The organism is Bordetella muralis (assembly GCF_054781015.1).
Genome location: NZ_BAAGVF010000006.1, coordinates 458,019 through 571,671, shown reverse-complemented (window position 1 = coordinate 571,671; position 113,653 = coordinate 458,019). Strand labels below are relative to the sequence as shown.

Sequence of the window (113,653 nt, the reverse complement as noted above, 5' to 3'; positions counted from 1 at the left end):
CGGCGGTTTACCCGATACAAGACGATCAGCAATTTGCGTATAGCCTGTTGGACGAGGAACGTGTCTTAGTGGTCCAAGGCACCGGCTTTAATTGGGCCAACCATGACCATTTCCGGATGGTGTTCCTGCCGAACGCCGACGACCTGACCGAGGCAATCGGGCGGATTGACCGGTTCCTGGGCCGGATACGCAAGGGCGCCGTCTGAGGATAGGACTCTCTCTATCCTGATTCAAAAATAACCCCATCGAGAGGAGACCTCAAACGCCATGCGCCTGCAAAATTGCCACAATTTTCACGATTTTCGTGAGCTTGCAAAACGTCGTCTGCCTGGGCCGATTTTCAATTACATCGATGGCGCGGCGGACGACGAAGTCACATTGCGGCGCAATGCAGCGAGCTTCGAGCAATGCGATCTCGTGCCCAATGTGTTGCGCGGCGTAACGGACGTAGACCTCTCGGTCACGGTGATGGGACAGAAACTGGCAATGCCGGTGTATTGCTCCCCTACTGCGCTGCAGCGCCTGTTTCACCACGATGGGGAAAACGCGGTCGCGGCCGCAGCGTCGAAATTCGGCACGATGTTTGGCGTGTCCTCGCTGGGTACGGTCAGCCTGGAGCAGATACGCAAAAGCTATAGCGGCCCGCAGGTCTACCAGTTTTACTTTCATAAAGACCGTGGCCTGAATCAGGCGATGATGCAGCGAGCGAAGGACGCGGGCGTCAACGTCATGATGTTGACGGTCGATAGCATCACGGGCGGCAACCGCGAACGTGATTTGCGCACGGGTTTTTCGATTCCATTCAAGTTGAACCTGGCTGGTTTGACGCAGTTCGCTGTGAAGCCGGCCTGGGCACTGAACTACCTGACGCACGAGCGTTTTCGGCTGCCTCAGCTCGACGAGCATGTGGACATGAGCGGCGGCGCGATGTCTATCGGGCGATATTTCACCGAAATGCTGGACCCGGCGATGACCTGGGATGACGTGGCCCAGATGGTGAAGCTCTGGGGCGGTCAGTTTTGCCTGAAGGGCGTCATGTCCGTCGAGGACGCCAAGCGTGCGGTGGACATCGGCTGCACGGGCATCATTCTGTCCAACCACGGTGGACGTCAATTGGATGGATCACGTTCGGGCTTTGATCAGCTGGCCGAGATTGTCGATGCAGTCGGCGACCGGATCGACGTGATGATGGACGGCGGCATACAGCGCGGTACGCACGTGCTGAAGGCGTTGTCGTTAGGCGCCAAGGCCGTGGGTATTGGCAGATTCTATCTCTACCCTCTCGCAGCGGCCGGGCAACCGGGAGTCGAGCGTGCGCTGGGTCAACTGCGCACCGAGCTCGAGCGCGATATGAAGCTCATGGGCTGCACGTCAGTGTCGCAATTGACGCGCGAGAACCTGCGATTCCGTTGAACGATAGCTCCGCGTCTCGTGTGCGCGAATCCGCGCGGTCTACGTTAGTCGCTAACGTAGACCTGTCCGGTAAACCTCAAGCTCTGCGTCTATCCGACGAGTCGCGCTTTCGCCGATACGCCATCACGTCGCGTCAGCATCGATTCGCAAATAGGTTTCCACCAGACGGCTCCAATACGCCGCACCGATGACCAAGTTGTTGTCGTTGAAATCGTATTTCGGGTTATGCAAGCCGCGGCCGTCAGTCGCAGGGCCGTTACCCAGCCGCACAAGCGCACCAGGACAACGCTGCAGCATGTAGGCGAAATCCTCGCTGCCCATCAATCGCTTGGTTTGAGGCACGACCTGGTCAGCGGGCAACACCATACGTGCCACCTCGATCGCGAGATCGTTCGCAGCGGCATCATTCACTAATACCGGGTAGCCTTCGACATAATCGATGTCCGCCGTGACGCCTTGCGCGATGGCCGTAGATTGCACGATCTCGATGATGCGTTTCTTCAGTAGCGCACGCACGTCCGTACTGAATGACCGGACGCTGATGCCTATTTCGGCCGAGTCCGGAATGACATTGAGCGCCTGGCCGGCTTGCAGCCGGCCCACGGTGACGACTGCCGCCTCGTCGGGATCGACATTGCGGGAAACAACGGTCTGCAATGCGACCACAATGTGCGCCGCGGCGACCAAAGGATCTGCCGCTTGGTGCGGCCGGGCAGCGTGTCCCCCTACTCCCTTTACCTTGATGAATACCCGGTCGCCGGCTGCCATGAAGGGGCCTTCGCGAAACAGCATCTGCCCCTGCGGCATACCCGGGTGATTATGAATCGCAAAAACATAGTCGCAAGGGAAGCGCTCAAACAGACCATCGTCGAGCATAGCGGTTGCGCCGCTGTCAAAACCACGCTCTTCTGCCGGCTGGAAAATGAGATGCACGGTGCCGTCGAAACGGCGGGTCTGCGCAAGATGTTTCGCTGCGCCCAGCAGCATGGTCGTATGGCCATCGTGACCACAGGCATGCATGACGCCGTTGTGTTGACTGGCGTACGGGAGGCCAGTTTCCTCGAGGATAGGCAAGGCGTCCATGTCGGCGCGGATACCGATACTGCGAGTGCTGGAACCCGATCGCAAGGATCCCACTACGCCGGTTTTGCCCACGCCCGTGGTGACCTCGTAACCCCATTCTTTCAGTTTTTCCGCCACCAGTGATGCCGTCGCCTGCTCGTTGAAAGCCAGTTCCGGATGCTGGTGAATATGATGCCGCAGCGTTCGCAATTCGGCGTCAAAGGCATTGAGGTCTGAGATCTGGGAGTTTTTGATAGTGGACATGGAAAAGACTTGAGACGATGAAATCGTTGTTTAGGTTACTTCCAGATGGTATCGGGTGCAAAACCGGCAGGGGCCGAAACACTTACCCAGGAACAAACAAAGAACCAACATGGCGCCGCTGTCGCTCGCGTTGCATTCAATCTACCGAAGAGGCCTTATCGAGGATCCGTGGCAGGCTGAGCTCCAGCCAGTCCACCAAGTCTCGCACTTTTTCCGCCGCCTCGACGCCGATCGGCGTCAATGAATACTCCACATGGGGAGGCACGGTATTGAAAGCGCGCCGATTCACCATTCCGTCGGCTTCGAGCCATTGCAGTGTCTGGGCCAGCATGCGCTCGCTCACGCCGCCGATCTGGCGGCGCAGATCGCTGAATCGCAGGGTCCCCGATTGGAGAGCAATCAATACGAGTACGCCCCAGCGGCTCGTCAGATGCTTGAGAATCGGGCGCGATGGACAGCCCGCGGCCATCACGTCGCCGCGACGCAGTTTGGCCGAAAGCGATTCCGCAACGGGGGATTTGGAGGAACGGGGCTTAGACATTCAGGTGATGAGCTCACAACAACACAATGAGTGTAGTCCCTTAACTAACATTTTTGTACGTACTTACTAAAAATAAGTATTGCCCCTATAGTGTGTTCACCGCACATCTCTTGGAGTCGCACCATGACCATCGCAATCACTGGCGCTACAGGCCAGCTAGGCCGTCTCGTTGTTCAGAAGCTGAAAGAAAAAATCAATCCTGGAGATATCGTAGGTTTGGTGCGCAGCCCCGAAAAAGCCGCCGATTTGGGCATCACGGTCCGCGCCGCCGACTATACGCAGCCCGCCACACTGGAGGCCGCGTTGCACGGGATAGACACCCTGCTGCTGATCTCGGGCAACGATATCGGGCATCGCACAGCACAACACGCCAATGTCATTGACGCAGCCAAACAATCGGGCGTGAGGCGGATCGTCTATACCAGCCTTTTGCGCGCCGATACATCACCATTGAGCCTCGCGCCAGAGCATGCCCAGACCGAAGCGCTCTTGAAGCAATCTGGTCTGGTGTACACCATCCTGCGCAACGGCTGGTACACCGAAAATTACACTGGTGCTATTCCCCCTGCCCTCGCCCACGGCGCGCTTTTTGGCAGCGCAAAGGACGGCAAAATCTCGTCCGCGCCCAGAGTTGACTACGCGGATGCCGCCGTGGCAGTGCTGACGGGTGCGGAGCATGATGGGAAAGTGTATGAGCTCGCGGGCGACACGTCGTACACATTGACCCAACTGGCCGCGGAGGTCTCCAGGCAGACAGGCAAGGACATTCCCTATCGGGACATCCCGGAAGCGGACTACGCTGCCGCGCTCAAGGGCGCGGGTCTGCCCGACGGACTCGCGGCCGCCATCGCGTCTTGGGATGTGGGGGTGTCTCACGGCGCGCTATACGACGATGGCAGGCAACTCTCGAAACTGATCGGCCGGCCCACGGGCTCACTGCAGGATGCTGTTGCTGCAGCGCTGAAAGCCTAAAGCCCTCGATCTGGCGCGCATCGACAAATCATCGTCCGCCCGCTGACCTGCCCAGCCAATGGGACATCAGCGGGCGACGTATCGTGCAGCATCAACGCTGTCGCTATTCCACCTTCGTCCCGGTGGACTTCACCAGATCGCCCCATTTCGCGATTTCCTTTTTCTGGAAAACCGCGAAATCATCTGGTGACATCGCAGACGGTATGACGCCCATTCCCTCCAGGCGCGCCTGCATATCGGGTGAATGGATGATCTGCGCGAGTGCTTGATACAGCTTGTCCACGATGGGCCGCGGCGTGCCGGCCGGCGCAAAGATCGCTTGCCAGGCTTGTACCTCGTAGTCTTTGACGCCCGCCTCTTGCATCGTGGGCACCTCGGGCAGGCTTTTCAGGCGCTGCGGCGAGGTCACGGCCAACGCGCGCAGGCGCCCGCCTTTGACCTGCGGTACGACCGTCGGTCCCTCGAACATGAAGTCGACCTGTTGCCCGATCACGTCCGGGATGGCCGAGCGCCCCGAATATGGCGCGTGCACCAGCTTGATGCCCGCTATCTGCTCCAGCAAGACACCCGACAGATGTTGTGTCGTACCGATCCCGGAAGACGCATACGAGATCGTGCCGGGTTTTTCGCGCGCGGCGTCGATGATGTCCTGGACCGATTTGAATCGGCTTTCGTTGGATACGACCAACGTATTCGCATTCATGCCGATGATCGTGATCGGCTGAAACGATGCAACGGGATCGTATTGCATGTCCTTGAACAAGCTGGGGTTGATCGCATGGGTCGCAATGCTGGCGCCCAATAATGTATAGCCATCAGGCGGTGCCTTGGCTACATAGGCCGACCCGATCATTCCGGTCGCGCCGGCGCGATTTTCCACCACGACATTGTCCTTGAGCGCTTCGCCCAGTTTTTGCGCCATGATGCGGCCCAGCACATCGCTGTTGCTGCCGGGCGCGAAAGCAATCACGTAGTTGATCTGTTTACTGGGCCAGGTGTCTACCGAGGCTCGGACGGAACGCGGGGTGATACCGAATGCACATGCGACTGCACTGGCAACGCCGGTCAGCCCGGCGGCCACGAAGGTTCTGCGATTCATGGGTGTCTCCTCCCGGATCTCGTTCCGGGTTGGTGTTCAGGATGCCGGCGTCGTCCTCCGGCCTCAGGGGTGATGCGTAGACATATTGCTTTTCTGATAGATGCGCTACTTGGGTAATGCCAGTGTCTGCACGCCCGGGATTTCAAAATTCACAGACGCCAGGCCGTCCTCTAGCGACACGCGTTGCGCGGCCGTCAACTCGACGAGCGGCGGTCTGACCGTGGCCCAACCCTCGTCACCCGCTCGTTGCGCAATGGCGGCCTTCATCGCGGGGATCATGGGGAATTTCTGGAACACATTACGGACGGCATCCAGGCCGGCCTGCAACGCGTCGGCGTTGTCGCTTTGCCATTCTCGATACAGCTCGGCGATGGGGCCCGGATTGACGTTGCCCGTGGCGGTGATGCAACCGACACCGCCGCCTCGCAGCGTACGCAGCAGGAATGTCTCGCTGCCTGCAAACACGTCGAATCCTTGCGGTTGGAACGTCTTGAGCATGGCTTCGGTGTTGCTCCAGTCGCCGGAACTGTCTTTGATGCCGGCGATATTCTTGGGATAGGCCTTCAGCAAGCGCTCGATCAACCCCATACTGATACCGACCTGCGCGACGGGCGGGATGTGATACAGATACACGCGCAGGTTCTCGTCGGCGACTTCATCGATCACCTGTGCGAAGGCTCGATATAGTCCTTCGTCGCTGACGCCTTTGTAGTAGAACGGCGGCAGCATCAGTACCCCGGCACATCCCGCTGAGACCGCATGCCGAGTCAGCTCGATCGCGTCGGGTAACGCGCATGCGCCGGTGCCAGGCATCATGCGGCCGGCGGGCAACCCTGCTTCTAACAAGGCATCAAGCAACGCTCGTTTTTCGGCAACGCTTAGCGAGTTTGCCTCCGAGTTGGTGCCGAATATCGCCAGACCCACGCCCTGCTCCAGCAGGTTCCTGCAATGCGCCACAAAGCGCGGCGCCGACGGTGTGTAATCAGGATTGAACGGTGTCAGTACGGGAGAAAGCACGCCACGCAAACGCGGCGTATCAGGAATCAATGCAGGCATGATCGAGCGGGCTCCATCGGAAAGTCAGTTGTGAACGCGTCAACGCACGGTGCGCCATTGCCCATAGCGCTCGACCATGGACTCATCGAAATCAAAGCCCAGACCCGGGTCTTGCCGCAACAGTACCCGGCCATTTTTGTGTTCGAGCTGACGATCCACCAATTTGCGGAAATTCAGCACCTGATCGTCCCAGAAAAACTCGACGTACCGCGCGTTGGGTGTGGCGGCGACCAGCGGGGCATGCAGATCGTGGAACCAATGGGGGCATACGATGACGCCGTAGCTCGCGGCCGTCGCCGAGATGCGCCGCCATTCGGTAATGCCGCCGCAGACGGCCGCATCATGCTGCAAGATCGCCGCGGCGTTCTTGTCCAGCAATTCCTTGTGATACCAACGGCCATAGCCGATCTCGGCCGTCGCCACGGGGATGTTGGTGAGCGTGGCCAGTTTTGCATGGCTGTCTACGTCGTCGGGCGAAAACGGCTCCTCGATGAAATACGGGTTGTATTGTTCGAAACGGCGCACGTACTGCATCGCCTGCGTGGTATCTACCCAGGCATTGTTCATGTCCATCATGATTTCGACATCCGGCCCCACTGCCTCGCGCGCGGCGCGCAAGCGGGCTTCTTCTTCGGCAGGCGATAGACGGCCGGATTTCATTTTCACGGCGTTAAAGCCCTTGGCCACATAGCTGGCCATTTCCTCGCCCAGCATTTGCGGGGTCTTGCCGTCGAGGTAATAACCGCCGCTGGCATAGGCCGGCACCGAGTCCAACTCGTATGCGCCCAGGAATCGATGCAGCGGCAATTGCGCAGTGCGCGCGTTCAAATCCCATAGTGCCGTATCCAACGCACTGATGGCACGCATCACGGTGCCGGCACGCCCCTGCAGCAGGGATTCCTGGTACATGTTCTGCCACAGGCGTTCGACCGCGTGGGAGTCCTGGCCGATCAGAACCGGCGCGAGCAGTTGCTCGACGGCGTTGACGAACAACTCGCCCGCGGCGCTGCCGACATAGCAGAATCCGATGCCCTCGACACCGTCTGTCGAACGCACTTTGACCAGGCCGTAATAGCGCGTGCTGACGGTACGGGTGGAAAACGAAGTGACTTTGTCCAGCGGGACGGCGGCGGCGCAAACGTCGACGGAAAGAATCTTGGGCACGTGGGGCTCCTCAGAGTGGGCATACAGAAGAAAGTGTATGGATGTATTCTGGACCGGTGAAAGAAAAAGAAAAATAATGTTCTGGCATTTTGTGAAGTTATAAAATCCATCTTTTTAGTCGCTGCGATAGCGTCTGGCGCCCATGGACACACGATTCCTGCAGAGCTTCATTTATGTGGTGGAAACCGGATCGATCGCCGGTGCCGCCCGCCGGCTGGATCTGACGCCAGCATCGGTCGCACAGCGGATCAAGGCGCTGGAGGCCGACGTAGGCAGTCAATTGATCGTACGCGCCGGACGTACGGTCAAGCCCACGCTGGCCGGCAACCGCATCCTGCAGCGCGCGCATACGGTATTGAGCGAAGTCCGGGATCTGCGCTCTGCCGCCTCGGAAACCAATTTGCCGGCGGGCCCGTTACGTCTGGGAGCCACGCCGACGGGCTTGACGCACATCCTGCCCGGCGTGCTCAAGCAGTGGGTGCAGGCCCATCCTCACATTGAGATCTATATCGAACCTGCGCCCACCACGGTGCTGTATCGACGGGTGCTCGATGGCCATCTGGACGCGGCCGTCATGGTGCACCCCTTGTTCGATCTGCCCAAAAGTTGTGCCTGGCACGGACTGCGTAATGAGCCTTTGACCTTGGTGACGCCTGCAGAGATGCGTGTGCGAGATCCGATCAAGACGCTGGCGGCCGAGCCTTTCATTCGATACGACCGCCAAGTCGTCGGCGGCAAACTGGCCGATGATTATCTGCGGCACCACGGCGTACGCCCACGTGTGCGTTTTGAACTCGACGGCATTGAATCGATAGGCAGGCTCGTGGCCGAGGGGCTGGGTATTTCCATATTGCCCGACTGGAATGTCGGCGGGCCGCCCGATATGGCGATCACGCGCTGGCCCCTGCCTGCACCGCGGCTGGAGCGGCAGGTCGGCATTATGTGGACCCGTGCGAACGTGCGCGCGCAATTGGCGCAGGCGCTGGTAAGCCTGGCCGCGCCCTTGTTTCAGGCCACGCTCTGAACTGTCAGCCGTTCTGCGGTCGCCATCCATTCCTCGGATCCGCGCCGGAGCAACGCTGCAGCAGGTAGGCGAAATCGTCGCTGCCCATCATCTTATTGGACAAAGTCGCGATGATAAGCGTCCGCCAGCAGCACATAGCCCTTCTCGCAGCGAATCGCCATTACCGGGGCCAACACGTGCCCGGACGCCAGCAACAGTTCCGTCTCATCCGCAATACCCGGAGCTGCGCTGCTATCAAGTACGGCGCCACGTGCCTGCCGCGTACGGATCGCCAACATGATGGACGCCGCTTGATCTTCGATCGTGGGGTTGCTTAAATCCGCCAGTGCGTGGCGCCGCAAAGCTTCCGAGCGCCCGCTCCTATCAGCAAAGTCAATCGCGTAAACAGGGCGTGTGGAGGGGTCTCCTCCCGCAAAATCCGCCGCCGCTTTGGGGTCGAAAGCCGTGCTCAGAAACCCGTCGTACATTATCGGTTGTCCTGACAGAAATGCCCTGACGTAATCGCGGCCCGCGACCCGAGTACTCATGGCGGCGGTCTCACCGTCGCTAATTGCTCCGATACCTTTCATCACGCATGCGTCGGCAATAGGAGGTCCTGCTTTGAGGAACTTATCCAGCAAGCGCGCCTCCCGTTGCAGCTCATCGTCATTTTCAAACCGCGCCATGACGTCTTGCGGCGTGTACTCGACTCCGGCACTACTGACATAACGCAGTAGAAATTCTTCGCACCATTGCTGTACTTTTTCATCGTCATCGGTCGGGTACTGGCCCGGCATGGACGCATGCAAAAAATCGCGTAGCGTTTTGTGCCCGCATATGATTGCGCTCATCAAGATGTGGTCGCCACAGCTGCGATAGTTATCTACTGCGTACTTCAGGTCAGAACCATGCGGATCGGTGCGCCTTAGATGCTCGGCAGTCGCAGCACTTTGTTGCTGCAACAGTTCGAGGGTAAACGGAAATTTGCCCAGCATCAGCGCATTGATGTCCGCCAATCTTTCCTGCGCAAAGGCCCGGTTGCCTTGGCTGTCGGCCAGGATCGCCCGAGTCGCCTCCGAACTCGGCGGCCCACTTAGCGCAAATCGCTGCGGCCCCTGGCCCACAGGCGATACCAGGCGTCTGGCAAAGCGCAGTGGCGAAAGCGGCGCGGAAACGAACTGGCGGTTTCCTATCGTTACCCTGTCGGCCGCTGTATCGCCTGGCTGGTGTTGAAAAGCCGCGTGTACCGTCGCAGCCTGAAAATCAGGCCCAGACGGCACGCCTGACGTTGAGGCACCCAAAAACGTGGGCTGCCTGGGAAAAAGAGTCAACCGGCCCGGACTCGCGAGGGTCAACCCCTGCATACTGGACCTGGCGCTTAGCTGCCCCGCCGGCTGAAAGCTCGCATGAGTGCCCGCGACGGAACTGCCCATGCCCCCTAACCGTGACACAGCAGCATTTCGGGGCCCCAGATTCTGGGATAGAGACGCCGCCGCATGTCTGCCCCCTCTTCCTGCCCCAGGTGAGAAGTCTGACGCAGTGCGGCCGGGGTTCACCCCGCTCCTCGAGCCCTCTGCGGGCGGCTGCGATGACGTAGAGGGAAATACACCAGGACGTTGGTTTGGGCGGATGGGATTCATTTGCGCACTTTATCGTCCCCAACGCCACGCTTTCGCTCGGTAATCCGAAGCGGGTGACTTCCACCCGAACTTCTTTTCTTATTCAGTGGGCGTTACCACCCAGCCGGCGTGCATAGCCCGCCAACACGATGCGTTCGGACTGCACAAGGTAATCGTTGAGCGCATCAGCGGCTTGACGGAATTCGCCCGCCTCCGTCTGCAGCAGGATCTGCTCGTTCATTTCTGCATAAGGCGCATGCAGAAACTCCGGGTCTTGCAACAGCCCAAACACCAGCCGCAACTCGACCAACAAATGCGAGAACATATCGTTCAATCGCTCGCTGTCGGCCAACTCGACGATCGCCTTATGAAACGCCATGTTGGCCGTGCCTACGCCTTGCCAATCTTGCTGCGCGCGGCATCGCAGCGCCTCTTCCACGGCTTGGCGTATCCGTTGCCGTGCAGGATGACGTGGATACGCTTGCGCCAGTGCCTGGCATTCGATGATACGGCGGACGCGGTAGATGTCGATGATGGACGCCATGGTGGGCACGGCGACCGACACACCACAATTGGGCAAATGGGTCAGCAATCCTTCCTTGGTCAGAATGCGAAAAGCTTCACGGAGTGTGTTGCGCGACACATCCAGGACCTGAGTCAAAGCCGCCTCGGATAACCGCTGGCCTGGCACGAACTCGCCATTGATGAGCCGAGAACGAATTTGCTCGGTGACTTTGTCAGTGAGGCTTTGATGAGCGTCGGAATGGCGCATAAGTAGGGTTGGCGCAGCGCGCGAAACATAGCAAGAAAGTAGGCCGAGTGTATCGGAACCCGGTCTCGGACGTTCCCATTGTCGCAATTTCTGCCCTGACCTAGGGCAATTACCGATATTCGATCGAAACTGTATCAACCTACTATTCAGCCTGTTTTGTAGAACAATAATGTAACTATTGATCTACATGATCGTCCAATCCAATCCATTAAGGGGAGTGATCATGAGTCACACCGATACGCTTGCCGCGCCCGCGCGCGAATTCGCCAACAAGCGGCGCTCTTCGCTGCTGGGCGCAATTTTCCTGATGGCCACCTCGGCAATTGGCCCTGGTTTCATCACGCAAACGGCCACATTCACTGCCACCATGGGCGCGGCCTTCGCTTTCGGCATCCTGGCGTCTGTCGTGATCGACTTCATCGTTCAACTGAATATCTGGCGCATCGTGGCCCTCACCCGCAGACGCGCGTCAGACGTTGCCAATGCAGTGATTCCGGGCAGTGGCTACCTGCTGGCCGCCCTGGTGATCTTCGGCGGGCTGGTATTCAACGTCGGCAACATCGCAGGCGCCGGATTGGGTTTGAACGCCCTGCTGGGTCTGGACGTGAAATGGGGAGGTGTCATCAGTGCCGTGCTGGCTGTCAGCCTCTTTCTGTCGCGCCGAGCCGGCGTGGCCATGGACCGCAGCCTCATCGTCCTGGGCATCGTCATGATCCTGATGACGGTGTTTGTCATGTTTGCCTCCCAGCCCCCCGTGGGCGAGGCGCTACGCCAGACCGTACTGCCAGACCATATCGACTTCGCCACTATCACCACCATCGTGGGAGGCACGGTAGGCGGCTATATCACTTATTCCGGGGCACATCGCCTGTTGGACAAAGGCCTGACCGGCCCTGAGCACGTCGACGCCATCACGCGTGGCGCCTTCAACGGCATTCTTGTCACCGGCATCATGCGCTACGTGCTGTTCCTCGCCATTCTGGGCGTAGTCGCCAGCGGTGTGGTTCTCGACCTCTCCAGCCAGGCTGCCAACCCGGCCGCCCAGGCGTTCCAGGCTGCCTCCGGCGAATTCGGCCTGCGTGTCTTCGGGCTCATCTTATGGGCTGCCGCCCTATCGAGCATCGTAGGGGCGGCCTACACATCCATGTCCTTCATTACCGTCTTCAACAGCAAAATAGGCGAGTCCGGCCGTAATCGCGCTACGGTGATTTTCATTTCAATTTCGCTGGTGATCTTTGCGTTGCTGGGCACCGCGCCCGCGGCGTTGTTGGTGTTTGCCGGCGGCTTCAATGGCCTGATTCTGCCGTTGGGACTCACCATTTTCATGATCGCCGGTTGGACGCGTCGCGATTTGATGGGCGGTCACACCTATCCCCGTATCCTGCTGGTGTTGGGCACAGTGTGCTGCCTGCTGACCTGGTTCATGGGCTACAAGTCCATCGGCCCCATCTTCTCCTTCCTATCGCTGCATTGAGGATGCGAGAGCACATGACACAGATAGACCTGAATAGCGACCTCGGAGAAAGCCTGGGCGCCTGGAAAATGGGTGATGACACAGCCATGCTGCGAATCGTCTCCAGTGCAAACGTGGCTTGCGGTTTCCATGCTGGCGATGCGGCGGGCATCCTCGCAACCCTCAAGGCGGCGCACACTCATGGCGTGGCGGTCGGGGCCCACGTGGCCTACCCCGATCTGGCCGGTTTTGGACGCCGCAACATGGATATCTCCAGCGCCGACCTGGTGGCCGATGTCATCTACCAGATCGGCGCGCTCCAGGGGCTGGCAAGGGCCGCCGGTACGCGAGTCACCTACGTCAAACCCCACGGAGCGCTGTACAACACCATTGCGCACGACTCACGCCAAGGCAATGACGTTATCACGGCCATACTGGAGATCGACCCGTCGCTATACCTGGTCGGGTTGGCTGGTTCGCCGCTCGTGGCGCAGGCGCGCGACCGTGGTGTGCGTGTCATCGCAGAGGCCTTTGCCGACCGCGCCTATACGCCGCAAGGCACGCTGGTTTCGCGCCGCGAACCGGGCGCCGTGCTGCATGATCCGGCCTTGGTAGCTCGCCGGATGCTGCGCCTCGTAGAAGATGGCGTGGTCGAAACGTCAGATGGCAGTTTGACACGCCTGCAAGCCGATTCGATCTGCGTACACGGAGACAGCCCCGGCGCCATCGAAATGGCACGCGCCGTGCGGCTTGCCCTGGAGCAAGCTGGCGTGCGCATCCAGGCATTCGCCGGCGCCGAATCCTCATCTCATCAGCAGCTGCCTACGTCGCACAGGAGGCCCCATGCGCTTTCTACCAGTCAATACTAATGCACTGCTCGTAGAGCTCGACAGCCTCGAGCAAACGCTGGCGCTGTTTGATGCATTGCAAACCCGCCCCATTCCTGGCGTCACCGAGCTCGTCCCTGCTGCGCGTACCGTACTCATCGTCTTTCATCCGGAAATTGTTTCGGCCAGGACATTAAGAGCCGACGTCGCCACGCGCGACATCACCACTACGGTGGCGCGCAACGGCAAACTCATCGAAATCCCCGTGCACTACAACGGCGAAGACCTGCAGGACGTCGCGCGCATGCTGGGCCTCTCGCCCGAGGAAATCGTGCGTCTGCACACCGGCCGCATTTACACCGTGGCATTCACCGGTTTCGCGCCGGGCTTTGCCTACCTCAGCGGCGGAGATCCCAGGTTGGACGTGCCGCGCCGTCAGACTCCGCGCACACGCATCCCGGCCGGCGCGGTGGCGCTGGCCGGCACCTTCAGCGGTATATATCCCCAGGCCAGCCCGGGAGGTTGGCAGATACTGGGCATGACCGACACGCCGATGTGGGATATCTCACGTGAAACGCCCGCCCTGCTACAACCCGGCTATCGCGTGCGATTTGTCGATGCCGGTCCTGCCTCCGTCCGTACACCTCTGCCGAGCTCCGTTTTGCCGAGACCCGTGGCACAGCCAGCGAGTCTGCCCGCGCTGGAGATCGTGGCGCCTGGACTCCAGTCGTTGTTCCAGGACCTTGGTCGTGCGGGACAGGCCCGTCAAGGCGTGGCCATGTCGGGCGCGGTGGACCGGGCGGCATTGCGCGCGGCCAATCGGCTCGTGGGCAATTTGGCCGGAGACGCCTGCATCGAAACTGTCTACGGAGGACTGCAGGTGCGTGCTCACGGTGCGTGCGTCGTGGCCGTCACCGGTGCCAAAGGCGAATTGACACTGCGTACCACGAACGCCGCAAGCTGGACTGTGCCTAGCCACCAGGCGATTGCCCTGAACGATGGCGATACGCTCACGCTGGGCCAGCCATGCGCAGGCATCCGGTATTACCTCGCTGTACGCGGTGGTTTTGATGTGGCGCCGGTGCTGGGCAGCCGGGCCACCGATACGCTGGCCCGCATCGGCCCGGCCCCCTTGTCTGCGGGCGACCTGATCGCCATTCCTGCACCTCGGCAGGGAGCCATCGTTGGCATGCCCGAAGCTCCTGTGCCCGACCTCCCCCGCTCGGACACCGAGGTCATACTTGATATCGTGCTCGGCCCGCGCACCGACTGGTGTGATAAACGGGCCGTCTCGTTGCTTCACGAGCAGGCGTGGACGGTCACACCCGAATCCAACCGTGTCGGCATCCGCCTGAACGGCGCACACGTCCTGCAACGCTCCAATCATGCCGAGCTTGCCAGTGAGGGGACGCGCAGAGGCTCGATCCAGGTGCCGCCTAGTGGCCAACCCGTGGTGTTCTTGACCGATCATCCCCTGACCGGTGGCTATCCGGTCATCGGATCGGTAGCCCCCTGGCATCTGGATCTGCTAGGCCAGATTCCCATTGGCGCGCGCGTTCGTTTCAACCCGATCTCCGAATTTGTGCCGATCGAGATGCCCGTCATGCAAATCTCGTCGCAACTACCCGAACCCGTATCCCTATCATGAAGAAAGTCCTGATTGCCAATCGCGGCGAAATCGCCGTACGTATCATCCGCGCCTGCACTGACTATGGCGTGCAGTCCGTTGCCGTATATGCCGATGCCGATGTCGAGGCATTGCATGTACGTATGGCCGACGAGGCCTATGGTTTGCAGGGCGAGCGCCCTGCCGACACCTATCTGAACATTGACAAGCTCCTGGCTATCGCGCGCCGCAGCGGTGCCGACGCCGTCCATCCGGGTTATGGTTTTCTCTCGGAAAACGCGACCTTTGCACGCGCGGTCATCGACGCCGGACTGGTCTGGATTGGCCCCTCGCCCGACACGATCGAGCGCTTGGGCGACAAAGTACAAGCTCGAAAAATCGCTATGGAAGTCGGCGCGCCCCTGGTCGCAGGCACAGCCGAACCGGTTGGCGGCGCCGAGGAAGTGTTGGCCTTTGCGCGTGAATACGGTTTGCCTATTGCGATCAAAGCGGCTTTCGGTGGCGGTGGCCGAGGGCTCAAGGTAGCCTGGCACATGGAGGAAGTGGCGGATCTTTACGACTCGGCAGTCCGGGAAGCCGTCACTGCCTTTGGTCGGGGCGAGTGTTTCGTCGAACAGTATCTTGACCGGCCGCGCCACGTTGAGGCACAGGTCTTGGCCGATCAACACGGCAATGTCGTGGTGCTCGGCACACGCGACTGCTCGTTACAGCGACGCAATCAAAAACTGGTGGAAGAAGCCCCTGCCCCTTTCCTCACCGACGCACAGTCTCAGCAGATCCACGACGCCGCGCGCAACATCTGCGCGCACGCGGGTTATGTCGGGGCTGGCACGGTCGAGTTCTTGCTAAGCGCGTCGGGCGCCGTGTCTTTCCTGGAAGTCAATACGCGGCTGCAGGTCGAACACCCTGTCACGGAGGAAACCTATGGCCTGGACCTGGTGGTAGCGCAGTTGCGCATTGCCGATGGCCTGCCCCTGGACATCGCGGCCACGCCTGCTCCTCGTTGCCATGCCATCGAATTTCGTATCAATGCCGAGGATGTGGGCCGGGGTTTTCTACCGTCTCCCGGGCGCATTACTCGCTTTGATCCGCCTAGTGGCCCCGGCGTGCGCCTGGATACCGGCGTGGCCACGGATTCAACGATACCAGGCACGTTCGACTCGCTGATGGCCAAGCTCATCGTGACCGGTGCAACGCGCGACCAAGCCATTGCACGCGCCCGCCGCGCCCTGAAAGAGTTCCGTATCGAAGGCCTAGCCACCGTCGTACCATTCCATCGCGCGGTCCTGGCACATCCGGATTTCGTGGGAGGGCCCCACGGCTTCAACATCCACACCCGCTGGATAGAAACCGACTTTAACAACGACCTGCAAGCCGCTGTGCGCCCTGCTGCGCCCGACACTACACGCTTGCAGCGCATGGCCCTGGAAATTGACGGTCGGTATGTGACGTTAGGTCTGCCGCCGGGATTGCTTCGTGGCCTGTCGTCAAGCACCGAACTCGTCGACGAAGCGTCTGCGCTGGGCGCCTCGGCTGATTCGGCGCAATCTGTGACGGCTCCCCTGGCAGGCACGATTCAGTCCTGGAAGGCCGAGGACGGCGCCCAGGTCAAGCAAGGCGAACTCATCGCCGTGATGGAGGCCATGAAAATGGAAATGCAGGTACTCGCTCACCGCGATGGCACGTTGACGCGTCATGTCGAAATCGGCGAAAGCGTGGCCGCTGGTGCCTTGATCGCAACCGTTGACTGACACGCTTGCCGCTTGCACAAAGCTGGAAATGAACATCCCTGATTCGAGCAATTCATGTCGCGGCGTGTCATTGCATAGAGGAAGAATCAGGGAAAACTTCGTGTATGAAAATCAATATTCGCACCAGACATGACAGTTTTATTGCATAGAACTTAAGTTCTCAGTTCTCACTCGTTACTCAGAAAAGGGGAAGTCATCATGCGAGCGTCTTCGAGCAACACCCCGCCAAAAAAGCCAGTCACCAATACGACCACAGGAAGAGAAACGCGCGAGGTACGCCCCTCTTCCTCTCAAACGCCGCCAGAACTTGCCCCTGCGCAACAACGCATGGGGCAGTTAGCTGAACTGCCATCTCGTACGAGACCACTGCGCGCAACCAGCGCAAACACCACGCTCGCCTCCAATCCACGAGCGCCAGGCCATGGTGGCGCAGATATTGAACTCCAGCACATGAACTTGGCCAAGCCCCCCGACGGCTTGAGCGACCGGGCGAAAAAGGCTTTTAGTGAGCTGCAGAAGGCAGAGCGTCAATATCGCGCGTTTCCAGGCGAAAGAGCAGTAGAAGACCATCTCGCGAACTCCCTGGCCAACTGGCTCCATGAGGCGAGCGTGGACATACGCATGAAATGCGCACCCGGAGGCGCCCATGCCGTCGATCCAAGCCTGAGAATATTCGGCGCCAATGCCGCGGCCCAGTTCATAGGCAGCATCACGAACTTCACGCTGCCCGCCGTAGTCGCGCTGTTGGCAGGCAAAGCGGGGGCCTCCTCGCTTACACAGAATCTCATTACGGTTATCGGCACGGTCGCCAGCAAGACTGGGCTTAACGATGTACAACCATGGATGTCTCGCAAGCTTGGAGGCGCCGACATTTCTCTGCGGCTGGGAAAAGACGGCCCCTATCACCGTATCGCCAATCAGTTGGCGATGACAGCGCTTGGCCTCACATTCTATTCGGCAGGCGGACTCGCGCTCGCGGCACGGAATCCTGAACTGGTCAACAGTGCCCTGGGCCGGCTTGCCCGTGGCGCCGTTGGCGCTGGCACTATGGCCATCGGTACGCAGGCTACCGCTGTGATTGGCGCACATGTCACGCAAAAGCTCAACAATATGAGCGCGCGAGACCTTCCGGAAACAGAGCACACTCGTACGCTTGGCAACGGCCTTTATGCCCAAAAACATATTGCCCGACGAGACCGCACCACGTTGCCCATGAAGTTGCTGGAGAATGTGCCATCACTGATAGGTGCCATCATCGGTGCGTTGCCCCTGTTTTTTGCTGTCCAATCCGCGACAGAGCATCCCGCTCATAACGCCGGTGACGCGTTGGGAAACACCGCTAAGCAAATACTGGGAGGGTATGGCGCCCTGCTGACAATGATCGCCATAGCACAGGCTGTGGCAGTCCGCCTGGCCTTTGACCCAGCTCGGCATATGCCGAACTTCAAGATCCCCGAAAATAATGTTCTGATCAACACCATACGGGAAACGTCAAAATCCAATGTTCGCATGCTTCTGGATCAAGCCAACGTTGATCTGGAAAATGCCCCGGCAGGCGACCCCGAGCGCCAGCGCCATGAGGCTTACGTACGCGTCTTGACCGGCGAATCTTTCCGGCAAGGCGACATAGACGACATCGCGAGGCTCAAGGATCACTTGTACAAACTCGGCGAGGAAATCGAGGGACTATCGCACCCGCGCCAGAATCCTGGGAATCCCATTGCCAGCGCCGCAATACGCGATATCTCTAGCAGTCTCACTAATGCGGCCGACTCGGCGGCCATTGCACAGACCAACTATCTGGAAAAAGGAAACGGGGCGTTGTATCCGGAGGTGAGTTCCATCGCCGAATACTTGCGTGCGACACAATCGAAGTTGCGGCAGGCATTGATACAACTCAACCAGACGCAAAGCAACACAGGAGATCTGAGCGACTTTCCTGACCATCGTATCCCGGACATCGTAGCGAAAGTTTTTCCATTACTTGCTGCGGTACGAAAAACCGATCGTCTCGAAATCGCGGATCGCGCCGCCGACATTTTGGTCAGTTTCAACAAAGTCTCAGGGGGCTCTCCAAACGACGCGTACGCCAAGCTGGAGAAGATTCTCGGCGTTACCGGCATCCATCAAGAAGTATTAAATAGCGCCCGACGGCTGGACGAACTCTCTCGAGCTCATCCTGGCCAAACCAGCACGATAACCAGCATCAACGACGCTATTAGCGAATTGCTCGCCAAAAAGTTCAAGGGCGATCTGGAAAAAACGGCACGTGCGCCGACCGCGGTCAAGTTAATGCTGCTGCAGGCTACGCTCAACCAGGCGCATCCTGACGGGCCGCCGGCATCCGGCAACACCGACTCGCATGATGCGTCGCTGCTTCAGGTACGATCACTTGCAGATCATCTTGAGCGCATTGACAAAGCAAAAGACGACAAAGCGGCCCTCAGAGATGCCAGATCGAATTTCCTGAATAACCTGAGAAACGGACAAATTCCTCTGGATACCTTGCGCGACGAAGTCCTGCAACGCATTGCCGACAAAGATTTCAAACCTTCTGACGCAGAAAATACACGTCTGGCCAATGCCGATCAATTGCAATCTTTCCAGAAATTGCTGAGCAATGAGTTTGTGAAAACCGCGTTGGGGCACCTGAACGCGGCTAAAGATGGAAACGTCTCTCAGCTTGCCGGCGATCTTATCCATAACCTGCAGAAAGACCTGGAAGAACACAAGAAGGCCAACCTGGCCGACTATGAAGAGCGGATGACCGCATCGAGCATAGTGGTAGAGTTGCCGATACGTGGCGTGCCCTTGCACGAACAAAAAGACGTACACGCCCACTTGACCAACTACAACGGCGTCATTACCAGCATGGCGCGTCAACATCTGTTCAATCTGGCCAACGGCGTTACGGAACAGCTCAACGCCGCGATTCCGCACCAGCTTCCCAATTCCTCGAGTGAGAAAAAATACTACTCTGTGGTGCGACGGCTGATGGACTACATGAACCGTGACTACAGCCTGGCACAACAGTGGCTGCAACTGGATCACGAGACCCGCACACGCGTTCTTACGTTGGCAGTTGAGGAAGATGCTGTGTTAAGACACCTGGCGGAAAATCCGGCAGGTTCGATTCGTCCCACGACCACAGGCCCGGATCCAACGGATGCCAACTCCGCCAAGCGCGAGATCAGGCATTTGACCAAAGCTTTTGCCAACGCGGGTGTGCCGATCTCCGTCATGGGAGAAACGACGCTATACAAGGAAGGCGTGGGCAAACTCACACCTCGCTTACTGGGCCAGATCCCTCGCGCCACGGATTTGAAGACCCTCACGGCGGCCATGAACGCCGGCCTCGCTTTCCTCCTGCATATGGATTTGGGCGAGACCAGACGTGACAAATGGAGCAACTATTCCCGGGTCACGGATGCCATCAACGATTTGGTCAAAATCGCCCAAGAGAATGTGTCGGATCCGCTATTACTGAAGCGGGGAAATGAAAATGTTCCCCCTCGGAAAATGTCGCTGATCTATGCGCACGCTCTTGGTCAAAGCGTCACCAAGAAAGAGCCGGCGGGTGTCGCCAAGGAGATAGATACCTTGCTGGACCGCCGTGATCTTGCGGGTGACTTGCACAATGAAAAGAAACTTTTTGAACTGAATATCGATTTATCGTGGGATTATGTCGCCCACCATATGTACGAAAACACCTACGACCTGATCAATCATCGAGGTGTGGACAAGTCTGCCCCAGGAATCACCGAGGGCTTGCAAGACTTGCTGAAAACCTATCGCTCGTTCGCCAAACTGGGCGGCGCATCCGACAAGACGGATGACATCAGCCGGGACGACTTGACGCTGGGCCTGCGCCAGGATATTTCCGATCGACGAGAGGAGGCAAACAACGTCGCCAGGCTTCACCTGGAAGTGCTTGCGCAGTTCCAAAAGACAGTGGAAAGGGAATTCGCGATACCGCAGGCGCGAGAGGCGTTCCTTGAAATGGCCTCGAACCTTGGAAACGAGTCAGACAAACACAATAACTGGCTGTTCTTGCTGCAAAAGCATCGAAAGCGCTTTCTGTACGGCTCGGACACGCTCGCTCCTGGCATCAAGGCGCATGGCGAAATGGCTTACGTCATCAATACCAAGATACTGTCTCCGTTCTACGTCATCTTCGACGAGTTGGCAAAGTATGACGCGAAAAAGTTCGCCGGGATCTCCGACGCGATTTCACATGGAAATTTCGACCGCATACAGAACGATCCCATGCTCAGAGACAGAAGGGAAGCCTATCAGAGAGATGTAGGCGAAGGAGAAGGCGATTGGGGAAGCGGTCCTCCCCGCCCCACCCAGGGACTTATTACGCCTGCCGTCAGGCCAGCTGCAGCATCCACGTCCCAGCAGCAAAGAGAACAACATGAAAGTGCTTAGCTAGACGGCAACGGGCTCATTATTGTCCGTGGCGGACTCTCCCAGCAGCATGGCCGCCACGGATGCACGAGCCCTGGACACCCTGCTCATGACGGTGCCAATCGGTACCCCAAGTATTTGGGCTGCCTCGCGGTAGCTCATCCCTTCCGCACAAATGACAACGATGGCATCGCGTTGAGGCTCCGGCAAACGCGATACGGCCGTCAGGATATCTGCACACATACGCCTCGTTTCCTGATTAGCCGCAGCGGGATCGGGAATACGTTGCAGCAGATCATCCTCCCAAGCGATATGAACGCGGTTGTAAAGCCTGCGAGCTCGCACCTCATTGAGCCAAGTGGAGTGCATGATGGAGAACGCCCAGCTCAACGCCGATGATCCGAGCTCCCATTGATGGGCATATTCCAGCGCTCGCACACAGGTACATTGCACCAATTCTTCCGCATCGAGATGGCTACCCGTAAGGCGTAAAGCGAACTTCCACAAACGGGGCAACAGGGCCGGCAAGAGGCTCGCTATGCCTTCCTCATTACATAAAACCAGTTCAGCGCGAAACGGCGGCTGCGGCATGACTTGGCAGGCATCAGGAACGTGCCTCAGCGTGCACGCTTTTTGCCGCGACCGTGTCGTACTTCCCCTGTGTCCTACCTGGGGTTGATGTTTAACGCCATCCCCTTTTTCAGCGCTTGGCATATCGACTCCCTACATTTCATGGTGTGCTTGCAACTATTTGCCAAGCTTGTTGGAGTATGAGCACCAGGCATGACAGAAACTTGTAGAAGCGCCCGCACCATCCAACAATTATTAAGGAAACTTAACCATATAGAACAACAGAATGCCATTCGGATATATCTGTATAACGGAGGAACTTCGCATATCTGCACACCCGAACATGACTGGATAGCGCAAGAATGTATGAGCAAACGAATACAGCATTGCGACCCCCGGACCACAGCACCGCTAGTGCAAGGCGCATGCACGAAGCAAAGGACATGGCCCGCTTGCTGCCCGGCCGTAGAAGACCTTGCGTGATGCTGTCCGTTGTTTCGGATAACCGCATACCTGACAACGGCAATGCGCTTAGAGTGGCTGGAGGTCACGCAAAGACGTACCAACCAAATAGCGGTTCTTTCTGGAGGGAGGGGGGCCCCTATAATTCATGAAAATCGACCAGGACTTGTTGACTGCCTATCTAGAGGGTCACCTTGACGACGCCACATTCAACGAACTGCATACACAGTTGTTGGCGGACCCCAAGGGAGCCGAGGTACTGAAAATGCTGGACGTGTGCGACAGCACGTACAGGCAGGCTTTTAAGGCTCAAACCACCCCCGCGCTCCCGGCGCATCTGGTTCAGTACCTCGTAAGCCTGCTGGCTCAGCATGCCAAGCACGCGCAGTTATCGAAACATAAGCATGTCAAATCTTACGACACGTAAATCACGAAAGTTTTCTTAAGCGTAAGGGAATAACTTCCTGACTCAGGTGTTCTCTTGGACAGCGACTCCATGATGTTGAACAAAAACATAAATATGTTCAACAAAAATATCGTGGGTCGTGGGGACCAATTGCAGCCAACATTACGGGAAGCCCATGCATTCTGATCTCTATTTCATCGTCGCGTCTTTAAGCACGCTTGAAGATCTGCCGTCCCACTACATTGACATGATGCGTAATGGCGACATCAAGGCATTGGAAAAATCGCTGGCCACTGCTGTCGAAGCCATCCATCCCGAGGCGAATAATTATGACCTCTACCAAGCCTATGCTGACATACTGATGGTGCTTGGCCGCTCGGAAGAAGCAGAGCAATCCTATCGGCATGCGCTCAAGCATATTTATGACGACCGGGAGCGCTATCGACGCAAGTCCAGCCGCAACGCCGCATGGCAGGCTTTCTCCAGGCATCGCTACCATCCGGCAATCAAAGGGTTCAAACGCTTGGCCGAACATGAAAACACCAGTGACGGCGAGCTTTTTGAGGCTCGCATCGCCCTGGCCATGCTGGCCTATTGCATTGGCAACCTGACGACAGCCTGGGAACATTTAGGTGTGGCGCAGGGCATAGCCCAGCGGCGCAGAAATCGCCTGAGCGAGGAGCTCGTTCAGGTAATGAAGCGCGAACTGATATTGCTATTTCGTTTGCGCACTGATCCCGCCATGGCCGACCACGTTTTTTGGCAATCGGGGAGTATGGATCATCGCGTGCCACCAGACCTGCTGGCCCCCGAGGATACGTCTGGGACAATCACCAGCTGTTCGCTGCTCAACGGATGCATACAGTTTTTTCGTCGGGTCGAAGATTTCATGCAGGGGCATACCAGCGAACCTGACGATATCACCCTCTCCCTCACGACAGGAACGGGTGACCGTTCGCTGAAATACCTGCGCACGCGTCGGCTCACCATAGCAATGGCCACCCTGTGCACAGGCATGACAAATCGCAGCGAACAAACACTGGAAAACGTCGAACAGGCGTCGGCATTTGACCGTGCGTCATACTGGCACCTGGACTATCTGTACATTCTGGCCGCGTTAAAGCGCAAGCAAGGCCGTTGGCATGAATTCTCCGAGACATACACACGATATACGCTGCTGGCGATGAAACATGCACGGGCAGCAGACTCGGACGCGGCTGCTGTCGCTCCCCATAGCGGTGTCGCCGTCCCGTCGGCCATGTCGGATGACATCACCTCCCGCCTTATCGGCAAGTATCGTCGCGCCTACAGCTATATCGTCGATAACCTGCAACAACCCGATCTATCCGTTAGGGAAGTCGCGGCTCAGATCGGCGTAACAGAACGCACCCTGCAACTGACATTTCGTAGCAGCCTGGGCATGACCCCCATGGAGCTGATCCGTCGACTGCGCATGGAGCGCATACACCAGGATCTATTGACACAGGATGCCAGCGGCAATGTCTTGGCCGTGGCCAGCAAATGGGGCGTACGACACCGCTCCACGCTGGCAAACAGCTATCGCAAGGTATACAAGGAATCTCCATCAGAGACACGCCTTCGGATCAACTGAAAGATCCTGGCGCGGTGCAATGTGATGGCCTATCCCATCACATTGCAAAATCATCTACATTTTCAGCCAGAGATAGTCTCCTGCGGAAATCGCCTCGAACAACTCTTCGGGCGCTACCAGCAGATTTTCTCGCCAATATCGGCCGTGCTCAACATAGTGCTCCACCGTTTCCGACAGCCAGGCGCCGTCGATGTCGTCGGTCATCGGAACACGCACAATCAAACGCACAGTGCCGTTGTCCGGATCCAAGCCGAGCTGTGCTTGATCCTGCGCATAGATCAGATAATTTGATTCCAGCATCAACCTGAAGATCCGAAGCGTCCGGCCCTGCGTGGTCGCGCCGAAGTCAAACTGTAGATACATCGCGTCGACGTCTTCTTCCATATGCTCAACGACGATGTCGAATCCATGCATTTCCAGATGCTTGCGTGCAATGACGTTCTGAGCATCCGGAATGTCAGCGATTTCGCACAGCTGTCCCACCAGCTCGCAGTATCGATCGTAACCTTGAGATGTGTAGACCTCTTCGAATTCTTGCTCATCGGACGCTGCAACTGCTGCTTGATCGTCCTCGCTCATCGTGGTCCCCCATCGCGCAACAGTAAAGAGAGGCGCACGTGCGCCGTTTGGCGCTGCTCAGGCGGGCGTGGCCGTTGCAGATTCAGCAGCAGTAAGGGCAACAATTGATTGAGCGCGGGGTTGGCCGAAGGTTTGGCGCGCGCGTACAAGTGCGAGCGTACACGCCGCAAACCGCCGCTATCGAGCGCCGGCATGGCATTCTGCGAAGCACCGGACAATAGATCCTGCATGGCCTTTAATAAGGCCGCGCCCGTTTTGTCCCCTTCGCGCCAAGCTGCTGTCAATTCGCAAATCGACCTGACATAACGCAGCGCCGCGGGTACAGGAACGGCTCGGTTGTCACGCTGGCTGGATACGTCGCCCTTGTGCCCTACGCTAGTGTCGTGTCGACGGCCTCCTTGATCCTGCCTTTGTTCGCTGTTGGACTCCATGTCCATCGTCATGGCCTGTTCGATACTGACTTGGGTTTCCTCGGAGACCGCTGCCTCCAGTTGATCGTGCGCCGGCCCGTGCTTGCCACGCATCCGCCGTGCCTTTCCGCCTTTTCCGCTGTCTTTTACCCCCTTGGCGCCCTTTCCCATCCCCTTCAGGGGAAACATGCCATTTCGGGTCATGATGCTGCGTTCACCGCGGAAATTGGATGTCGCATGTTCGTTTTGATGCGCGGCCGCGATAGGTACTACGGAATGGCCGGTGTGCGCAGCATGGGCGGCGGGATTCGACGTGCCCTGCACCATATGTCCGGGATGCATGCCGTGTATGCGTGATAGCGCCATGTCATTTTCTCCTTGTGCCTGTTGGTCGTCGAGGTTTCATTGCACCGCTGCGGTCATCGCTTGGCGTGCAAAGCCCATCAGCGCCGATGCTCCCCATGGCGCGGACACCAGCAGCACGACAACGACCGCGACGAGCTTGATGCTCTGAGAAATGGTTTGATCCTGAAGTGAAGTAATCGCCTGCAGGAAGGAAATCAGCAACCCTACCAGCGCAGCGACTGCGACTACAGGAAGTGAGACTTTCAAGCAGAGCAACATGGCCTGCATGCTGAGTTGCAAAATCGTGTCGTAATCCACGTCAACGGCCCTTTCGTATCATCATCGGTACCCCAGCACCAGACCGTGCACCAGCACGGACCACCCGTCCAGCACGACGAATAGCAGCAGTTTCAGCGGGATTGAGATCTGCGTGGGCGTGACCTGTGACAAGCCCATTGCAAGCAAGATGTTGGCAACGACCAGGTCCACCACGATAAAGGCCAGGTAAACCAGAAATCCCGTGCGAAACGCCTCGGTCAACTCCGTCAGAGTAAAGGCCGGCGCCAGGATGATGAGGTCATCCGATCGTACCCCCTGGGCTCGCTCCGGTGGCCAGACGGCTGACGCGGATTTGACGAAGAACTCACGTTCGCGCAGCTGCGCGTGCTTCTCCAGAAAATCGCGTACCGGATCGGCCAGTGCTTTGGCGATTTGTGTCATCTGCTCGACGCTGTTGGTTTCCAGCCCATCAGCTGTGACCTTGTCATAAGCCGCCATGCCCACGGGTGCCATGATGTAGATCGAAATAATGATCGCAATGCCGTTCAACACCATGGTGGGAGGAACTTGCTGCACCCCCAACGCGTTTCTCAGCAAACCCAGCACGACCACGATCTTGGTATAGGAGGTCACCATGACGGCCACGAACGGCAGCAGGCCAACCGCAAGGACCAGGACCAGGAGCGGAAAGAGATCACCGAGCGAGGTTGTCTGCGTCATTGCCAGGTACCATGCGTACAATGCGGGCGCCGAGTCGGCTGCCCACCGCGACCAATTCCGCGTCGCCAATTACCGTTCCACACGCCACCAGGCGCAAGCGGGCCTGCGTCAAGGGCGAACCCAACTCAATAACGTAGCCGGGTTGTATGGACTCGAGCTCGGACAAGGAAATCGAGATGGTCTCGATTTCGAAATGCACGGGTATGTCCAGCGCATCAATACTAGTCCCGGGTGCATAATCTGGCGGCTGACCATCGGCGGCGGCCATGATCTCTTCATCTTCCATCGTGCTGAACGCTCCCATCAATGTGATCTGGTCCGAGGCAATAGAGGCTGACGCCATGAGCGCTCGCCCTACCCCCTGGGCATGTATTCGCGCCGGGAACGGTGCATCCGGCGATACCTGCTCCCCGAGCAAGACCACATCGCCCACGGACAACCTGCGCAATGCGTCCAAGCTCATGCTTCGTTGATGCAGTATCACCATCAGCGGCACCTGGAGCATCGATCGTAAAAACTTGAATTCAGGCTGCAAGGCCCTTTTTTCGAGTAAGGCGCCAAGAACATCAGGCGCTATTTCCAGCAAGGCGAGCCGCGCCAATTCCCTCGTTGATTCGCGTAACGCATACCATCCTGCGCCCGGCATCATCTCGGCAGGTAGAATTTGTAGCGACCGTATCCGAAAGCCGGACAAGGCATGCTGTCCCATCGCGCGCGCGACATCAGCAAACACGACTTCCAGCGCCATGATGTGCAAGGGATCGTCGCTTTGTTGCTGCGCCAACGCGCCGAACACTACATCGTCGCAAGCCAGCGCCAGGACGATGTCTCCCTGATCACAAACACAGTCCACGCGATAGATACCATGGAACGCGACTGGCTTTACGCGATCCGCCAGCGGCGTCAATGTGCATTGCATTCCTGACGCCGCGATGATGTCTTGCCACAGTCCATACAGGCGAGCATCGTGAAAAAGCTTTCCGCTCTGCACCATGGCTGGTTTGCAATGCGACAACAGCGGCGCCAGGTTCAACGAAACGGAGGGCAGACTCGTATCCATGGGAAACACATTCAAGAAGCCGTCCAGTCCAGCTCGATGGCGATCTCGTAGCGGTCTTCCAGCGCTGTCCCCAGCAGTTCGCGCAAGGACTGCTGATGCGTGTAAATTAAACGCTGTGACGACTGCTCCGAAGACAGGAAGCGAAGGCGCAGACACTGCGCCGAAATCCCCATTTCCAATACCGTATCGGCCAAAATGTCATTTCGTAGAGGCAGGCGAATCTGCCAGCCTTCTCCATGCATGGCCGAATCCCTGCAGAATCGCGACACGGTCTCAGCGATGGCCTTGATGCTGGCGGGCACCGCTGCGACCGGTGCTGCCATTGCCGCGGCGGGGGCCGACCGTTCGGTCAATGCCGCTCTGGATAGCGCGGACAAGGTCTGGCGCTTGAATTCCGCCATGCGTTCGTATTGATACGATGCTTGTTCCTGTTGCGACGCGCCGCCGTCATCCTGCTCACTTTCTCCCTGCTGCCCGTCCGATTGCGAATTGGACGCGTCAGATGGATCCTTCACTTTCCCGGAAATCCCGCCCTCGCCGTTTCCGGCCGCCTCGCCGCCGTTCTCCGTCAGCCAGTCCTCAGCGTCGCCGGACCTGCCGCTTTGCTCCAGCAACTGCGCAAAGCGCGATGCCGCGGGCTGTGGCGCTGCGGGTTTGTCTTGTGGTGTGCGATGTACGGTCAGTGAACGATAAGGGACGGGATGCGTACGATGGCTCATGAAAGCTCCTGGTTCACAGCGTGACATGCCCCAAAGGCACGACCTTGACCTGGTCACCCAACTCCTGGAACGAATAGACCGCCAACCAGCGAACCTGTTGCTCGACAATCCTGCGTACGTATCGCCGGATGTCCATCGAGGTCAGCATGATGACTCTGGCTTGGGGTTTCTCGCCCACGAGGTTGTGCACCCGCTCTGCGATGGCCAGGACATATTCCGGCGCCAGCGCCAGATAATTCCCCGCTGGCGTGGGCTTGATGGCTTCACGGATGAGTTTCTCGATGGAGGGCTCCAGCAACACCGCGGACACTTCCCCCGTGCCCTCGGTAGCCCGATAGCCAAGATATCGGCCCAGATCTCCGCGCACATATTCCGTGAGCATTAACGGATCTTTCTCTTTCGGCCCCCATACCACCAAACTTTCGCATATGGCGCGCATATTGCGAATGGGAACATGCTCTTCCAGAAGGCGCCTGAGTACTTCGGCGATTCGCTGGGGGGTAATGACTTTCTGGATTTCTACCACCAGTCCGGGATACTCCTTGGCGACACGCTCCAGCATCCACTGCACTTCTTGTATGCCCAGGAACTGGTGTGCCTGGTCATGCAAGGCCCGAATGGCATGGCGAGCGATTTCCTCCTCATGCGTTTGCTGGTGCTCGCCCTCGAGCTGAGACAGACGTCCCCGACTATAGGGGACATCGTGCAGCAATACCTCATAATCCAGGTCATCCAGGGTATCGCGCCACCATAGGCGGATGCCCGGGAAAGGTAGCCCGAGGCTTTCCTGCAAGGTCTTCCGCTCCCTATCGAACGACGTATTGAGCATCTCGATGCGTAGCGACTGTGACAGGGATTGAGACACCGCTACCGCCAATGGCGCAGTAAAGGCGGCAGCCTGAGATTCAATGACCGGTTTTTCCGAGCGCTTGCTGTCACCATCTCTGCGGAACCCTTTGAATGGATCTTCCCCATCGGCATCGCCGCGTCTTTGGCGCAACTGCAGATGGCGCGCAGACACCACCAACACCGCGGCCAGAATCAGGAATACATACCAGGGAAAACCTGGAACCAGCGCAAAACCGATCAGGAACAACGCGGCGGCATAAAGTGCGCGCCAGCTTCGCGTGAGCTGGACAACAATATCGTCGCCCAAGGAGCGCCTTTGCTCGTCCTCTTCGGCCACCCGCGTGATCATCACCCCCGCGGCTACGCAAATCAGCAGGGACGGCACCTGGGAAACCATGGCGTCGCCGATGGACAGTACGGCGAAGAGATTGGCCGACTCACCAGCGGACATGCCGTGATAGGTCACGCCCAGCGCAATACCAGCCACGAGATTGATGAGGGTAATGATGAGGCCAGCGATGGCGTCGCCTTTGACAAACTTCATCGCGCCATCCATGCCACCGTGCAACTGGCTCTCCAGGGCCAGCAGTCCACGTCGTTTTCTTGCCTGATCCGCGCTCAGGTGCCCCGCTCGCAGGTCGGCGTCAATACTCATCTGCTTGCCTGGCATGGCATCCAATGTAAAGCGGGCGCCAACCTCCGCAACGCGCTCCGAGCCCTTCGCGATAACGATGAACTGAACCACAGTGATAATCAGGAATACCACGAACCCGACAATCAGATTGCCGCCCACCACCAGGTTACCGAAGGCGGAAATGATGTGCCCTGCATCGGCGTGCAACAAGATCGCCTTTGTCGAAGCAATGTTCAACGAAAGACGAAAAATCGTGGTGAACAACAATAAAGACGGAAACGACGTCAACGACACCGCAGACGGAATATACATCGTCACCATCAGCAGCAGAACACTGATGGCGAGGTTCATGCCGATCAGGATATCGATGAGGAACGTGGGCAGCGGCAGAATGAACAGCGATAACGTTGCCACCAGAAGAGCGATCAGTGCAGCGTCACCGCCCAGTTTGAACTTTACTGACCTCATACCACCGGGCTTCGCACTTGTACTCATGCCGCGTTCTCCGGTTGCGCCGGATTCTGACCGATCTCGTCGACCCATTTCAAGACGAGCGCAACGGCTTCGAACAAACGCTCCGGTACAGCGTGATCAACGGGCACCTCATGTAAAGCGCGCGCCAGAGGCGGGTTTTCAAATATGGGCACCCCCATCTGGGTCGCGAGTCCGCGCAAGTACAGCGCGGCCTCATCCACCCCCTTGACCAACACCACGGGAACACCCGCCTCGTCTTCACGATAGCGTATCCCCACGGCATAGTGCGTGGGATTGACGACAAGCACGTTGGACTGAGCAACCGATCGGCCTGAGTCGGACTGAGCCAGCTCCATGCCCAACTCGCGGCGTTTTCCCTTGATCTCCGGGTCGCCTTCCTGGCCTTTGAATTCCCGCTTGACCTCATCCTTGGACATACGCTGGCCCTTTATGAACAGTTTGCGTTGAATGAGATAGTCGACTGCTGCCAGCAACAAGAACGCGCCCAGCACGAACAACAACATCTTGATGATCACCTCCCATCCGATGATGCCTACGCTGACCGGCGATTGATAAATAGCACCCGACACCAAGGGAAGCACACTGGTGATGAATTGGTAGACCACCATGCCCACAACCAACGCCTTGATCACCATCATCAATAATTGAAGCAGCGAACGCATCGAGAACACGCGTTTCAGGCCCTGAGCGGGATTGACTTGTTCGAACTTGGGCAGCATGGCCTTGGGCGTGATCTGCAAGCCCACTTGCATGGCTACGGCAATGACGGCTCCGAGCGAGGCGGCGGCGACGACTGGAAGCAAGGCCACCGCACTTTGCCACAGCATATCCAGTATGGCGTTGTACAGCACCACATCCGCGTTTTCTCCGGACAAGTCGCCCGCAGGCTTTAACGCTGCCGAGAATGCCGCGCGCAGACGCTCGGCAATATGGCCGCCTGAGACCAGCAGCGCCAACAGTCCTGCCCCCATCGAGCCGACCATGGCCAGGTCCTGGCTGCGCGCCACTTGCCCTTCTTTACGCGCTTCCCGCAATTTATGCGGTGTTGGCTCTTCAGTCTTCTCGGACATGGAAAAAATTGCCTGGCAAGGATTCAACATTCAGCTTAGGCCGCCCTGCCGTCCAGGTGCTCCGGACGCACGAAAAGCCGTACTTAAAAGCGAGACTATCTCGCCTCGAGCTGCGCTGAGCCTGCATCGCTGCCTTGGTACCACGCCAATACCGAGCTGACATATTTTCGCGTTTCCGGATAATTGGGCAGCGCCCCTTTGTAGCGCGAAACTGCGCCCGCCCCGGCGTTATAGGCTGCCAGCGCCAATTGCAGATCACCGTCAAAGCGCCGCATCAACCACGCCAATTGCCTGGCCCCTGCGTCAATATTGTTGGCGGGGATCAACAAATCGTGTTGAGGATTCGAGAAACCGAGATCCATGCCTGTGGCAGGCATGATCTGCATCAGGCCGATTGCCCCCTTGGGGGAAATGGCCTGGGGATCGTAGTTCGATTCAACCCTGATGACCGCATGCAAAAGGTCGGCATCCATCCCATAACGTTCGGCCGCGCGCTGGATCAAGGCGTCGTATACCGCGCCATTTCCGGCCACTCGGCTTGCCTTGCCCGGCGCTGGAACTGCCAATACCAAGGCGCCGCCACCGACGGTCTGGACAGCGTGAAGGTCGGCGGCTTCCACCACCAGCATGCCCCGCGACTGCGTGCGGCCCGCGGGAGGCTCAGGAGCGAGCGTCAACACGCCCTGGGCGGACACGGTTGGCGCCAACACGAGAACACCAATGCAGCCAGCAAAAAGGACAGCAACCTTATGCCACCGAGGTTTTCTCAACCGCGCTCTCCTTGCGGGCTATTGTCTGTGTGGGCGTCTCCTGGAAGAACTTCCTATAGGACGTCATTAGCGTTGAGCGATTGCGTATGCCCCAACGCGCCGCGGTAGCCAGCACGCTGGTGCCGGTGGCGTCATCGCGCAGCAAGTCGGCGCGTATCCGCTCCATCCGGCAACGTTGCAATACCTCGCCTGGCGTCATGCCCAGATAGGTCTTGAACGCAGACTGCAAGGCACGCTCTGTTACGCCGATCTGTTCGGCGATCTCACGCACACTCAGGCCAGCGCTATCCAGGTTGTCGCACATATAGCGATACGCACGGCGATACTTCGCCGGCAGGCGCACCAGCACATCATCGGTGGCCGGGTCCATGGCAGAATCGTTTCGATGGTCCGAACGAGATATATGGCGCGAGATTTCCATCGAAGCCCGCGCATATTTCTGGTAATGCACGATGGCCGCGTCATAACGGCCCGAAAGTATCTCCATCTTGGCGCGGCAATAAAGCAGTTCCAGATTCCACCCACGTAAACGGCGCCGCTCTCGATTGCGGCTCAGGGGCTCCAGTACCTGCCTGACGAAAGGCACCTGCCGTTGCGCCAATCCGGCCAAGGCGCAATCCAGCCGCGACTGTGACTCCAACGTGTGGCAGCCCGATTTATCCAGATCGCTCAAGTAGGCCGACAGGTTGTCCTGTACCGATACATCGCCTCGAATATAAGCGCGCAAGTTCATCAAATATGTGCAACGCAGCGCCAGCCAAGGGTGACCGGGACACATTTTTAGCGGCGTGGGAGGCGTTTCCGAAATCTCTCTGCTCTCGTCATGCCAAAGGATATGATCGTCCAACAATTCATGGCTACGCACTTCGCTGCGAACCTGGCGTTCGATATGCATCAACGCCACCAGTCCGCGCAGTGTCGCGTCCTGGACATTTTCCACCTGTGCTTCTGCACGCCTGAGCATGACCTGCGCCGCGCTGCTATCTCCGAGGGAGAGCCATATCATACTCAGCGCGCAGATGGCCTCGACACGATCATGGACCGTGGCGGCATCATCGGCCTCGATGCGTTCAAAGCACGCCATCGCGTTGGAAAATCGTTGCTGATACAGATTGAGAAAGCCTGAGCTGCGGCATGATGCAATGCGTACCGCGCCTCGGCGCTCACCCGCATGTTTGACCGCGATGCGATACGTTTCCTCCGCGTCCTCCAGGCGCCCCAGCGCCAGCATGAGATCTCCTGCCAGACGGGCCAGCAGCCCGGCCTGGGCATCCGGACCCGTGATGACACGTATGCGATCATCCAGCATTTCTTCGGCAATAGCCACGGCATCGCGGAAGCGGCCGCTTGCCACCAGCCCCGCCACCTGCAGGGATGCTTCATCCTCGGCAACGGCAACGGCAATGAAGGAAAATAGTTCCGTGTACATCGTATGTCTCGTACAAAGATCTCGACGTCCAGGAAACGAATGACCTCAATCGTATTCACCGAAGACGACAGGGACACGACCATCGTCATGCACGTTCAGCTGTGTTGCATACAGCATGCCGTCGAAGGGGGACTCTTGCCACACCACCATGGTGAACAAGTAGTACAGGCCCCGTTTAACGTCGAGGAATTCAAAGCGACCGGAGGCGTCGCACAAGGTGTCTCGAGAGAAAGTCTTGTACTCCGGCAGATCGGGGTAGAACTGGGTCGGTTTCTCAGCCGCTACCTTGCCCGCCAGTCTGCGCACCTGGCCTTGGCCTGGCGCACTGCCGTAAATGGCATTGAACCGTTCGGTAGCGTATTCCGTCACCGGCACCAGAACCGCAGGGGCTCCCGCGCAACTGACCATCGTTCCATTTGGCGCACGTGCCGATGCTTGGCCATCAACTCGAGAGGAGCCGGGTTGCATCTGACTCGAGGCGAATTGCGCATCGAATGGCGTTTTCAAGATATGCGCATCGATCGGCGCCAGCGGCGTTTGCGTACTGCATGCGCCCAGCAGCGCCATGCACACGGCCAACCCCATGCGGGCCAGCCTGCTTTCCATGCGATGCAAACCCCGTGTTTGCGCCAAGGCTACTATTGTGGACATTGAAGACACTCGCAATCACCAACGAGCCACAACAATAACGATCGGCGTACACGCTACTCTGCGCAGATGCGAAATGCATCTTCGTGCTGCGAAAAAAGCCGGCTAAAGCATTTTTCCGCAGATGACATTACTTGTGTGCAATGTCTGCGGCAGAATGCAAAACACCCCACGGTATCGGTCAGGTATCCCGTACCCCGGGGTGTTTCTTGCCACAAGGTGGCGTGTCAGATTATGAATTCTGGGTCGTGACCGAATTCGTGGTGGCGTTGCGATCCACGAAATTCTGCATCTTGTCCGGATTGTTGTTGAGATCACGGATCATCATCCCAGCCAAGGCGTCACCAAACCAGCCCTTTCCCGCCAATTGCTCACCGACGCCTGATCCTTCAGCGAACTCCTCGTGGTTCAGCTTATTATCGGCGCCAGTGACGGAGTTGCCCGCCAAACCTTGTGCGGCGTTGCCCGCCTCCTCGGCGCCGAGCTTGCCATCTGCACCGGCCATGTTTTGCAGCGCTTCCGGATTGGCCAGCATAGTCCTGGCTGCCTCCTGCACCATCGGCGGCACATTGCCATCCTTATTCATGGCCAATTTGTACAGTTCATTGGGATCCATGCTGGAAATGTCGTGCTGGTTCATATAGCCAGCAAGCGCACCTGCGGCAGACTGTGGCGTCATTCCCTGACCTTGATCGATGCCTGAGCCGAATCCGCTCGGGCTGCCAAAGCCGCCCACACCCTGCGGCTGGCCCATACCCATGCCAGACTGTTGGCCTATGCCGTTACCGCCACTGCCACCAATTAAACCCTGTGCGGCCGCATCAAAGTTCCCGACACCCGACTTGCCATCCACGCCAGCCACGTCATGGGTTTCCAGCTGGGAATATTGATCGGGATTCTGCAGCATGAACTTCGCGGCATCGCGAACCGTCTCGGGCAAGCTGCTGTCCGAGGCCATCTTATATAAGTCATTCATATCGACGGCATCTTTGCCGGTTTCACGCATGTGGCCTGCGATCGCGCCCGAGGCGGACTGCAGATTCATGCCGCTGGCGCCCTGCGTTCCCTGCGATCCACCCACGGAGCCGATCGTACTCAACATGGCCATGGGATTGGCTATTCCCGAAACGTTCATCGTCACTCTCCAGATTAAGACAAGGCTGAGCGCACGAATCGGTGTGCGCCGTTTGGATTCAGCTGCGCGTGGCAAGCACAATCACTGCGACGAATATTCACGCACAACAGCATCTGACCAAACGGCATAGCCGAAACATTGTCAGAAGATGCGAACCTATTGCCGTGTGACGCGGCATGTCTGCCGGCCGAACCCTACAGAATTTCGTTGCGAGGTCAGCCACTTCGTCTCGTCACTGTGCGTCCAATTCCGGCCTTCTATTCTGCGCGAATCACTTAACCCTACTGATCATCGCCGAAACGCAATGCACCTGAGCCGCTGCTCTACCTACCTTAGAAAGACTGCCTCGCTATGCCTTGCCATGATATTTGCGGTTGGCATCGTATCCAGCCCTTCGGCCGAAGCGGCTCCGCTCTTTCACAACGCCCGTTTCGTTTATCAAGCCAACGATAAGCCGCTGGGCGACGTGTTGCGGGATTTTGCGTCGACCGAAAATATCCCCATCGTGGTGGATGCAGGAGTCACCGGCACCGTCAGCGCCAAATTCGATACAGCGCCCCAAGAGTTTCTAACTGCTATATCAAAAGCCTACGGCATTATCTGGTATTACGACGGGACGACGATCTTTTTCTATCCGTCCAGCGCCATGGAAAGCAAGGTCTTTCGCATGCGCGGTTATACGCGAACACAGGTCGGTCAAATGTTGCGGTCGCTGGGGCTTGGCGATCCGCGCTTTCCCTTGCGTTTTGACGATAAGACGCAGACCTTGCTTGCCTACGGGCCTCCGCGCCATATTCAATTGGTGACGACCGTGCTGCAAGAGCTCGAGCGAGACAACCATGACCGCCTGGGAACCTCGATTGCTGTCATCAAACTGCGTTATGCCGTTGCCGCAGACCGAACATTTGGCAATGCCACCATTCCCGGCCTGGCCCGTACGCTGAACCGCCTGTTCGGCAACAAAGACGATAGCGAAGACAGCGATGCGCCAAGTCATGACTCTTTCTCGAAGGAAATTGCAGGGCGCATGAAATCCCTGCAATACAACTATGGCATGCAGGTATCGCCGGAACCCGCTGCCACCGAGCACAATCGCGCCCGGGATGCACACGGAGGCCACGAGGCCACGGCGCTGCAGTCAAGCGTGCCAGTAGAGAATTTCGACGCCGATCGCCCCTTTTTCCAGGCAGAGAAGTCGACCAACTCTATTATTGTGCGCGGGCTCCCAGACCGGATGCCTGAGTACAGACGGTTGGTGAAGGAGCTCGACAAGGCCCAGAATCTGGTGGAAATCGAAGCCACCATCATCGATATCAGCGCCAGTGATTTCAATCGCCTGGGCGTGAATTGGCAGTATAGCGAGAATGGTACGACGCGCTTCTCTGCTTCGACGGGTAATGGCAGCTCGGGCGGTTCATTGGGTCAGACCGACTCAAGCTACAACGTCAGCACGCTGATAGGCGGAGCATCCCATCAATTCCTGAATGAGATCCAGGCATTGGAAGGCGTCGGGCGCGCCCGTATCGTGGCTCGGCCGCAGGTCGTCGGTGTCGTGAATCACCCCGCAGTCATGAAACACCAGCGGACAGCATCCGTGCGGGTAGCGGGCAATCTGGATACCAGTTTGTACCAAATACAAACGGGCACGCAACTTTCCGTGATTCCACAGATCGTTGCCTATAACTCGCACAATGAAGTGCGTCTCTCCCTTTCGATTCAGGATGGCGGATTTGAGAACCAGACTGTCGACGATATTCCAATTGTCAGACAAACCGAGATCAACACCGACGCCACCATGCGTGAAGGCGAAAGCCTGCTCATTGGCGGCATTTCCGTAGACCAGACATCAGACGACTACAGCGGATTGCCCTGGATTGCCCGGGTCCCTTTGTTGGGCGCATTGTTCCGTACCAAACGAGGCTCAAGTTCGCATGAAGTCCGCCTCTTCATGCTCACACCGAAAATCATCAAGGTGGGTGAGAACCGCCAGCCCCAGGTCGCCACGACGCATCCCAATGACGGCAGCTTACGTGTGATCTGCCGCGCCCAGGATTTGATGGTGTCGCCTCGTTGCCTCGTACAAGGGTATTGATTCATGTCTGCTTCGCCATACATGAAACAACTTCGCATCCTGTCCGGCACACATGCCGGTGCCTCGTTAGATTTGATGCCGGGTCGTTATTCATTGAGCGGAGCGCATGATGCAGATATCTCGATCAGCGACTGGCGTTTCGCGGCGCTGGTCATGGATGTGCAGGCCGAAGGATCCGTCACGCTGCACTGGGACGAGGCGCCGGAAAAGCATCTCGACTTGCATGATTATCAGCCTGTCGAGTTCCTGGACGTCGCCCTCTGCGTGGGGTCGGCCTACGAGTCGTGGCCGGATGCGACGGCGCTCTTCGCGGTACAGAAAAGCGTCGAGGACGCGATCGCCCGCGGCGGTGTTTTTGCGGTGTGGCGCGCGGTCCGGCGTACTTCGTGGATCACGCATTGGCGCCTTTCGCTGGGAGGCCTGATCATGCTTGCACTCGTCTCGTCCGGCTGGTTGATGTCCACTGGCACCAACGCCCAGCGACCAGCCCCGGTAACGGCAGCGCAACAGCGTCCGCTATTACAGCGCGTGCTGGACGAGGTAGCGCCGCATCGCCTGCATGTGAGCGTCAACGATGACGTGCTGACGGTGCGCGGCATGGTCGACGATCCCGCGCAGGCCGCCCGTGTCGCCGACGCGATTGCGCACCAGCCGCCGCATCTGCGGCTGAAGGAGCAAATTACCGTCGCCACCGAGGTCGCCCAGGCCATCGCCAACAGCGTAGGGATCAGCGACGCGAGGGTTCATTATCAGGGCCAAGGGATATTCGAATTCTCGGCCACGGTCGAGCATCCCGATAAAGTCCGGGCCGCCGTGGCGCGTGTGGCAGCGGATCTGGGCCCATTTGTCCAACGCGTCGACACCCGCCTCGAAAATTCCGCGACCAAGAAAACGCCCCTGCCTGCTAGCCGTTCCGTATGGAGCACCCAAGACGGCGTCAATATCGTCGAAGGCATGGACGGGTCTAAGTACATTGTGTTGAGCAACAACGGCCGCGATACCAATGGCCCCGATCAAACCGATCATGACTTGCCTGGGCAGAACGCCGACACGCGACTGCCCTCCCAACCTGGAGATGCTCCATGAGCCTGAATTTTCCGCTTCCCGACAAAACGCTGAGTACCGCCATCGACAACCTGGAAGAGACCCTGCGCCAGGATGTCAATGGTGATAAAGCGCGCGCTCTGCACCACTACTTTTCCAACGCGGAGTTGCATATGCGCGGCGAACGGGCTCGTCAAACGGATTTTGAACAGGGTCAGTTCGCCGGCTTGCTTGCCGACGCGTTTTCTGCCTCGACTCGCAGCATTGTCTCGGCCTGGCATGCGCTTCATGGACGGGAGCTTACGCTCTAAGTCCTGCATTGTCTCCCCGGACATGTCAGTCTGTCCGACGTCCAGATCCAGGACATACGGGAATTACACGACTGACGCTTTGTTCTCTTCGTATTAGGAGTTTCTATGATTAATCCTCTGAGCGCGGTAGGCGGCATAGCCTCCACCGCTACGTCTGGTATCACAAATGCTGCATCGACAGCTGCGGTAGGCCGTACTGCGGAAAAAACCGCCGGTACTTCAATGAACAACTCGACCGACAACGTCTTAGGCAATCTGAGCGAATCGATCAACAAGAGCATCGCTTCACAAGCCTCCATGGCGGCAATGACGACCGACGCTGCAGCTCAGCAAAACGGCATCGCCATGCAGGCGCAACAAGCCATGTCGACCATCCACATGGCCCAGCAAATGATGTCGGCGCAGACCAAGGCTGCGAACGCCGGCGCAGATGCGATCAAGGAAGCCGCGGGCTGAGTTTCACGCGCTCCCTGGCGCAGTCGCCGGTCCGCGGAGACTGCGCCGCTTGAAGGAATTCGCTGGTCAGCGTTTCTGTCTCGCACTCATGCCAGAAAGCCAAACAATATAGGAGCCAAACCATGGCACCCCCTTCCCTGCCCAAGGACTGCATGCGCGTCATCGCAGCCATACATCTGCTATCGGACAAATACGGCGCTACTGATGACACGGCCAAGATACTGGCCGTCATGGCCGCTGCGGCCCCCGACAGGCCGGAAATTGCCGTGGCACAGGCGCGCAACATGCTGGTATCACGCGATTATGCCGAGGCCCGTTCGCTGCTGGACCGGGTCGAGACGAAGAATCCGGACAACGCCATGATCAAGGCCATGCTGGCCTTGTGCATGTATATCCAGCAAGACGGCATGTGGGAAACCTGCGCCGAAGAAGCGTTGGCCTTGCCTGACAGCAACGCCATCTCGCGTGGGATTATCGACACCCTTGCCAAAAGGTCGGGACAGCCCTTGCGCGGACTTTCCAAAGAAGACGCATCCGAACCGGTTGCCCGGCATCACCACGTGCCTGGCCTGGTTTGCTGAACCTAGGAACGTTGAACCATGCCACTCATTCCTCCTGTTTCACCTGTTGACGCGCTGGGAAAGTCAGCCGTCGATATGACCAAGAAACACATCACCCCTGAGGTTTCTCCCGAACTGAGCCAAAAGTTCGGCGAACTCATGAAAAGCAGCAAAAGTGAGTCAGCGGGAGAGTCGAATCTGCTTGACCGGGTCTCGCACGCCGTCAAAGCGCAGCAGGAGGAGTTCCAGGCGATGCAGAACAACATGGTCAACGTCCTGGAACATGGCCACTCCATGTCTCCGGCGGCGCACTTCGAAGCCTTCGCCAAATTGACCATGGATGCATCCATCGCGCACATGAAAATTTCGCTGTCCTCGGGCATGACCAAAAGCAGCAACAAAAGTCTGCAAACCCTTTTGAAGAACGAGTAGCGAGTTTTTATGCGTACGACTGGAAGATTCCTTTTCCTGCCACGCTGGCTGTGGGTAGGACTGTTGGCGCTGTTTCTGACGGGATGCAAAGAGCCTATCTACAACCAACTGTCGGAGTCAGCTGCCAATGCCATGCTGGAGGTACTGCTGCAGGCGCAGGTAGACGCCCAAAAGAGCAGTCCGGATGCCAAGACGTGGACCGTGTCGGTAGACAGCAGCGACATGGGGCGGGCGCTGGCTATTCTGCGTGCCAATGGACTGCCTGAACCCGGCTACGAGACATTGGGAGACATGTTCAAGAAAGACGGCTTGATCTCGACCCCTATCGAAGAGCGGGTCCGCTTCATTTACGGTACCTCGCAGGAACTGGAACGTACGCTGTCCAAGATAGACGGGGTCATCATTGCGCGCGTGCATGTCGTGCTGCCCAATAACGACCCGCTGGCCACGGATACGCGCCCGTCAAGCGCCTCTGTGTTTATCAAATATCGCGACGGCACAGATGTTTCTACGTTAGTACCCATTATCAAGAATTTCGTGATGCGCAGCGTCGAAGGCCTGTCGTACGAAAACGTCAATGTCACGATGGTGCAGTCCGCAGCGGCGCCCGCGACGCAGTTCCCTGTGCAATCCAGCAGTTGGCCTTTATCCACGGTCATCCTGGCGGCTATTCTCTTGTTGGGACTTGGTGGCGCGGGTGGCTATTATGGCTGGCGTCGTTTCCGCTCCCGGCGTCAACCGCCGCAAATCGACTCCCCCAGACCTGTTCCGGCGCCTGCGGCATTGCCGGATACTGAACACGCTTGAGGCAAACGCCCCATGGACGGAATGCGGGACCCCTTGCGTGCCTTGCTGCAGGCAATCCGCCACAAATCCGCGCACCTCGTTGAACACATGGATTCCAGCTGGCTGGAGCGGGCCCGGTTAGAGCTGGGCCTGGAGATGGCCAGACTGGAAACCACCATGCTTTCACGCATGTTGCGGCAGGTCTACCGGCTGAATTGGCCCGACCCTGGTGCATTCTCGGTACTGGCGCATCGCATTGTTCTGCTGCCGAAAGCGGAAATTCACCGCATGCTGGCGGTTGCCGCGCTATGGACCCAGCGCGACCGCGTGCGTCTGTGTATTGCCAATCCCCAACGCGGCGCTCTGGTCGAGCGCATAGGACAATCCGCTTATGCCCGCCTATTGGCTTGCCCATCTTTGCCGCAAGCTCATCGAGGGCCGTTGAGCCTTGATGAAATTCGCTCCCAGGGATTGATTCTCCTGGGCGCCCGCCACTGGGTGGATAACATCACCGGATGGCATAGCCAGGACCTCCTGGATTGGCTGAGTCTGGCAATACCGCCAGCCGATGCCCCCGATACCCACATTCAAGTCCACGAAGGGATACGTCTCATGCTGGACGACATCCCTGCCCTTTTCCCGGAACACGAATGGCTGTTTGGCGACTCCATGACTCGATCGCTGTCGATATCGGCGATGGCATCCTGCCCGCAGACGATTTCGCGCGGCTGACGCACACCGAGCAGATCCTGCGCGAAGCCCAGGAAACCCACGAACGGCTGGTCGCCGAGGCTGAGCTGCAGGCTAGCCAGATCCGCGAGGCAGCCCAGACCGAGGCCGATCAGATGCTGGACCAGGCTCAGCGTCAATTGGACAGCGCCTACCAGGCGGGGTTAGACCGTGGCATGCAGGAAGCCGCGGCACGCTGGGCCAGCCAGGCGCTGGAAATTGCGGCGAACCACAAGCGCGTGCTGGAAAGGCAGAGCGAACGGCTATCACAGCTGGTCTCGGCGGCGGTAACGCGCCTGGTGGATGAAGAAGACCGCAGCAGCCTGTTTCGGCGCAGCCTGCGCACCATTTCCAAGTTGGTCAAAGATGTGCCGCTACTGACCATGTACGTACACGAGGCTGAGCGGGAACAGGCAGAGCGCGCTGTCGCCTCCGTGCTGCCCCAGATGAGCCAGGGCCTGAGCATCGAAATCATTGCCAGCAACGCAGTGCCCACCGGAACCTGTCGTTTCGAGTCCGACGAGGGTGTCGTCGATGCCAGCCTGGATACGCAGATCACGGCGCTTCGGCAGGCCGTGCATCGGGCTGCGCTGGACATGTTGAGGGAAGAAAATGACGCCACCAACGCATTGCCAGCAGATGGACCCTAAGCCATGAACGATATTGTCGACGGTACCTTCCAGCGTTTCGCGCACGCGCTGGAGCGAGAATTCAATCAGGAACAGACCATTGTCCGTACAGGACGGGTCTACGAAATTATCGGCACCCTAGTCAAGGCCCGCGGCATAGATCCCCATATAGGTGAAGTCTGTGAACTATTGAGCCCGAATGGCGAGTTGCTTCAACGTGCCGAGGTTGTCGGATTCGGAAAACAAGGCACCATACTCTCTCCCTTTGGAACCCTGTCGGGCATCAATGAGCACACACAAGTGCGCGCCACCGGCAAACCCCTATCTGTGCCCGTGGGACCGGCGCTATTGGGCCGCGTGTTGAATGGCCTGGGTGATCCGATTGACGGAATGGGGCCCCTGGAATGCGGCGAAACGCGGCCGGCTTATGCCGACCCACCCGACCCCATGCAGCGCGCCATGATCGAAAAGCCCTTGCCCACCGGCGTAAAAATCATCGATGGCCTGATGACACTGGGCGAGGGTCAGCGCATGGGCATCTTCGCGCCCGCAGGCGTAGGCAAAAGTACCTTGATGGGGATGTTGGCGCGTGGCGCGCAATGCGACATCAGTGTCATCGCACTTATTGGTGAACGCGGCCGTGAAGTGCGCGAATTCATCGAGCAAATATTGGGCGAGGACGGCATGGCCCGGTCGGTAGTCGTATGCGCGACCTCGGACCGCTCCAGTATCGAGCGTGCCAAAGCGGCTCATATCGCCACGGCGATCGCTGAATATTTTCGCGACCAGGGCCAGCGTGTGCTGCTGATGATGGATTCGCTGACCCGCTTCGGACGGGCCCTGCGCGAGATTGGCCTGGCGGCTGGCGAGCCGCCAGCACGGCGCGGCTTTCCCCCCTCTGTATTTGCCGAGCTGCCTCGTCTGCTGGAGCGTAGCGGCATGGGAAGCACAGGCTCCATCACTGCGCTTTACACCGTGCTGGCTGAAGACGACAGCGGCGGTGACCCGATTGCCGAAGAAGTGCGCGGCATTCTGGACGGCCACATGATCCTGTCACGCAAAATAGCCGCCAAAAACCAATATCCGGCCATCGATGTCCTGGCCAGTCTGTCGCGGGTGATGACGCTGGTGGTGCCCGAACATCATGTCGAAGCCGCCAATCGTTTTCGCAATATGCTTGCCAAGTATGACGAGGTTGAAATCCTGCTTCAAGTGGGTGATTACCGCGAAGGCAGCGATCCGGCGGCCGATGCCGCCATTGCAAACATCGACGCCATACGCGCCTTTTTGAACCAATCGCGAACCGGTCTCGAAGGATTCGATGAGATCCTGCTCCAATTGGAGGAGATCGCCCAATGAGCCCGCGTCTGCGCGCTTTACGCGCTCTGGTAGCAGTCCGTCGCCGACGCGCTCAGGCCTTGCAGGAGGCACTGGCAGAGGCGACGCAACAGCTGGATCAGGCCCGGCAGGCGGCAACCGAGGCGGCCGCACGAGCGCAACAATGCCAAGAGGTCTATTTGCAAGGCGAACAAGAATTGCAAACGCTGGTTCACGACGCTTTCACGCTAATGGCTCAACGCGCCATGGCGTTGCGCAATGAAACGTTGCAACACACGGCCCAGCAAGCTCGGCAGATGGCAGACAACGCGCAGAATCGTGTTCCTCCATTGGAAGAGGCAGTGCTTGTCGCGAAACGGGAGGTCATGCGCAACGATCAGCGCATTGACTACTTCGATGAACGCATAAAGGAAATGCTGCGCGATCAGGCGGCGCTCCATATGGAAATCGAGGAAGAAGACGCAGGCGAAGCCGCGGTGGCGCGCCTGATCGCCGGGCGCCGGCAAGACGCGGCGGAAGATCCGGCATGAACGAATCATCTAATCAGCTCATTGCGCTGCTAGCCACGTATCTACCCACAATACAAGGTTTTTTCACCTTGTGCGTGCTGGCCAGCCTACGTTTTCTGACCGCGTTTTATATCTTTCCGCCGTTGGGCGACACTTTTCTTACCGGCTATTTGCGCAATAGCCTGGTCGGCTTGCTATCCATTTTCGTGGCCGTGGGCACCCCAGTTGAGGCAATGCAGACGCTGGCGATACTGGATCTGGCCGTCCTGGCGATAAAAGAGGCTGTCATTGGGTTGTTGATCGGCTTTGCCAGCGCCCAGGTATTTTGGATCGCGTCCAGTGTGGGCGCCCTGCTCGATATGCTGACGGGCTATAACGATGTCCAGACCAAGAACCCGTTGAGCGGCGAGCAAAGTACGCCTATTTCGCAATTTTTGCTGCATCTGGTAACTGTGATCTTCTACACCACGGGCGGGATGCTTTTCTTTCTAGGCGTCGTTTTCCAGTCGTACCAGTTATGGCCCTTGTTCTCCAACTTGCCTCAACTCGGCAATGCCAGCAGCCCGTTCGTACTCAGTCAGATTAACGGCCTGATGACGGGCATCGTGAAATTTGGCGCGCCGGTACTGCTGGTATTGATTTTGATTGAATTCAGCTTCGGCCTGCTCAACCGGGCAGCGGGTCAACTGGGTCTTTCAAATCTGAGTCAACCCGTCAAAGGGGCTGTCACGCTCCTGATGCTGGCATTGCTCATCAGCACGATCATCCCGCAGATCCAGCATCTGCTGGTACCCACGGGATTACTGCAGGAAATGAAGCGCATGATGGACATGGACTGATATCCGCCGGTCAATAAAAGTGACCTTTCATGCCGGAGAAAATTGCACCAGCCGTTGATATCAGGCCGAGCTTTTAATATCGTCGGCACCCTCGTTAGCGGTTTTCACGGCCGCCGCTATCATGCTCTGGGCAGTGTGGATTGACGAGTTGACCATCTCTGTCTGGGATGACGTAATCATGTTCTGTGTTGAGGCTTGTTGCTGCAGCATCGCCATCTGCATATTCGTTTCCTGCATTTTTTGTTGTTGATCTGCCATCTGCTTCATGACAGGATCTTGAAAATCCTTTCCGGCGAGCCCACCAGCAGCATCATGCGGGGCCTTCGCCTCGGCATCGCCAGCTGGCTTTGCGTTGTCAAGACCCTGAAGCTTCGCCTTCATCGAGGCGAGATCGCTGCTCAAGCTTTTCATTTCTTGAGTGGCTGCAGCCATTTCCTGACGCGCTGCGGCCATTTTTTCAAGACTCGCGTGGCGAGGCGCTAGAGGGCTCCCCTTCGCGCGCATAGCTGGCCTACGCTGCAACCCTGGAACAGACTGCGACGCGGGAGTTGCAGACGTCTGCCCCATCAACTGCTTCGCTCCCTGGGTGGCTTTGGTGGCGACCTGACTCGCCTGCCTGGCCACATTGGATATAAAGGAACTCGCCCCTTTGATCGGCAATGCCATATAACCTCCTGTGCTGAAATGTACAGTGGACCCTTTCTAGCGGCGGCAGACCGCCATGGGTGAATGAATGTCAAACAATTGTGGGTTAGGCTCTTGCCTCTGGCCGCGTCTGAGAAGGAGGCAGACCCTTGTTGTACAACCCCTCCTCATAGTCGCCATGGTCAATGGCATCCAGGGCCTTGAACCCTATTTTCGCGTTAACGCCGTCATGCTCGCCTACCACCTCGGTGATGGTGTTCAGATGCAGTGCGGCGCGTATGCCGAGACGCTTCGGGCCGCCATTGCTGACCACGTATTTGAGTTTCAGGTCGACAGGCATCCACGACTCGGGCGTTGTCAGCAGTGATGTAATGGCAGCGTCAACCGCGGCGCGGTCCTCGTCGCTCGCGCCCGCGCCTTTTTGGGCGATCTGAGCCTCCATGACATCGATCTGCTTGGCCACCGCTTCACGCAGGCGATGCCGTAGAAAATAGACTTGATTCCTGGCCTCGGCTGAGTCAATTCTGGCCCTGACCTTCTCGAGCTCTGCGAGGCCGCGCGTCGTGGCGGCGACTCGTGCCTGCGCACTGGGTTGTCCTTGCTCTTTCGACAACTCGCCAATCGCAAAAAAGCGTACCCATTCGTCTTGATTTTGCTTCAACGAATCCCGAAAGGCGTTCAGCGACGTGTACTCGCAGTCCATGATGCAAGCGCGGTGTATCAGCCGGCCATCGTCCCGTACAAGATTGAATTTAGCCTCGCCCCTTCGGTCAAGCAGCGGCAATGTCACGCCTAGGCCCACCGCCTGAGTACGAACCGTGGCATGACGGCCTTGCGAATCCGCGTCAATCTGCCCTAACGTGCCAAATCTGACGCCAGCATTGCCAGACATCTTCCATCCCTGGCCGAAACGATGCTGCTCGTACTGGTATCTGCCCCCGGAGTCCTTTGCATCGCGTTGACGATTGACCCACTCGCCTTGCACTCCCAGCGGCGTCGCCATGGCATTTAATGATGCCATCGGAAACGTTACGCCTGCCCCTACATCGGCGGAACCGCCGTGCCGCCTGTTACGATCCACGGCCTCGGTCCAGCCGATGGAAATATCCGGCTCTTCAAAGAAATGGGAGGCCAACTGGTTCCACGTATCCGCAGAGCTGCGCTTGTCGCCTGTTGGCGCGGCGGCGCTGCGCAGATACTCGGCAACCTGGAGTTGTTTCTTATGCAAACCGGCATCGTTGTAGCCAGTTCCATCTTCCTTGAGACGCCGCGGCACTCGGATCGAAACACCGCGAATGTTGGCTTGCTGATGGCCATAAAACACCGCGTCAATATTAGCCCCGGCCCGCACGCCCAGACTATCTCCTACTCCCAGGCCATAACCGACAAGGAGGCCAGCCCCTTCCTGGTGGGAAACCGTATTCGACGTGCCGAAGAAAAATTCAGTTCCGGCGATACCGCGCCCCAACTCGAACACCGCATCGCGCCGACGCTCGGCACGCAAATCCAGACGCGGCCCCAGCGGGATACCTGACAAAGCGCTTGTCAAGCCGCTTAGGTTGGCCGACAAACCTCGCGTGCTGCCGCCGAATTCGTTTCCGTCAAAAAGACGCAATCTGCCACCTGGCGGGAAATTGTCTACAACCTGCAAGAACCTATCGTGCACTTGATCTGCCTCTGGCGCTGGCAGCCTCGTTGTCTGATAGGTCTTAAAGGTATTGCTCCAGGTGTTCAACGCATTGCCGAGCTCTCCATCCTCCGGTCCGCGTCCCTGAACCCACGCGGCGACCGAATCGGCATCCCAGCTTTGCTTTCGCAATCCAGAAAACGAAGCATGGAGGTGGCTGGCGCTGGTCCATGAGCGCGCCGTGCTCAGAAGGCCGATCGGGATACGTACGCGGTGATTCGCTTGCTCGCGCAACAGTTGGTCGCGCAACGCCACGGCCTTGTCCTTGATCTTGCTGCGTTCTTTACGATTGGGCGTGTCTTTGGCAAAGCCGCCTTGCTCAATCCACACATGGATTGCGGCCAACTCCACCAAGGCTTTTTCGGGTTCTGGATTGCCCAGAATCATCCCTGGCTGCAAGTGCGTCAGCAATGCGGCCGACGCATCATGCAATTCATGTTCCAGCTTGTCCATCTGGGCGATCGTGCGCTGCGTGATGTCTTGGGTTCCGCCACGCAAGGCCGACATGGGAGAGCGATGCGTGCCAAACAGACGTGGAACAAACGTCTTGAGGCGGTTTTCACCCGCTCGGGGCATAGTCTTGCCCATGAACTTGTGCAAGCGGTTGCGCGTCATGGCCAGAGCCGAGCCGGGGCTGTCGTCGCGGAAATTCTGCCGCCAGGCAAAATAATCGCCTTTTTGCCGAGCGCTCAGCGCATCCTTGCCACCTCGTGAGACAAGCAAGGCCGCCTCGTAGGCAGCCAACGCCAGCGTGGGAGAGACTTTCGCTCCCTCTTTCGCCCGCTCCAGTACCGCCGCGGGCCGTGATGCCCCGGCTCGCGCACGTGGATAAGTCTGATTCAGATGATCGAGCGCCTGCAGCATCATGCGCTGCGCAGCCGGCTTGGAGGTCGGGAGCGAATCCGCGCTCGGCTGAGCAGTGCCCGCGATCGTTCCTTGCGCCATCGCTGCTTGGGTCTGCATATGCAATAGTGCCTCGTAGCCGGTCGAGGTACGCGATAAGGTGTATGCAGCGCGCCAGGCTTTCGAATAGTCGGACAACGACGCATCGCCCCGCGCGCCCTGTCCGGACATGCTTAACTTGTCGAAGTCCAGATTCTTCAACACATCCAGCACATTCTTCGCCTCATCCATGTCCTGGATGTCCGCGGCTTGCAAGGCCTGCGCCACCAACACCGCCCGCTGGATCTCCGGCGCGCGCGCCGGCGCACCCAGATGCATCAAGTCGGACACTAAAGCATGGTCTTGCGACGTGGATCGTGTCTCAGGAAACTGGCTTGCGAGGTATCCGGGCAATGCCGTTCGATCCAAGAAGATACAGGGCCCACCTGCAGGGGCATTTCCGGGCGCCGCGGTGCGCGCCGTCAAAGCCCGGCGCACATACGCGTCTTTGCCCCCGAGGCCTGCATTGCGCGGCTTGATCGCCACGTCATCTCCTGTGGAGGGTTGGGATTCGCCGGACGCCTTGGTAAACGCAGGGACACGGGCCTGTCCCTGCAGGGGACGAAAAGACTTCCCTCCCGCGGGCGTCATGATTTCAACCCTCGTGTCACCCAATTTGCGGCGGAGCCAGGATGCCTTGCTGGAGGAATCCCGCGGGGCAGCTTTTTCTTGTCCCCCCTGCTTTGGCCCATCGGCACGCTCGGCTTGCTTGGCCCCCTGGGCCGTTGCCTGCCGACGAGCCTGTAACGGGATGTCGCCGCGGCGTTGTCCTGGTGGTGTCTCTGGTGGATCTGGCCTCTCTCGTGAGGCGTCGGTCGCCGCAGATCCCTCAGACGGCCGAGTGCGCAGGTTCAACAAGCGCGGGAGTTTCGAAAAAGAAGACACCTTGCAACACTCCATCCTGGTATTACGACAACTACAGGCGGAATGAAACAACGCCCAGGCAAGGCGTCATACAGGAAATACGAAGAACCAGCGGCTCAAACGAAACTGCAGCCTCAGTTCCTTGTCCCTGCACACGTATGCGGATAAGCTCAATACACGGAAGACTCCGGTTCGACAATCAACAAGTAGTCGACTAGGGCGTGTTAACACTATTTGACACGACGATGTGTGCTGCGAGAAAGTCCATGCATGGAGATCACGCCTTCGCAATTCGCCCAGATCGAGCATTGCCTGCCCACCCAGCGGGGCAACGTCAGCCTGTCCAATCTGGACGTGTTGAATGCGATCCTGTACGTCGCAGAGCACGGCTGCAAGTGGCGCGGCCTGCCCAAGCGGTTCGGTAACTGGCACACCATCTACACGCGGATGAACCGTTGGTCCAAGTCCGGCGTCATGGACCGGGTGTTCGAGGAACTGCAACAGTCACAGGTTGTGCGCATCAAGATCGAAGCCGTGTCGCTGGACAGCACCAGCATCAAGGTGCATCCGGATGGAACCGGGGCGCTAAAAAAAACGGTCTGCAAGCCATCGGAAAGTCCCGAGGCGGATGGAATACCAAGATTCATATGGTTGCCGCGGATGCTCGCACGGCTATAACGTTCTCGTTGTCGCCCGGGCAAGCGCACGACGCTCCCGAGGGCCGGGCGCTGCTCGGCCGGTTGAGCGCGCCGAACCGGCCGCTTCATTTGCTGATGGATCGCGCCTACGAGGGCAACGAGACCAGGCAACTGGCGCTCGACCTGGGCTTCATCCCAGTTGTTCCGCCATTGAAGACCAGGGTCGAACCGTGGGAGTACGACCGCGAGATGTACAAGCGCCGCAACGAAGTCGAGCGCCAGTTCCGCAGGCTCAAAGGTTTCCGCCGCATCTTCTCGCGCTTCGAAAAGCTCGACGTGATGTTCCTTGGCTTCATCAGCTTCGCGCTGATCGCTGACGGACTTCGTATGTGTTAACAGACTCTAGCGGAAGAGATCCGCTCCTGAACCATGTCAACACGTCGCGCAGCGACAAGGCACAGTGAAGGAATGAGGCTCATCCGACGGGATGCTTGGAACTTCGCTTCGCGACCCGTGCTTTCAATCCGTGGCGTTCCGCCTGTCTCAGCGAACTGGACGGCGACAGGAGCGCATCCTTTCGCACCACGAGGAGACCTGCTAGCCAGGCACCCAGCGACAGGATCGCCGGCTCCTGGGCGCGTCGCTTGAGCACGCACAGCGAGATGCGATCGCCGCTGCTCACGAACCCCAACGGTGCGGCGATGCGCCCCTGTTCGATTTCTTCCTGCACCAGCACGGACGGAGCAATGCCGACCCCCAATCCCGCAATGGTGGCCTGGATCATGTAGATTAGCTGGCCGAAAGAGCGCTGGGGCTTCAGTTGTGCGACGTCGAGGTCACTGGCTTTCGCCCAGATATCCCACGCGGCAGGATAGGAGTTGGTAGCCAGCAAGGGAGTCGACATCAGGGTTTGCGGCGCTGCCAGCGTGGTCGCTTGCGCGGGAGTGCAGATCGGCCCGATATCGTTGTCGGCAAGAAGCTGCTCGTTCACATCCCTGGAATGGGTATCCCGGCCGCAATAGATCAGCGCATCGACATGCCCCGCACGCAACCGGCCCACGTCAGTGCCTACCTGCAGGTTCAGCGCGATATCCGGATGCTGCGCTTCGAGGCTGTCGAGTCGAGGAATCAGCCACTGCATCATGAAGCTGCCAGGGCACGCGAGGGTCAAGGCAGTGGAGGGTCGCTGTCCACGAATTTCGACGCATACCCTGCTCATGTCGTCCAACGCCTTCGCTGTCGACGCGAACAGCCGCTTGCCGGCCTCGGTCAGCGTGACCCCCGACGCATGGCGATCAAATAACTTACAGCCAAGCCACGATTCGATGAGACGAATCTGGTGACTCACGGCGCTGTGCGTGACGTTGAGTTTGTCCGCTGCGGCAACGACGCTGCCTGCCTGCGCGGCAGCTGTAAAGGCCTTGATGGCAGTCAGGGGAGGTAGCTGATGAATATCCATGGCATGAAACTAATTTACACCCAGTGTAGAGAAGGATCGCTACCGGCGCGAGGGAAATCGGCTTATCTTGTGTCCCTGCCGAACCCCTTTCCATCTCCTTCGTCATGCCTGCCAACGCCTTGCCCCGTCGCACCGCCATCCTGCTTCTCGCCGTCGTGATTGGCGCCTGGGGCATCAACTGGACCGTTGGCAAAGCCGTGTTGCACTACTTGCCGCCGATCTGGGCGACGGCGTTGCGCATGGTGCCTGCGTGCGTTGCGCTCTGGGCGCTTTGCTTGGCTTCAGGCCGGCTGACCATCCCGGTGAGAGGTGATGTGCCGGTGATCCTGAGCGTGGGGTTGCTGCACATGGTGGCCTTCTCGGTTCTGGCGAGCATCGGCCTGCAGTACCTGCCTGCGGGCCGCTCGGTGGTCTTGGCGTACACCACGCCGCTGTGGGTACTGCCTGCCGCGCGCATCTTTCTGGGCGAGGCGTTTACCGTTCGGCGCGGGGCAGGTCTGTTCCTGGGTGTGGCGGGGCTGGTGGTGCTGTTGCAGCCCGCGGCCGTCGACTGGACGAACAACGACGTGCTGCTGGGACACGGGTTGATCCTGCTGGCCGCTGCATGTTGGGCGGCCTGCATCGTCTATGGGCGCGCACATCGATGGATCACGCCACCCTTTCAGTTGCTGCCGTGGCAGACGCTGCTCGCTGGAGTCACGCAACTTGCGCTCGCCTTCTTCATCGAGGGCACGCCACCCATCCCATGGTCCATGGAGTTGGTAGCGCTATTGGGCTACAGCAGCCTGATCGGCACGGTGCTGGCGTACTGGGCCATGAACACCGTGAACCGTGGCTTGCCAGCTTCCGTCACGTCGATGGCGTTGCTTGGCGTGCCGGTGGTGGGGTTGCTGGGTTCCAGCGTCTTGCTGGGCGAACGGCCCGACGCGATTCTCTTGCTTGCAACCGGGCTGATCGTGGCTGGCGTCGCGTTGGGCACGTTTGGCGGCATCTCTGCCAAGGTGCGGCCTTAGCAGTTCGCATTCATTCTCCTCGTTCGGTATCGCCGCCGGCATGGGTGTGGATCTGGCCAAAGCCGGCCACGTCGCCACGCTGCGCCGCACGGACGTGGTCGCCGTGCCGATCAGAGAAGAAGAACGCATCGTCACCTGCGTGCTTCACAAGCACCAGCGGTTCGGGTTGATAGACGAGCTGCGCTTCCTGGTGCACGCTAAGACCTCGCACTGATCGTTACAGCTCCGACTCCATCGCGGCGGTGCGCCGCGCCATCGGCCTTGGACAGGACGCGCCTCACTTGCGATGCTGTGGGCTCCACGGCCCGCAGGCCGCGTTGATCGAACACGAGATGCGCACAATTAGTGTTAACAGGCCCTAGGCCGCGCCGTCGCTTCAGGCCTCGACCTGAACCTTCAGCCGTTCTTCCGTCGCTGTCCATTTCTCGTATTCGAATAGCGACCACAATTGCCGATGCGACAGCATTCGCTCGGCCGAACCTGCCGTTGTACCCGTGGCGGCCAAGCCCCGTAACATCTCTGTCCCTGCATACGTAAAACAACGCGTAATGGCATTGGGATAGATTGCCATGGCAAAACCCAGCTCGCGCAAGCGCGCCGCAGGCACGATAGGCGTGCGCCCGCCTTCCACCATATTAGCCAATACGGGTGCGCTGACGCTGCGGGCGACCTCGGCCAGCTCCTGTTCGTTTTCCGGGCTCTCGACAAAGATGACATCAGCGCCGGCCTCTACGTAGCGTGCCGCACGATCCAGCGCGGCCTGCAGGCCATGGTCGCTGCGTGCGTCGGTACGGGCGATGATGGCGACATCAGGGTCGATACGGGCATCGACGGCGGCTTTGATGCGCCCGACCATTTCCTGTGTCGAAACGAGATTACGCCCTCCTTCGTGCCCGCATTTTTTGGGCCAGGATTGATCCTCGATCTGTATGCCCGAGATACCCGCTCGTTCGAAAGCACGTACGGTACGGATCACGTTCAATGGTCCACCGTAACCCGTGTCCGCATCGACAATCACCGGAATGGACACCACATCCGCCACGCGCGCTGCGCGATCCAGGACCTCGGAAAAGGACATCAGGCCCACATCGGGCGCGCCGAGTGCTGACATGGACATGCCCGAGCCCGTGAGATACAGCGCCTGAAAGCCTGCCTGCTCGATCAAACGCGCCCCGACGCAATCGTAAGCTCCCGGGGCCACCAATACCTCTGGCGCAGAGATTTGCTGCCGCAGCGCGGCGTTACGTCCGGTCGGTTGACGCAGGCCCAAGGGATAGTCGTGAGGATCAGGCATGAGGGTGAATGCTCCAGGGATAAAAGGATGAAAATCGTCGGAAATAGGTAATGCCGTTAATACCGCTTGAATTATTGAATTTTATCTAATAGAATTAATTTCTTTTAAATAGAATATGATTTCCGTCCCTTGATTGTCAAGGACGGGCATCGCTACGCCATGCCACGCTACCCCGTCCGCGAACCCGATCCTGCTCAAGTCGCCGAAGGCGGCGTGGCTGCGGTTGATCGTGCCTTGGCCGTTCTGACCGCATTTCGAGCAGAAGACACAGGGCTGACATTGCGTGAGCTCAGCGACCGGGTGGGACTGGTGCCCAGCACGGTTCTACGACTCTTGGCGTCCCTCATCCATGCCGGGTTTGTCCAGCGTCATGCCGATGCCCGCTATACGCTGGGGCCGGCTACCGCACAGCTGCATCGCGTGTACGCCGCCTCGTTCAGCCTGCAAGACGTGGTGCTGCCCACCCTGCGTTCGCTGGTTGAACAAACGCTGGAAAGCGCGTCCTTTCATGTGCGTCAGGGCGATCAGCGTCTGCTGCTCTATCGTGTCAATTCGCCTCAACCGTTATCGGATCAAAGCCGGGCGGGTGATCTGCTGCCGCTGGACAAAGGCACAGGCGGACACGTGTTACAGGCGTTTTCCGGTGCGCCGGGCGCTCACTACGAGCGCATTCGACAGGATGGCTACATGAGCCTGCCGGTCAGCGATCGCTCTAGTGACCTGGCTGGAATATCCGCACCAGTGTTCTACCCAGGTGGAGAACTCGCCGGTGCCTTGACACTGACCATGCCGGCGCATCGTTTTCGCAAGACTCACATTCCCGTGTTGCGACGTGCGGCCAAGACCTTGACCGCAGCACTCGGCGGATAGCCGTCCTGCAGTCGCAGGGCTGCGCCCTCTCCTGTTCTGCATCAACGCAGGGCTTTCTCGGAGCAACGGATGAATCTGGCCTTCTTCGCTACCTTGAATGCTGTCATCAAGTACGGCAGTTTTGCCCGTGCGGCGCTAGAGATCAATCTGTCGCCCAGTACGGTGAGCCTGCAGATGAAGCGGCTCGAGGAATACTATGGACAGCCGTTGTTTGATCGCAGCGCATCGACGATCAAGCCCACCGCCCTGGCGCATGAAGTCGCAGGCCTGATCAGCGGCACAATGGAGCAAATGGAATCATTGCGGCGCCGCGGGTCCTCCGTTATCGAAGGCTGCGTTTCGCTGGGCGCGATTGAAAGCATGCAAGCGCATATCCTGCCTGAGGCCATGCGATATCTGCGCGAGCACAGCCCGCGCCTCACGGTCAGGCCCGTCCGGGATACGAGTCATGACCTGTTGAACGGCCTGAAAGAAGGCACAATCGATGCAGCCATCGTGGCGTTTGCCGATGATGAACGCAACAAGCGGCTGGATTGGTATCCGCTCTTGCAAGAAGAAATGGTGCTGGTCGCCCCTAAGGACGTGGCGCAGGACAACGCTTCCGCCCTCTTGCAGGCCCATGATCTGATCCGGTATGGGCGGGGATCCAATATTGCTGTGGCGATCGATCGATACTTGGCGGCGACGGGCAACACGGCCCGCGGGACGCTGGAAATGGATTCCACGCATGCCATTCTCGCCATGGTTTCGGCAGGACTCGGGGTATCGATCCTGGCCTGGCCCGATCGTCGCGCCTTTGTTGGTTATCCGATACGCGAGGTGCGGCTGGGTGAGCACGCCCCACGGATGCATTTTTCGCTCGTGACCCGCCGTGGCGAGACCTCTGACCGCGTGCTGTCGGTCATAAAAGATGCGGTGGTTCGCGCCGCCAATGTCGCAGCGGGCCGCAATCGCTGGCTATAACGACTCGCACGGCGTTCGATTTTCCTCATTTGCAAGTGTGAAATCCTCGCTGGAGGCTGGCTCGCCTCATCCCTAGAATGATCGGCAGCAGTTTTCAAGAGCCGGACGGCGAGCTGGTCGCACACCAGCGCCATACCGGCACGGAACAATCCGTACAAGGGGAAAACATGACTGTTCTGTTCAAACGCGTGGCTCTCGCTGCGATGAGTATCACCATGCTGTCGGCCGCGTCCGCCGTCCACGCGGACTCCTATCCCAGCAAACCCATTACATTCGTCGTCGGATACCCGCCAGGCGGGGCCAGCGACGTGATCACTCGCCTGATTGCCGGCCACATGCAGACGGCGCTGAAGCAGCCGGTCATCATCAAGAACCAGCCTGGCGTCAACGGAAACATCGCCACGGAAGAGGTCGTCAAAGCGCCTGCCGACGGCTATACGCTGCTGTTGGGAACGATCGCCAACGCCATCAACGCCAGTCTGCTGAAGAACATCCATCATGACGTGAACAAAGACTTCATTCCCGTCGTGCAGTTCATGTCCTCGCCCAGTGTGCTCGTCGTCACCTCCAAGCTGCCGGTAAAAACCGTGGATGAGTTGGTAGCGCTCGCGAAACAAAAGCCGGGTGCGTTGAGCTATGCCTCGACGGGCTCTGGCAGTTCTCCTCATCTGGCAGGCGAACTGTTCAAGCTGCGCACGGGAACCGATCTATTGCACGTGCCGTACAAAGGGGCAGCGCCAGCCTTGACCGACGTCATTGCGGGACACGTCCAGACGGGTTTCAAGACCGCATTGTCTGCGTTACCAAGCATGCAGGACGGCAGCATCAGGCCGCTGGCGGTAGCCGACAAACAACGCATGCCCGATCTGCCTGACGTGCCGACGATGGCCGAGGCCGGCTATCCCGATTTCGAGGTGTTGTCCTGGAATGGCATCTTTGTGCCGGCCGGCACGCCGCCCGAAGTGGTGCAGCGCCTGAATGCCACGGTCAACGAGATACTCAAAGATCCCGAGATCGATAAACGCATCCGCGGCATGGCGGGCCGTCCTGGCGGAGGCACGCCGGAAGAATTCCGCGCTCTGGTGCAATCGGAAACCGAAAAATGGGGCGAAGTCATTCGTAAGAACAACATCACGCAACAGTGATGCGCACCGCGGCGATCTACGCCCAGGCAATACCGTAAACACAGCAATTAGGAGTAATGGATGGACAAGCTGGAAAAATGGCGCGGTTACGTGCCGGACGCCGAGTTGGAAACCTATCGTAAAGGAGGATTCGCCAATCGCCTCGGGATAGGCAAGCGCCCGGCGCTCGTGAATATCGATACCACGCATATGTTCGTGGATCCCGCTTATTCGTTCTGCGGTGCGGCCATGCCGGAACTGATGTCTGCGCTGGAACGCATCACCGCCCTATTCCGCCAGTTGGGTCTGCCGATTTACTACACCCGTCGCGATGATCGTTCCTTGCCCTCTTATCGCGGCGCGTGGAATTGGAAATTGGCCAAGCCAGACGATGTGCAGTTCGTTGCCGACCCGAGGGCCGATGAATGGCCCGAGGCATATGGGCCGCGGCCAGGCGATCGCGTTGTCATGAAAAACAAGCCATCGGGCTTTTTTGGCACCATGCTGGCAGATTTTCTACGCTATGACGAAATCGATACCGTGATCATGGTGGGGATTTCCACCTCGGGTTGTGTGCGGGCATCGGCCGTGGACGCTTTCTCGCACAATTTTCGCGTCATCCTCGTAGAAGAAGCGTGCGGCGATCGCAGCCCGCAAGCGCACAAGGCGAATCTGTTCGACCTGGACATGAAATTCGCGGACGTCGAATCATTGGACTATATCCACGATGCGTTAGTGGCGAAGTTCGGTTCGTAGGCATTGCTCGTCATCAGGCAAAAGCGCTGGCCGACATGTTCGGCCAGCGCTTTTGCTTTGTTCCGTGCGGATTGCCGGTTGGACTCGGCACGATACTGAATTATGTACCTGTACCGAGTGAGACAATCAACAATCCACCCGCTATTTCTCGACTTTCTTGCGCGCTGAGGCCGCCAGTTTCTCGTACAGCACCAGCTCTCGATCAATAGTCTTTGCGAAATCTGCCGGCGTATCTTGCAGCACGGGCATCATCCCCATTTCCAGGACCTGCTGCTTGAAATCATCGGATATCACCAGCTTGTCCAATGAAGCCTTCAAGGTGTCGATGACCGCCTGAGGCGTACCTGCCGGCATCAACAGACCCGTCCAGGAATCAAAACGGAAATCAGGCATGCCCGACTCGGCAAAAGTCGGCGTATCCGGCAATAACGGATAGCGTTCCGGCGATGCCACCGCCAATACACGCACCTTGCCACTCTTGATATGCGGCAGGACGGATCCCAATGTCGCAAACGACATATCCACGTGCCCGGCAATCAAATCCACCATCGCAGCTGCCGCACCCTTGTACGGTACGGGCGTGATTTGCGTGTTCGTCAACTGCGTGAACAGCTCGACGGCGAGCAATGGCGATGCGCCTTGCGCTGCAGAGTTGTATTGGTTTGGCGCCTGGCGCACGGCCTCGACAAACTCGCTGAAATTTTTTGCCGGAAAGTCGTCACGCACCACCAATACCGTTGGCGCAATCGCCACGGTGCGTACCGGCATCAGGTCCTTGCGGCTGTCTACGTCCAGTCCCTCAGTCATCCAGGGATTGATGGTCAGGTTCAGGCTGGCCACCAATCCCGTATAGCCGTCGGGCTTGGCGCGGGCGGCGGCCTTGGTACCGATATTGCCGCCAGCGCCACCCTTGTTTTCAACGATGAATTTCTCGCCCAGGTCCGATCCCAACTGCTGGGCAATCAAGCGCGCGATCAGGTCCGTCGGCCCCCCAGCCGGAAAACCTACAATCAAATTGACCGGTTGGTTCGGATAGGTCGTTGCCATGGCGACGGGCGCGGCCATCATGCCCAGACACAACGGAATCAAAGCGGCACGCCGCAAAAGCGTCGAAAGCTTCATGATTGTGGCCCTCTCAGAATACGAACGAAGCTTTGTGACCCGCAGAGCCTGACGCGTCATCAAGTGCGTGATACAGAACGTGGTGAATGCACTGCATGATTTTTCCTCTTGAATCGTTATCGTGCCGGGGACATGAGGGCGTGTTCTTCCGGCCGCAGAACACGCGGTTTCGTTTGAACGGATGGCCTTTATTTCTGGCCGGCAAGTGCCTGCGATTCAATATCGTGGCGGCGGCCAGTCATGGGTTGAACGGTTTTATCCGCCACTCTCGGGATGCCGCGCCCCGCTGCCAACGCATGGCGCAGGTTTGCCGCAGCACGTGACAGTTCGCCGCCTTCAGGTGGCGTCTGGCCGCATTCCTGCCAGATAAGGCGCACGGCCGACTTCAATGCGTCAAGTTCGAGTTCCGATGTAGACATAATCAGGCTGCCAGGTTGGGGGCCAAGGAAGTGGATCGGGATCCCACCTGCGCGCGCCGGGGCTGCGGGGTAAAGTGGCGTTCCAACACGCGCGCCGTCCGCATCAAGCGCGCCTCTTGCAGGAATCCTGCGGCCAGTTGAACAGCCAGCGGCAAGCCGCCAGGATTAAAGCCTGCAGGCACGGACACGGCGGGATGCCCCGTCAACGAAAACGGACTGCCTGCCGAACGCGCGGTGAAGTCAATCACGGCCTGTTCGTCCGTCAACGCAGGCGCAGCTCGATCCGTCATGGGCAGCAACAGCACATCCACGTCGCTGAATAACGCGTCCATACGCGCCACCAGCTCGCGCCGTTGGCGCAACGCCGCGAGATAATCCGCTGCGCGGATGTACATGCCGATTTCCAGCTTTTCACGCAGGGCTCGCCCCATCAGCGAGCGATGTTCCAGATAGTCTTGTTCGTGAATCGAAAAGCTTTCGCTGCGATTGATGGGCAATGCAATCGCCCGAAAGTCCGCGGGCGCCAGCGGCAGTTGGATGTCGCGCACCTGCGCACCTTCGTCGCGCAACACGCTGCAGGCTTGATTCAACGCCTCGTCGATGGCGGGCTCCACACTATCTGCGGGATCCAGGCGGCGCACGACTCCCACTCGCAGGCCGGCCACACCGTCGTTCAACGCAGGCAATAACGGTTGCACGCCGCAGGCCAGACTGGATGGATCGGCGGCATCATGTCCCGCGATCGTCTCATAGACGAGGCAGGCATCCTCGACGGTCAGTGTCAACGGACCGGGACCATCAAAACTCCAGCAATTCGGCATCACGCCATGACGGCTGATACGGCCAAAGGTCGGCTTCAACCCCACAACGCCACACGCGGCGGCGGGCAATCGCACCGACCCGCCCGTGTCGGTGCCTATCGCGAAACAAGCGGTACCTGCGGCAACGGCAGCGCCGGAGCCGCTGGACGATCCGCCCGTGAAATGGCGCGGATCCCAGGGGTTGCGAGCGGGAGGCGTCTCCAGATCGAAATGCACGGCGCCCGTCCCCGTCCCGTATTCCCATGTGTTCAGCTTGCCGACCAAGACGGCGCCAGCCGATTGCAGCCGGGCGACGAGGGTCGCGTGCAAAGCAGGATCGTGACGTTGAGGCACCCTCGATCCGCCAGTCGTTGCCAACCCGTTGGTGTAGATATTGTCTTTGACGGCAAACGGAATCCCGTCCAATGGGCCGATACGCCGCCCCTGGCTGGCCCGCACGGCAGCTGCCTCGGCCGCCGCCAGCGCCGCCTCCCGGTCATGGCGCAGATAGGAGTAAATGACCCCATCAACCTCGTCGATGCGGGCCAGGACGGATTGCAGCAGATCCGTGGCCCGTAACTGCCCGCTGGACAACAAGCTGCTCGCCTGGGCGATAGACCAGGCGGCCGGCTCATCTGGGGAAAGACAATTCAAGCTCATATATTTGTATAAAACATCTGTTTCAAATTTATGTTTGAATTATCATGTCGAGCATCCCCCGGCGCAAGACGTTTTTCCTCCGTGAAAACCCGAGTACGCTGAATTGGGGAGCAGCCCCCGGATCTGGACATCATGCAAGAATTCGAAGACACGGACAGCCGCAACAGCCCTAAGCGTCAAGCCATCCTGGCCGCAGCCAAAGAGCTGGTGGCACGGAAAGGACCCAACGGCACGACCGTGCGCGACATCACCTCCGCGTCGGGCGCCAATGGCGCCGCGGTGAACTATTACTTTCAATCGAAAGACGGGCTGGTCGATCTGGCCCACCGGGAAATCACGGGCGACGTCAATCGCGCCCGTATCGCGCGGCTCGACGCGCTGGAGCAGCAGGCCGCGGGGCAGCCAGTGAATCCCCGGGATATCCTGTGCGCGCTGATCGAACCGATTTTGACGACGTCACGCTCGGCCGACGGCGGCAGCCTGTATGTGCGCAGCGTATTCCAGATGCGCATCGACGCGCGCACCGGCTATCACACCTTTGACATCAACCAACATGTGGCGCGCCGTTTTGTGGATGCCATTGCCAAGGCATTTCCCAAACTCAATCGGGAAGCCGTGATCTGGCATTATGAGTTTGCCCGTGGCTCTGCGATTCACATGCTGGCCAATCTGGATCCCGTTTCGCGCCGGTTTGAATTATTGGCAAAGGAGCCCGGCCAGGCGTTACCCGATACGCCTGTCTATGAGTTGGATCAAAAGCAGATCGATCGGGTGATTGCGATGATCCTGGCGGGATTTGGCCAGCCGTTGGATTGAGTTGGCGCAACGGATCTATATCGAATTGGAGCGCTGCCGTATTGAGCGGCGGCGCCACCACAGCCAGATACCGCTTGTTCCCAGTACGCCCAGCGCCAGGCCCGACAGCGCCACACCGATCTCTCCGGGTGCGCCGCCAAGCTCGCCCGTGTGCAAGGGATAGACGACAGAATTGATGCGGGCGCCCGGATCCAGTTCGTTCCATCGATGTTTGGCCAATACGGCGCCATCGCGCGGGTCCAGCCATACCGTAGACCGGCCGTTGGGATGTGGATCGTCGGGCACGCGCATGCGCACGGCCAGCGGCCGATCCGTACGCGGGTTGTATAGGAAATAGCCTATGGTGCCTTCAGGGAAGGCATCGCGAGCGCGCTGCGCCAAGGCATCGAGAGACAATAGCGGGCCGTTTCCGGGCGGCAGCACCGGCATGGCGGTAACCGGCGCACCGCTGATCCATGTAATCCATCCCCCTATCGGTCGCCAAGCCATGTAGGCTCCCGTCGCGATGCTGATCAGCACAACCAGCGCCACGATCGCACCGCCTGTGCGATGGACGTCGAACAAGGCTCTCAATAATCCCTTGTTCATTACCATGCGAAATGATGGCGGCCATTTGCGGGGCCACCACAACACGATGCCGGACATACACAGCGCCAGATATATCAGCGCCGCGCACGCCAGCACGGCCTTGCCCGTTTGCTGCATCAACAGCGCACTATGCAGGCTGTACAACACCGAGAGAAAGCCTTCGCTATCGCCTCGGCGGCCTTGCTCCGCGCCCGTGGCAGGATGCAAGTACAACGTGCCTCTCCATGCTCCCCGCACGAGGATCTGCAACGTTTCCGATGCCTCACGTGGCGGGCGGAACGTGAAAGACGCCTTTGCCCCGAACTCCCGCGTCAAGCGCTCGCGTAACGACTCCCAGGATGCAGGCGTCTGCACCGTGGACGGACCTGCGACAAAGAACTCGGGATGCAACCAGCGATCAATCGGCCGCGCCGCAACCAGCAACGATCCGGTCACACCGGACAGAATCAGTATCCACCCTAAAAAAAGAGCGGCCCAGCGATGGCATTTCAACCATAAGCTATGCAAGGATCGCATGGTGGCTAAGCGGGCCTGTTTGAAGATGCATACGATCAATACGCCAGCCGGGCCTGCACATAGAACATGCGCGGCGCACCGACCATACGGCCGCCGTTGATGTCTGTGTTGCGAGTGTAGTAGCGGCGATCGAACAGATTATTGACACCGACCGCTACCGAGCTGCCCTGCCATTGCGGGATCTTGTAGTCGAGCTGTGCATTCCACACGCTGAATCCCGGCACGCGGCCGTTCCTGGCGCCCGCAGATTCAGGCCCGGTATTGGCCGTATCGGAATACTGGCTGCTTTGCGCGGTGGTAAACAAGTTGAACGCCCAGTTGTTGCGGGTATAACGCCCGCCCACCGTCCCCGTGTGGCGCGAATAAAACGGCACGTCGTTACCCTCGTCCTCGCCGGATTTCTGAATGGCTCGTGTATAGGTGTAGTTGGCATACAGATTCAAACCCGCGAGCGGCCCGGCTTTGTCGAAATCATAGTCGACGGCGAACTCCACGCCATCATGCGTGGTTGCGCCGAGGTTGCGGAATACTGCCGGGTTCGTGCCAGGAATCGACAGGATCTGGTTATCGAATTTCAGATGAAACACGGTCAGTTCGGTATGGACTTGCTCGGCATTCCAGCGGACCCCGGCCTCCAGCGTCTTGGCCACCTCCGGTTTCAGAGGATTGGTTTCGGACATGGAATTCAGCTGCGTGTACTGTACGGCGCCGAACGAGGTGCTGTAACTCGTATAAAGCGTCAACTCATCGTTGACCAGATAGGCGATGTTCAACGACGGCAGGAATTTGTTGTTGCGTACTTTGTACGGCGAATCGTTACTCGTGCCGTTGGGTTGACGCTCGCTGCGGATCCGTTCATAGCGCAGTCCGGGCGTCACTCGCCAGTTTTCATACGCGATGCGGTCATCCAAATAGAACGAATTGGCGTGCGTGCTGTTGTCGAACGTCACCGTACTGCTCTTGGCCCCGTCGCTCAAGGAACGGGAATAGCGTTTGTCCTGGCCGGTCTCGTGGATGTAGCGGTAGCCCACCGTCACGTCATGCGTGGTCGGCCCCCATTCGATACGCTGCGTATAGCGAGGCTCGATGCCCAATACCTGGTTATTGCGAGGTTGAAAGTCGTTGCGGTTCTGGGCCTCGTTGATCAGCGAACTCTGGCGCGAACTGTCGTAGTGATAGACGCGCGCTTCGAATTCCTGCGTATCCGAAATCGTATTCAGATAACCGATGTCGATTTGATCGCGCTTGCCTTTCCAATAGTCGGTCGTATGCGTGTTCTGGAAAGGATCATCCTCGTACTCCGCCTTGGTCAAACCGCCCGGCGTCATGGACTTCACGTCGTAATGGGCGATTTTTCCGTATACCTCAGAGGTCGGCGATATCTCATATCGCCATTTCAACGCGACGTCGTTATAGCGATCATGGCTGGCATCGCGCCATTGCTGGCCGTCCATGCCGGAATACAACACGGCAACGCCAAGGCCGTTATCCATCTGCGTGCCGAGAAACGCGGTGTATTGCGTGTTGGTGCCGCCGTGGCTAAAGACGTTGTATCGTGCCGAGGCATCGGCCGTCAGGCCCTCTTTGTGGGGAATGGAGCGCGTTTTGAAGTTGATCACGCCACCCACGTTCTGCGGGCCGTAGCGCACCGCACCGCCGCCGCGCACCACGTCGATGGACTCGATATTCCCCAGGCTCGTCGGCGACATCACCAGATTGGGTTGGCCATAGGGCGCCATCGCCAGCGGGATGCTGTCGATCAGCATCGTCGTCCGAAACGAGTTGCGAGGATTCAAGCCCCGTATCCCCACATGCAAGCCTACCGAGCTGCCGGTTGCGCTCGTACTGCCGCTGATTTGCACGCCTGGCACGCGCCGCAGCACATCCGCAATATTGGTCGCACCGCTGTCGGCGATTTCCTCGCGCTTTAACAAGGTACGTGCGCCGCCGAATGTCTGCACACTGTTTTCCAAGCCGGTTCCAAGCCAATCACCGCTCACCTGGATCGCCTCGAAAGTCGCGGCATCGCTGGAGGAGCCGGCCGAGCTTGCAGCCACGCTTGACGTGCCGCCGCCGAGGTCCTGTGTGTCGGCAGACGGACTGGAGACGGACTTTGTGCTGCGTATGACGTAGCCCTCGCCGGGCTGAGCGACCGCCCGCAAGCCGGTACCGTCCAGCAGCATGGAAAGCCCCTGCGCAACGCCATAGTTGCCTTGAAGTCCTTTGCTTTGGAATCGCGCGGTGTCCTCCGGACGGAAAGACAACGTGATCCCGCTTGTTCGCGCGAAATCGGACAGTACTTGTGCCAGCGGCCCACCTGAAATGTCATAGGTTTGCGCCGTGGCAGGCGCCAACGTTTGCGCCAGACCAGCCGGCGCATATGTCATCGCGCCGATGGCCGCGCAAGCGGCCAGCACCGACATCGCAATCGGCGCCATGCGATGATGAAAACGACGCGATAGCGCGATGGGTTGTTTCGCGGTTGGGGATACCGATGCCACAGTTCAATCCTTTCACAAACAGGTCGTCAATCCTCTGCATGCCGGATGAACTACTGAAAAAGGGCCATCAATACCCAGAAAAAATGTAATCAAAAGAAAACGACGCCAAGTATCCGTGCATCAAACCCTGTCGGCCGTCACCGTGACCCAATAACGTGTGCGCGGCACGATCCGGATCGGTAACGTTTGTCCGACGACCGCCAAGATGTGATCGGTGTCGTTCAACTGGAATATGCCCGACACCCGCAGACCTGCGACGTCGGGATCGACGCGGATGATGCCTGGCCGGTACCGCGCCAATTCCGCCATGAATGCATCCAGGCGCATGTTGTCGGCCTCGAGGGCCCCCCGCGTCCAGGCAGGCGGTCTCTCAGCTGCTGCGCCGGCCGTCTGCGGTATCCGCTGCGCCGGCATAAATGCGTTCGCTCTGAAGGCGACCGACTCGCCCGCGTTGACAATACGTGTCGCGCCGTTCGATCCCAGGGTGATTTCGACGCGATGCTCCAGCACGGACAGCAGGGTTGTATCAGTATTGTCATCCAGCGCTCTGACGACAAACCGTGTGCCCAATGCACGCAACCGTCCCTGCCCTGTTTCGATCAGGAACGGACGAGTCAGGCCGTGCGCATCAGGCGCAGTCTGGATATAGATTTCACCGCGCGCCAACTGCACGAGCCGGGCCTGCCCGGAATAACGGACGTCGACGTGGGTCGCCGTATTGAGCTGGACCGTGCTGCCGTCGCTCAGCACGACCTGGCGATGCTCTCCGACGGCCGTGCGGTAATCGTTCGGACCGCGCAGCCCGGGCATGTGGCGGTAACTCAGCCATGCGGCGGGCACGGCGACCCCCAATATGCCGAGCGCCTTGATCACGGCGCGCCTGTTGTTGCGAGTCTGGCGCGTCAATACCGGCACCCCGACCGACGGCAGCACCGCACCGAACTGCTGGCTCAGGCGTTCGGCGCGTTGCCACGCTAGTTCATGCTCCGGCCGCGCTTGCCGCCAATGCTGCAAGGCGGCGTGGTCCTCGGGACAGGCGTCGCCCGAATGCAGATGCGCGAGCCAACGCGCCGCCTCTCGAATGACGGCGCTGTCTGGTGCTGGCGAAATCTGAGACATGGACATCGCGGCTCAAGCCATCAACGTGAGACACAACTCAAAACCTTGAGTCATGTAGCGCTTGACGGTGCGCTCGCTCAGATGCGTGCGGGCGGCGATCTGGGCGTATGTCAGCCCCTCTACCTGCGACAGGACAAAAACCTCCCTCGCCCGAGGAGCCAACCCCGACAGCAGGTCATCCAACTGTTGCAGCGTCTGCTGCATTGACAGCAACGATTCGGGGGATACGTCGACGTCCGACGGCAGCGCGGCAATCGCCTCGATCCAGGCCTGTTCGAGCGACCGGCGGCGCCAATGATCGGTCAGCAGCCCTCTGGCGATCGTCGTCAGGTACGCCCTGGGCTCGCGCAGGCCTGGCAGCTCGTCCGACTTGCGCAGCACCCTCACAAAGGTATCGTGCGCGAGATCCGCGGCGTCGTCGCGACAATCCAGCCGGCGGCGCAGCCACTGGAAAAGCCAGTCGTGATTGTTTTGATAGAGGGCTTGGACGGTAGACGTGGGCATGATGGGATTGCTCCTGCCGGCTCGTACCCATGACCCACAATGAAGCCAATGCACGGGAGGCAGACAATCGTCGACAAATTTGTGCAGGAATAATACCAAGAATTATTCCTATTTGTAGACGGCGTACGTGACGCCATCTGCCCCTTTTTTCAAGCACCCTTCAGCGAACGATATTCCGGATCGCAATAACAGCGAACGATAGCGTCTTGATCAAACCTGCTCTGGCAGACCCAGCAACTCAGCATAATCATCAAAAGCCAGCGCCTGAGGATGCTCATGCACCAATTCGCCGCCATAACCTGCCCGGAACCACACAAACGGCACCCCGGCGTGGTGGGCACTCATCGCGTCCACGTGGGTATCGCCGATATACGCGCCCTGCTCCGGCGGCACACCCATGGCAGCAAAGGCTTTCAGCAAAGGCTCGGCGTCCGGTTTGGGGCGGCTGACCGAGTCGCTGCCCAACACCACCGAGAAATATGGCGTCAATCCCTTTTGTTCCAGCGCCTTGAGCGCCGACGCGTGCAGTTTATTGGTGCAGATCGCCAGTTTTACCCCTCGGGATTGGCAATCGCCCAGAAAGTCCATCACACCGGGATACGGTTGCGAATTGCGGTGTGCCAAGTACGCGTAATGCTTGGTATAGGCCTTTATCACCGCATCCAGATCGGATAACGGTACGTTACGGTCCTGCATGACGGCCACCAGCACTGCCGGGAACGCCCCGTGCAGATTCGGCATGAGGTAATTGTCGGGCAATGCGCCGTGGCCGCACTCGCGCAGCGCCACACTGACGGATTCGCGGATATCGTGCATCGTATCGAGCAACGTGCCGTCCAGGTCGAAAGCGATGGCCTTGCAGTCAGCGAGCAGAAAAGGAGCGGTCATGGATATTCAGGCAATTGAAAGTTAAACGTGTCTGCCGATTGGAACACGTCTACAAGACGAACGCATTGCATCTGAATAAACCGTGGCTGCATGCGGAGCCGCGTCGGTAGTCTCGGCGACGGCGGGTGGCCGCCGTTTTCCGGCATTATCTCTGGTCCAGCTGCCGTGCCAATTCGTGGACCTGGGCCGCCTCCATTGCCATGATGTCTTCGAGCAACTGCCGCGTCACGGGATCTTTTTCACCCAGGTAGTCCACCATCTCGCGATAGCCTGCAACCGCCATCCGCTCGGTGGCCAGGTTCTCGTTGAGCATATCGATGAGCGTGACGCCCTCTACATATTCGGATTGACTGACATGTGCCAGATGTTCGGTCGAGGCCAGCGAACCGCCGTCCAGCTGGGCGATGCGTTGCAGCAGGCGTTGGGCATGGTTGTGTGCGTCCGTGGCGTGACGCTCCAGGTCATCAGCAACCTCGGGCGCATCCAGGCCACGGGCCAAAATGGCTTGGCTCTGGCAACGTTGCGCGCACATGACCTCTAGAGACAAGGCCTCGTTCAACATCCGCAGCACCAGCGCCCGGTCTGCAGACGGCAACTGCTCTGCGGTAGGAACGATGGCAGGCACAACGGCGTCACTGGGCGAAACGGCGTCCGGTGACGAAAGGCTCGGCTGCTGAACTAGGATGGAATGTTCCATTTTTTCTCCTGAGTCAGACTGGCTAATGAGCACCCCGCCCCAACCATAGGCGCAAGGAAAAGCCCTTCGTCCAGCTGACACAGGCAGTGTATCGAGGCAAGAGGCCTTATTCTGTATCGAAATCCTGTTGCGTTGCAACAAAAATCTAGGATACGACTCCGGCTCGTTACATCTGCGATCGTGGGAGGCCTGCCGCAGACACCAGATGCACAAGCGGGGGCGTTCATTGCGTGCGGACTGCCTCGGCGATGCATCTCGTCACATGGCCGTCCAGCTGATGTCGAGGAACTCTGCATCCGCGAGGCCCTTTATTCATTAGTCGGCTATCGGCCCGACGCGGCCTGAACACAGCCGGTCAGGCGTTGGCCAAAGAACGGCGGCGAACCGACGCTTTTTGAGCTTCGGCGGAAAAATAGGCTACCGTGCGAGCAATACCCTCGGCAGGGCTTACGGTGGGGTTCCAACCCAGGCAGCGTTGCGCCAAAGAAATATCGGGGCACCGATGCGCCGGATCATCGACTGGCAGATCCTGATGCGTAAGCGGCACTTGTGCCCCGGTTGATGCCAGCACGAGATCTGCGATATCCAGCATCGAGAGCTCCACGGGATTGCCCAGATTGACGGGCTGCGAGATCTCTGCCGGACTTTCCATCAGACGCACCAGGCCATCAATCAAATCATCGACATAACAGAGCGATCGCGTCTGGGTGCCATCACCGTAGATGGTGAGCGGCTTGCCCGCCAATGCCTGGCTAATGAAATTGGAGACCACCCGCCCATCGTTCGGCGACATCTTTGGGCCATAGGTATTAAAGATCCGTGCGATCCTGATCTCTACGCCCTCTCGGTGTTCGTATTCCATAAACAGGGTTTCGGCGCAACGTTTTCCTTCGTCATAGCATGCCCGTGGGCCAACCGGGTTCACATGCCCCCAATAGCCCTCGCGCTGTGGATGCTGCAGCGGATCGCCGTATACCTCGCTGGTAGAGGCTTGCAAGACCCGTGCACCCGTACGCCGCCCGAGTTCCAGCAACTGCATGGCCCCGAGCAAGCACGTCCGCAGCGTCTTTATCGGATCGGCCTGATACTGCGCCGGCGAAGCGGGACACGCCAGGTTATAAATGCGCGTCACGCCCAGATCGCCCAAGGGTTCGACCACATCGTGACGCAATACCGTAAAACGGGGATGGTCGGCCAGTGCCGCCAGATTGCCCGCACGCCCCGTCTGGAAATTGTCCACGCAGATGACCTCCCATCCATCGATCAGCAACCGCGTGCATAGATGAGAGCCCAAGAAGCCCGCACCGCCTGCCACTAAAGCTCGGCCTGTCTCTGCCATATCGTTTTTCATGAGTGCTCCATCACGGTGTCGAATACGTTGAGCCAGTCGGCGATATAGCGCTCCATGCCAAATCGCTGCAGCGCTTTTTCCCGAGCTGCCCTGCCCCACGTACGAGCCAATTCAGGATCGACGATCAGCTCACGAGCTACCTCGATCAATCGTTCCAGCCGCGTATCGACGTAGCCTTCTTTTCCGTTGGTGATTACGGTGGGTAATTCTGTCGTCGCATACCCTACGACGGGAAGACCGCATAACATGGCCTCCACTAGCGAGAGCCCCAGACTGGCGTAACGGATCGGACTGAAGAAATAGCGATAGCGAGCCACATGCGCAGCGACTTCCAGGTTGGGGACTTCACCCAAACCACCCAATGCCTCGGCGTCCATACCGATCAATTCCAGCGGGGTATGCAAACGCATGTGCTCAAAAATATCCCGGCCTATACGACGCCCGCGACGAGCCAAGTGATTGACGACGACAATTCCTCGCGCCAGGCTGCCGTCGTACGAGACCTGCGGATCGGGTACTGCATGCTCCACAATCCTGACGGGCATGCCCGTACTGTTCCACATCACTGCATTAAAAGGCGTGACGTGGACGATCAAGCCACGTGGTTGTTGAAACGGATGCTGCGTGTCCGTGGGATGCGGTTCAGGGGGATTGTGTTCCAGATACACACTGGGCAGCGCGCGCTGTTGATCTGTCAGTAGCAGGCGAGCGTCTTCGAGATTCTGCCGGGCCTGATACAGGATGCAGTCGAATTGCATGTGCCGCAATTGTTCCGCCGGCACCTGAGTGAGATTATTGCCCCACGGGATTCGGTTGCCCAGCGCGCCATAGCCCGGCACGGGGTGATCCAGGCCCGGCACCACGAAATCGTGAGGAACATGATGCAATGCGTAGAGATAATTGCCATGGACATGCCACGTCAAAATGCGCAAACGACGCGCCGGTTCTCGAGGGGAAGCAATCATGTCACCCTCTCGCACGCATAGAGTTGATCCCGCGCCGCGCCCAACACCTGCGGCACGGTCACCTGCAGTGCACACGGGTGTCCGATCGGACACGTCTGGTACGCACAGGGGCGGCACGGCAGGTCTGCGGACAGCACACGATGGCGTTCGCGATTGAGTGGCGCCCAACGGCGCGTATCGCTGCCGCAGGCCACCACGACACTGGCTGTCTGCATGGCGGCCGCAATATGGGATATCCCCGTGTCGTTGCAGACCAGCAAGCGGCTTGCCCGCACCAGCGCCGCCAGACTCCCCAAGTTGGTCAGCCCCGCCAGATCGGCTAGTGGGATCTGGGCCAGCCGTTGCAGCTCGGCAGTCATCGTCCGTTCGGTCGAGGTTCCGGTCAATGCGACTTGCCAGCCCTCCTGATGCAGGTCTCGCGCGATGTCCGCGAAACGCGCTAATGGCCAACGGCGCGACGCAAGGCGAGCTCCCACATGGATGATCACCAGTCTACGAGGATCCAGATCCCATCGACGCATCAACTGCGCTGCATCGCGTTCGTCCGTATGCGAACACGGGAACTCCAGATGTTCATCGTGCGCGTTTTCCAGGCCCGCAAAACGCAATAGCGCCAGATATCGCAGGACCTCTGGCAGATGGTCCGGCCAGACCAGGCGCGCGCCGGACACTTGTTCATGGCTATCTGGCACAAAGCCGGCCCACTGCTGCGCGCCGAACTGACGCACGATATCGTTGGACTGACGCCCACTGCCATGCAGTTGCAACGCGACATCGGGCTGCCACGCTCGTATCCGGTCAAAGAACGCGGGCAACGCTGCCTCGTCAGGCTCCTGTTCCGGAAAGGCCGGATTTCCAGGGAATGTCGTCAACTCGTCTACATAGGTATGAAACCTGTCGACGAACTCCCGTGCCCCGGGCAGTCCTGCCAAGACGATCTGCGCCCGTGGAAAGGCCTGCCGCAATGCTCTGAATGCAGGAACGGCGCACAACATGTCGCCCAATTGCAGCGCACGGAAAACGATGATGCGATGCGGGGGATGCTGGGGGTCGAGTACCGCCGTCATACCGCCGCCCTTTGAAATCGAATCAAGCCGACCACCCGCCATGCGATGGACAGTAGCGGAATACAGATGGAGGTGATCATCAAGTCCGCGACGGCCCGCAGTGAGTGTCGCGTGCCCCTGAGGCGGCGCACAAAAAATATGATCGTCAGCATCAACCATATGGTTGCGGCTACGGCCGCCAATGGATAGTGCCCGACGATCATCAAGACAACACCCGTGAGAAACGCCGCGGTGACATACAGGTAAAAACTCGGCAACCGATCGCGAATATGCTTGCGATAGAGAAACGGATATTTCCGCCGCAACAACATATCGAACATCACTTTTTTCTGCATCCCTATGCCCGCCGCAAAGCGAAACGACCGCACCGGATGCAACACGCGGGCCAAAGGCGCAGACTGAACCGAGAACCCCCGGTCCAAGAGCGCGAAATGCAGATCGGAGTCTTCTCGCCAGGCCATGGTATAGCGTGTGTCAAAGCCTCCGACGGCCTCCAGCGCCGAGCGGCGGACAAAACAATTCGCGGTAATAAAAGCCGAGCGAGTCAACCCCGCCGCATCACGCTCGTAGTCGCTCGGGGGATCGGGCAACGGCATCTCCGTGACGCCTGTCACGGCGGCGACGCTCGCCGTCATCGCCTGCACGCCCTGCCCCAGCCAATCCGGCGCGGGAATCGTGTCATCGTCTGTAAATGCAATGATGGTGCCGCGAGCGTTGCGCCACCCCATATTGCGCGCGCCGGCAGGACCTCTTGTTCCTACCACAGCCAGATAGCGTATCGAGGGCATCCCCTGCTGTGCACGCTGCCATTGGCCGACCTGCTGACGGGTCACATCGCTGCATGCGTCGTCGCAGACGATGATTTCATAACTATCACGGGGGAAATGCTGACTGGCCAGTGCCTTCACACAACGCTCCAGCAAATCCGGACGGTGATATGTCGGCACAATGACCGACACCAGAATGGTAGGTGCAATCGTTGCGCTCATCGCGGTTTCTCAACGAGATAAGATCCGATCACCAATGCATCCAGCGGCGACGTCCAGAAACTCTCCAGTGCGTCGCGAGGCGTGCACACCACAGGTTCGCCTCGCGTATTGAACGAGGTGTTCACCAGCACAGGCACACCGGTCCGCTTTTCGAACGCGGCCAGCAGATCGTAATAACGCGCGTTCTGGTCGCGCCGCACGGTTTGTACGCGTGCGGTGCCGTCGATATGCCTGACAGCGGGGATCTGCTTTGCACGATGCGGCAGTACGTCATAGACGAACAACATGAACGGCGCGCAGATTGACGCGGCGCCACGGCCGTCGAACCAGGCGGTCGCGCGATCCTCCATCACCACCGGCGCGACAGGCCTGAAGTCCTCGCGGTCCTTCAGACCGTTCAAACGCGCTTGCATCGCGCTGTCCAGGGGCGAGGCCAGAATCGATCTCGCACCCAACGCGCGAGGGCCGAATTCCATCCGCCCCTGAAACCATCCCAGGATTTTCTCCTGGGCCAGCAGTTCTGCGGCCTCCTCTGCGACATCGTCCAGCTTGCGAAATGCCAATCTCGATTGATAGAGGAACCGCTCGATTTCCTCATCCGTATACTCTGGCCCCAGGTAGGCATGTTCCATGGCCCATTCACGCGGCCCGCCCCGACGCTGGTAGTCCACGTATAGTGCCGCGCCTAACGCCGTCCCCGCGTCGCCCGCCGCAGGCTGCACCCAGACTTGATCGAATTCCCCATCACGCGCGATACGCGCGTTCATCACGCAGTTCAGCGCCACACCACCAGCCATGCATAGCCGCGAAGACCCGGTTTGCTTGCGCAGCCAATGCGTCATGTGCAGTGCAGTTTCTTCCAACACATACTGCAAGGAACTGGCAATGTCCTTGTGCCGTTCATCAAATGGCTCGCCGCGATGGCGTGGCGGACCGAATCGCTCAGCCAACTTTGCGGGATGCAAGGCATAGCCGCCCTGATCTTCGAGACTCAGAATCTCGCGAAACTCCTTGCGATACGTCGGTTTCCCGAACGATGCCAGGGCCATCACCTTGTATTCGTCGGAAGAATGCAGAAAACCCAGGTACCGGGTGACTTCCTCGTACAACAGGCCCAGCGAATGCGGCAGATCGATCTGTTTGATACGGTGGTATTCACCTCGGGAGAAATGGCCGAAACTCGTCGTCGTGCGTTCGCCTCGACCGTCCATGGTCAGCACCGCAGCCTCGTCAAAGGGCGCGGCCAGAAACGCACTCGCTTCGTGCGACAGATGATGATCCAGATTGACCCAGCGGTCTTTAATGTGGTCCAGCGTCAGGCCGTCCATCCTCGGCGACCTGAGATGATGCGGGACACCATCAAGCAATTGCCGCGGGGCATTGACCAGATACGAGATGAACAATGGATCCCAAGGCGACTCGCCGTTCGGTCCGAAGCCCGCCTTCGATGGCTCGAGCGGCAGCACGACATTCGGCTCGACATTACCCGCCGGCATCAGCAGCATTGGGTCGTAGGCGTAAGCAATATGATCTACCTGTCCCAGATGAGCGCCGGCCTGCGTCAAACAATAGTCGATCGCGTGATACGGCAACTGCCACGCCGTAAACGGCACGGGCCGTTTGCCATGCTTTATCCGGGTAAAGCGCTCTTCTTCCGCGGCGGCCAACACCTGGCCGTCACGCACCAGTGCCGCGGCGCAATCATGATAAGCCGCATTGATTCCTAGGGTAAGCATGAAACATCCTCCGCGTGACGAGAAACGACGCTGTCGTCGCGTCCATGCTGCAGCAACTCCCGTGCCGCGGCCGTGACACGGCGTGGATCCACACCGGCGAGACAAGCGTGATGGCCCTGCTCGCACACACTGCGATAGCAGTACTTGCATGGCACATCGTGATAAATGACGCGCGCGGCGGTTTGCCACGGCGTGTGTTGTGGATTGGTCAGGGCATAGAGGTCCACGATGGGAGTCTGCAAGGCAGCCGCAATATGCGCAGGGCCGCTGTTATTGCAGATCATCACTGCGGCTCCCGCCAACGCGGCCCCCAATTCACCCAAGGTCAGTTGACCGGACAGATCAAGCAAACCCGGCAATAGCGCGCGGTGATCGGCCAATGCCTGGGATAACGCCGGATCCTCGTGGCCGCCCAATAGCAGCATACGGCGCCCTTCTCCTCGCAGGCCGACCAAAGCCTGGATCATCAATGCCGGCGGATAACGGCGCGAGGCGGCGGTAGCGCCTGCGTGCACGCAAATCCATCCCTCCGTTTCGCTCACGCCCAGATGCACCAGTTTGTGCTTGAGCGAAAGCAGGTCGCCAGCACCGACACGAAATGACAACCGCGTATCGTCGCTATGCGCGCCGACGTGTGCAACGAGATCGAGTTGACGCTGAACCTCGTGACGAATGCCGCTTTGAGGTTCGGTGTCGCGCACCCAATCCGATAACAAGCGATACGGATTTTCGCGGCAATGGGCCAGGACGCTCGGTATGCCGGCCAGATGGCACATCAGCGCCGCGGGCAAGGCGCTCTGGCTGAAAGAGGTAAAAATCACCGCGGCATCCGGCCGCAAAGCCCGCAGCCTACCTATCATGTTGATATCGTCGTCCAGTCCTGACGAATCGTTTTTGACCCACGCGGGGTCATAGGCCAGCACCGTGTCGATCTCGGGAATATAGGGCGCCACTTGAGCGCCGGCAGCGGAAGCCAGCAACGATATACGAGATGCGCCGGATTCGCGCAACGCTCGCATCGCCGGGCTGCACATCAGCACATCGCCCATATTGTCCAGGCGCACACATAAAACATGCCGTTTCGCAGCCCAATCCCACACCATGCTCAACTCCCTCGTGCCGCAGCATCATTGGTCATGGCGTTCAATACCAGGCGAGCTGCCTCGTAAAGATCCGCGGCGCATCGATCGGGCTCGCGTTCCGGTGTCATGCGCCATTCCGTTTCGTGGCCCACGTCCAGCAAGACACTGCGGCACCCTGCCAGATGACCGGCCTGCACGTCGTCGAGAATGTCGCCGATGAACCACGACGCTTGCAGATCCAGGCCCAGTTCCCGTGCAGCCCGTAACAGCAAACCGGGCTGAGGCTTGCGGCACTCGCACTCGATGGCGTAATCCGGCGATATGCCCGTCGGATCATGCGGGCACCAGTAAAATCCGTCGAGCCGAGCACCCGCCGCACGAAACATCTCGGCCAATCTATGCTTCACCGGAATCAAGGCGTCGGGGGAAAAATATCCTCGGGCGATTCCCGCCTGGTTGCTGATCACAACCAGGGGTAGATGGGCGGCAGCGAGGCACGACAAGGCCTGCGCGGCTCCCGGCGCATAACTCATGCGATCTGGATCGACGTTATAAGGTTCGTCGACGAGCACCGTGCCGTCTTTATCCAGGAACACCGCCGGCCTCAGGGCCATGATGTTTCCTTCATCGGCAACACCATCACTTCGGGCACGACGGTTTCCGGCGGCTGGGTCAAGATAAAGCGTACGGCACGTGCGACGTTGGCGGGATCCTGCAAGGTCCCCACGTCAATGTCCGGAAATCGATCCAGCAAAAACGGCGTACGCATGCCGCCCGCGATGACGGCGCTGACTTTCAGGCCCGCGCCGCGCAGCTCTGCATGCAAGGCATGCGACAGGCCCATCAGCCCCCATTTGCTGGCATGATAGGCGCTGGCATTGGGCCAGGCTCGGCGGGCGGCCGTGGACGCAATATTCACAATGTGTCCGCCAGGACTCAAACGGTCCTTTCCCATTTTCGCCATCAAGAATGGGCCCGTCAGGTTGGTGCGCAGGACTCTTTCCCACACATCGGTATCCAGCGTGTCGATCGGCGCCGTCACGTCCACGCCCGCGCTATTGACGATGGCGTCCAGCTTGCCGAACTGGCTGACCACGGCATCCAGCCCGTCGCGTACATCCACCACCACGCCGACATCCATGCCGCAGGCCATGGCCTGGGCCCCGGTTTCCTTCAGCTGCCCGGCCAGTTTCATGGCGCGTTGTTCGTCGATGTCTGCCACCGCAACACGGGCGCCCTCGGCCGCGAGCATCCGACACAATGCCTCGCCCAGGCCGCTGCCGCCGCCTGTCACCAGAATCACTCGATCTTTCAGTGTCTCGAATTCATGCATCATTTCGCTCCTTTACGCCGCAATCTGAACGGCATGACGAGTCCGGCCTGCCCTGCCTGCCTCGAGGCGTTCATAGACGGACAGCAGATCCTGTCCCACGCGTTGCCATGTATAAAGCCGTCTTGCACGCAATCGACCCGCCTCGCCCATCCGTTCGCATAGTTCGGAATTCGATGCCAGCTGCGCCAGCCTTTCGGCCAGCTTGTCGGGATTTTTAGGGGGAACCAGAAATCCGGTTTTTCCATTTACGACGGTTGTGCGTATGCCCCCGGTATCGGCACCGATCACGGGCCGGCCGCATGCCATGGCCTCGACCGGTGTGATACCGAACGGCTCGTACCACGGTGTTGTCACAAACACGTCGCTGGCGCTGTAGTACGTTGCCAGCTGATCGCGATGGCGGCGGCCCGTAAATTGCACCAAAGGCGCGACGCCCTCTTGTTCTGCGATGCCGCGCAACCGTCCGATTTCAGGGGTGGCAGTTTCGCTCGCGTCTTCCGAATTTCCGCCGACCACGAGCAGTCTGGCCTCGATGCCGTAGCGGTGGCGTAATCGCCCCAGCGCTCGAATCACGTTGTCGACACCTTTGCGCGGCACCATGCGTCCCAATTGCAGCAAGGTGAAGGTCGTGTCATCCCAGCCGAGTGCGGCGCGCGCGGCAGCTTTGGGTTGCGGTTTCATTTCGCTGGCATCGTAGCCGCAGGGCACGATGTCGATATGCGTGGGATCGGCCTCGTACAGCTCCATCAAGTCGCGCCGGTCTTGCGGACATTCCGCAATGATGCAGTCGGCGTGCCGGACGATTTCATCTTCGATGTCAAATCGGCTATCAGGAAAACGGTCTGCTTCCTGTTGATAGCGACGGCGCACTTTGCCCAGTGCATGAAAGGTCACCACCATCGGCACACCGAACCGTTGCGATACGGGCAGTGCCGCCAACGCTGACATGAAAAAATTGGCGTGAATGACATCGTAGCCGCGACGCTGCTGTGCGAAGTACCGTTGCAGAAAGGCGCTGAATTCGTCCATATACGGCAGCATTTGTTCCTTTGGCAGATAACTCGCCGGCCCTGCCGGAACATGCACGATATTGACACCGTCCATCCATTCCTGTTCTGTTGCCTGTAGGGGGTCGTCCTTGCGCGTGAAAACGTCGACTTGAATCCCGGCGCGCGCCAATTGACGGGCGACCTGCGCCACATAGATGTTCTGTCCGCCGCTATCGACGCCGCCTGCCAGCGCGAGCGGTGACGCATGCTCGCTGATGAGGGCAATCTTTCTCATAATGAAGCTCCGTTTTCTAGCCAGCGCTCGACGGGTGACGCACGCCGGTGTCGTGTTTGAAGCAAGTGCTGTGCCGTAAAGGCGCGCATACGGCGATGTATGCCGGTGCAACAGGGAAACCGGCGCGATGCGGCACTTCTTACCGGCAGGCGTAAGAAGTGCCGCGAGACGATCAATGTTGAGAAATCCCGTGATTGCGCCGCAGTCAGCCTTTATCCTGGCCGCCGCTCGCCTTTGCCGGCGCAGCGGGCAGCAATGCCCCCACCGTCGCCAGCAACTCCTGTGTATTGACCGGTTTGGCCAGATGGATCTGGAAGCCGGCCAGCAAGGTACGCAATCGGTATTCGGGCTCTGCAAAACCCGATAACGCAATAGCAGGCAAGCGATGCGCCAGCGCGGCGCCTCGCTCAGCCTCCATGGCTCGAATCCTGGCAATGACCTCGTAGCCGTCCACCTCGCCCAGTGACAGATCGCAGATCAGCACGTCGGGCCATTGATCCGCGGACATGGTCTTGAACGCGGCCAATGCCTGCTCGCCGTCGGCATATTCGGTCACACGTGCACCGTTATCCTTCAGCACCTCGGCGATCATCTCGCGCGCCTCGTCTTGGTCGTCTACCACCATTACTGACACATTCTGCACATCGGCACGCTGCGCATCCCGCCGTGTCACTGTGGGCTCGACAGCCCGAATCGGAAAATCTGCCGAGAACGTCACCCCGCCCACATCGGCTGCCGCGCTATGAAAGACACCGCCTTGCCGCTGGACCTGTGCTGCCAGCTGAGCCGGGTCCAAGGCCGCCGCTCGACGCAGCGCATCGGAACCCTCCTGTCCCGTCGAGGACACGAGGTCCGAGCGTCCATCGGTCACTGCCAGATGCGCCATGGGACCATTACGTTGCAACCGTATTTCGATGCGTCCTCCAGGTGGGGTAACCGCGATCGCATGCAAGCACAGATCCCATACCAACTGCTGCAAGGTACTGGGATCGCCACTGATCCGTGCGGCCTCGTTGCCGATGAGGGTATACAGGTTCACGCCGCGCTCTAACGCGACCTCCCGTATTGCATCCAATACCCCTGCCACAACCGCCACCAGATTCACGGGCTGGCGGGTCTGGCGGTCCTGGGCTTGCTCCAGCTCGGACTGTTGACGCTGCAGCGCCCACATTTGCGCGTACATGCCCTGTTGCGCCAACAAGTCCTCGTGCTGGCCCTGTTCGATAACGCGACCTCGATCCAGCACCACAATGTTGTCCGCGTGCACAATCGTCGATAGGCGATGCGCGATGATCAGCGTGGTACGGCCGTGTGAAAGGCGTTCCAGCTCGGCCTGAATCGCACGCTCGGTGCGCGTGTCCAGCGCCGATGTCGCCTCGTCAAAAACCATGATGGAGGGATTCTTGAGGATGGCTCTGGCGATGGCGATGCGTTGACGTTCGCCGCCGGACAGTTTGATGCCACGTTCGCCGACCGGCGTCTCGTAGCCACTCGGCAAGCTCTCGATGAACTCATGCACCCGAGCGCCACGCGCCGCCTGCACGATCTGATCGCGCGTCGCACCGGGCTGACTGTAGGCGATGTTGTAGGCGATGGTCTCGTTAAACAACACCGTATCCTGCGGCACGATGCCCAGGGCTTTGCGAATACTGCGTACGTTGACGGTGCGCAGGTCGTGGCCATTGACGCGAACGCTGCCCTCGCTGGGATCATAAAAACGGAACAGCAGGCGTGCCAATGTGGACTTTCCCGATCCGCTGCCGCCTACCACCGCCAGCGTCGTTCCCGCGGGAACTGTCAGATCGATATCCCACAAGATCTGGCGCCCGGCCTCGTAGCCGAAATTGATTTTCTCAAATCGAATTTCTCCCATGCCGGGATCCAGATCCGGCAGTGTTGCGTCGTCGCCCGTTTCCGTGGGCTTGCGCAACAGATCGCAGACTCGCTCGGCATTCACGAAAGCCTCTTTGGCTTGGCGAAAGATCAAGCCCAGTGTATTCAAGGGCAGGCAGATCTGGATGATGTACGCGTTGACCAATACCAGATCGCCCACCGTCATCCGCGCGTCCACGACCTGCTCGCCCGCCAGCAACATGACGGTCGCCACACCGCAGGCGATAATGGCGCTCTGGCCCACATGCAAGCGCGACAGAGAGGTTTGGTTGCGTATCCCCACATCGACCCATGATCCCAGCACATGGCTCAACCGGCGGGACTCCAGCCCCTCGTTCGCGTTGAGTTTGACCGCCTCGTAATTCAAGAGGCTATCAACAATCCGGCCACCGGCGCGTGAGTCCAGATCATTCATATGGCGCTGGTAGACCATCCGTTTACGCACCATGATCACGGTATAAACAAAGTAGGCCGAGAACGTCGCGGCCATGACCAGCGCAAACCACGCGCTATAGCCCATGACCAGAATCAACACAACGGAGACCATTTCAACTAGCGTCGGCAGCAGCGTAAAGAGCGCAGTACCGAGCAGAAATCCTATGCCGGCAGTGCCTCTTTCCACGTCGCGCGCGAGCTTGCCGGTCTGCCGCGTGCCGTGGAATCGCGCGCCTAAACGCTGCAGGTGATCGAATACTCTCAAGGTGAAATCGGCTACGGCACGCTGCGCCACCCGGACGAACACCACATCGCGCAATTCGGTAAACAGGCTGCCGCCAAACCGGATCAACGCGTAGCCCAATAGCAAGAACACAGGCAAAACCAGCAACCCGGGTTCGCTGAGCCTGTCCACGATGGACTTCAACAGAAACGGGACCAGCACCATCAGCAATTTGGCCGCGACCAGCAGTGCGATCGCAGCCCCGGTTCTGCCCCGATGCTTCCACAACGCGTGCAAGATCGTACGCGTGACCTCTTTGCGTGCAAAGCTGTCGGCCGTGACGTCCTGATCCGATATGCCTACGAATTCATCTGTCTTGTCGTTCATAGGCTGTGCACCGGTCCTTTGAGCCCGGCAGTACGCGATCGCGATACCCGTTCGACCCGTGCACAAACAGAGGCATTCACGCACCGCCGATCACGCCATATCACGACGGCCCCTTTCAATACGTCTGCCAGCAGTTGCAGCCTGGAGGATAGTGATGGCGTGTTCTTGAATTCCTCGATGCTGCAGCGTATGGCCATGGGCAACGGCAGCCGCAGCCATGCTGTCCAGATGCTATTACGCGTCATCAACCGACGCCGCCGCACATTATCCCGCAACGAAGACGGCCAGTGATGCGTCACGACGCTTGGCGCGTAGACGATGCACTGGCCCCTTTCCAGAATGTCCAAGGCCAACAGGGTTTCTTCGCCGCCGATGAACAGAGGCGGCCAATAGCCGCCCGCGTCGCGAAACGACGCAGTCCGCATGACGCAGGCGCCTGCCATGAATCCGATCAGTTCCGGGCCGACATCGTCCACCTCAGCCAGAGGGCTGGCGGCCATGACATCGCATGCCGGGTCGATCCGAGCCTCATTGCCGACCAGAATCTGCGCATTGAGTACGGCGATGAGCGGATGCGCATCCAGAATCTCGGTCGCGGTGTCCAGCGCCGTTGGCGCCCACGCGGTGTCGTCGTCGCTAAAGGCAACGTACGGCGTACGCACGTACTGCACGCCCAGGTTGCGGCCAGCCGCGCCCAGATTGGTCTGCGACACGATCAACTGGACCTCGGGATATTCGTCGGCGATGCGCTGCGCGGTGCCGTCGGTACTGGCGTTGTCCACCACGATAATGGGCGGCGGGCCGGTTGCCGTGGATAGTTCCTTCAAGCGCGCAAGCGTTGCGCATACTTCGTCTTGGCGGTTATAGGTCAGCAGTACGATCGACACGCGGGGTTCGACAGCCTGGCCGGAGGCGGTCATTCTCCATCTCCCGATGGCGTCAAACGCCAATAGCCCTCGGGCCGCGCCAGATCGTCCGGACAGGCGCCAAAGCCTCGCAACTGGCTGCCATACGCCCACACGGCGCGGGATTTCCGGTCCGAACGGCACGGCGTGATTACCGGCGATGTCTCTATTCCCCGCTGGCGGATCACAGACAGCCGTTGCGGCACGGCATCGGGGCGTGCACGATAAGGCACATCCTCATATGCCATCCAGACCGCTCCTGGAAACAGATACAACAACGACAGCAATATGTCCGACACCCGGATGTGATCATCGTGAAACAGTCCCAACGGCATCACCACCTGACGTGGATGCAGGCGCGCGAGCGCATTCTTCAGTGACTCACGCAGCAGCGGAATAAAGGGCTGCCAGTTGTGCACGTATTGACTATCCGGCAGACCCAGCTCCACACCCTCGCTGCCCAGCAGCCTCAGCGCTTCGCGGTTTTCCTCCAGACGCCTTTTCAACGCGGCCCGCGCGGTCGGAAATCCGCAGCGCTGATCCCATGAGGTCAAGCGCGCGGGATTCTCCGGCAGTCCCGTACACACCGTAATGACGGTACTCAGCCGACTGCGGGCCAAGAGATCTCCGCAACTGAACACCCCATCGTCCAGATGCGGAGACACCACAACGAGTGCGTTTTTCTCACGCGTCAGCATGCGTTTCTACCACCGTGACGGGACGGCCGCAGGCATATCGCCTACTGCTTGGCCGGCGCGACAGTTTGCTGCAGCTTGCGGGCATCCTCGAGATGATGCTTCAAGCTGGGCAGCGTTTCTATGGCGAACTGTTTGACGTCGGGGTCCTGGGCGTCCGTCGAAGCTTTTTCAAACAGTTTGACGGCATCCTCGTGGGCCGACACACCGATCTCTTTTGCATAGGCTTCGTCAAAGCTGTCGTCACGTACGTCCAACGCCTTGAGCCTGGCCTTTTGCATCAGCGAGGGGTCACTGGGGATTTCATATCCTTTGCTCTTGGCCAACTCTGCCAATTTCTGAGCGACCTTGGTATGCTCGTCGATCATCTTTTGCGCAAAGGCCTTGACGTCGGCGTGACGCCCCTTTTCCAGCGCGAGTTTGCTGGCCTGGATCTCCAACGCGCCAGAGTGAGCGGCATCATTCAAAAATTGCCGATCGGTGCTGTCCAGCTTGGTGACGGGTTGGCTAGGCTGCGGTGTGGTGGGCGCCTGTGCGGCGCTGACACCCATCATGCCCAAGGTCAATACGACGGCCAGACCACTGTGTATAAAGCGATTCATCATGCTTATCTCCTGATGTGCGCGGCACATATTCCGCTGCGGCGCCGCGAGAGCGTGGCGCCTGTTTGCCCGTCAGCAAGTCGCATGCCGCATGCGCCCCTATCCCAGGGCGGCGATCACGCGTTTTCAAAGCCTTTTTGAATCAGGCCGGACGTGCGCTGGATATTCGGTTTTGCCGCCGTCGGACCGGCCGAAAAAGATGGCAATGTTTTGCTTTAATGAAGTTTTTGCTAATATCGCAACACTTTTTGTTTCTTTTGATTAGCCTCCACCCATGCTGGCACTCCGAAGATGGCAGTTCGTCTCTGGCGCAGTCATCTTTACGATGCTGGCGGGTCACGCTATCGTGCCGAGCGCAGCGCGGGCATCCCAGTCAGAGATCATCCTGGACCCGGCGGTCGATCCGGCAATCGCACCGCACGAAACCTATCCGCACGTCTCCGGCCAGTTCATCGGCTACATCGAAAACGCCCATTTCTATGATGTCAAAGGCCCTGAGGGCTCGGGCCTGCCGTCGTCGTGGAACACGGTGGATCCCTTTATGCAGGGCGCCATCGTTGCAAAACTGACGCCCACACTCGCGATATCGGGATTGGCGGAATTCCGCTCGTTTGCTACCGCGCCCGAAGATCGCGCCTTTGAACAACTGGACGGGCAGCTGCGCAATCTGTTCGTGACCTACGACGCCGGTCACACCACGCTGTTTGCAGGGAAATTCGAGGTGGGCTATGGCGAGGCCTGGCAGACAGTCGACGGCATCTATAGCGGGTTTTCCGGGGACTACAGCTATCCCGGCTCGTTGGGCCTGGGTGCGCGATGGTCGTGGAAAAACGCGGACTCGGCGCGCCACACCTGGACCTCTATTGTGTTCAAGCGGGATAACACGATTTTTGGCCATACCTGGACAAAAGACTATCCCGCCCTCCCGCAGTTGGAGGACGGCGGACCCGGCAATACCCATGGATTGCAGTCCGGCGGGATCGCCTATGACATTTCGGATATCCCCGGCCTGCCCGGCTTGCGCGGCGGTATCGCGGTAGGCCGAATGGCGCGCGGCGACGGCGAGGCCGATGAACGCGGCGAAACCGGTATGTCGGTCACCGTCAACTACGACACGCCACTGTCCGAGACATGGGGACTGCGATTGTTTGCCGAAGCCGTGTATCTACGCGGCTATATGGGACGCCAGGCAGCCGCCACCGATACCGTCCTTTCAGCCAGCCTCAGCCACGGCCAGATGCTTTACACGCTCACCGCGGCGCGCCGTGATCTGAACGCCATCCAAGGGAGTTTGGCCGACCAGGGCTTTGTCGACAACAACGATTGGGGCTGGTCGGCCACGGCGGCCTATCAAACGGATTTTGGGTTGATCGTGCAAGCTGGATTCTTGCGTCAGCAGGAGCAAGGCGTGGCGTTCAATCAGGCATTGCTGCGATTGATCTATCAGACGGGATGGCAATAGAGAGCGAGTCAGCTTGACGCTCGACCTCGAAAAACAGGCACTACGTTGCAGGACAACCGAATAGGGATTCGTATGAAACAGCTATTCCCGTGCTATCGGCACAGTGTGATATCCGCCACGATTGCCGCGGTCATGGCAGTCGCCGGCGTGGGCGCCGCCTACGCTTACAACCTGGACACCAGCGAGGCCACGGCCGGCAGGAAGTTGACTACGGAGCAGGTCGCGCGCGCCCTGCCCGCGTTTGAAGCCTACGCCAACGATCTGCTGGCGCGCAGTGGTTTGCCGGGTATGGCAGTCGGCATCATTGTGGACGGCAAGCCCGTGCTGGCGCGCGGCTATGGCGTGCGCGATGTCCGCAGCGGCAAACCGGTGGACGCCGATACGTTGTTTCCCTTGGCGTCGGTTTCCAAGGTGTTTGCCGGGGCCTCGGTCGCGGCGCTGGTGGGCGACGACGCCGTGCAATGGGATAGCAAGGTGTCTGATCTGGTCAGCGGCATCCGTTTTCAGGATCCCTATGTGACCAGCGAAATGACGCTGCGCGATCTGCTGTCGCAACGCACGGGCTATGCGTCGTTCTACGGTGACGATCTGGAGGTGATTTTCAGTTATCCGCGTGCCGAGGTGTTCAAACGGCTGCGTCATTTGCCGCCGGTCACGCCTTTTCGTACACAGTATGCCTACTCCAATTGGAATCTCACCCTGGCAGGCGAAGTCGCCGCACAGGCCGCAGGCATGTCGTGGGAAGACCTGGTGCGCAGCCGGATCATCAAGCCCCTGGGGATGAATCACACCGTCGTCACGCACGAAGAGTTTCTGGGTGTGGAAAACCGCTCTGCAGCCCACGAACTCGTCAACGGCAAGGCGGTGGCCACCGAGGTCAACTCGCACAATGCAGAGGCGCCTGCAGGAGGCGTGTATTCCACGCTGAACGACATGCTGCGCTTTGTCGCGTTCGAGATGAATGCCGGTCAGTTGGACGGTAAACAGATTGTCTCCGAAGACGCCATGCACGAGACTCAGACGGCGCAAACCATCATCAACCCCGCGTTCCCCTCGCTGCATTACGGTCTGGGGCTGGAAGTCCGCAACGATAATGGCCGCAAAGTGCTGGAGCATAACGGCGCCTTCGAGGAAGGCATCAATACGCGCGTCTCTTTTTTGCCCGCGCAAGGCCTGGGTATCGTGATATTGACCAACACCCCGCCGATGGGTGTACCGGATGCGCTGGAATATAAATTGATGACCTTGCTGTTCGGCGACCGGCCGGATCAGGATATCTGGCCCGATCTGCGGGATAAATGGCATGAGGCATTGGCACAATTGCTGGATCGTCCAGGCCGTCTGCACGGCACACCGCCGGCCGGCTCGGACCAGGTCATCGATGCCAAACGCTATGTGGGCCGGTATACGCATCCCTATTACGGAGACATCGTGATTCGGCAGGAAGGCAACGGCCTGCTCATGGTGGCCGGCGCCTCCGCGCCCCGCGCCATGCAGCACTGGCAAGGCGACACATTCCGAATTCCCATGCTGCAGGATGCGGCGATGAACTTTGTACCCGGCGCGGATCAGACGACCAGCGGAGCACTGACCCTGTCGGAGATTGACGACATCCCCGATGCGCTGTTTGTGCGGCAACCTTGACACCGAAACGGATTCGAGGGTCCCAGGCTGGCCGCTCACGGGCGGCCGCGCCGATTGACGCGGCAAGCCCTCAGGCCTAAGCTTTGCCGATCATTGACTACACGGCGACGGGAATGGAGTCTGCGACGGCTGCGGCGCCTCACTATATCGGCATCCTGTTGGCTGCAGGCGAAGGCATGCGTTATCGGGCTGCCTTGCTGGATGCCACAGGTCATGAGGCGCACAAGCTCCTGGCCAGATTGCCCGATGGCCGCCATGTCGTGCAGGCCAGTGCGCAGACGCTGCTGACGACGCTGCCCGATACGATAGCGATCGTTACCGAACAGCCGGCCTCTTTATCGGCGATGCTATCCGACGTTGGCTGCCAGATCGTGAATGTGCCGGACAGCCCGCGCGGCATGGGGATTTCGCTGGCGGCGGCAGCCCGTCACCTCATTCAACGGCCGGCTGGCCAGACGGATGGAGCAGACACGGCACTGCAAGCGACGGCCTGTGTGGTTGCGTTAGCCGATATGCCCTGGCTGCGGGCCGGCACGCTGCAGCGATTGTTGGCGTACGCCGCTCGCGACCGTATTGTCGTGCCGGTGTACCGGGGCCAACGCGGGCACCCTGTTATATTCGGTACGCAGTTCTTGCCCGAGTTGGCCGGACTCGGGGGTGACACGGGCGCCCGGGCATTATTGGTGCGTCACGGCGCACTCGAAATCGAGTGCGATGACGCAGGTATTTTGCGTGATGTCGATGTCCCTGCAGATTTGATGAACCCGGCATAAGCGCCGTCTCTGATCAACGCTTCAGTAACCTTCACACAAGACTCATTTCCGATGAACTCGCTGGATATGGATGTGCTGCGCCAGGCGCGCGAATGGATTCGGGAAGGCCATGCCGTGCATTTGGCAACGGTCGCCCAAACATGGGGCTCCGCGCCCCGCCAGGCGGGCGCGCTCATGGCGTTGCGCGCTGACGGCCGCATGGTGGGATCGGTCTCCGGCGGTTGCGTCGAAGACGATTTGATCGCTCGCGCTCAGGCAGGCACGCTGCCGGACCGGCCCGACCGCATTACCTATGGCGTGACGGGCGATGAGGCAGCGCGTTTCGGGCTGCCCTGCGGTGGCACGCTGCGCCTGGTCGTGGAGCCTCTGCGAACGCCCGAGTGGCTCGACGCCGTGTTGACGGATATCACCGAACAGCGGCTGGTTGCGCGTACGCTTGACTTGCAGACAGGCGCCTGCACGCTGGCGCCGGCCAATCCCTCTGACGGCCCGGATTTTGACGGGCGGATCCTGCGCGCGGTCTATGGGCCGCAATGGCGTTTGTTGATCATCGGCGCCAATCAGACAGCACGCGCGCTGTGCCACATCGCCACGATGCTGGATTTTCGCGTGCTGGTCTGTGATCCGCGCGAGGAAATCTATGGCGGATGGGACATGCCGCAAGCTACGCTGCTGACCACCATGCCTGACGATGCCGTGCTGGAAATAGGCGTCGATGCCCGCACCGCCATCGTGGCGCTGACGCATGATCCGAAACTGGATGATATGGCGTTGCTGGAGGCATTGAAATCGCCTGCCTTTTATGTAGGCGCGTTGGGATCACGGCCAAACCAGGCGAAACGGCGCGAGCGCCTGCGTCAGTTTGACCTGACCGACGATCACATCGCCCGTTTGCGCGGCCCTGTGGGGCTGCCTATCGGCAGCCGTACACCGGCGGAAATTGCCGTGGCCGTCGCTGCCGAGTTGGTCCAGGTAAGGAACTCCCTCAGCGCGGCGCAAGCGCTCTCTGCGGACGCGGCACATCCTGTATCGGGTTCTACCTTGTCATTCACCAAAGATTTGCAATAATGAGCGCACCAGCCGTTTTCAATGAATAGATTTTGCGGGGCATTTATTTATTAACGGGTGTACACCTACAAATCAAAGAGAATCCAAATGATCAAATCTGATGACACCGGCAAGCTCGTTTTACGCCTCAGCTTAGGCATTCTGGTGCTAATGCACGGCATCATGAAACTCTCCAGCGGCGTGGGAGGCATCTCCGGCATGTTGAGCTCGCATGGGCTGCCGGGTTTCCTCGCCTACGCCGCTTATCTGGGCGAGGTCGTCGGCCCTCTGTTGATCATCCTCGGGTTCTATAGCCGTCTGGGCGGCCTGCTGGTGTTCGTCAACATGATTGTTGCGATCCTGCTGGCGCATACCGGGCAACTCAGCAGCCTGAACGCGCAAGGCGGCTGGGCGCTGGAATTGCAGGGCATGTTCCTGTTTGGCGCATTGGCTATCGCCTTCATGGGTGCGGGTCGCTTCAGTCTGGGCGGCTCCGGCGGCCGCTGGAACTGAGATACGACCTGAGACTTGAGCGACTTATGCTGAAACGTGCTTTGATTTCGCTGACCATGGCTGCGGTCTTGGCCAACCCGTTATTGGCTCATGCCGAATTACCGGTCGGTGCTGCGGCGCCCGATTTTTCGGCGCCGGCGTCCTTGGGCGGCGAAGTCTTCACGTTCAAACTGGCTGAGGCGCTCAAGCAAGGCCCTGTCGTGCTGTACTTTTATCCTGCGGCCTTCACCCAGGGATGCACGATCGAGGCGCGCAATTTTGCCGAGGCCATCGACGACTACAAGGCCCTGGGCGCCAGCGTGATCGGCGTCTCGGCCGACGATATCGATACGCTAAAAAAATTCTCGGTCAGCGAGTGCCGCGGCAAGTTCGCGGTCGCTGCCGATGAGAATCAGGCCATCATGAAAGCCTACGATGCCGTCCATGACCGCCGGCCTGATTATGCGAAACGGGTGTCATACGTGGTTTTGCCGGACCATAAGATCGGCTATGCCTATACCGACATGAGTCCGGACCGGCATGTGGCCAACACCCTGCAGGCACTGCGGGACTGGCGCGCCAGTCATCCGCTGCAGACCTCGAAAAAATAGCCTTACGGCAGAATTTCCTTGACCAATTCGGCGGGGCGGCAGAGACGCGCACCATGCTCGGTCACGACGAATGGACGATTGATCAGGATGGGATTCTCAATCATCGCATCCAGCAACTCGTCGTCGGTCACATCGGCTGCGTCCAGACCGAGCTCTTCGTAGAGAGACTCTTTGGCCCGCACGGCCTCGCGCACGCTCAATCCCGATTGTTGGATCAGCCCGGCCAGCGTCTGGCGCGATGGCGGTGATTTGAGATACTCAATAATCGTGGGCTCGATACCCGCGTCACGGATCATCTGCAGGACGTTGCGCGACGTACCGCAGCGGGGGTTGTGATAAATGGTCGTAGACATGCGAGTTCCTAATTAATTAAACGGCCAGACCGTCGGGTTCGTCCCTGGCGGAACAGAGGGTCTCGTCCAACGCGCAGGGGTCAATGAAAACTGCGCGGCATGACGCACGGCAGTCAGTTGGCCAAACCCTGAGGGCGTCGTCTCCAGATAGCTCGCTATTGGAGGCATCGGGCACTGCAGCCCATCTGCAACACGACCCAATGAACGCAACCAGCGCGCCGTCTGCGCCAATGACACGCGCACATGCCAGCTGCCCCCTTCGGTCGCCTGACGCGCCAGAGCCACCTGCGCGCCAAACGCCATCAAATAACCCGACGCATGGTCGAGAATCTGCATAGGCAATGGCTTCGGACGGTCGATCCCGGCTGCCTGCGCCTCGGCGTGATTAAAGCCCGTCGCGGTCTGCACCAGTGAGTCGAACCCGCGGCGCTGCGCCCAGGGCCCGCTGTCGCCGTACGCCGACAGCGAGACATACACGATGCCCGGCCGTATGCGCGCCACGTCTTGCGGGCCGAATCCCACGGACTGCAGCGCCCCCGGGCGATATCCCTGCACGAAGATGTGAGCACTGCGCAGCAGATTGGCCAAGGCGATGCGTCCGTCCGCGGTTTCCAGATCCGCATGTACGGACAGTTTGCCGCGGCTGGTTTCCGCAATCGTCTCGATATTGGGCAGATGAGGCGAATTGACCAGCATGACATCGGCCCCGTACGCCGCCAGCGCCCGGCCGCACACCGGGCCGGCAATGATGCGCGTCAAGTCCAGCACGCGTATGTCCTTCAGCGGGCGCGCTTCCTGAGAATACTTGGGCAAGGGGCGCGGATCGGCCTCACCCATGCGTGTCACGGTCAGCACCGGCTGGCCAGCGATCGCCAGGCCCTGCGGATGGCGGTCCCATTCGTCGAAAGTGCGCATGGCTGTCACCACCAGCCCTGCCTCGGCCGCCTGTTGCTCGAAGTCCAACGCGCTGCGTGTGGAAAGCGCCCGCTCGACCATGTCACGGCTGGTCTCGGGGCCCGTCGGGCACCCCAGTAATGCCAAAGCACCATCCCGGTGATGAGCGAAATTGGCGTGAATACGCACCCAGCCCCCATCGCCACAGCGATACACCCCGGTGATTTTGTCGTGCACATCAGGCTCGACCCCGTCGAGCGTGAAATAGCTGCGGCATTCCTGGGCCGCGTGCAGCATGTTGATCGAGACGCGTTGCCGCGTGCCGCCCCGCAGATGCCAGATCTCTGCCGCAGCCAGCGCCGCGGCAGCCATACTGGCCTGCGCCGCAGTGCCTACCGCAAACGACGAGGGAAACACCGGTTCCGCGCCCGTCAGTTCAATGACGTCCATGGCCTCGTCAGGCATGTTCAGACTACGCCATAGCGATTGCAATGCATCGCGCGCCGTTTTGCTGTGGCGATCCGGTCCATTGGTATACGGGGATCGTAAATCTATCGGTTTGCCCATCTCAGCGTTGACCTCTATCTCTCTCGTCCATGTCTTCGATTACAGAACCGAGCCCCCACAGGCGTCAATAGCCGCGCGGGCCTTGGCCGGGTTCGAGACACATCTCCTTGTTGCTTTTACATTTGGCTGGCGCGATCCAGACGTTTGATAAATACCTGTAATTCCTTGATGATCTGCTGATCGCCGCGCGCTTGCGCAGCCGCGATGCCGCTCTCCCATGCCTGTCTTGCGCCTGCGAGATCGCCCTGCCCTTGCAATGCTTTGCCCAGCCACTTCCAGGCGACGGAATATTGCGGATCCAGTTCCAAGGCTGCGCGCAGATGCGGTGCCGCGACATCGAACTGTTCCTGTTCGGTATAGGCCTTGCCTAACGACAAACGCAACATGGCATTGTTTTGGCCTTTGGCCAGCATGGCTTCGAGTCTTTTTACTAAATCGTCCATGTTGTGGGCTCCGTACGAATTCCGTGTGAATGCTATACCCTCCATCATAGGCGGGCTCGGTCGAAAAACCTGCTGAAACCGCGGGCGCGGCAAGGACAAATCGGCGGTGTCCGGTGTGTCCGCATGCAATGCTGCATGTCAATCCGGAATGGCTGTCCGTATGACGCCTGCCCGTAGCGCGCTACACTGAGCCGAGAGACCCATCAAGAGGCCCATGTCACGCGGTCTCCAGGGTCTCGTTCGAAACCGAACGACGAGAGGCCGCCATGAGCACAATCTACGATTTTTCTGCGACAGACATCCAGGGCAAGGAACAAGCGCTGGAGGCATTTCGCGGCCAGGTACTGTTAGTGGTGAATGTCGCGTCGAAATGCGGGTTCACGCCGCAGTATGCGGGGCTGGAGACGCTGTACCGTGATTACCACGCAGCGGGGCTGACCGTGCTGGGCTTTCCGTGCGATCAGTTTGGCCATCAGGAACCCGGCGACGAAGCTGCCATCCAGAATTTTTGCTCGACCGAATACGGTGTCACCTTTCCCATGTTCGCCAAGATCGAGGTCAATGGGCCGAATGCTCACCCGATATATCGTTGGCTCAAGGGCGAAAAACCCGGTGTGCTAGGCACCGAGGGCATCAAATGGAATTTCACCAAATTCCTGGTGGGCCGCGACGGTCAGGTGATCAAACGCTATGCGCCCACCGACAAGCCTGCCTCGCTGAAGGAAGATATTTTGCAGGCCTGCAGTGCCGGGGCCTGATGGAGTCAAGCCGCACCCTGTGCGGCGCTCGGTATCACGGCCTCGCTGATTGCAGTGGCGGCAGGCGGCGGCGCACCGTGCTGCTTTTCACGATCGCGGTATTCGTTTCTGCGAACTCGGTGATCCTGTCCAGCACGCCATCGAGTTGCTCGATGGATTTCAATACCAGGCGCGCGATAAAACAATCATCGCCTGTGACCTTGTCGCACTCGATCACCTCGCCGATTTCGGCGATGAGCTTTTCGACGCGATGCAGTTGACCGGGCAAGGGGCGGATACGCGCGATCGCGGTCAAGGTATAGCCCAAAGCCACGGGATCGACATCCAGCGTATAACCACGCACCACGCCGGATTCCTCCAGGCGTCGCAGGCGATCCGCGACGCTGGGCGAAGACATGCCGACCTGGCGCGCCAGGTCCGCCGTCGTGGTGCGCGCATTCGCCGTCAACAGTTGCACCAGACGACGGTCGATACCGTCCAAGACGTCATTTTCGATTTTTAGGTCATTATTCATAAATACCCCAAAAAAGAAGGTGGAAAGATATATTCTCTATTTTTTCTGCATATTACCCGCTTTAACTCCCTGGGATAATTTTTCTCATCAACGGTGCACTGCTGGCACCTCTGAAACAGGGAGCAATCGATGAAAACTGCCAATCAAAATGCAGGCGTAGCCCAAATGGCCATGGCCATGACCCTCTCGGGCACGGTAGGGATATTTGTCCTGGAGTCCGGCCAAAGTGCCTGGAATGTAGTCTTCTTTCGCTGTGTGTTTGGTGCGTTGGGGCTGCTGGCCTACTGCCTGGCGCGTGGTCTGCTGCGGCCCGGCATCTTTACGCGCACCACGCTGGCATGGGCCATGGCGGCGGGCGTCGCCATTGTGTTGAACTGGGTGTTGTTGTTCTCGGCCTATCGCTGGGCGTCGATTTCCCTGTCGACAGCGGTCTACAACTTTCAGCCGTTTTTCTTGATCGCGCTGGGTGCGGTGTTTCTGGGCGAGCGCCCGACGCTCGCCAAGCTAGGCTGGTCGGTACTGGCGTTTGGCGGTTTGATACTGGTATTGCGTATCGAGCCCGCAGAGCTGGCCCAGGCCGGCGGCTATATCCATGGTTTGACGTTGGCGTTGGGGGCAGGCGCGCTGTATGCGGTCACCTCCATCATCGTCAAACGGCTCAAGCATATTGCTCCGCACGTGCTGGCCCTGGTGCAGGTCAGCCTGGGCGCCGTGCTGCTGCTGCCGATGGTGGATCTGCATGCCCTGCCGTCCGCCCCCGTGCAATGGGGCTATCTGGTCGCGATCGGCCTGCTGCATACCAGCCTGACCTATATCCTGTTGTATTCAGCCATTCAGAAACTGCCCACGACCTCGACCGCGGCGTTGGCTTTCATCTACCCTGCCGTCGCGATCTTGCTGGACTATGTGGTCTATGGCCAGCAACTGGCCTGGTCGCAAATCGCCGGGATCAGCCTGATCTTCCTGGCTGCAGCGGCAGTGAGCCTGAATTGGGGATTCCGGCTCATGGGTCCTCAAGACCTGTTTACACGATGGACTGGCAAGCGGAAAACGCAGTCCGAAGCCTGAGCAGCAGATCACGCCCGCCGCCTCGAGCGACATGCACACTCCTGAGGGCGACCGAGTTTGGGATAACCCGGTTTGATGGCTATGATGACATCCAAATAGCAGTCTTATCCGGAAAACCACACGCAGCGACCTCAGGAACCGTTCATGTCTCAGCTTGCGTCATTACAGTTTCGCCGCGCCGGCCGGGCCGACCTCGATGCCATCATCGCGTTACTCGCGGACGATGTGCTGGGCAGCCAGCGCGAGGATGCCTCCATTCCCGCCGCCCCGTGTTATGTGCGGGCCTTCGAGGCCATCGAGCGCGATCCGAATCAGTATCTGGCGGTGGCCATGCGCGACGGCGCGGTGGTGGGCTGCCTGCAATTGAGCTTTATTCCCGGCCTGTCGCGCCGGGGGCTGTGGCGCGGCCAGATCGAGAGCGTGCGGGTCGCGTCAAACGAACGCGGCGCCGGCACGGGACGGGCCTTGTTTGACTGGGCCATCGAGCAATGCCGCGCGCACGGCTGCGGTATGGTTCAATTGACCACCGATAAGGCGCGCGCCGACGCCCGTCGATTTTATGAATCGTTAGGTTTCGTCGCGACGCACGAAGGCATGAAACTGGAACTCGCCATTTAATTCGGAGTCCGATATCGCCATGCATGGTGAATACAAAGTACCCGGCGGCAAACTCGTCGTCGTCGATCTGGAAGTCAAAAATGGCGCGCTCAGCGACGTGCGCCTGAGTGGCGATTTTTTCCTGGAGCCGCTCGAGGCGCTGGATGTGATCAACGCCGCGCTCACGGGCCTGCCCGCCGACGCAGACGACGCCCGCATCGCAACTGCCGTCCAACAATCCCTGCCTGCAGAGGCCGAGCTGTTCGGATTTTCTCCCGAAGCCGTCGCAGTCACGGTACGGAGGGCGCTAGCGTGAGCGAACGCACACAGTGGGGCGACTATCAATGGGAATTGCTGCACGATGGGCCTCAGTCCCCTGAATTGCACATGGCCCTGGACGCAGTCATTACCGACGAGGTCGGCGCCGGCCTGCGCCCCCCGACACTGCGGATCTGGGAATGGTCCCAACCCGCCGTCATCATCGGACGTTTTCAGTCACTGAAAAACGAAGTCGACCCCGAGGGCGCACAACGTCATGGCGTCAAAGTCGTGCGCCGCGTCAGCGGCGGCGGCGCCATGTTTGTCGAGCCGGGCAATACCATTACCTATTCGCTCAGCGTCCCGCAGGCCCTCGTGCAAGGCATGAGTTTTCAGCAATCGTATGAGTTTCTCGATGCCTGGGTAATTCAGGCGCTGCACGATCTGGGCATCAAAGCCTGGTATCAACCGCTGAATGACATTGCCTCGGAGAGCGGCAAAATCGGCGGTGCGGCACAAGCCCGGCGCGCGGGAGCAGTCTTGCATCACGTGACGATGTCATACGACATCGACGTCGAAAAAATGGTGCAGGTGCTGCGCATCGGCCGCGAAAAACTCTCTGACAAAGGCACGACGAGCGCGAAAAAACGTGTCGATCCGCTGCGCAGTCAGACGGGCCTGGAGCGTGACGTTATCATCGAGCGCATGCTGCAAACCTTTCGGGGACTGGCGTCGCTGACGCCGATATCCCTGTCACAGACCACGCTGGAAAAAGCCCAAGCCCAGGCGCGCGATAAATTTTCCAGTCAGGAATGGACTGCCCAAGTTCCTTGAATGCCATGAGATTGAACCTATCCGCTTTTGCTCGCACCCGCCGTCTTGCTCCTGCCGGCATCTTGTCGATGCTGGTATTGCTGGCGGGCTGCGCGAGCTCGACTCCGTCGAATATCACCCTGCCCTCCAACGTCCCGCAACCTGCCAAGACCGAAGACAAGGTCGCCGGGCTGGAGGTCGAGAAAATCCAGTGGCAAGGCACCAAGCCCGGCTGCAAAGGGCAATGCCCGACCATTGAGATCGACAGCGTGGGGTTTCCTGCCATCCCGAAACTGACGGCGCTGGTGGATCATGTCCTGGCCTATATGACCGGCGTCGATCCCGGCCGCCCGCGTCCGTATCAAACGCTATCGGAATACACGCAGTATTTCTGGCAGACCGCGCAGTCCCGCGACAGCACCATTTTCAAGGCTAGCGTCAAGGACGTCAGTCCTCAGATCATTGCCATTGAGTTGCACACCGGCCAATACCTGACCGGCGCAGCGCATGGGATTCCGGCGACACAGTATCTGAACTGGCAACGAGATCGTGAGCGCGTCCTGGCGCTGGACGAAGCCCTGCTGCCGAATCAGCATCCCGCGTTCGTCGAGGCGTTGCAGCGTGCCCACCAGGCCTGGCTCACGCGTAATGAGGATGCGCAACGCGATCGCGCGGCGTATGACCGGATGTGGCCGTTCCAGGAAAGCGATAATTTCGCGTTGACGCGCGAGGGCCTGGTCGTGAAATATGACGCGTATTCGATCGCGCCGTATTCCCATGGAGAGCCGGAGTTGCTGATTCCGTATACCGAACTGCATGGTATTTTGCGGCCGGAGTTTATGCCTGCAGCTTGAATGCGGATGCGGGATCTTGCGGCTGACATTTGCCTGCGGCGCGTGGCGCGACAGCGGCTCTGCTATAAAAAGCGCCCCGCATGACTGGCTGTACTGCCAATCATGCGGGGCGCTTTTCCGTTCCTCGGGTCTAGGCCCGAGGGATCATCAAACGCATCACGGATACAGACCGCGCACTTGGCGGGCTTGCAGAATGCGGGTGCAAGCGACGATAAACGCGGCGGTGCGCAGCGTTACGTTGTGCTCCTTGGCCATTTGAGACACGGCGGCATAGGCCTCGCGCATCAGGCGTTCGAGACGATTGTTGATTTCCTCTTCGCTCCAGAAGAAGCTGGAGAAATCCTGCACCCACTCGAAATAACTGACGGTCACGCCGCCGGCGTTGGCCAGCACATCGGGCACCACGTAGACGCCGTTCTCGCGCAGGATGTCATCGGCGATCGGCGTCGTGGGACCGTTTGCGCCTTCGACCACGATCTTGGCCCGCACCTTGCCGGCATTGGCCTCGTTGATCTGGCCTTCTAGAGCCGCAGGTATCAGGAACTCGGTTTCCAATTCCCAGAACTGTGCATTGTCGAGAGCCTCGGCAGCGCTGAAACCGCCGACGCCGCCTTTTTGCGACACGTGAGACAACAGCTTGTGCACGTCCAGGCCGGCCGGGTTGTACACCGTGCCAGTGTGGTCCTGAACAGCGATCACTTTGGCGCCGGTCTCATGGAACAGGCGCGCTGCCGTGCCGCCCACGTTACCGAAGCCCTGCACGATCACACGAGCAGTGCTCACATCGACATTGCGATCGCGCGCGGCTTCGCATGCCGTCACGAACACGCCCCGCCCCGTTGCCTCGACCCGGCCTAGGCTGCCACCCAGCGCGATCGGCTTGCCGGTCACCACACCTGTTGCCGTCGCTCCTTCATTCATGGAATACGTGTCCATCATCCACGCCATGGTCTGCGCGTTGGTGTTCACATCCGGTGCGGGGATATCCTTGGACGGCCCGATGATGACGCCGATCTCCGAGGTGTAGCGGCGCGTCATGCGCTCGAGCTCGGATTGAGACAGCACACGCGGATCCACGCGGATGCCGCCTTTGGCGCCACCGTACGGCAAATTGACCGCAGCGTTCTTGACCGACATCCACGCGGCCAGCGCCATGACTTCGGACAGTGTCACGTCCTGGTGAAAACGTACGCCCCCCTTGCCTGGACCTCGCGACGTATTGTGCTGAACCCGATAACCCTCAAAATGCGCAATGCTGCCGTTATCCAGTTCGATGGGCACATCGACAATCAACGCACGTTTGGGGCGTTTCAGCGTTTCTACCCAACGCGCCAGTGGACCAAGATACGGGGTGACCCGATCGACTTGTTGCAGATAGATGCCCCAGGGACCGAGGTGCTCGGCATCCAGGTACGACGGCAAAGCATGAGTGGGTTTGTCCGACATGAGAGGATCTCCAGGCTAGGATCGGCATTATTGTAGCCACAGATTTCGTAGTGTCCCTATTTAATTTAAACAAAATAAATTAGGGACGTATAACGATTATCTGAATTTCGGTTCTGCTTGGGTCTTGCTCGGAGCCAACAACTGCCAGGCGAGCCTGGCCGCTACCTTTGAGGTGCGATGGTCGATATCGTAATCTGGATTGCATTCCGCCAGATCAGCCAGTCGCAATTTGCCACTTTGTTTTACCTTCAAGGCGATTTCTTCGACCACGGTCAGCGGCACACCGTACGCTGCCGGGGCGGACACCCCAGGCGCGACAGATGCCGGCAACACGTCGATATCAATGGTCAGATAAACATGCCCCGCACGAGCTAGCAGCGCATCCACATCCGCCAGACGTTGTGCGATGTGCCGTTCTTGCATGGCATGGTCTTCGATCCATAGCGTGCCGATTTCCGCCGCCCTTTCATAGAGTGCTGCGGTGTTTCCTAATCTGGATACCCCATAACAGGCGTATTGCCATGCATGACCATGTGCCTCGCAATACTCGGCTATCTGATCGAACGGCGTACCCGAGCTGCCTGGCCGCCCCGTGCGCAGGTCGAAATGCGCATCCAGATTCAGCACCAGCACGGGTTGTGTATCGCCTATGCCGTCCAGCCAGCGCCTCAGGCCTTGGAAACTGCCCCAAGCAACCTCATGCCCTCCTCCCAGTACGAGCGGCCGGGCTCCCGCAGACAGAACCTGGGCAATGCGAGCCGCCAATTGATCCTGGGCCAGCTCGAGTTGAGCGCCGTCACACACCACATCTCCGGCATCGACCAAGCGCTTGTAGTCGTGCGCTGGCAGGCCTGCCAGCATGCGCCTTATGCTCTGCGGTGCTTGCGCAGCGCCCAGGCGCCCCTGGTTTCTGGCCACGCCTGCGTCGCAAGCAAAGCCGATCAACACCGGGTCATCCGCCTGGATGCCAGCCTCGATCCCTGTCGCAACATGCGCCAGCCTGCGCGTATCACCGCGTTCCTGACTGTCATCACGCGCCCGCCAAATAGCGGGGTCCAACGCAGCAGTCATGCGGCCTCCCGCTGCGAACTGTTCAGCACGGCTTGCAGAAAAGCGCGTGTTCGCGCTTCGCGAGGTTGACTGAAGATCACCTCTGGCGGACCGGATTCGACGATGTTGCCTCCGTCCATCACGGCCACTACGTCAGCCACGTCGCGTGCGAATCCCATTTCATGGGTGACGACCATCATCGTCATCCCTTCTTTGGCCAGTACTTTCATGACTTGCAAGACCTCCCCCACCAACTCGGGGTCCAGCGCCGAGGTGGGCTCATCAAACAGCATGACCTCGGGCTCCATGGCCAGGGCACGGGCTATCGCCACGCGCTGTTTCTGTCCCCCGGATAGACTGCCGGGCATGGCACGCATTTTCTCGCTCAGGCCGACTTTCGAGAGCAGTTGCTCGGCTCGAGCCTCGGCATCCGCACGGCTGACACCGCGCAGCGTACGCGGTCCGACAGTGACGTTATCCAGCACCGACAGATGCGGGAACAGATTGAATGACTGAAACACCATCCCGACACGCATGCGCAGCCGATTCAAGTCCGACTCGCCCATCGGTTTTCCATGGTCCAGCAACGACTGCCCGCAGATGTCGATGGTGCCGCCTTGGGCGACTTCCAGGCCATTGCAACAGCGCAGCAATGTGCTCTTGCCCGAACCGCTGGGCCCGATCACGACGACGACCTGCGAGCGCTGCACGTCGAAATCAATACCGCGCAACACGTCTACCGTGCCAAAGGATTTACGCAAACCGCGGATGCGGATCATTTCTTGTTGGCTCATTGGACCATTCCCCCTGCACGCAAGCGATGTTCGATCTTGCGCAAAATCATTGTCGTTGCCGTGGTCAGCACAAAGTAGATCAACGCGATCACCAGGTACGTCTCCAGCGAGCGGTACGACACGCTGATGATTTTCTGACCCTCGTGCATCAAGTCGTGAATCGTCAACAGCGAGACCAGCGCCGAGTTTTTGATCAGCGCAATGAATTCATTACCCAGCGGCGGAATCATGCGCACAATGGCTTGCGGCAGGATGATGATGCGCATGGCTTGTCCGCCTGACATCCCGAGCGAACGCGCGGCTTCCGTTTGGCCGCGCTCAACGGATTGGATCGCGCCACGCACAATCTCGGAGACATACGCGCCAGAATATGTCCCCAGGCCGAGGACGCCGCAGACAAATGCCGGCAGCAAGATATCAAACTGAGGCAGGCCAAAGAACCAGATAAACAACTGAACCAGCAGCGGCGTGCCACGGAAGACCAGCAGATACGCGCTGCAGATTCCATAGACGATGCGCCGCTGCGGATTGAGCCGGCCGATGCCGACCAGCAATCCAATTGCGCAGCCTAACAGCAATGCGCAAGCGGTGATTTCGACGGTGACAATGGCGCCGCGCAACAAGGCATCAAAGTCGGCGAAGACGGGAGAAAAATCCAGGTTCATTGTGCCGGCGCCTCAAACCATTTGTTGACGATCTGCTCATAGGTACCGTCAGCCTTGATCTTTTTAAGCGCCTCATTCAGCTCCGTCTTGAGTTCCGGCAGACGTTTGGAGACTGCAATCCCATATTCTTCGGTAGTGATCTGATCCGCCAATACCGTCAAATCACGTGTGCTCTGTGCAAACAGTTTGGCGGCCGGCTTGCCCGTGACAGCCGCGTCGGCGCGGCCGATTTGCACCAGATTGAACATTTCCTGGTTCTTCTCGACCTCTACGCGTTGCACCGAGGGATAGTGCTCTTTCAGATAGGACACGGATTTGGTGCCGACCTGTACCGAGACTTTGCGCCCGTCAAGATCCTTCAGTGTCTTGATGGGACCGTCTTTGCGAGTCAGCACAACCAGTCCGCCGGCATAGTACGGGTCAGTGAAATCCACCACTTGCTTACGAGCGTCGGTGATGTAGATGGCAGAGACTGCCATCTCTGCCCTGCCTGCTTGCAAGGCGGGGATCAAACCCTTGAAGTCGATGTCGATCCATTCGATTTTCTTGCCCATTGCCTTACCGAGCGCCTCGATCAGCTCGATATCAAAACCGGTACGCTTACCGTCTTTGACGAACTCCATGGGAGGAAAGGTCGCGTCGGTCACCACGCGCAGCGTTTCCTGGGCCTGGGCGGACGCTGCGCCCCAGGTCAAACCAAAAGCCACGACAGCGGTCAATAGTTGGCGGCGAGTATTCATGATGTTTCCTTGGAGAATGAATAAATGGAACGGCAGGTGTGGAGCAACACAGATCGACGGGACGGCCAGTCCACGCCCAAACAGGTCAGCGGCTTTGCAGTCGATGCGAGATCCGCTTGGCAGCGGCTACCGTCATATCAGTCAGCAAGCTCGCACGCTGCGCGGCGCGTGTGGATGGCGCCATCAAGGTGATCGACGCCACAGCCAGATGAGGACGTTGGAATATCGGTGCACTGACGCCCCAGACGCCGGCGTCGACTTCGCTATCGGTGACGACATAGCCGGCGCTGCGAATGGGTTCCAGGCTCGCAGCCAGTGCCGCGACGTCAGTGCCTGCGGCTTGCAAGTCGGTCAAGAGCGCCTGAAGGCGGGCCGGCGGCATAAAGGCCATGAGCGAACGGGCCGATGCGCCGCGCACGAGCGGCAGGCCACGCCCTTTGACGAAGGAACAGCGCAAGGGATGTTGGCTCTCAACCATATCCAGGCACACGGCCTGGTCTTTCATGGCGACGAGCAGCCCGACGGTTTCGCCTGAGTCCTCTGCCAGGCGAGCCATGTCCGGCTGGGATTCTTGCACCAGAAACGACGATTGATCAAAGCCCCACGCCAGTTGCACGCAGAGCGGGCCCGGGCCATATTCCCCGGCCTGTTCCGACACGAACCCCCAGCGTTTTAGCAACGCGATTTGCCGGTACAGCGTGCTTTGCGCGAGACCAGTCTGCTCGGTCAGCGCGGCGATCGAGAGCGGACCGTCGTGACGCGCTAGCGTAGCCAGCACGTATAACACCCGGTCGGCGCCTCCGGCTATGGCCTGGTCTGACATGCGTACGCTCCCTGCGGCTTATTAGAAGGCCGCAGGTTAGCGATTTTTTCTCAAATTTCTATATGGAATTTCCCAAATTATGAGAATTACTAGGGAAATCCAGGACGTAAATCAGTCGTAATTGTTCAACCGCACGCCCGACACGCCGCCCACAGAGGAGTCGTCTCCGTCTGGTTTCGCCGGCGCGGGGATTTTGGCAGGCTGGGAGGGTGTTGCCTCAGGCAACACTGCCTGCGGGACTTGTTGCGGCTCGACAGGTGCGGCGGGAGTTTCCGTAACGGGAATTGCCGTCGTACGCCCCTGCTTCGCGCGTTGCGCGGCGCGCTGTTGCTCGGCCTTTGCGATGACCTTGGCCAGTTCTGCGCCCAGCTCATTACGCTTGGCGGCATAGGCCCAATCGGAGGCATTTTGCCCTTTGAGATTGCGGGTGGTGATGTCGGCGCCTGCATCCAGCAGTAGTTGCACCATGTACATACGCCCGGAAAAGCCGGCCATCATGATCGGCGTCGTCCCCTCGGGAGACGGCGCGTTCACCATGGCTTTGTTGGCGAGGAGCAGCTTGGCCGTGTCCATCTGGGCTTTGGACGCGGCATAGTGCAATGGGGTCCAGCCCAGGCGGTTGACCTGTGCACCCCGGGCAATGAGTTTGCGGGCCCGCTCAGTTTCCCCTGCCACGGCCAGGTACATCAGCGCAGTCTCGTTGGCGGGATTGACGGCATTGACATCGGTACGGGGATCGGCAGCGAGCACGTCAAAGACTTTCCATGCGCCGTCGACCACTGCACGCATCAAGGCCGGTTGGCCATTTGTGTACCTCACATTGGGGTCTGCGCCCTTGGCGAGCAGTGCTTTGAGATCCGAAGCTTTGTCGTTATGGACATACACCCACCAGTTTGCCGGTGCAGTATCGGCGTGAGCGGCAGGCGCCATACTTGCCGTCGTCACCGTCGCTAGAGCAAATGCCGCCAGGAGGCCACGGGCTTTTACGGGAAAGGATGCATAACGTTTCATGGCATTCTCGTCACAAGCCCGCTTCTCGTGACAGCCGCCTTCAATGCACGAGGCCAAGCGCTATCGAAACCGGGACTTCGTATTGTAGAAATTACTTTAAGAAAGCTTCGGATTATCCAAATCTAGATATAACATCAATAAAAACCCATAACCAACTGATTTTTATGAACTAAACATCAATTCAGTCCAAATAATCCAGAAAGTACTTTAAAGAATTAAATTTAAATAAAATACTTTAAATTAACGATCTATCTTATTGAATAACTTGAAAAAATTCTCTGTAGAGGCATGTGCCACCTCAGCCACCGGAATGCCTTTCAGATCCGCGATCTTTTCGGCCACATGGATGACCTTGGACGGATCGTTGCGTTTGCCACGGTAAGGTACTGGGGCCAAATACGGCGAATCGGTCTCGATCAACAGGCGATCCAACGGAACTTTGGTAGCGACCTCATGCACGATGCCGGCGTTCTTGAACGTAACGATGCCCGAGATGGAAATATAAAAATTCAGATCGATGGCAGCGTGCGCCATTTCCCAAGATTCGGTAAAGCAGTGCATCACTCCCCCGACCTCAGCGGCATTCTCCTCGCGCAGAATACGCAGAGTGTCCTCGACTGACTGTCGGGTATGGATGATCAGTGGCAAGTTCGCTTGCCGCGCCACGCGGATATGGCGGCGGAATCGCTCGCGCTGCCAGTCCAGCGGCTCGCTCAACCGGTAATAATCCAGCCCGGTTTCGCCGATGGCCACGACCTTTGGGTGCCGTGACAATTCCAGCAGTTCCGCCTCGGTCGGATCCGAGGTCGCCTCGTAGTCGGGATGCACCCCGACCGACGCCCACAAATGGCGGTGCGGCTCGACCAATTCGATCAAACCCGGCCAGTCGGGCATATCGACGCTGACGACCAGGGCGTGAGTAACCTGATTCGCCGCCATGCGTTGCAGAATATCGGGCAACTCTTGCGCGAGATCGGGGAAATTCAGGTGGCAATGAGAATCTACGTACATACGGAATCGTTAAGCTTGGCAGGATGCTGCCACGCGCTGCAGGGTCGCATGCGCAAATAATTTGGGGCTGAGCGGATGGGTCGCCAGACGGCGCTGCTGGGTGAGCCAGCGTGCGCCCTCTGCCAGCCGCACGGCATCAGCACGCGAAGCCGTCTGTCCCACCGGTCGAGCCAGCGAAGGGAAATACCGCACCGGCGCCCCCACACCCGCCAGCATCAGATCGGCATACAAGCGTTGCAAGGTATCAATCCAATCGGCAGGCGAGTTTTTCTCGAGGCTTTCGGCCAACGTGCCGATATCGGGCGTTTGACCCCTGGCCAGCGGCTCGATCAATTTCGACAGCCACTCCGGACAAGCCTGATCGCCGCTCTGAGACAAGCGTAACGCCGCCAAGGGCGCCCCGCCCGCCGCGGCGAGCCAATCCTGGGCGGAGGCTACGCCCTGCTCTGTCAGCCATTGTAGAGCGGCATCGCTGCCCGGCGCCGGCAAGGGCAGGCGTCGGCAGCGTGATACCAGCGTCGGCAGCAGCCTGTCGGGTGCATCAGCGACCAGCAGGAAAACCGTGTGAGGCGGGGGCTCCTCCAAGACCTTGAGCAAGGCGTTGGCGGAGATCACGTTCAACGCCTGAGCGGGATACAGCACGGCGACCCGCCAGCCGCCTCGATGGGTCGCTGTGTTGAACCAGGGTTCCAGGGTACGGATCTGATCGATGCGGATCTCTTTGGATGGCGCTCGTTTGGCCGTGCCGGTTTCGGCCGCAGGCGCGGCGTCGTCGGTACTCTCAGTGGTCGCGACACCCTCTTGCAGTGCCACTGCCTCAGGGCGGATACGCCGCAGATCAGGGTGATTGCCGCTGGCGATCCAGGTACAGGCCGGACAATGGCCGCAAGCCAGATTGTCAACGGGCGATTCGCACAACAGACTGGCCGCCGCTGCCGCGGCAAACTCGACTTTGCCAATGCCGGCAACGCCATGAATGAGCCACGCGTGCGCGAAACGTTCCCGCCCAGCCAACCAGCCCTGCGCGATCTCGCGCTGCCACGGCAAAAACTGGGCGACGCTCATGAGGTTCGCGAGGCCTGGACCAAGGCCTTCAGTTCGGATTCCAATTGGGCGCGCACGTCGGCCATCGGCTGACTGGAATCCACGATACGAAAGCGTTCTGGCTGTGCCTGGGCGCGGGCATGGTAGGCCGAGCGCGTGCGCTCGAAAAAGGCCGCTTCTTCCCGCTCGAAACGGTCTGGCTCACGAGCATCGGCCAAACGTGCGCGGGCCAATTCCAACGGCACATCGAACAACCAGGTCCGATCGGGCTGCAACGAGGGCTGCATCCATTGTTCTAGCACGGCGACCCGTTGGACACCCAGTTGGCGTCCGCCGCCTTGGTAGGCGTAGGTCGCGTCGGTATAGCGATCGCACACCACCCAATCGCCTCGAGCCAGCGCCGGCTCGATGACCTGCGCGACGTGTTCGCAACGCGCAGCAAACATCAACAGGGTCTCTGTATCCAGCGTCATGGATTCGGACAACACCAGACCGCGCAGGATCTCGCCCAGCGGCGTGCCGCCCGGCTCCCGAGTCGTGACGACGCTGAGCCCCGCGGCACGCAATGTATCGGCGATCCAGGCGGCATGGGTGCTTTTCCCTGCCCCATCTACGCCCTCGAGGGTAATAAAACGTCCACGTGCTGTCATTGCGTCCTGCCCAGGATGTAGCGCGCCACGTTGCGGTTGTGTTCGGAAAGGTTAGCCGAAAACTCGCTGGTGCCGTTGCCGCGCGAAACAAAGTACAAATATTTATGGCGCTCCGGCTGTACCGCAGCCAACAGCGCGGCACGCCCGGAGGCAGCAATCGGTGTCGGCGGCAGGCCGGCGCGAGTGTAGGTGTTCCACGGCGTATCGGCCTGCAGGTCCGCACGCCGGATACGGCCTTGGTAGCGTTCCCCCATGCCGTAGATAACCGTCGGATCGGTCTGCAACATCATGCCTATACGCAAGCGATTCACGAATACGCCAGACACCCGGTTGCGGTCAGGGCCATGGCCGGTTTCTTTCTCGACGATCGACGCCAGAATCAACGCCTCGTACGGTGTCTTCAGCGGCAGATCATCCTGGCGCTGCGCCCAGATCGTGTTCAGTACTTGTTGCCCCTGTTGATAGGCTCGGCGCAGCAGGTCGAAATCCGTCGTCCCGGGGGTGAAAACGTAGGTGTCCGGGAAAAACATGCCCTCGGGCGCCTTGATCGAAGCGCCCAGTTTTTCCATCAGATCCTCGTCGCTGATATCGCCCAGCGTTTGCTTGACGTCGGGATTGGTGCGCAGCGCCTCGCGCATCTGCTGATAGGTCCATCCCTCCAGCAAGGTGACCTGCCGTTGCACCATTTCGCCCCGGGCGAGACGATCCAGTAATTTCCAAGGCGAGTCGCCTTGGCGCGCCTCGTAGCCGCCCGCCTTGATCAATTTGTCGCGCTCGGACAGCCGCGCCATCCAGGCAAAGCCGTCCTCCCACACAGGAATGCCGGCCTCGTTCATGGCGCGCGCCATCGCACGCGGGGTGCTGCCCGGCGTGACGATGAATTCGACCTTGTCGGCCGGCAAGGCAATCGCGCGGTTCATCCAGTACCACGCGCCACCGGCGGCTGCGCCTGCCAATACGAGTACGGTCAGACAGAGCAGCAGAAAATAGAGGAAAAGCTTTTTCATAGATGTACGCAGTTTAATGGATCGCGGGCATTTGATCTGGCGCTGGCTGTGTCTCGTTGTGTCCGCAAAGGTATGGCTGTTCATGGAAAGACCACCCTTGGCAATCTCTGCTGCAGGCAACGAGCGTGCCCGAGGACGGTGTTTTCCTTGAGCAGACCAGGGTTTAAACGTCGCCCCGCGCTCCGTCCGGGTATCATCACAGCATCGGACGCCGTCGCGGCGCCCCACTCTATCGCCTGGCCACAACATGTCTGCTTTTTTCGATTCGCTGTCACCAACTACCACAGGGACGGCCCATGCCGCCCCACTGCCCGACTACACCGTCATTTCCGCCTCCGGCGCGGATGCCTTGTCGTTTTTACATGGCCAATTGACGCAGGACGTGACGGGCCTGACGCCCGATGCCGCTCGCCTGGGCGGGTACTGCACGGCCAAGGGCCGTTTGCTGGCGACGCTGGTGCTATGGCGGGCGCAGGCCGTGGGCGAGGCAACGGAAACCCCGGACGGACCGCAACTGTATGCCTTGGTCCGCCGCGATCTGGCCGAGGCGCTGGTCAAGCGCCTGTCCATGTTTGTCCTGCGCGCCAAAGCCAAGCTTGCGCCCACGGCGCTGCATGTGAGCGGTGTCTGGGCCGAGCCAGCCGATCTGGCGAAACTGGAGGCGGCAGCGGACGGTGCGTTGCCCGTCACGCCCTGGCAACGTACCGAATTACCTAGTGGAACCTGGATCGCCACCCCCTCAGTCAGCGGCGGCCTGCGCTGGTGGTGGATCGCCAGTGAGGCGCAGCAGGCGGACGCTGCGATGCTGGCCACGCAGATACAACGCGGGAATGCCGACCAGTGGCACGCTGCCGATCTGGCCGCTGGCCTGCCCTGGGTTGGCACGGCAACACAGGACCTGTTCATTCCTCAAACGCTGAATCTGGACCTGATAGGCGGCGTGAGCTTTACCAAGGGCTGTTACCCCGGACAGGAAATCGTCGCCCGCAGCCACTATCGTGGCACGGTAAAGCGCCGCACCGCATATGGTCAGTGGGACGCAATGAACGAGCCGCCGACCCCAGGCACCGACATTTACGATGCCAGACAGCCCGATGAGCCGTGCGGACGCATCGTCGATGCATCGCGTAGCGGCGCGTTGTTCGAGATCGCCTTGGCCTCGCTGGACGATGGCGATCTGCGCGTGGGCACGCCTGACGGCGCCAAGATCACCGTGACGCCATTGCCGTATGATTTGGCCGACGGTGGATTTAAACGATAAGGGTTCGAGCTAGCCTCGCCCTCCTATCGCGGCGTCACACGGACCGCCGTCATCAGCCCCACGACACAGAGCGTGGGTTGGTCGCCGCGATAAGCATGCACCTCCACCTGGCAGATAGATAAACGCCGCCCCGGCTTGAGCACCCGCCCTGTGGCCACGAAACGCTCGCCGTCAGCCGGCGACAGGAAATTCATCTTGAACTCGGAGGTCAGGACGTCCTCCCCAGGCTCGAACAGCGACAGCGCCGCATAGCCGCCTGCGCTGTCTGCGATGGTCGTGGATATCCCGGCGTGCAGATAACCATTCTGTTGGCACAGATCCGCGCGAAACGGCAATTCGATATGGACCAGGCCTGGTTCGACGCGCGATAAACGCGCATCGAACAAGGTCATGATGGTTTGCCGGGCAAAGCTGTCACGCACGCATTGGAGAGCGGCGGTTTGTGTGGGCTCAGACGACACGGTTGTTCCCGTTATGAAAACTCATGGCCCCGCAAAAACCGGGCTCGGAAAAATCCGCGTACGCAAACGCCCCTCAGCGCGAGCGCTCACATGCGTAATGCGTACGACTGCAGATCAATGACTACCCTAAGGCGTCTTGTGCGCGTACAGATTGACGATGCTGGAAAAATCCAGCTTGCCGCTGCCGTCGCCACTATGCAGCGAATACAGATTGCGTGCGAGTTCGCCCAAGGGAATCGACGATCGCGAGGACAACGCCGCCTCTGCAGCCAGCCCCAGGTCCTTTAGCATGAGATCGACCCCAAAGCCGCCAGCGTAGCCCTTTGACGCCGGCGTGTTTTCCATGACGCCAGGCCACGGGTTGTACAACTCGGTCGCCCAGTTGCGGCCAGAGCTCTTTGCAATGATGTCCGACAAGACTTTGGGATCCAGGCCGTTGGCCACGCCCAGGGCCAATGCCTCTGATGTTCCGGCCATCAAGATGCCCAACAGCATGTTGTTGCAGATCTTGGCCACCTGGCCCGCGCCGGCCGGGCCCGCGTGGAAAATATTCTTGCCCATGGCCTGCAGGACCGGCATCGCACGAGCCAGATTGTCGGCCTCGCCGCCAACGATGAATGTCAGTGTCCCGGCGGCCGCGCCTGCCGTGCCGCCGGACACCGGCGCGTCGATCATCGCCAGGCCGCGCTCCTGAGCCGCTGTAGCGACCTTGCGGGCCGAATCCGGGGCGATGGTGCTGCACTCAATCACGAGTGCGCTGGGATCGATCGCGCCCAGCAGATCCTGGCTCAGGTACAGCGCCTCGACATGTTTGCTGGCAGGCAGCATGGTGACCACGACTTCGGCCCCCTGCACCGCGTCAGCGGCAGAGGTCGCTGCGCGCGCGCCGGCATCGGCCAAGCTGTTGACCGCGCCAGGCACCAGATCGAACACTGCCAACTGGTGGCCGGCCTTGATCAGATTGTTTGCCATGGGCGCACCCATATTGCCCAGACCGATAAACGCAATACTGCTCATGTGGGGGTCTCCTCGTGTTTGTCGTGTATGCGCTGTCTGAAATCAGCTTACTACCGAATTTAAGCCTCGGCGCCCAAGTCCGCCAACGGATGAGGCTGACCTGCCGGCCAAGGCGCCTCGAAAAAGCGCTGCACCCACGCCTCGGATGCCTGAGCCAGGGTGGCTGGATTCCATTTGGGTTGCTTGTCTTTGTCTATCAGCAAGGCTCGGATACCCTCGGCGAAATCTCCCTCGGCTGCGCATGCCAGCGCCGCAATGTATTCGATGCGGAACACCTCGGCCAATGAACTGAGCCGCGTCCGGCGCAACAGGGTAAAAGCGAGCCGTGCCGAACCCGGCGAGCCCGCCAGCATCGTCGCTGCGGCGCGGGCCAGCCACGGGTCTTCGTGGGTTTTCAGCTCGGCAATGGCGTCATAGATCGCGGTCAGGTTCTCGCCGCCACACAGGCTATTGATCCGTGCCGCATGCTGACGCAACGGTCCTGGGGAAAGCTCCGACGCTGGCTCATGAGCCAGCAGGACATCACGCAACAGGTCGTCGTTTAACGAACGCGCTGAGCGTCCATCCTCGGCAGCCGACGCGGTCCAAGGCGTTTGCAGCAATGCTTCGATAAACTGCGGCCAGCCTGACGAGTCCAGGCGATAATCCGCGACACCGGCATACAGGGCATCCGAGGTCGTCAGTTGCGCACCCGTCAGCGCCAAAAACAGCCCGATGCGCCCCTGCATGTGATTCAGCATCCAACTGCCGCCCACATCGGGAAACAGGGCAATCGAAATTTCCGGCATGGCCAGGCGCGTCGTTTCGCTGACTACACGATGGCTGGCTCCCATCATGAGGCCGACACCGCCACCCATGACAATGCCATGCCCCCAGCACAGGATCGGCTTGGGATAGGTGTGAATCTGATAATCGAGCCGATACTCGCGCTCGAAGAAGTCTCGCGCCAATGGATTGGCCCAGGCCCCCTGGCCCTGGTGTTCCTGCATGCTGTGATACAGGCCGTGCAGATCTCCGCCCGCGCTGAAGGCTTTGCCGCCCGCGCCTTGCAACACCACCATCGCCACGCCGTCGTCCTGCGCCCAGGCCGTCAGGCGCTGGGCCAGTAAATCGACCATTTCCAGTGACAGGCCGTTGAGCGTTTGCGGCGCGTTCAGCGTGGCAAACGCCACACGCATCCCATTGGCGGTGGTTTTTTCCTCGAACAGCACTGGGGCGGTCATCTGATATCTGCTCCTTTTTCCAGCAATTGGCGGGCGACGATCACACGCATGATCTCGTTGGTGCCCTCGAGAATCTGATGGACACGAGTATCGCGCACCAGGCGCTCCAAGGGATAGTCTCGCAAGTAGCCATAACCCCCATGAATCTGCTGCGCGTCCAGGCAGATCTGGAAACCCATATCGGTCGCAAAGCGCTTGGCCATGGCGCAGTATGTGCCGGCATCGGGCGAGCCGGCGTCCAGCTTGCACGCCGCCAATCGCACCATCTGCCGCGAGGCAACCAAGTGCGTAGCCATGTCCGCGAGTTTGAACTGCAAGGCCTGAAATTCGGCCAGGCGGCGGCCGAATTGCTTGCGCTCGTCCATGTAACGCCGTGCAGCGTCCAATGCGCCCTGGGCGGCACCTACCGAGCAGGTGCCGATATTGATGCGCCCGCCGTCCAGGCCCTTCATGGCGATCTTGAAGCCCTCGCCTTCCTTGCCCAGCATATTGGCCGCCGGCACCCGCACGTTTTCAAAGGTGATCGGACGCGTGGACTGGCTGTTCCAGCCCATTTTTTCTTCTTTGCGGCCATAGCTGATGCCGGCGCTGTCAGCCGGCACGGCAAAAGCGCTGACGCCGCCAGGCCCGTCGCCGCCGGTTCGCGCCATGACGACCAGCAGGTCCGTATCGCCACCGCCCGAGATAAACGCCTTGGCGCCGTTGAGCACAAAATCGTCACCGTCGCGTTTCGCGCTGGTGCGCAAGGAACCAGCGTCCGACCCTGCGCCAGGCTCGGTCAAACAGTACGAAGCGAGTTTTTCTCCGCTGGCCAGCAACGGCCCCCAGGTCTCGCGCAGCGCCGGTTGGCCCCATTGGCCAACCATCCAGGTCGCCATGTTGTGAATCGTGAGGAACGCTGTCGTCGACGGATCGACCGCCGCCATTTCCTCGAACACCAGCGTGGCGTCCAGCCGCGGCAGCCCCAGGCCACCGATATCCTCGGACGCATAAATCGCGCAGAAACCCAATTCGCCGGCCCGGGCAAAGGCCTCTCGGGGAAAGATGCCCCCGGCATCCCAGCGAGCGGCGTTGGGGGCGAGCTCGCCCTGTGCGTAGTCGCGCGCAGCCTGCGCAAAAGCCTGCTGCTCGTCAGTCAATTCCAGATCCACAGCGTTGTCTCCTGTTGGTTGGTCTAGCTGGCGTCATGGCTGTCTCGTGAACGGCCATACCCGCCATCCGTCCATTTTTGCATGACGTTAACGTAAACGTAAATCTATAGCCGGTATCTTACGCCGGAATCCAGAGACAATTTTGTCCTGCCGATGACTTTTCCGCGTCAGGAAGCGGGTTCGCTACGAACGAGAGCTACAGCAATCCCGCAGGGCGTTCACGACCGTTGCGTGCCGCCGTAGCCTTGGCTCGGCGGTGATCAGCCCGGCGGCGGCGCGAGACCATAGGATCGAACGTCAGCGGACGATAGATCTCGATCCGATCGCCGTCGGCCAATGGCGTCTCGGCCTGGCATTGTTTGCCAAACACGCCAACGCCCTGCCCCCAAGGATCCACCCCGGGAAACGCAGCCTCAAAACCGCTCTGGCGCAGCGCGTCTGCGGCCGTAGCGCCATTGGGCAACACCAGCTCGCGCTGCCACGTTGCCGATGGCATGGGATAGCAGACGCTGACTCGCAGTACCTGAGCGTCATTCCCCATAGATTGCCTGCGCCCGCTTGGTAAAGGAATCGATAAAACTGGTCGCAATCCGGTTAAAGACCGGCCCCACCACCATCTCGAGGGCACGGTTGGAGAACGCGTACTCCAGGGTGAACAAGACCTTGCACGCGTCCTCGGCCAGGGCCTGGAATTCCCAGTTGCCCACCAGCATCGAGAACGGACCGTCCACCAGCTCGAGTTGAATCCGGTTGGGGTACTCATGGGTATTGCGGGTGGTGAATCGCTGCTTCATCCCCGCAAAACTGATCATCACAGAGGCTTGCATCCCGTGTTCGTCGCGCGACTGGATCTCCGTCCCGCCGCACCAGGGCATGAATTCAGGATACTTTTCCACGTCGGCAACGAGGTCGAACATCTGTGCTGCACTATAGGGAACCAGGACAGATCGCTGTACTTTATGCATCGGCTATCGCAAATCGCTAGAATGGTTGGATTTTACCGGTAGCGCAGCTACCGCCGCATTTTTCGCCGGATTATTGCCTGATCAGCCTTTATGAGCATTATCGACAACCGCAAGGCCACCCACGATTATTTCATCGAAGACCGCTACGAGGCCGGCCTGGTCCTGCAGGGCTGGGAGGTCAAGGCGATTCGTGACAGCCGTGTCCAACTCAAAGAAAGCTACGTCATCGTGCGCGATGGCGAGCTGTTTTTGCTGGGCATGCATGTCAGCCCCCTACCCACTGCCTCCACGCATATCCATCCCGACGCCATGCGCACGCGCAAGCTGCTGCTCAAGGCCGAGGAAATCAGCAAGCTGATCGGCAAGGTCGAGCAACGTGGCTACACCCTCGTCCCGTTGAATCTGCACTACAAAAATGGCCGGATCAAGCTCGATTTCGCGCTGGGCCGAGGCAAAAAGCTTTACGACAAACGCGACAGCTCTCGTGAAAAAGACTGGCAGCGTGAAAAAGAACGCATCATGAAACACGATACCCGCAGCTCGCGGCGCGACGATTGACCGAGAACGGGCTATCAGTCCAGCGCCGCTGCGGCTGACAGGCTCGAAACTCCCTGGGTCATCGTGCCACGCTTGATTCCGGCGTGGCACGATTTCTATCCGGCCAAACGGCGCTAGACAGGCTTGTTCGTCTTGACGATCGCCATTGCCGAGGCGATCAGGCCGCCGACATCCGACAAATTGGACGGCAAGATCAAGGTGTTGCCTTCCTTGGCAACATTGCCAAAGGCATCGACATAGCGCTCGGCGACTTTCAGGTTGACGGCCTCCATGCCACCGGGTTGACGCACGGCCTCACCGACCTGCGTGATCGCTTTTGCAGTCGCTTCGGCAATAGCCAGCACCGCAGCGGCCTCGCCCTGGGCCTGGTTGATCTGCGCCTGCTTTTCACCCTCGGAACGCGCGATGGCGGCTTCGCGTTCGCCAGTCGCGATGTTGATCTGTTCTTGGCGGCGGCCTTCGGAGGCTGCGATCAGCGCACGCTTTTCCCGCTCGGCGGTAATTTGAGCCTGCATCGCGCGCAGGATCTCATTGGGCGGCGTCAAATCCTTGATCTCATAACGCAATACCTTCACCCCCCAGTTCAGCGCAGCCTCATCGAGTGAGGCCACAATCGTGGCGTTGATGAATTCGCGTTCCTCGAAAGTGCGATCCAATTCCAGTTTCCCGATCACCGAGCGCAACGTGGTCTGCGCCAACTGGGTAATCGCCGAGATGTAGTTGGACGAACCGTACGATGCGCGCATCGGATCCGTTACCTGGAAATAGAGAACACCATCGACCTGCAATTGCGTGTTATCGCGCGTAATGCAGACCTGGCTCGGCACGTCCAGGGGGATTTCCTTG

At 59.4% G+C, this 113,653-nt stretch carries 113 protein-coding genes (2 of these 113 only partly in view); 45 read left to right on the top strand and 68 right to left on the bottom strand.

Annotated features, from left to right (window positions below; all coding sequences use genetic code 11):
- Both ACYVIT_RS13670 and ACYVIT_RS13665 read left to right on the top strand, forming a co-directional pair.
- Positions 1-206, top strand: partial view of a pyridoxal phosphate-dependent aminotransferase gene (locus tag ACYVIT_RS13670; protein ID WP_415805100.1) — the end only. 1,018 nt of this gene lie to the left of the window's left edge; only the last 206 of its 1,224 coding nucleotides appear in the window; its start codon lies off the left edge, out of view; its stop codon occupies positions 204-206.
- Positions 207-267: 61 nt separating this feature from the next.
- A complete protein-coding gene (locus ACYVIT_RS13665) occupies positions 268-1,413 on the top strand; it encodes an alpha-hydroxy acid oxidase (protein WP_415805099.1) in 1,146 nt (381 codons plus the stop codon).
- A 123-nt stretch (positions 1,414-1,536) separates the two neighbouring features.
- Here ACYVIT_RS13665 and ACYVIT_RS13660 read toward each other — a convergent pair whose 3' ends face one another.
- Both ACYVIT_RS13660 and ACYVIT_RS13655 read right to left on the bottom strand, forming a co-directional pair.
- Positions 1,537-2,739: a M20 aminoacylase family protein gene (locus ACYVIT_RS13660; RefSeq protein WP_415805098.1), complete on the bottom strand. Its 1,203-nt coding sequence runs from the start codon at positions 2,737-2,739 to the stop codon at positions 1,537-1,539.
- A gap of 136 nt (positions 2,740-2,875) precedes the next feature.
- Positions 2,876-3,280 carry a winged helix-turn-helix transcriptional regulator gene (locus ACYVIT_RS13655; protein WP_415805097.1) on the bottom strand — a complete coding sequence of 135 codons (405 nt, stop codon included), beginning with the start codon at positions 3,278-3,280 and terminating at the stop codon, positions 2,876-2,878.
- Positions 3,281-3,403: 123 nt separating this feature from the next.
- Here ACYVIT_RS13655 and ACYVIT_RS13650 point away from each other — a divergent pair, with 123 nt between their 5' ends.
- Positions 3,404-4,252: an SDR family oxidoreductase gene (locus ACYVIT_RS13650; RefSeq protein WP_415805096.1), complete on the top strand. Its 849-nt coding sequence runs from the start codon at positions 3,404-3,406 to the stop codon at positions 4,250-4,252.
- Between the two features lie 103 nt (positions 4,253-4,355).
- On the opposite strand, the gene ACYVIT_RS13645 is transcribed toward ACYVIT_RS13650, so the two are convergent.
- The 3 genes from ACYVIT_RS13645 to ACYVIT_RS13635 all read right to left on the bottom strand — a co-directional run bounded on the left by ACYVIT_RS13645 (position 4,356) and on the right by ACYVIT_RS13635 (position 7,571).
- Positions 4,356-5,351: a Bug family tripartite tricarboxylate transporter substrate binding protein gene (locus tag ACYVIT_RS13645; protein WP_415805095.1), complete on the bottom strand. Its 996-nt coding sequence runs from the start codon at positions 5,349-5,351 to the stop codon at positions 4,356-4,358.
- Positions 5,352-5,456: 105 nt separating this feature from the next.
- Positions 5,457-6,407, bottom strand: coding sequence for a dihydrodipicolinate synthase family protein (locus ACYVIT_RS13640; RefSeq protein ID WP_415805094.1), 951 nt, complete (start codon positions 6,405-6,407; stop codon positions 5,457-5,459).
- A gap of 39 nt (positions 6,408-6,446) precedes the next feature.
- Positions 6,447-7,571, bottom strand: a complete 1,125-nt coding sequence (locus tag ACYVIT_RS13635; RefSeq protein ID WP_415805093.1) for a mandelate racemase/muconate lactonizing enzyme family protein — start codon at positions 7,569-7,571, stop codon at positions 6,447-6,449.
- A 142-nt stretch (positions 7,572-7,713) separates the two neighbouring features.
- Here ACYVIT_RS13635 and ACYVIT_RS13630 point away from each other — a divergent pair, with 142 nt between their 5' ends.
- Positions 7,714-8,595 (top strand): LysR substrate-binding domain-containing protein, encoded by an 882-nt coding sequence (locus ACYVIT_RS13630; protein WP_415805092.1) that lies wholly within the window; start codon positions 7,714-7,716, stop codon positions 8,593-8,595.
- A gap of 92 nt (positions 8,596-8,687) precedes the next feature.
- Here ACYVIT_RS13630 and ACYVIT_RS13625 read toward each other — a convergent pair whose 3' ends face one another.
- Together ACYVIT_RS13625 and ACYVIT_RS13620 are read right to left on the bottom strand one after the other, a co-directional pair.
- The gene (locus tag ACYVIT_RS13625) at positions 8,688-9,590 is read right to left on the bottom strand and encodes a hypothetical protein (protein ID WP_415805091.1); all 903 of its coding nucleotides are present in this window, start codon (positions 9,588-9,590) and stop codon (positions 8,688-8,690) included.
- Positions 9,591-10,296: 706 nt separating this feature from the next.
- Positions 10,297-10,965 carry a GntR family transcriptional regulator gene (locus tag ACYVIT_RS13620; RefSeq protein WP_415805090.1) on the bottom strand — a complete coding sequence of 223 codons (669 nt, stop codon included), beginning with the start codon at positions 10,963-10,965 and terminating at the stop codon, positions 10,297-10,299.
- A gap of 223 nt (positions 10,966-11,188) precedes the next feature.
- Here ACYVIT_RS13620 and ACYVIT_RS13615 point away from each other — a divergent pair, with 223 nt between their 5' ends.
- The 5 genes from ACYVIT_RS13615 to ACYVIT_RS13595 all read left to right on the top strand — a co-directional run bounded on the left by ACYVIT_RS13615 (position 11,189) and on the right by ACYVIT_RS13595 (position 21,054).
- Positions 11,189-12,439, top strand: coding sequence for an NRAMP family divalent metal transporter (locus ACYVIT_RS13615; protein WP_415805089.1), 1,251 nt, complete (start codon positions 11,189-11,191; stop codon positions 12,437-12,439).
- 14 nt (positions 12,440-12,453) lie between these two features.
- Positions 12,454-13,287: a LamB/YcsF family protein gene (locus ACYVIT_RS13610; protein WP_415805088.1), complete on the top strand. Its 834-nt coding sequence runs from the start codon at positions 12,454-12,456 to the stop codon at positions 13,285-13,287.
- Positions 13,262-14,893 carry a 5-oxoprolinase subunit B/C family protein gene (locus ACYVIT_RS13605; protein ID WP_415805087.1) on the top strand — a complete coding sequence of 544 codons (1,632 nt, stop codon included), beginning with the start codon at positions 13,262-13,264 and terminating at the stop codon, positions 14,891-14,893. The genes ACYVIT_RS13610 and ACYVIT_RS13605 overlap by 26 nt, the downstream gene beginning before the upstream one ends.
- Positions 14,890-16,623 carry an acetyl/propionyl/methylcrotonyl-CoA carboxylase subunit alpha gene (locus ACYVIT_RS13600; RefSeq protein ID WP_415805086.1) on the top strand — a complete coding sequence of 578 codons (1,734 nt, stop codon included), beginning with the start codon at positions 14,890-14,892 and terminating at the stop codon, positions 16,621-16,623. The genes ACYVIT_RS13605 and ACYVIT_RS13600 overlap by 4 nt, the downstream gene beginning before the upstream one ends.
- Before the next feature lie 198 nt (positions 16,624-16,821).
- Entirely contained in the window at positions 16,822-21,054 is a 4,233-nt protein-coding gene (locus tag ACYVIT_RS13595) for a hypothetical protein (RefSeq protein WP_415805085.1), read from the top strand.
- Here the strand turns inward: ACYVIT_RS13595 and ACYVIT_RS13590 are convergent, their stop codons facing one another.
- Complete coding sequence (locus tag ACYVIT_RS13590; RefSeq protein ID WP_415805084.1) at positions 21,055-21,624, bottom strand: RNA polymerase sigma factor; 570 nt, start codon at positions 21,622-21,624, stop codon at positions 21,055-21,057.
- A gap of 589 nt (positions 21,625-22,213) precedes the next feature.
- Between ACYVIT_RS13590 and ACYVIT_RS13585 the strand changes: the two genes are divergently transcribed.
- Both ACYVIT_RS13585 and ACYVIT_RS13580 read left to right on the top strand, forming a co-directional pair.
- Positions 22,214-22,492: a hypothetical protein gene (locus ACYVIT_RS13585; RefSeq protein WP_415805083.1), complete on the top strand. Its 279-nt coding sequence runs from the start codon at positions 22,214-22,216 to the stop codon at positions 22,490-22,492.
- A 154-nt stretch (positions 22,493-22,646) separates the two neighbouring features.
- Positions 22,647-24,083: a helix-turn-helix domain-containing protein gene (locus ACYVIT_RS13580; RefSeq protein WP_415805082.1), complete on the top strand. Its 1,437-nt coding sequence runs from the start codon at positions 22,647-22,649 to the stop codon at positions 24,081-24,083.
- A gap of 54 nt (positions 24,084-24,137) precedes the next feature.
- Here ACYVIT_RS13580 and ACYVIT_RS13575 read toward each other — a convergent pair whose 3' ends face one another.
- The 12 genes from ACYVIT_RS13575 to ACYVIT_RS13520 form a co-directional block, all read right to left on the bottom strand.
- Positions 24,138-24,662, bottom strand: coding sequence for a CesT family type III secretion system chaperone (locus ACYVIT_RS13575; RefSeq protein WP_415805081.1), 525 nt, complete (start codon positions 24,660-24,662; stop codon positions 24,138-24,140).
- Positions 24,659-25,438: a hypothetical protein gene (locus tag ACYVIT_RS13570; RefSeq protein ID WP_415805080.1), complete on the bottom strand. Its 780-nt coding sequence runs from the start codon at positions 25,436-25,438 to the stop codon at positions 24,659-24,661. The genes ACYVIT_RS13575 and ACYVIT_RS13570 overlap by 4 nt, the downstream gene beginning before the upstream one ends.
- Before the next feature lie 36 nt (positions 25,439-25,474).
- Complete coding sequence (sctS, locus tag ACYVIT_RS13565; RefSeq protein ID WP_415805079.1) at positions 25,475-25,735, bottom strand: type III secretion system export apparatus subunit SctS; 261 nt, start codon at positions 25,733-25,735, stop codon at positions 25,475-25,477.
- Between the two features lie 21 nt (positions 25,736-25,756).
- Positions 25,757-26,416, bottom strand: coding sequence for a type III secretion system export apparatus subunit SctR (sctR, locus tag ACYVIT_RS13560; protein ID WP_415805078.1), 660 nt, complete (start codon positions 26,414-26,416; stop codon positions 25,757-25,759).
- Positions 26,391-27,476: a type III secretion system cytoplasmic ring protein SctQ gene (gene sctQ, locus ACYVIT_RS13555; RefSeq protein WP_415805077.1), complete on the bottom strand. Its 1,086-nt coding sequence runs from the start codon at positions 27,474-27,476 to the stop codon at positions 26,391-26,393. The genes sctR and sctQ overlap by 26 nt, the downstream gene beginning before the upstream one ends.
- Positions 27,477-27,487: 11 nt before the next feature.
- Complete coding sequence (locus tag ACYVIT_RS13550) at positions 27,488-28,195, bottom strand: type III secretion HpaP family protein (protein WP_415805076.1); 708 nt, start codon at positions 28,193-28,195, stop codon at positions 27,488-27,490.
- Positions 28,196-28,208: 13 nt separating this feature from the next.
- Positions 28,209-30,173: an FHIPEP family type III secretion protein gene (locus ACYVIT_RS13545; RefSeq protein WP_415805075.1), complete on the bottom strand. Its 1,965-nt coding sequence runs from the start codon at positions 30,171-30,173 to the stop codon at positions 28,209-28,211.
- Positions 30,170-31,243, bottom strand: coding sequence for a type III secretion system export apparatus subunit SctU (gene sctU, locus ACYVIT_RS13540; RefSeq protein ID WP_415805074.1), 1,074 nt, complete (start codon positions 31,241-31,243; stop codon positions 30,170-30,172). Before sctU ends, ACYVIT_RS13545 begins: the two co-directional genes overlap by 4 nt.
- A 95-nt stretch (positions 31,244-31,338) precedes the next feature.
- Positions 31,339-31,953: a lytic transglycosylase domain-containing protein gene (locus tag ACYVIT_RS13535; protein WP_415805073.1), complete on the bottom strand. Its 615-nt coding sequence runs from the start codon at positions 31,951-31,953 to the stop codon at positions 31,339-31,341.
- Between the two features lie 37 nt (positions 31,954-31,990).
- Entirely contained in the window at positions 31,991-33,442 is a 1,452-nt protein-coding gene (locus ACYVIT_RS13530; RefSeq protein WP_415805072.1) for a helix-turn-helix domain-containing protein, read from the bottom strand.
- Between the two features lie 45 nt (positions 33,443-33,487).
- Positions 33,488-34,093: a hypothetical protein gene (locus ACYVIT_RS13525; protein WP_415805071.1), complete on the bottom strand. Its 606-nt coding sequence runs from the start codon at positions 34,091-34,093 to the stop codon at positions 33,488-33,490.
- Between the two features lie 229 nt (positions 34,094-34,322).
- The gene (locus tag ACYVIT_RS13520) at positions 34,323-35,225 is read right to left on the bottom strand and encodes a hypothetical protein (protein ID WP_415805070.1); all 903 of its coding nucleotides are present in this window, start codon (positions 35,223-35,225) and stop codon (positions 34,323-34,325) included.
- A gap of 361 nt (positions 35,226-35,586) precedes the next feature.
- Here ACYVIT_RS13520 and sctC point away from each other — a divergent pair, with 361 nt between their 5' ends.
- The 12 genes from sctC to sctT all read left to right on the top strand — a co-directional run bounded on the left by sctC (position 35,587) and on the right by sctT (position 44,950).
- Entirely contained in the window at positions 35,587-37,317 is a 1,731-nt protein-coding gene (sctC, locus tag ACYVIT_RS13515; protein ID WP_415805069.1) for a type III secretion system outer membrane ring subunit SctC, read from the top strand.
- A 3-nt stretch (positions 37,318-37,320) separates the two neighbouring features.
- A complete protein-coding gene (locus tag ACYVIT_RS13510) occupies positions 37,321-38,403 on the top strand; it encodes a hypothetical protein (RefSeq protein WP_415805068.1) in 1,083 nt (360 codons plus the stop codon).
- Positions 38,400-38,672 carry a hypothetical protein gene (locus ACYVIT_RS13505; RefSeq protein WP_415805067.1) on the top strand — a complete coding sequence of 91 codons (273 nt, stop codon included), beginning with the start codon at positions 38,400-38,402 and terminating at the stop codon, positions 38,670-38,672. Before ACYVIT_RS13510 ends, ACYVIT_RS13505 begins: the two co-directional genes overlap by 4 nt.
- Positions 38,673-38,777: 105 nt before the next feature.
- On the top strand, positions 38,778-39,128 hold the full coding sequence (locus ACYVIT_RS13500) for a hypothetical protein (RefSeq protein WP_415805066.1): 351 nt from the start codon (positions 38,778-38,780) through the stop codon (positions 39,126-39,128).
- A gap of 122 nt (positions 39,129-39,250) precedes the next feature.
- On the top strand, positions 39,251-39,709 hold the full coding sequence (locus ACYVIT_RS13495; protein ID WP_415805065.1) for an HrpB1 family type III secretion system apparatus protein: 459 nt from the start codon (positions 39,251-39,253) through the stop codon (positions 39,707-39,709).
- A gap of 18 nt (positions 39,710-39,727) precedes the next feature.
- Positions 39,728-40,120 carry a hypothetical protein gene (locus tag ACYVIT_RS13490; RefSeq protein WP_415805064.1) on the top strand — a complete coding sequence of 131 codons (393 nt, stop codon included), beginning with the start codon at positions 39,728-39,730 and terminating at the stop codon, positions 40,118-40,120.
- Positions 40,121-40,129: 9 nt separating this feature from the next.
- Complete coding sequence (gene sctJ / locus ACYVIT_RS13485) at positions 40,130-40,927, top strand: type III secretion system inner membrane ring lipoprotein SctJ (RefSeq protein WP_415805063.1); 798 nt, start codon at positions 40,130-40,132, stop codon at positions 40,925-40,927.
- A gap of 12 nt (positions 40,928-40,939) precedes the next feature.
- Positions 40,940-41,638: a type III secretion protein HrpB4 gene (locus ACYVIT_RS13480; protein ID WP_415805062.1), complete on the top strand. Its 699-nt coding sequence runs from the start codon at positions 40,940-40,942 to the stop codon at positions 41,636-41,638.
- Entirely contained in the window at positions 41,557-42,285 is a 729-nt protein-coding gene (locus tag ACYVIT_RS13475) for a FliH/SctL family protein (protein WP_415805061.1), read from the top strand. Before ACYVIT_RS13480 ends, ACYVIT_RS13475 begins: the two co-directional genes overlap by 82 nt.
- A 3-nt stretch (positions 42,286-42,288) precedes the next feature.
- Complete coding sequence (gene sctN, locus ACYVIT_RS13470; RefSeq protein WP_415805060.1) at positions 42,289-43,623, top strand: type III secretion system ATPase SctN; 1,335 nt, start codon at positions 42,289-42,291, stop codon at positions 43,621-43,623.
- Complete coding sequence (locus ACYVIT_RS13465) at positions 43,620-44,132, top strand: hypothetical protein (RefSeq protein ID WP_415805059.1); 513 nt, start codon at positions 43,620-43,622, stop codon at positions 44,130-44,132. The genes sctN and ACYVIT_RS13465 overlap by 4 nt, the downstream gene beginning before the upstream one ends.
- On the top strand, positions 44,129-44,950 hold the full coding sequence (gene sctT / locus ACYVIT_RS13460) for a type III secretion system export apparatus subunit SctT (protein WP_415805058.1): 822 nt from the start codon (positions 44,129-44,131) through the stop codon (positions 44,948-44,950). Before ACYVIT_RS13465 ends, sctT begins: the two co-directional genes overlap by 4 nt.
- 60 nt (positions 44,951-45,010) lie before the next feature.
- Here sctT and ACYVIT_RS13455 read toward each other — a convergent pair whose 3' ends face one another.
- Together ACYVIT_RS13455 and ACYVIT_RS13450 are read right to left on the bottom strand one after the other, a co-directional pair.
- Entirely contained in the window at positions 45,011-45,616 is a 606-nt protein-coding gene (locus ACYVIT_RS13455) for a hypothetical protein (RefSeq protein WP_415805057.1), read from the bottom strand.
- An 85-nt stretch (positions 45,617-45,701) separates the two neighbouring features.
- Positions 45,702-48,710 carry a hypothetical protein gene (locus ACYVIT_RS13450; RefSeq protein WP_415805056.1) on the bottom strand — a complete coding sequence of 1,003 codons (3,009 nt, stop codon included), beginning with the start codon at positions 48,708-48,710 and terminating at the stop codon, positions 45,702-45,704.
- A gap of 648 nt (positions 48,711-49,358) precedes the next feature.
- Between ACYVIT_RS13450 and ACYVIT_RS13445 the strand changes: the two genes are divergently transcribed.
- A protein-coding gene (locus tag ACYVIT_RS13445) for an IS5 family transposase (RefSeq protein WP_415805055.1) occupies positions 49,359-50,122 on the top strand; the annotation gives its coding sequence in 2 pieces (ribosomal slippage) (positions 49,359-49,674 and positions 49,674-50,122; 765 coding nt in all).
- Positions 50,123-50,201: 79 nt separating this feature from the next.
- Here ACYVIT_RS13445 and ACYVIT_RS13440 read toward each other — a convergent pair.
- A complete protein-coding gene (locus tag ACYVIT_RS13440; RefSeq protein ID WP_415805054.1) occupies positions 50,202-51,185 on the bottom strand; it encodes a LysR substrate-binding domain-containing protein in 984 nt (327 codons plus the stop codon).
- Between the two features lie 104 nt (positions 51,186-51,289).
- Between ACYVIT_RS13440 and ACYVIT_RS13435 the strand changes: the two genes are divergently transcribed.
- Positions 51,290-52,198 carry a DMT family transporter gene (locus ACYVIT_RS13435; protein ID WP_415805053.1) on the top strand — a complete coding sequence of 303 codons (909 nt, stop codon included), beginning with the start codon at positions 51,290-51,292 and terminating at the stop codon, positions 52,196-52,198.
- A 46-nt stretch (positions 52,199-52,244) separates the two neighbouring features.
- Positions 52,245-52,412, top strand: coding sequence for a hypothetical protein (locus ACYVIT_RS13430; RefSeq protein ID WP_415805052.1), 168 nt, complete (start codon positions 52,245-52,247; stop codon positions 52,410-52,412).
- Positions 52,413-52,574: 162 nt separating this feature from the next.
- Here the strand turns inward: ACYVIT_RS13430 and ACYVIT_RS13425 are convergent, their stop codons facing one another.
- A complete protein-coding gene (locus tag ACYVIT_RS13425) occupies positions 52,575-53,492 on the bottom strand; it encodes an isocitrate lyase/PEP mutase family protein (RefSeq protein WP_415805051.1) in 918 nt (305 codons plus the stop codon).
- Positions 53,493-53,651: 159 nt separating this feature from the next.
- Here ACYVIT_RS13425 and ACYVIT_RS13420 point away from each other — a divergent pair, with 159 nt between their 5' ends.
- The 4 genes from ACYVIT_RS13420 to ACYVIT_RS13405 all read left to right on the top strand — a co-directional run bounded on the left by ACYVIT_RS13420 (position 53,652) and on the right by ACYVIT_RS13405 (position 57,205).
- Positions 53,652-54,362 (top strand): IclR family transcriptional regulator, encoded by a 711-nt coding sequence (locus ACYVIT_RS13420; protein ID WP_415805275.1) that lies wholly within the window; start codon positions 53,652-53,654, stop codon positions 54,360-54,362.
- A 69-nt stretch (positions 54,363-54,431) separates the two neighbouring features.
- Positions 54,432-55,325, top strand: coding sequence for a LysR family transcriptional regulator (locus ACYVIT_RS13415; protein ID WP_415805050.1), 894 nt, complete (start codon positions 54,432-54,434; stop codon positions 55,323-55,325).
- Positions 55,326-55,402: 77 nt separating this feature from the next.
- Entirely contained in the window at positions 55,403-56,470 is a 1,068-nt protein-coding gene (locus ACYVIT_RS13410; protein WP_415805049.1) for a Bug family tripartite tricarboxylate transporter substrate binding protein, read from the top strand.
- Between the two features lie 60 nt (positions 56,471-56,530).
- Positions 56,531-57,205: an isochorismatase family protein gene (locus tag ACYVIT_RS13405; RefSeq protein WP_415805048.1), complete on the top strand. Its 675-nt coding sequence runs from the start codon at positions 56,531-56,533 to the stop codon at positions 57,203-57,205.
- Between the two features lie 141 nt (positions 57,206-57,346).
- Here the strand turns inward: ACYVIT_RS13405 and ACYVIT_RS13400 are convergent, their stop codons facing one another.
- The 3 genes from ACYVIT_RS13400 to ACYVIT_RS13390 all read right to left on the bottom strand — a co-directional run bounded on the left by ACYVIT_RS13400 (position 57,347) and on the right by ACYVIT_RS13390 (position 60,206).
- Positions 57,347-58,327 carry a Bug family tripartite tricarboxylate transporter substrate binding protein gene (locus tag ACYVIT_RS13400; protein WP_415805047.1) on the bottom strand — a complete coding sequence of 327 codons (981 nt, stop codon included), beginning with the start codon at positions 58,325-58,327 and terminating at the stop codon, positions 57,347-57,349.
- A gap of 188 nt (positions 58,328-58,515) precedes the next feature.
- On the bottom strand, positions 58,516-58,746 hold the full coding sequence (locus ACYVIT_RS13395; RefSeq protein ID WP_415805046.1) for a hypothetical protein: 231 nt from the start codon (positions 58,744-58,746) through the stop codon (positions 58,516-58,518).
- A 2-nt stretch (positions 58,747-58,748) separates the two neighbouring features.
- Positions 58,749-60,206 (bottom strand): amidase, encoded by a 1,458-nt coding sequence (locus ACYVIT_RS13390; RefSeq protein ID WP_415805045.1) that lies wholly within the window; start codon positions 60,204-60,206, stop codon positions 58,749-58,751.
- Between the two features lie 132 nt (positions 60,207-60,338).
- Here ACYVIT_RS13390 and ACYVIT_RS13385 point away from each other — a divergent pair, with 132 nt between their 5' ends.
- Positions 60,339-61,022 carry a TetR/AcrR family transcriptional regulator gene (locus ACYVIT_RS13385; RefSeq protein WP_460478208.1) on the top strand — a complete coding sequence of 228 codons (684 nt, stop codon included), beginning with the start codon at positions 60,339-60,341 and terminating at the stop codon, positions 61,020-61,022.
- 15 nt (positions 61,023-61,037) lie between these two features.
- Here the strand turns inward: ACYVIT_RS13385 and ACYVIT_RS13380 are convergent, their stop codons facing one another.
- The 19 genes from ACYVIT_RS13380 to ACYVIT_RS13290 form a co-directional block, all read right to left on the bottom strand.
- Positions 61,038-62,126 carry a PepSY-associated TM helix domain-containing protein gene (locus tag ACYVIT_RS13380; protein WP_415805043.1) on the bottom strand — a complete coding sequence of 363 codons (1,089 nt, stop codon included), beginning with the start codon at positions 62,124-62,126 and terminating at the stop codon, positions 61,038-61,040.
- Positions 62,127-62,161: 35 nt separating this feature from the next.
- Positions 62,162-64,309, bottom strand: coding sequence for a TonB-dependent receptor family protein (locus ACYVIT_RS13375; RefSeq protein WP_415805274.1), 2,148 nt, complete (start codon positions 64,307-64,309; stop codon positions 62,162-62,164).
- Positions 64,310-64,747: 438 nt separating this feature from the next.
- Positions 64,748-65,752, bottom strand: coding sequence for a FecR family protein (locus ACYVIT_RS13370; RefSeq protein WP_460478207.1), 1,005 nt, complete (start codon positions 65,750-65,752; stop codon positions 64,748-64,750).
- Positions 65,753-65,758: 6 nt separating this feature from the next.
- Complete coding sequence (locus ACYVIT_RS13365; RefSeq protein ID WP_415805041.1) at positions 65,759-66,250, bottom strand: sigma-70 family RNA polymerase sigma factor; 492 nt, start codon at positions 66,248-66,250, stop codon at positions 65,759-65,761.
- A 210-nt stretch (positions 66,251-66,460) separates the two neighbouring features.
- The gene (locus ACYVIT_RS13360; protein ID WP_415805040.1) at positions 66,461-67,138 is read right to left on the bottom strand and encodes an HAD family hydrolase; all 678 of its coding nucleotides are present in this window, start codon (positions 67,136-67,138) and stop codon (positions 66,461-66,463) included.
- Between the two features lie 145 nt (positions 67,139-67,283).
- A complete protein-coding gene (locus ACYVIT_RS13355; protein WP_415805039.1) occupies positions 67,284-67,835 on the bottom strand; it encodes a ferritin-like domain-containing protein in 552 nt (183 codons plus the stop codon).
- A 355-nt stretch (positions 67,836-68,190) separates the two neighbouring features.
- Entirely contained in the window at positions 68,191-69,186 is a 996-nt protein-coding gene (locus ACYVIT_RS13350) for a UDP-glucuronic acid decarboxylase family protein (RefSeq protein ID WP_415805038.1), read from the bottom strand.
- Entirely contained in the window at positions 69,183-70,151 is a 969-nt protein-coding gene (locus ACYVIT_RS13345; RefSeq protein WP_415805037.1) for a glycosyltransferase, read from the bottom strand. Before ACYVIT_RS13345 ends, ACYVIT_RS13350 begins: the two co-directional genes overlap by 4 nt.
- A complete protein-coding gene (locus ACYVIT_RS13340; RefSeq protein WP_415805036.1) occupies positions 70,148-71,218 on the bottom strand; it encodes a glycosyltransferase family 9 protein in 1,071 nt (356 codons plus the stop codon). The genes ACYVIT_RS13345 and ACYVIT_RS13340 overlap by 4 nt, the downstream gene beginning before the upstream one ends.
- Positions 71,215-72,207, bottom strand: a complete 993-nt coding sequence (locus ACYVIT_RS13335; RefSeq protein ID WP_415805035.1) for a glycosyltransferase family 2 protein — start codon at positions 72,205-72,207, stop codon at positions 71,215-71,217. Before ACYVIT_RS13335 ends, ACYVIT_RS13340 begins: the two co-directional genes overlap by 4 nt.
- Positions 72,204-73,943, bottom strand: a complete 1,740-nt coding sequence (locus ACYVIT_RS13330; RefSeq protein WP_415805034.1) for a carbamoyltransferase family protein — start codon at positions 73,941-73,943, stop codon at positions 72,204-72,206. Before ACYVIT_RS13330 ends, ACYVIT_RS13335 begins: the two co-directional genes overlap by 4 nt.
- Positions 73,931-75,046: a glycosyltransferase family 9 protein gene (locus tag ACYVIT_RS13325; protein WP_415805033.1), complete on the bottom strand. Its 1,116-nt coding sequence runs from the start codon at positions 75,044-75,046 to the stop codon at positions 73,931-73,933. Before ACYVIT_RS13325 ends, ACYVIT_RS13330 begins: the two co-directional genes overlap by 13 nt.
- Positions 75,047-75,048: 2 nt before the next feature.
- Entirely contained in the window at positions 75,049-75,639 is a 591-nt protein-coding gene (locus ACYVIT_RS13320) for a D-glycero-alpha-D-manno-heptose-1,7-bisphosphate 7-phosphatase (protein WP_415805032.1), read from the bottom strand.
- Entirely contained in the window at positions 75,630-76,358 is a 729-nt protein-coding gene (locus tag ACYVIT_RS13315; protein WP_415805273.1) for an SDR family oxidoreductase, read from the bottom strand. Before ACYVIT_RS13315 ends, ACYVIT_RS13320 begins: the two co-directional genes overlap by 10 nt.
- 12 nt (positions 76,359-76,370) lie before the next feature.
- The gene (locus ACYVIT_RS13310; RefSeq protein ID WP_415805031.1) at positions 76,371-77,642 is read right to left on the bottom strand and encodes a glycosyltransferase family 4 protein; all 1,272 of its coding nucleotides are present in this window, start codon (positions 77,640-77,642) and stop codon (positions 76,371-76,373) included.
- A 205-nt stretch (positions 77,643-77,847) separates the two neighbouring features.
- Positions 77,848-80,580 carry an ATP-binding cassette domain-containing protein gene (locus tag ACYVIT_RS13305; protein WP_415805030.1) on the bottom strand — a complete coding sequence of 911 codons (2,733 nt, stop codon included), beginning with the start codon at positions 80,578-80,580 and terminating at the stop codon, positions 77,848-77,850.
- Positions 80,577-81,500, bottom strand: coding sequence for a glycosyltransferase family 2 protein (locus ACYVIT_RS13300; protein WP_415805029.1), 924 nt, complete (start codon positions 81,498-81,500; stop codon positions 80,577-80,579). The genes ACYVIT_RS13305 and ACYVIT_RS13300 overlap by 4 nt, the downstream gene beginning before the upstream one ends.
- Positions 81,497-82,183 (bottom strand): PIG-L deacetylase family protein, encoded by a 687-nt coding sequence (locus tag ACYVIT_RS13295; RefSeq protein WP_415805028.1) that lies wholly within the window; start codon positions 82,181-82,183, stop codon positions 81,497-81,499. The genes ACYVIT_RS13300 and ACYVIT_RS13295 overlap by 4 nt, the downstream gene beginning before the upstream one ends.
- A 41-nt stretch (positions 82,184-82,224) precedes the next feature.
- Positions 82,225-82,785 carry a DUF4142 domain-containing protein gene (locus ACYVIT_RS13290; protein ID WP_415805027.1) on the bottom strand — a complete coding sequence of 187 codons (561 nt, stop codon included), beginning with the start codon at positions 82,783-82,785 and terminating at the stop codon, positions 82,225-82,227.
- A 271-nt stretch (positions 82,786-83,056) separates the two neighbouring features.
- Between ACYVIT_RS13290 and ACYVIT_RS13285 the strand changes: the two genes are divergently transcribed.
- The 6 genes from ACYVIT_RS13285 to ACYVIT_RS13260 all read left to right on the top strand — a co-directional run bounded on the left by ACYVIT_RS13285 (position 83,057) and on the right by ACYVIT_RS13260 (position 88,811).
- Complete coding sequence (locus tag ACYVIT_RS13285; RefSeq protein WP_415805026.1) at positions 83,057-84,244, top strand: hypothetical protein; 1,188 nt, start codon at positions 83,057-83,059, stop codon at positions 84,242-84,244.
- 72 nt (positions 84,245-84,316) lie between these two features.
- Entirely contained in the window at positions 84,317-85,888 is a 1,572-nt protein-coding gene (locus ACYVIT_RS13280; protein ID WP_415805025.1) for a serine hydrolase, read from the top strand.
- 113 nt (positions 85,889-86,001) lie between these two features.
- The gene (locus tag ACYVIT_RS13275; RefSeq protein WP_415805024.1) at positions 86,002-86,661 is read left to right on the top strand and encodes a nucleotidyltransferase family protein; all 660 of its coding nucleotides are present in this window, start codon (positions 86,002-86,004) and stop codon (positions 86,659-86,661) included.
- 51 nt (positions 86,662-86,712) lie between these two features.
- Positions 86,713-87,729 (top strand): XdhC family protein, encoded by a 1,017-nt coding sequence (locus ACYVIT_RS13270; protein ID WP_415805023.1) that lies wholly within the window; start codon positions 86,713-86,715, stop codon positions 87,727-87,729.
- Positions 87,730-87,816: 87 nt separating this feature from the next.
- Positions 87,817-88,221 carry a DoxX family protein gene (locus tag ACYVIT_RS13265; protein ID WP_415805022.1) on the top strand — a complete coding sequence of 135 codons (405 nt, stop codon included), beginning with the start codon at positions 87,817-87,819 and terminating at the stop codon, positions 88,219-88,221.
- Positions 88,222-88,247: 26 nt separating this feature from the next.
- Positions 88,248-88,811, top strand: a complete 564-nt coding sequence (locus ACYVIT_RS13260; protein ID WP_415805021.1) for a peroxiredoxin — start codon at positions 88,248-88,250, stop codon at positions 88,809-88,811.
- Between the two features lie 2 nt (positions 88,812-88,813).
- On the opposite strand, the gene arsC is transcribed toward ACYVIT_RS13260, so the two are convergent.
- The 3 genes from arsC to ACYVIT_RS13245 all read right to left on the bottom strand — a co-directional run bounded on the left by arsC (position 88,814) and on the right by ACYVIT_RS13245 (position 91,068).
- The gene (gene arsC / locus ACYVIT_RS13255) at positions 88,814-89,164 is read right to left on the bottom strand and encodes an arsenate reductase (glutaredoxin) (RefSeq protein ID WP_415805020.1); all 351 of its coding nucleotides are present in this window, start codon (positions 89,162-89,164) and stop codon (positions 88,814-88,816) included.
- A 12-nt stretch (positions 89,165-89,176) separates the two neighbouring features.
- Positions 89,177-90,625, bottom strand: a complete 1,449-nt coding sequence (locus ACYVIT_RS13250; protein WP_415805019.1) for a CoA transferase — start codon at positions 90,623-90,625, stop codon at positions 89,177-89,179.
- A 116-nt stretch (positions 90,626-90,741) separates the two neighbouring features.
- Positions 90,742-91,068 (bottom strand): tetratricopeptide repeat protein, encoded by a 327-nt coding sequence (locus ACYVIT_RS13245; protein WP_094821200.1) that lies wholly within the window; start codon positions 91,066-91,068, stop codon positions 90,742-90,744.
- A gap of 266 nt (positions 91,069-91,334) precedes the next feature.
- Between ACYVIT_RS13245 and ACYVIT_RS13240 the strand changes: the two genes are divergently transcribed.
- On the top strand, positions 91,335-91,826 hold the full coding sequence (locus ACYVIT_RS13240) for a glutathione peroxidase (protein WP_415805018.1): 492 nt from the start codon (positions 91,335-91,337) through the stop codon (positions 91,824-91,826).
- 34 nt (positions 91,827-91,860) lie between these two features.
- Here ACYVIT_RS13240 and ACYVIT_RS13235 read toward each other — a convergent pair whose 3' ends face one another.
- Entirely contained in the window at positions 91,861-92,340 is a 480-nt protein-coding gene (locus tag ACYVIT_RS13235) for an Lrp/AsnC family transcriptional regulator (protein ID WP_415805017.1), read from the bottom strand.
- 129 nt (positions 92,341-92,469) lie between these two features.
- Here ACYVIT_RS13235 and ACYVIT_RS13230 point away from each other — a divergent pair, with 129 nt between their 5' ends.
- From ACYVIT_RS13230 to ACYVIT_RS13210, 5 genes are all read left to right on the top strand, one after another.
- On the top strand, positions 92,470-93,408 hold the full coding sequence (locus ACYVIT_RS13230) for a DMT family transporter (protein ID WP_415805016.1): 939 nt from the start codon (positions 92,470-92,472) through the stop codon (positions 93,406-93,408).
- Between the two features lie 144 nt (positions 93,409-93,552).
- Positions 93,553-94,026 carry a GNAT family N-acetyltransferase gene (locus tag ACYVIT_RS13225; protein WP_415805015.1) on the top strand — a complete coding sequence of 158 codons (474 nt, stop codon included), beginning with the start codon at positions 93,553-93,555 and terminating at the stop codon, positions 94,024-94,026.
- Between the two features lie 19 nt (positions 94,027-94,045).
- A complete protein-coding gene (locus ACYVIT_RS13220) occupies positions 94,046-94,321 on the top strand; it encodes a biotin--protein ligase (protein ID WP_415805014.1) in 276 nt (91 codons plus the stop codon).
- Positions 94,318-95,097: a lipoate--protein ligase family protein gene (locus tag ACYVIT_RS13215; RefSeq protein ID WP_460478206.1), complete on the top strand. Its 780-nt coding sequence runs from the start codon at positions 94,318-94,320 to the stop codon at positions 95,095-95,097. Before ACYVIT_RS13220 ends, ACYVIT_RS13215 begins: the two co-directional genes overlap by 4 nt.
- 5 nt (positions 95,098-95,102) lie before the next feature.
- Positions 95,103-95,930, top strand: a complete 828-nt coding sequence (locus ACYVIT_RS13210; RefSeq protein ID WP_415805012.1) for a DUF3298 domain-containing protein — start codon at positions 95,103-95,105, stop codon at positions 95,928-95,930.
- Positions 95,931-96,086: 156 nt separating this feature from the next.
- On the opposite strand, the gene ACYVIT_RS13205 is transcribed toward ACYVIT_RS13210, so the two are convergent.
- The 11 genes from ACYVIT_RS13205 to mltG all read right to left on the bottom strand — a co-directional run bounded on the left by ACYVIT_RS13205 (position 96,087) and on the right by mltG (position 106,171).
- Positions 96,087-97,376: a Glu/Leu/Phe/Val family dehydrogenase gene (locus ACYVIT_RS13205; RefSeq protein ID WP_415805011.1), complete on the bottom strand. Its 1,290-nt coding sequence runs from the start codon at positions 97,374-97,376 to the stop codon at positions 96,087-96,089.
- 96 nt (positions 97,377-97,472) lie between these two features.
- Positions 97,473-98,447 carry a formimidoylglutamase gene (gene hutG, locus ACYVIT_RS13200; RefSeq protein WP_415805010.1) on the bottom strand — a complete coding sequence of 325 codons (975 nt, stop codon included), beginning with the start codon at positions 98,445-98,447 and terminating at the stop codon, positions 97,473-97,475.
- Entirely contained in the window at positions 98,444-99,220 is a 777-nt protein-coding gene (locus tag ACYVIT_RS13195) for an amino acid ABC transporter ATP-binding protein (protein WP_415805009.1), read from the bottom strand. Before ACYVIT_RS13195 ends, hutG begins: the two co-directional genes overlap by 4 nt.
- Positions 99,217-99,885 (bottom strand): amino acid ABC transporter permease, encoded by a 669-nt coding sequence (locus ACYVIT_RS13190; RefSeq protein ID WP_415805008.1) that lies wholly within the window; start codon positions 99,883-99,885, stop codon positions 99,217-99,219. Before ACYVIT_RS13190 ends, ACYVIT_RS13195 begins: the two co-directional genes overlap by 4 nt.
- The gene (locus tag ACYVIT_RS13185; RefSeq protein WP_415805007.1) at positions 99,882-100,625 is read right to left on the bottom strand and encodes a transporter substrate-binding domain-containing protein; all 744 of its coding nucleotides are present in this window, start codon (positions 100,623-100,625) and stop codon (positions 99,882-99,884) included. Before ACYVIT_RS13185 ends, ACYVIT_RS13190 begins: the two co-directional genes overlap by 4 nt.
- 85 nt (positions 100,626-100,710) lie before the next feature.
- The gene (locus ACYVIT_RS13180; protein WP_415805006.1) at positions 100,711-101,448 is read right to left on the bottom strand and encodes an IclR family transcriptional regulator; all 738 of its coding nucleotides are present in this window, start codon (positions 101,446-101,448) and stop codon (positions 100,711-100,713) included.
- A 111-nt stretch (positions 101,449-101,559) separates the two neighbouring features.
- Positions 101,560-102,459, bottom strand: coding sequence for an ankyrin repeat domain-containing protein (locus ACYVIT_RS13175; RefSeq protein ID WP_415805005.1), 900 nt, complete (start codon positions 102,457-102,459; stop codon positions 101,560-101,562).
- Positions 102,460-102,699: 240 nt separating this feature from the next.
- On the bottom strand, positions 102,700-103,470 hold the full coding sequence (locus tag ACYVIT_RS13170) for a TatD family hydrolase (RefSeq protein ID WP_415805004.1): 771 nt from the start codon (positions 103,468-103,470) through the stop codon (positions 102,700-102,702).
- Between the two features lie 9 nt (positions 103,471-103,479).
- Positions 103,480-104,535: a DNA polymerase III subunit delta' gene (gene holB / locus ACYVIT_RS13165; protein WP_415805003.1), complete on the bottom strand. Its 1,056-nt coding sequence runs from the start codon at positions 104,533-104,535 to the stop codon at positions 103,480-103,482.
- Entirely contained in the window at positions 104,532-105,164 is a 633-nt protein-coding gene (gene tmk, locus ACYVIT_RS13160; protein WP_415805002.1) for a dTMP kinase, read from the bottom strand. The genes holB and tmk overlap by 4 nt, the downstream gene beginning before the upstream one ends.
- Positions 105,161-106,171: an endolytic transglycosylase MltG gene (gene mltG, locus ACYVIT_RS13155; RefSeq protein WP_415805001.1), complete on the bottom strand. Its 1,011-nt coding sequence runs from the start codon at positions 106,169-106,171 to the stop codon at positions 105,161-105,163. Before mltG ends, tmk begins: the two co-directional genes overlap by 4 nt.
- A gap of 247 nt (positions 106,172-106,418) precedes the next feature.
- Between mltG and ygfZ the strand changes: the two genes are divergently transcribed.
- Positions 106,419-107,432: a CAF17-like 4Fe-4S cluster assembly/insertion protein YgfZ gene (gene ygfZ, locus ACYVIT_RS13150; RefSeq protein WP_415804998.1), complete on the top strand. Its 1,014-nt coding sequence runs from the start codon at positions 106,419-106,421 to the stop codon at positions 107,430-107,432.
- A gap of 23 nt (positions 107,433-107,455) precedes the next feature.
- Here the strand turns inward: ygfZ and ACYVIT_RS13145 are convergent, their stop codons facing one another.
- From ACYVIT_RS13145 to ACYVIT_RS13120, 6 genes are all read right to left on the bottom strand, one after another.
- Positions 107,456-107,893: a PaaI family thioesterase gene (locus ACYVIT_RS13145; RefSeq protein WP_415804997.1), complete on the bottom strand. Its 438-nt coding sequence runs from the start codon at positions 107,891-107,893 to the stop codon at positions 107,456-107,458.
- Between the two features lie 126 nt (positions 107,894-108,019).
- The gene (gene mmsB / locus ACYVIT_RS13140; protein WP_415804996.1) at positions 108,020-108,910 is read right to left on the bottom strand and encodes a 3-hydroxyisobutyrate dehydrogenase; all 891 of its coding nucleotides are present in this window, start codon (positions 108,908-108,910) and stop codon (positions 108,020-108,022) included.
- A 59-nt stretch (positions 108,911-108,969) separates the two neighbouring features.
- On the bottom strand, positions 108,970-110,133 hold the full coding sequence (locus tag ACYVIT_RS13135; RefSeq protein WP_415804995.1) for an enoyl-CoA hydratase/isomerase family protein: 1,164 nt from the start codon (positions 110,131-110,133) through the stop codon (positions 108,970-108,972).
- Positions 110,130-111,284, bottom strand: a complete 1,155-nt coding sequence (locus tag ACYVIT_RS13130; RefSeq protein ID WP_415804994.1) for an acyl-CoA dehydrogenase family protein — start codon at positions 111,282-111,284, stop codon at positions 110,130-110,132. The genes ACYVIT_RS13135 and ACYVIT_RS13130 overlap by 4 nt, the downstream gene beginning before the upstream one ends.
- Positions 111,285-111,480: 196 nt before the next feature.
- Positions 111,481-111,825, bottom strand: coding sequence for an RnfH family protein (locus ACYVIT_RS13125; RefSeq protein WP_415804993.1), 345 nt, complete (start codon positions 111,823-111,825; stop codon positions 111,481-111,483).
- The gene (locus ACYVIT_RS13120) at positions 111,815-112,249 is read right to left on the bottom strand and encodes a type II toxin-antitoxin system RatA family toxin (protein ID WP_415804992.1); all 435 of its coding nucleotides are present in this window, start codon (positions 112,247-112,249) and stop codon (positions 111,815-111,817) included. The genes ACYVIT_RS13125 and ACYVIT_RS13120 overlap by 11 nt, the downstream gene beginning before the upstream one ends.
- 90 nt (positions 112,250-112,339) lie before the next feature.
- Between ACYVIT_RS13120 and smpB the strand changes: the two genes are divergently transcribed.
- Entirely contained in the window at positions 112,340-112,807 is a 468-nt protein-coding gene (gene smpB, locus ACYVIT_RS13115) for an SsrA-binding protein SmpB (protein ID WP_415804991.1), read from the top strand.
- 113 nt (positions 112,808-112,920) lie between these two features.
- Here smpB and ACYVIT_RS13110 read toward each other — a convergent pair whose 3' ends face one another.
- Positions 112,921-113,653: the 3' portion of an SPFH domain-containing protein gene (locus ACYVIT_RS13110; RefSeq protein WP_415805272.1), read on the bottom strand. 194 nt of this gene lie beyond the right edge of the window; the window shows 733 of its 927 coding nt (coding positions 195-927); its start codon lies beyond the right edge, outside the window — the gene reads right to left on this strand; it ends in the stop codon at positions 112,921-112,923.

Bases quoted from the DNA above. Each gene is read 5' to 3' on its own strand.
- ACYVIT_RS13665 (WP_415805099.1), top strand. From the start codon at position 268: ATGCGCCTGCAAAATTGCCACAATTTTCACGATTTTCGTGAGCTTGCA.
- ACYVIT_RS13660 (WP_415805098.1), bottom strand. From the start codon at position 2,739: ATGTCCACTATCAAAAACTCCCAGATCTCAGACCTCAATGCCTTTGAC.
- ACYVIT_RS13655 (WP_415805097.1), bottom strand. From the start codon at position 3,280: ATGTCTAAGCCCCGTTCCTCCAAATCCCCCGTTGCGGAATCGCTTTCG.
- ACYVIT_RS13650 (WP_415805096.1), top strand. From the start codon at position 3,404: ATGACCATCGCAATCACTGGCGCTACAGGCCAGCTAGGCCGTCTCGTT.
- ACYVIT_RS13645 (WP_415805095.1), bottom strand. From the start codon at position 5,351: ATGAATCGCAGAACCTTCGTGGCCGCCGGGCTGACCGGCGTTGCCAGT.
- ACYVIT_RS13640 (WP_415805094.1), bottom strand. From the start codon at position 6,407: ATGCCTGCATTGATTCCTGATACGCCGCGTTTGCGTGGCGTGCTTTCT.
- ACYVIT_RS13630 (WP_415805092.1), top strand. From the start codon at position 7,714: ATGGACACACGATTCCTGCAGAGCTTCATTTATGTGGTGGAAACCGGA.
- ACYVIT_RS13620 (WP_415805090.1), bottom strand. From the start codon at position 10,965: ATGCGCCATTCCGACGCTCATCAAAGCCTCACTGACAAAGTCACCGAG.
- ACYVIT_RS13615 (WP_415805089.1), top strand. From the start codon at position 11,189: ATGAGTCACACCGATACGCTTGCCGCGCCCGCGCGCGAATTCGCCAAC.
- ACYVIT_RS13610 (WP_415805088.1), top strand. From the start codon at position 12,454: ATGACACAGATAGACCTGAATAGCGACCTCGGAGAAAGCCTGGGCGCC.
- ACYVIT_RS13605 (WP_415805087.1), top strand. From the start codon at position 13,262: ATGCGCTTTCTACCAGTCAATACTAATGCACTGCTCGTAGAGCTCGAC.
- ACYVIT_RS13600 (WP_415805086.1), top strand. From the start codon at position 14,890: ATGAAGAAAGTCCTGATTGCCAATCGCGGCGAAATCGCCGTACGTATC.
- ACYVIT_RS13595 (WP_415805085.1), top strand. From the start codon at position 16,822: ATGCGAGCGTCTTCGAGCAACACCCCGCCAAAAAAGCCAGTCACCAAT.
- ACYVIT_RS13590 (WP_415805084.1), bottom strand. From the start codon at position 21,624: ATGCCGCAGCCGCCGTTTCGCGCTGAACTGGTTTTATGTAATGAGGAA.
- ACYVIT_RS13585 (WP_415805083.1), top strand. From the start codon at position 22,214: ATGAAAATCGACCAGGACTTGTTGACTGCCTATCTAGAGGGTCACCTT.
- ACYVIT_RS13580 (WP_415805082.1), top strand. From the start codon at position 22,647: ATGCATTCTGATCTCTATTTCATCGTCGCGTCTTTAAGCACGCTTGAA.
- ACYVIT_RS13575 (WP_415805081.1), bottom strand. From the start codon at position 24,662: ATGAGCGAGGACGATCAAGCAGCAGTTGCAGCGTCCGATGAGCAAGAA.
- ACYVIT_RS13570 (WP_415805080.1), bottom strand. From the start codon at position 25,438: ATGGCGCTATCACGCATACACGGCATGCATCCCGGACATATGGTGCAG.
- sctR (WP_415805078.1), bottom strand. From the start codon at position 26,416: ATGACGCAGACAACCTCGCTCGGTGATCTCTTTCCGCTCCTGGTCCTG.
- sctQ (WP_415805077.1), bottom strand. From the start codon at position 27,476: ATGGATACGAGTCTGCCCTCCGTTTCGTTGAACCTGGCGCCGCTGTTG.
- ACYVIT_RS13550 (WP_415805076.1), bottom strand. From the start codon at position 28,195: ATGAGCCATCGTACGCATCCCGTCCCTTATCGTTCACTGACCGTACAT.
- ACYVIT_RS13545 (WP_415805075.1), bottom strand. From the start codon at position 30,173: ATGAGTACAAGTGCGAAGCCCGGTGGTATGAGGTCAGTAAAGTTCAAA.
- sctU (WP_415805074.1), bottom strand. From the start codon at position 31,243: ATGTCCGAGAAGACTGAAGAGCCAACACCGCATAAATTGCGGGAAGCG.
- ACYVIT_RS13530 (WP_415805072.1), bottom strand. From the start codon at position 33,442: ATGTACACGGAACTATTTTCCTTCATTGCCGTTGCCGTTGCCGAGGAT.
- ACYVIT_RS13525 (WP_415805071.1), bottom strand. From the start codon at position 34,093: ATGTCCACAATAGTAGCCTTGGCGCAAACACGGGGTTTGCATCGCATG.
- ACYVIT_RS13520 (WP_415805070.1), bottom strand. From the start codon at position 35,225: ATGAACGTTTCGGGAATAGCCAATCCCATGGCCATGTTGAGTACGATC.
- sctC (WP_415805069.1), top strand. From the start codon at position 35,587: ATGATATTTGCGGTTGGCATCGTATCCAGCCCTTCGGCCGAAGCGGCT.
- ACYVIT_RS13510 (WP_415805068.1), top strand. From the start codon at position 37,321: ATGTCTGCTTCGCCATACATGAAACAACTTCGCATCCTGTCCGGCACA.
- ACYVIT_RS13505 (WP_415805067.1), top strand. From the start codon at position 38,400: ATGAGCCTGAATTTTCCGCTTCCCGACAAAACGCTGAGTACCGCCATC.
- ACYVIT_RS13500 (WP_415805066.1), top strand. From the start codon at position 38,778: ATGATTAATCCTCTGAGCGCGGTAGGCGGCATAGCCTCCACCGCTACG.
- ACYVIT_RS13495 (WP_415805065.1), top strand. From the start codon at position 39,251: ATGGCACCCCCTTCCCTGCCCAAGGACTGCATGCGCGTCATCGCAGCC.
- ACYVIT_RS13490 (WP_415805064.1), top strand. From the start codon at position 39,728: ATGCCACTCATTCCTCCTGTTTCACCTGTTGACGCGCTGGGAAAGTCA.
- sctJ (WP_415805063.1), top strand. From the start codon at position 40,130: ATGCGTACGACTGGAAGATTCCTTTTCCTGCCACGCTGGCTGTGGGTA.
- ACYVIT_RS13480 (WP_415805062.1), top strand. From the start codon at position 40,940: ATGGACGGAATGCGGGACCCCTTGCGTGCCTTGCTGCAGGCAATCCGC.
- ACYVIT_RS13475 (WP_415805061.1), top strand. From the start codon at position 41,557: ATGGCTGTTTGGCGACTCCATGACTCGATCGCTGTCGATATCGGCGAT.
- sctN (WP_415805060.1), top strand. From the start codon at position 42,289: ATGAACGATATTGTCGACGGTACCTTCCAGCGTTTCGCGCACGCGCTG.
- ACYVIT_RS13465 (WP_415805059.1), top strand. From the start codon at position 43,620: ATGAGCCCGCGTCTGCGCGCTTTACGCGCTCTGGTAGCAGTCCGTCGC.
- sctT (WP_415805058.1), top strand. From the start codon at position 44,129: ATGAACGAATCATCTAATCAGCTCATTGCGCTGCTAGCCACGTATCTA.
- ACYVIT_RS13455 (WP_415805057.1), bottom strand. From the start codon at position 45,616: ATGGCATTGCCGATCAAAGGGGCGAGTTCCTTTATATCCAATGTGGCC.
- ACYVIT_RS13440 (WP_415805054.1), bottom strand. From the start codon at position 51,185: ATGGATATTCATCAGCTACCTCCCCTGACTGCCATCAAGGCCTTTACA.
- ACYVIT_RS13435 (WP_415805053.1), top strand. From the start codon at position 51,290: ATGCCTGCCAACGCCTTGCCCCGTCGCACCGCCATCCTGCTTCTCGCC.
- ACYVIT_RS13425 (WP_415805051.1), bottom strand. From the start codon at position 53,492: ATGCCTGATCCTCACGACTATCCCTTGGGCCTGCGTCAACCGACCGGA.
- ACYVIT_RS13420 (WP_415805275.1), top strand. From the start codon at position 53,652: ATGCCACGCTACCCCGTCCGCGAACCCGATCCTGCTCAAGTCGCCGAA.
- ACYVIT_RS13415 (WP_415805050.1), top strand. From the start codon at position 54,432: ATGAATCTGGCCTTCTTCGCTACCTTGAATGCTGTCATCAAGTACGGC.
- ACYVIT_RS13410 (WP_415805049.1), top strand. From the start codon at position 55,403: ATGATCGGCAGCAGTTTTCAAGAGCCGGACGGCGAGCTGGTCGCACAC.
- ACYVIT_RS13405 (WP_415805048.1), top strand. From the start codon at position 56,531: ATGGACAAGCTGGAAAAATGGCGCGGTTACGTGCCGGACGCCGAGTTG.
- ACYVIT_RS13400 (WP_415805047.1), bottom strand. From the start codon at position 58,327: ATGAAGCTTTCGACGCTTTTGCGGCGTGCCGCTTTGATTCCGTTGTGT.
- ACYVIT_RS13395 (WP_415805046.1), bottom strand. From the start codon at position 58,746: ATGTCTACATCGGAACTCGAACTTGACGCATTGAAGTCGGCCGTGCGC.
- ACYVIT_RS13390 (WP_415805045.1), bottom strand. From the start codon at position 60,206: ATGAGCTTGAATTGTCTTTCCCCAGATGAGCCGGCCGCCTGGTCTATC.
- ACYVIT_RS13385 (WP_460478208.1), top strand. From the start codon at position 60,339: ATGCAAGAATTCGAAGACACGGACAGCCGCAACAGCCCTAAGCGTCAA.
- ACYVIT_RS13380 (WP_415805043.1), bottom strand. From the start codon at position 62,126: ATGCGATCCTTGCATAGCTTATGGTTGAAATGCCATCGCTGGGCCGCT.
- ACYVIT_RS13375 (WP_415805274.1), bottom strand. From the start codon at position 64,309: ATGCTGCTGGACGGTACCGGCTTGCGGGCGGTCGCTCAGCCCGGCGAG.
- ACYVIT_RS13370 (WP_460478207.1), bottom strand. From the start codon at position 65,752: ATGTCCATGTCTCAGATTTCGCCAGCACCAGACAGCGCCGTCATTCGA.
- ACYVIT_RS13365 (WP_415805041.1), bottom strand. From the start codon at position 66,250: ATGCCCACGTCTACCGTCCAAGCCCTCTATCAAAACAATCACGACTGG.
- ACYVIT_RS13360 (WP_415805040.1), bottom strand. From the start codon at position 67,138: ATGACCGCTCCTTTTCTGCTCGCTGACTGCAAGGCCATCGCTTTCGAC.
- ACYVIT_RS13355 (WP_415805039.1), bottom strand. From the start codon at position 67,835: ATGGAACATTCCATCCTAGTTCAGCAGCCGAGCCTTTCGTCACCGGAC.
- ACYVIT_RS13350 (WP_415805038.1), bottom strand. From the start codon at position 69,186: ATGAAAAACGATATGGCAGAGACAGGCCGAGCTTTAGTGGCAGGCGGT.
- ACYVIT_RS13345 (WP_415805037.1), bottom strand. From the start codon at position 70,151: ATGATTGCTTCCCCTCGAGAACCGGCGCGTCGTTTGCGCATTTTGACG.
- ACYVIT_RS13340 (WP_415805036.1), bottom strand. From the start codon at position 71,218: ATGACGGCGGTACTCGACCCCCAGCATCCCCCGCATCGCATCATCGTT.
- ACYVIT_RS13335 (WP_415805035.1), bottom strand. From the start codon at position 72,207: ATGAGCGCAACGATTGCACCTACCATTCTGGTGTCGGTCATTGTGCCG.
- ACYVIT_RS13330 (WP_415805034.1), bottom strand. From the start codon at position 73,943: ATGCTTACCCTAGGAATCAATGCGGCTTATCATGATTGCGCCGCGGCA.
- ACYVIT_RS13325 (WP_415805033.1), bottom strand. From the start codon at position 75,046: ATGGTGTGGGATTGGGCTGCGAAACGGCATGTTTTATGTGTGCGCCTG.
- ACYVIT_RS13320 (WP_415805032.1), bottom strand. From the start codon at position 75,639: ATGGCCCTGAGGCCGGCGGTGTTCCTGGATAAAGACGGCACGGTGCTC.
- ACYVIT_RS13315 (WP_415805273.1), bottom strand. From the start codon at position 76,358: ATGCATGAATTCGAGACACTGAAAGATCGAGTGATTCTGGTGACAGGC.
- ACYVIT_RS13310 (WP_415805031.1), bottom strand. From the start codon at position 77,642: ATGAGAAAGATTGCCCTCATCAGCGAGCATGCGTCACCGCTCGCGCTG.
- ACYVIT_RS13305 (WP_415805030.1), bottom strand. From the start codon at position 80,580: ATGAACGACAAGACAGATGAATTCGTAGGCATATCGGATCAGGACGTC.
- ACYVIT_RS13300 (WP_415805029.1), bottom strand. From the start codon at position 81,500: ATGACCGCCTCCGGCCAGGCTGTCGAACCCCGCGTGTCGATCGTACTG.
- ACYVIT_RS13295 (WP_415805028.1), bottom strand. From the start codon at position 82,183: ATGCTGACGCGTGAGAAAAACGCACTCGTTGTGGTGTCTCCGCATCTG.
- ACYVIT_RS13290 (WP_415805027.1), bottom strand. From the start codon at position 82,785: ATGATGAATCGCTTTATACACAGTGGTCTGGCCGTCGTATTGACCTTG.
- ACYVIT_RS13285 (WP_415805026.1), top strand. From the start codon at position 83,057: ATGCTGGCACTCCGAAGATGGCAGTTCGTCTCTGGCGCAGTCATCTTT.
- ACYVIT_RS13280 (WP_415805025.1), top strand. From the start codon at position 84,317: ATGAAACAGCTATTCCCGTGCTATCGGCACAGTGTGATATCCGCCACG.
- ACYVIT_RS13275 (WP_415805024.1), top strand. From the start codon at position 86,002: ATGGAGTCTGCGACGGCTGCGGCGCCTCACTATATCGGCATCCTGTTG.
- ACYVIT_RS13270 (WP_415805023.1), top strand. From the start codon at position 86,713: ATGAACTCGCTGGATATGGATGTGCTGCGCCAGGCGCGCGAATGGATT.
- ACYVIT_RS13265 (WP_415805022.1), top strand. From the start codon at position 87,817: ATGATCAAATCTGATGACACCGGCAAGCTCGTTTTACGCCTCAGCTTA.
- ACYVIT_RS13260 (WP_415805021.1), top strand. From the start codon at position 88,248: ATGCTGAAACGTGCTTTGATTTCGCTGACCATGGCTGCGGTCTTGGCC.
- arsC (WP_415805020.1), bottom strand. From the start codon at position 89,164: ATGTCTACGACCATTTATCACAACCCCCGCTGCGGTACGTCGCGCAAC.
- ACYVIT_RS13250 (WP_415805019.1), bottom strand. From the start codon at position 90,625: ATGGGCAAACCGATAGATTTACGATCCCCGTATACCAATGGACCGGAT.
- ACYVIT_RS13245 (WP_094821200.1), bottom strand. From the start codon at position 91,068: ATGGACGATTTAGTAAAAAGACTCGAAGCCATGCTGGCCAAAGGCCAA.
- ACYVIT_RS13240 (WP_415805018.1), top strand. From the start codon at position 91,335: ATGAGCACAATCTACGATTTTTCTGCGACAGACATCCAGGGCAAGGAA.
- ACYVIT_RS13235 (WP_415805017.1), bottom strand. From the start codon at position 92,340: ATGAATAATGACCTAAAAATCGAAAATGACGTCTTGGACGGTATCGAC.
- ACYVIT_RS13230 (WP_415805016.1), top strand. From the start codon at position 92,470: ATGAAAACTGCCAATCAAAATGCAGGCGTAGCCCAAATGGCCATGGCC.
- ACYVIT_RS13225 (WP_415805015.1), top strand. From the start codon at position 93,553: ATGTCTCAGCTTGCGTCATTACAGTTTCGCCGCGCCGGCCGGGCCGAC.
- ACYVIT_RS13220 (WP_415805014.1), top strand. From the start codon at position 94,046: ATGCATGGTGAATACAAAGTACCCGGCGGCAAACTCGTCGTCGTCGAT.
- ACYVIT_RS13210 (WP_415805012.1), top strand. From the start codon at position 95,103: ATGAGATTGAACCTATCCGCTTTTGCTCGCACCCGCCGTCTTGCTCCT.
- ACYVIT_RS13205 (WP_415805011.1), bottom strand. From the start codon at position 97,376: ATGTCGGACAAACCCACTCATGCTTTGCCGTCGTACCTGGATGCCGAG.
- hutG (WP_415805010.1), bottom strand. From the start codon at position 98,447: ATGACTGCTGCGTTGGACCCCGCTATTTGGCGGGCGCGTGATGACAGT.
- ACYVIT_RS13195 (WP_415805009.1), bottom strand. From the start codon at position 99,220: ATGAGCCAACAAGAAATGATCCGCATCCGCGGTTTGCGTAAATCCTTT.
- ACYVIT_RS13190 (WP_415805008.1), bottom strand. From the start codon at position 99,885: ATGAACCTGGATTTTTCTCCCGTCTTCGCCGACTTTGATGCCTTGTTG.
- ACYVIT_RS13185 (WP_415805007.1), bottom strand. From the start codon at position 100,625: ATGAATACTCGCCGCCAACTATTGACCGCTGTCGTGGCTTTTGGTTTG.
- ACYVIT_RS13180 (WP_415805006.1), bottom strand. From the start codon at position 101,448: ATGTCAGACCAGGCCATAGCCGGAGGCGCCGACCGGGTGTTATACGTG.
- ACYVIT_RS13175 (WP_415805005.1), bottom strand. From the start codon at position 102,459: ATGAAACGTTATGCATCCTTTCCCGTAAAAGCCCGTGGCCTCCTGGCG.
- ACYVIT_RS13170 (WP_415805004.1), bottom strand. From the start codon at position 103,470: ATGTACGTAGATTCTCATTGCCACCTGAATTTCCCCGATCTCGCGCAA.
- holB (WP_415805003.1), bottom strand. From the start codon at position 104,535: ATGAGCGTCGCCCAGTTTTTGCCGTGGCAGCGCGAGATCGCGCAGGGC.
- tmk (WP_415805002.1), bottom strand. From the start codon at position 105,164: ATGACAGCACGTGGACGTTTTATTACCCTCGAGGGCGTAGATGGGGCA.
- mltG (WP_415805001.1), bottom strand. From the start codon at position 106,171: ATGAAAAAGCTTTTCCTCTATTTTCTGCTGCTCTGTCTGACCGTACTC.
- ygfZ (WP_415804998.1), top strand. From the start codon at position 106,419: ATGTCTGCTTTTTTCGATTCGCTGTCACCAACTACCACAGGGACGGCC.
- mmsB (WP_415804996.1), bottom strand. From the start codon at position 108,910: ATGAGCAGTATTGCGTTTATCGGTCTGGGCAATATGGGTGCGCCCATG.
- ACYVIT_RS13135 (WP_415804995.1), bottom strand. From the start codon at position 110,133: ATGACCGCCCCAGTGCTGTTCGAGGAAAAAACCACCGCCAATGGGATG.
- ACYVIT_RS13125 (WP_415804993.1), bottom strand. From the start codon at position 111,825: ATGGGGAATGACGCTCAGGTACTGCGAGTCAGCGTCTGCTATCCCATG.
- ACYVIT_RS13120 (WP_415804992.1), bottom strand. From the start codon at position 112,249: ATGCATAAAGTACAGCGATCTGTCCTGGTTCCCTATAGTGCAGCACAG.
- smpB (WP_415804991.1), top strand. From the start codon at position 112,340: ATGAGCATTATCGACAACCGCAAGGCCACCCACGATTATTTCATCGAA.